Source organism: Aureimonas sp. Leaf324 (assembly GCF_001423245.1).
GTDB lineage: Bacteria > Pseudomonadota > Alphaproteobacteria > Rhizobiales > Rhizobiaceae > Aureimonas.
In genome coordinates, this window is sequence record NZ_LMOH01000012.1 from 562,730 (window position 1) to 678,072 (window position 115,343).

A 115,343-nucleotide genomic window follows, 5' to 3' on the forward strand; every position below is an offset into this window, starting at 1 on the left:
CTCGGCGGGGTCGGCTGGCTGGCCGAACGGATGACGTTGAGGACGCCGGCAGCGAAGCCGAGAAGCAGGAAGACGATCAATCCGAAGGGCGTCGTTCCGAAAAGCTGGTCGATGCCGTAGCCGATCACCGCGCCGACGACGACGCCGGCGATGAACTCGCTGGCGATCTTCAGCCCCTGCGCCATGCCCTGCATGGAACCGGGCTTGCCGTCGGTCTCGGGCAGGAGCGTCTTCTGCGTCGCCTTGAAGTGGTCGAGGCGGGCCTGCAGGCGGGCGCGGTCGGCGGCGCGCTCGGCGTCGGTCTTGTCGCTGTCGTCGTTCATCGCGTGTCGCCCTGCCGGGAGCGGCAAGCCTCCCGGCCGCCGCATCCTTCACTTCGCCGTGTCCGGCAAGATGCCGGTGCCCTCCCCGCATCTAAGGCAGGCGGGCGCTTGGCGACAGGGCGTCAGCGCCAGCCGCCGCCGTAGGTGCGATAGAAGACGTGCAGGCCGATCTTGTCGACCTTCTGCATGGTCTTCGCCCAGCGGGGCCGGACGTAAGTCGCATGATAGTGGGTCGCCGAGCCGACTTCGGGCAGCCACGTCTTGCCGCGCGTTACCTCGTCGGCGATCCGCTTGGCGGTGCCGTAGGCGCGCTTGTTCCAGATGACGTCCTTCACGCCGTCGCAGGCGAACGAGAACTGGCAGCGATTCTTCCAGTCCTGGTTCTGGTAGACGACGCCGCAGATCGTCTTCGGATAGGCGGGATTGCGCACGCGGTTGAGGATCACCTGCGCGACCGCCGCCTGACCCTTCTCGGTCTCGCCGCGCGCCTCGAAATAGATGCCGTTGGCGAGGCAAGTCTGTTCTTTCTCGGTGAAGGAGGACGCCGGCAGGATCGAGGCGGCCCAGGAATGGTCCTTCGGCGAGATCGGCGGAATGAAGTCCTGCCCCTGCGGATGGAGCACGGCGTCGAAGAGGCTGGAATGCCCGGGCTGGGATTCGGGCGCATAGGCCGCCAGCGTCTGCAAGGCGTCGACCTTGCCGGCGGGAATGGCGTCGGACGCGGGCTTGTCGCGGCGCGCGGCGACCGGGACGGGATCCGGCGTCGCGGACACGCCTGCCTCCGCGCCGCTGCGGCGGAAGGCCGCGACGCGCGTCGGCCCGCCGAACGGCATCGGGCCGGCGAGCGCGGTGCGCATCTCGTCGTCGCCCATGGCGAGGCCCGGACGCAGAAGGTTGGTCGCGGCGACGATGGCGCCGGCCGCGAACTTCGGCTGCACGGCGGCGAGCGGCCGGGGGCCGACGCGCCCTCCCCGCTCGGCGGGAATGCGGGCCGAGCCGTCGCGCACGAACACCGAGCCGTCGGCCGGCTGCGCCACGAGATCGGCATCGCCATCGTCGAAGCCGGGATTGCCGGCGAAGGCGGAGAGCGTGAGGAGAGGGCCGGCCAGATCGTCCGGCGCCCCGGCCGCCGACAGGTCGGCGTTCGGCAGCGTGGTCGGCAGGGCGGGGAGAATCAGAAGCGCGGCACCGATCGACAGGATCGTGCGACGAAACGCGGCGCGGCGTGCGGCGGATCTTCGGTCCGCCCTGCGGGCGCCGTGCTTCGCTGTTCTCATGACCGGCTTCCGCATGGGTTCCATCGGAAGACGATCATCGCTCATTAACCTTATCGGAAAGTTAATGAGCCGGACGGGCGGCCGCTGCCGCCCTCGTCCGTCAGAACTTCTTGGCCTTGTGCGCGTAGGGGTTATCGGACTTGCGCATCATCATGCGGATCGGGATGCCGGCGAGGCCGAACTGCTCGCGCAGGCCGTTGACGAGGTAGCGCGTGTAGGCCGTGCCCACCGCTTCGGGTCGCGACGTGTGGAGGATGAAGGTCGGCGGGCGGGTCTTGATCTGCGTCATGTACTTGATGTTGACGCGCCGGCCCGAGACCGCGGGGGGCGGATGGTGCGAGACCATGCGCTCGAGCCACTGGTTGAGCTTGGCGGTGGAGATGCGCCGGTTCCAGGTCTCGTGGGTCTCGGTGATCGCCTTCATCAGGCGGTCGAGCCCCTCGCCGGTCGCACCCGCGACGGTGACGGCCTTGACGCCGCGCACCTGCGGCAGGAGACGCTCGGTCTTCTCGCGCAGGTCCGCCAGCACCGCCTGGCGATCCTCGACGAGGTCCCATTTGTTGAAGGCGAGAACCGGCGCCCGGCCCTCGCGCGCGATGAGATCGACCAGCGTCAGGTCCTGCTTCTCGAAGGGGATCGTCACGTCGAAGACGATCACGACGACCTCGGCGAAGCGGATGGCGCGCAGCGCGTCGGCGACCGACAGCTTCTCCAGCTTCTCCTGCACGCGCGCCCGGCGGCGCATGCCGGCGGTGTCGAACATCTTCACGCGGCGACCGCGCCACTCCCACTCGACCGAGATCGAATCGCGCGTGATGCCGGCCTCGGGGCCCGTCAGCAGCCGGTCCTCGCCGAGGAAGCGGTTGACGAGCGTCGACTTGCCGGCGTTCGGGCGGCCGACGATCGCGATGTTGAGCGGCTTCGTCGCGTCGTAGCGCTCGATCGGCTCGCCGTCCTCGTCGAACTCGATCTCGGCATCCGGATCGGCGTCGGCGGCATCGGGGTCCTCGAAGGCCTCGATCCCCAGCGCCTCGACGATCGCATCGCGCAGGTCACCCATGCCTTCGCCGTGCTCGGCCGAGATGGCGCAGGGCTGGCCGAGGCCGAGCGAGAAGGCGTCGTAGAAGCCCGTGTCCGAGCCGCGCGCCTCGGCCTTGTTGGCGACGAGGATCACCGGCTTGCCCCGGCGGCGCAGGAGATCGCCGAACGTCTCGTCCTGCGGCGTGACGCCGGCCTTGGCATCCACCACGAAGAGGGACAGGTCGGCGTCCTGGATCGCCAGCTCGGTCTGGGCGCGCATGCGCCCTTCCAGCGTGTCGGCGCCCGCCTCCTCGAGACCGGCCGTGTCGATGACGCGGAAGTCGAGGTCGAGCAGGCGCGCCTCCCCCTCGCGCCGGTCGCGCGTGACGCCCGGCCGGTCGTCCACCAGCGCGAGCTTGCGCCCGACCAGCCGGTTGAACAGGGTGGACTTGCCGACGTTCGGCCGACCGATGATGGCGATGGTGACCATGGTGTCCTCGTGGCTCCCGTCAGGCCGGGGGCTGGGCAGGCGCTGCCGGCGCAGGCGCCTCGGCCGGCGCGGCGGGGGCCGCGGGGGCCGGCGCCGCGGGAGCGGTGGGTGCGGCATCCGGGGCCGCTGCGGGGGTTTCGGTGACGGGCGCGGCCGGCGTCGCTGTGGGCGCGGCGGGCGTCGAGGCCGCGATCAGCTCCTGCATCAGGCCGGCGCGGCGGCGGATGCCGTTCGGGGCGCCGAGGTCTTCCTGCAGCTGGTCGAACATCGTGCGGGCGGTTTCGATATCCTGCGCCTTCCAGGCGGCGAGCCCCAACGCCTCGCGCGCGGGGAAGCGCAGCGGTTCCGCATCGCCGGTGAGGCGTTCGACGCGGGCGCGCACATCGGCGAGCGAACCGTGATCGACGAGAAGATAGGCCGCGCGCACGGCGGCCATGTCGCGCAGGCCCTGCGGCGCGCCGGACGTGTTGGCCACCTCGTCGAAGGCGGCGACGGCCGCTGCGGGATCGTCGGCGACGCGCGCTTCGGCGAGCCGCATGCGCGCGAGCGCTGGGTAGGCGCCGACGCCGTTCTGCGAGAGACCGTCGAGGATGGTGTTCCCCTCCTTCGTCTTGCCCTCCGAGTAGAGCGCCGTCGCCTGGAGAAGCCGGTCGCCGTCGGCGGCCGCGACGCCCGCTTGATAGCGCTGCCAGAGAACGTAGCCGGCGACGCCGAGCACGATCAGCACCGAGACGATCACGGCGGCCGTGCCGTAGCGGATCCACAACGCGCGGACACGCTCCTGACGAAGCTCCTCGTTCACCTCGCGAACGAATGTGTCATTGCTCATGGACGCTCAACCTTGGCGCTGGATCGGGTGGCCGGCATGGCCGGGCCGGATAGGCCTGCGCTTTTGAACGATTTTTCCCCGCGAAGGAAGCCATCGGCCGGTCGCATGCGGTTTTCCGCGGCGCGCACTCCCCTCGGGCCGCGCCGGAACGCGGCGTCGACCGTCTGGGATCGGCGGGGCCTGAACGCAAGAAGGGCGCGGGGATCGTGGCCTGCGCCCTTGTTCGATCGATGGAGCGGCCGCAGGCCCGCCGGGGTCAGAACTCTTCCCAGTCGTCGGCGGACGTCGCGGGAGCGGGTGCGACCCCGCTCCTCCCCTGGCTGCGCATCTGGACGACCGGGCGGGCGGATGGCGCGGGCGCGGCGCGAGGCGCCTCGCGGCGAACGGCGCGCTGGGTCTGCGTCGCATGCCCCTGCGAGGAGAAGAGCTTGAACTCACCGATGAGGCGGGCGAGCTCGTCGGTCTCGGTGGCGAGCGTCTGCGCGGCGGCGGTCGCCTGCTCGACCATCGCGGCGTTCTGCTGGGTCACCTTGTCCATCTGGTCGGCCGCGGTCTTCACCTCCTTCAGCGAGATGGCCTGCTCGCGCGTGCGGGTCGCGATCTCGGCCACCGTGCGGCTCACCTCGCCCACCTCCGCGATGATCTCGTCGAGGCTGCGCCCCGAGGCGGTGACAAGTTCGACGCCGGCCTCGACCTGCGTGCCGGACGCCGAGATGAGCCCCTTGATCTCCTTGGCGGCTTCCGCCGAGCGCTGGGCGAGGCCTCGCACCTCCTGCGCGACGACGGCAAAGCCCCGGCCGGCCTCGCCGGCACGCGCGGCTTCGACGCCGGCGTTCAGCGCCAGAAGGTTGGTCTGGAAGGCGATCTCGTCGATCACGCCGATGATGCGGCCGATCTTCTCGGACGATTCCTCGATGGCGCGCATGGCGGTGATCGCTCGGCCGACGATCTCGCCGCCCTTGGCCGCGTTGCGGTTGGCGCTCTCGGCCGAGGTCAGCGCGCGGCCGGCCCCTTGCGCGGTTTCGTCGACGGCGCGCGTCACCTCGGCGAGCGCGGCGACGGTCTCCTCGAGGCTGGCGGCCTGCTGCTCGGTGCGCTGCGACAGGTCGTTCGAGGCGGCGTTGATCTCGCCGAGCCCGGTGCGCAGCGATCCGATTGCATTTACCACCGAACCCATCGTCCCTTCGAGGCGCTCCACCGAGGCGTTGAACTGATCGCGGATCGGCTGGTAGCGCTCGGCCACCGGCTGATCGATGCGCACCGTCAGGTCGCCGTCCGACAGGCGCGAGAAGCCGCCCTGCACGCTGTCGACGAAGGCCTGGAGTTCCGCCTTCGACGCCCGCTCGGCGGCGGCGACGCGCTCGCGCTCGGCGGCCTGCGAGGCGCGGAGCGCGGAGGCCTCCGCTTCCAGGCGGGCCTGCTCCACGGCGGCCTGTCGGAAGGTTTCCACCGTGCCGGCCATCTGGCCGATCTCGTCGCCCCGGTCGAGCGAGGGAACGGCGACGTCGCGCTGGCCCTTGGCCAGTTCGCCCATGACCTTGCGCAAACGGGCGACGGGCGTGGCGATCGTGCGGATCAGCATCCATCCCAGAAGGCATGCCGCGCCCAGAAGCAGGCCGATCGCGACGAGGATCTGGACGATCCCCTGCCGGTAGGCCTTCTGCTGGACATCGGCGAGCGAGGCCGCCTGCGTCCTCATGGTGTCGACCGCCGTATCGATGTGGGTCTCGATCGGATCGATCAGCGTGTCGGCCTTGTCGGACCGTATGAACGGCCCGGCCTGAGCGATCGTCGCCGGGTCCGACGCAAGCTTCAGGGCGACCTGGGCGATCTCCTTCTGCCAGACGTCCATGCTCGCTGCGGCATCGCGGAAATGCTGCTTGATGGCCGGGTCGAGCGATGTCGCGTCGAGTTCGGCCGCGGTCTTCTTGAAGTTCGCATAGTGCTTGGAGACCTTCTGGGCCATCTCGTCGGACGGCACGAGGATGTAGCCGCGCGCCGAGTTCTCCTGGCGGGTCACGAGGAAGCGCAGGAACATCGCGTCGTTGATGCTGTCCGCCACCACGAGGCGCGACCGACGCGCGTCCTCGATCGAGGTCATGGTGCCGTAGACGACGGTGCCCATGATGGCGGACCCGACGACCATGGCGGCAAAGCTTGCCATGATCTTCTTGCCGATCGAGATATTGGACAGCTTCATGGGGCTCGGCTCGATGCGAGGGGACGACACCGCGGAACGGCTCCTCGATGCCGCGATCCGGGTCAGGTTGCCCGGAAGATAAGCACGCCAATCGATAGGAAATCCTGAAGACGTCGAAGGACCGACAGGTCGACGACAGCTTTCGTCGGCGGGTACGATGCCGACCGTGGCGCCGCGTGCACGAGACACGACGACGCCGCCGGTGAGAGCCGGCGGCGTCGCGTGATGGGGTCGTCCCGTCGTGTGCCGCCGGCTATTCGGCGGCCATCGCGGCGATGCCGTTCTCGAAGCGGGTGGAGGCGGCCACGGCGTCGATGTCGAGGATGAGCGCCACGCGGCCGTCGCCGAGGATCGTCGCGGCGGCGATGCCGGCGACGCGGCCGTAGTTGGCCTCGAGGCTCTTGATGACGACCTGGCGCTGGCCCTGGATGCTGTCGACGAGGAGCGCGGAGCGCTGGCCGTTCTCGGCCTCGACGAGGATGGCGACGCCCGCCATCGCATCCGTCGCGTCGCGGCGGTAGCCGAGCTGGCGCGACACGTCGATCAGCGGCAGGAAGCTGTCGCGCACGTTGATGACGCGCTGGTCGCCGCCGAAGGGCTTCACCTCGTTCTGCTTCGGGCGCAGCGTCTCGATGATCGCGGTCATCGGCACGACGAGCGTGTGCTCGCCGCACGAGACGATCATGCCGTCGAGGACCGCCAGCGTCAGCGGCAGGCTCATGGAGAAGAGCGAGCCCTTGCCGGGGCGCGAGGTGATCGACACGCGGCCGCCGAGCGCCTGGATCGAGCGCTTGACGACGTCCATGCCGACGCCGCGGCCGGACAGTTCGGACACTTCCTTCTTGGTCGAGAAGCCCGGCAGGAAGACGAGGTTGTCGAGCTCGTCGTCCGACAGCTGCGAGTCGGCCGGGACGAGGCCCTTGGCGACGGCGATGTCGAAGACGGCCTTGCGGTTGATGCCCGCGCCGTCGTCGGAGATCTCGATCACGATGCGCCCCGAGCGGTGCATCGCGGCGACGCGCACGACACCCTCGGTCGGCTTGCCGGCGGCGATGCGGCCCTCGGGCGTCTCCAGCCCGTGGTCGATCGCGTTGCGGATCATGTGGGTCAGCGGGTCGGACAGGCGCTCGATGACGGTCTTGTCGACCTCGGTGTACTCGCCTTCCGTCACCAGCCGGACGCTCTTGCCGGTGCGCTCGGCCACCTCGCGCACAAGGCGCGGCAGCTTCTGGAACACCGACTTCACGGGCTGCGCGCGGATCGCCATGACGCTGTCCTGCATCTCGCGGGTCAGCTGCTCGAGCTCGTCGAGGCCGATGGCGATGTCGGACGCGCGGGTCAGGCCCGCCTGCATCACGCGCTGCGACAGCATCACCTGATGGATGACGAGCTCGCCGACGAGGTCGATCAGGCGATCGACGCGTTCGAGATCGACGCGGATGGTCGGAACCGGGCCGGCCGGCGTGCCCTTGTCGGCGCCGGCGTCCGAGCCGGCGGCCGGGGCGGCCGTCGCGGCAGCAGGTGCGGCGGCAGGCGGCGCCGACGGAGCAGGCGGCGTCAGCGCGACGACATTGGGGCGAGCCTGCTCAAGCGGTTCCGCCTGGGCAAGCTCATCGACGAAAGGGACGGAGTTGCCTCCGCCGATCGAGCCGAGAAGCGCGGCCATCTGCGCGTCGAGGTCCTCGCCGCTGAGCTGGGGCGCCTCGTCGTCGACGCGCTCGACGGTGACGTCGCAGTCGCCCTCGACGAACTCGTAGATCTCGTGGATCGCGGACTCGCCGGCGGCGGTCGTGATCTCCAGCGTCCAGGACAGGGCGGCGCCTTCCGGCTCCAGTTCGGCAAGGTCGGGCAGTTCGTCGGAGTGGCAGGTGACCGAGCCGGTGCCGAGCGCCATCGTCTCGCGGATCAGGCGGGCGGCGTCGTTGGCGTGCTCGTAGAGCGAGGGCTTGGGCTGGACGCGGACGCGGAAGGTGACGTCCTGGCCGGCGGCCGCGAACATGTCGCTGAAGTCGACGGCGACGGGAACGAAGTCGACGTCCTCTTCGACCGGCATGGCGATCGCCACCGGCTGAGCGGGTGCCGCCGCCGCATGACCGCCGCCGCCGGCGAGCACCGACAGATCGGCCATCAGCGCCTGCGGGCGGGCGGGATCGACCGTCCCGCCGTCGCGGGCGGCGATGACGAGATCGGTCAGGACGTCGGCCGAGCGCAGCAGCACGCGGACCACGCCCTGGTCGGCCTCGAGCCGCTCGGATCGCACGAGGTCGAGCACGGTCTCGAAGGCATGGGCGAACTGCACCAGCGCGTCGAGGTTGAAGGCACCCGCGCCGCCCTTGATCGAGTGCACGGCGCGGAACACGGCGTTGACCGTTTCCGAATCCGTCTGGCCGCCTTCCATGGCGAGGAGGCCCGCCTCCAGTTCCTGGAGCTGCTCGGCGCACTCCTCGAAGAAGGTGGCGCGAATGGCGGCCATCGTGTCCATGGACGGGTCCCTTGACTGCGGCTTCGAACGGGGTGCGGCGGGCGGTCGGATCGTTACGGGGCGACGCGGTTGATGGCGTCGACGAGCTTCTTCGGATCGAACGGCTTGACGATCCAGCCGGTGGCGCCGGCGGCCTTGGCGCGGGCCTTCTTCTGCGCGTCGTTCTCGGTGGTGAGCACCAGAACCGGGATCGCCCGCTTGTCGGCATTGGCGCGCAGCTGCTCGATGAAGGTGAGGCCGTCCATGCGGGGCATGTTGACGTCGGTCACGATCACGTCGGGATCGCAGCCGGCCAGAACCTCCAGGCCGTGGACGCCGTCCTCTGCCTGCACCACGTCGAAGCCGGCGCCGGCGAGCGCCGCCCGCAACATGTCGCGCATCGTCCGCGAGTCATCTACGGTCAAGATCGTCTTCACGACCGGTTCCTTTCTGAAATCGGTGTCATAGGTTTACTGTAGTCTGCAGAAATTTCTTCTTCGTGAACAAGTCCGACGTTGACACGGTGGACCTGGAACTTCGTTTCTGCCGAGAGCTAGAACAGGTCGAGGTCGCCCGACTGCACTTCGGCTTCCGTGAGGCCGCAGAGGCGCGTGGCGAGCGCCGACAGGCGGATCGCCGAGAGCGGCCCCTGAAGCTCGTGTTCCGGACCGCCCGCAAACGCCGGCGCGCTGGTGCGCACGAAGCCTTCGAGCTCGGCGATCGTCTGGCTGAGGAGGTCGTGGCTCTGCGCCACGATCATCGCGTCGGGGCCGAGGCCGACCGGCGCGATCAGTCCTTCGAGGCGCGTGGCGGCGGCCGTGAGCCGGGCCAGTTCGTCCGCGAGGCGGTCCAGAAGGAGGTGGGCGGACATCGCACTTCCGGTCATGCCGTCCAGGTCCTCAGAAGAGTTCGAGATCGCCGCCGGAGGCGGGCGCCACGACGGGCGGAGGCGCCATGATCTTCGGCATGGCCTTGTCGCTCGGCTCCATCAGGATCTGCCGCGCGCGGCCGCTGACCGGCCAGAACTCGATGCGCCGCCCCTGCGTGCCGCCGAGGCTGCCGCCGCTGTATGCGATGCCTTCGAGCTCCAGGAAACGCTTGGCGAAGCTCGCGTTCTTGGCACCGATGTCGGACAGGCCGACCATCGTGCGGGCGCCGCCGAAGAGCTTGGCCTCGAGCGCATGCTTGCGCGCGCCCTTCTTGAGAAGGCCGTTGACGAGGAGCTCCATCAGGTAGAGCCCGTAGCTCTGCATGCTCGTCGAGGACGAGCCCATGCCGTCGCCCGGCAGGAGAAAGTGGTTCATGCCACCGACCCCGGCGCCGGGGTCGCGGATGCAGGCGGCGATGCACGATCCCAGAAGCGTGGTGAACACGACGTTGGGCCGGTCGTCGACCTGGGCCTCCCCCTGGATCAGGTTGATGCGCAGGCGATCCGACGGGGCGGACGCGGGGGAGAGCGACGTCAGGCTCATTGCAGGGGACCGAGCACCGCTTCGAGGGTCTTGCGCAGCACGGGAACCGTGATGGGCTTGGCCAGGATGTTGTTGGCACCGGCGGCGGCGGCCTGCTGCACCAGCGCGCGGTCGCCCTTGCCGGTGAGGATGAAGAACGGCGTCTTCTTCGTCGGCCCGTAGGAGCGCAGCGCCTTGAGGAGCTGGATGCCGTCGAGCTTGGGCATGTTGAAGTCGGAGATGACGATATGGCAGGGCGTCGCCATCATCTGCTTCAGCGCCTGCTCGCCGTCCACTGCGTAGACGACCTGCGTGATGCCGAGCTGCGTCAGCGCCTCGTAGATCAGGAGGCGGCTGGTCCGATGGTCGTCAACGATCATCACTTTGAGATGCTGTACGAAACTCATGGCACGCCGTTCCCTGTTCGAAAATTCCGAGATTGATCATCTCGTAGAAAACTGAAGGATTCATTCAAACCGAAGCCTACCTTGCTTCAGTGGAAGATCGCCTTGGCCATGCCGCCGATCGGCACGCGCTTCTCGGCGGCCCCGATCTCCCAGGCGACGCGCGGCATGCCGTAGACCAGCGAGGTTGCCTCGTCCTGGGCGAGCGTGCGGAAGCCCTTGCGGCGCATGGCCAGAAGCCCGTCCGCGCCGTCGCGGCCCATGCCGGTCAGGATCGCCCCCGTCACCCGGCCCTCGCAGGCCTTCGCGATCGAATGGAACAGGACGTCGACGGACGGCCGGTGCCCCTGCACCGGGTCCTCGTCACCGAGCGCCGTGATCAGCTTCGCGCCGCTGCGCCGGACGCTGAGATGACGCCCGCCGGGCGCGAGATAGACATGGCCCGGCAGGATCGGCTCGCCCGAGCGCGCTTCCACCACATGGGCCGGCGACGCGCGGTCGAGACGGGCGGCGAACGAGGCGGTGAAGGTCGCCGGCAGGTGCTGGACGATCAACACCGGCGGCGTGTCGGCCGGAAACTGCGCGAGCAGCGCGATCAGCACCTCGACGCCGCCTGTCGACGAGCCGATGCCAATGAGGTCGGGCCAGTCGTGATGGGCGGTCTGGGGCGCCGAGATCTGACGGTCGCGGCTGCCCGCGATCTGCGTCTTGGCGCGCTTGGCCTCGTGCACCAGCGCCGGCAGCTGCGCCAGCGTATCGCGCCCGCCCATGCCGCTCGGCTTGGCGACGCATTCGAAGGCGCCGAGCCGCAGCGCCTCGATGGTCGCGGCCTGCCCCGGCTGCGTCAGCGTCGAGACCATGATCACCGGGGTCGGCCGCAGCCGCATGATCTTGTCGAGGAATTCGAGGCCGTTCATCCCCGGCATCTCGATGTCGAGCGTGACGACGTCGGGGTCCAGCGCCTTGATCGCCTGGCGCGCCTGCATCGGATCGGCCGCCTCGCCGACGATCTCGATCTGCGGATCCGCGGCCAGCGAGTGCCGGATCAGGGCGCGCATGGTGGCGGAATCGTCGACGACGAGAACTCGCGTGGTGGACATGGAACGGTGCTCGCGGTCTGGAAGCTTGAGCGGACCGACGAAACGCGTGTCAGGTCCGGCGGTACGTGGTCGTTCCGACGAGGGTGAGCTGGTCGGACGCCGATCCGGTGAGGCGCTCGGAATGGCCGATGTAGAGAACGCCGGAGGGCTCGAGATACTTCATGAAACGACTCCAGATCTTCTGGCGCGTCGGCTCGTCGAAGTAGATCGTCACGTTACGGCAGAAGATCGCCTGGAAGCCGTTCTTCATCGGCCATTCGCCGATGAGGTTGAGTTCCCGGAAGGAGACCAGCGTGCGCATCTCCTCGCTGACCGAATGGCCGTTGCCGCTGCGCTGGAACCAGCGGCGGCGCAGCTCCATCGGCACCGGCTGGACGGCAGCATCGTCGTAGATGCCGGCGCGCCCGAAGGCGACGACGTTGGGATCGATGTCGGAGGCGAGGATGCGGATGTCGTAGTTCGCCGCGTCCGGCATCATCCCGAGGATGGTGAGCGCGATCGAATAGGGCTCGTGGCCGTTGGAGCAGCCGGCCGACCAGATGCGCACCCGCCCGCCGCGCTTCGCCGCGTCGAGCAGCGGCGGCAGGAGGTCGGTCCGCAGGTGTTCGAAATGGTGCATCTCGCGGAAGAAATGCGTGACGTTGGTGGTGAGCGCCGCGAGCATCGTCATGCGCTCGCCGGCCCCTTCCGAGCCCGAGACGTGCTCGCAATACTGGCGGAAGCTCTGCATGCCGAGCGCGCGCAGGCGCTTGGCGAGGCGCGAATAGACCAGCGCCATCTTGCTGTCCGGCAACGCGATGCCGGAGTCCTCGTAGAGGATCTTGGCGATGCGCAGGAAGTCCTTCTGCGTCAGCTCGAACTCGCCGGTCGGCTGGACCGTCTCGGACTGCGCCGTGGCGCCCGGCAGGATTCGCGACATGGATGGCCTCCCGAGCCCTGTTCCGCCCGCCTCAGGCCGCGAGGTTCTCTGCCGACGGCGGCAGGACGCTCTCCGGGCTGATCAGCGAGATCATGCGGCCTTCCAGCGCGATGACGCCGCGCACGAAGCTGCGGGCGATCTCGGATGCAAGGTCCGGCGTCGGCTGCAGGTTCTCGTCCACGACGGTCAGGATGTCCGACACCGCGTCGACGAGGAGGCCGACGAGCTGGTTGCCGACCATGACGACGATGATGACCGAGCGGGCCGTCGGCTCCGTCGGGCCGAAGCCGAGGCGCAGCGACAGGTCGACGATTGGCAGCACCGCGCCGCGCAGGTTGATGACGCCGGTCACGAAGCCCGGCGTGTGCGGCAGAGGCGTCGCCGCCGCAAAGCCGCGGATCTCGCGCACCGACGTGATGTCGACGCAGAATTCCTGGTCGGCGACGCGAAAGGCGATCAGTTCGCGTGCGCGCTCCGCCTCGTGCGACTTGCTCATGTTCGTCTGTTCCCTGGCTCGAAGATGCGTTGCGTCCGCTGGGCGGGCCGGTCGGAAGGCTGTGGCGTCAGGCCTCGATGTCGCCGAAGTCCGGGGCGATGCCGCCGACTTCGTGGAGCCCGATGCCGAGAAGTTCGAGACCGCGGCTGAGAGCGTCCGACGGGTTGACCAGGCTGAATTCCTGGCCGTCGGATTCCCAGCTGCGCGCGGCCGAAAGGAGGATCGCGGCGCACTGCGCACCGATGCGCTCGACCTGCGAGCCGTCGACGATGATCGTGTCGCCACGTAGGCGCAGAAGTTCGGCGTGGAGCGGCCGGGCGGCCCGCAGGTCCAGAACCGGCGCCAGCGTCACTTCGCCATGCGCCGCAGCCGACGGCATCGCGAACGCGTCGGCGTCGATCTCGGAAGCAAGTTCTTGCGGCATCATGGCTCTCTCACGTCCCCTGCACAGGCTGCATGCCGATCGAGGAGCTCAGGGTCGCGGGACCCGAAATCCTCCCGTTCCTCAAAGTTGTATCCTGCAAAGATTGACGAACATTTGAGCCCTGCGGAGTCGCCAAGTGTTTCGTGCGGCCAAGAGAAAGGGGCCGCCGCCTTTCGGCGACGACCCCTCGTCTCATCCTCGGCGTGTCCCGCGCGGCGGGATCATTCCCACTCGATCGTGCCGGGCGGCTTCGAGGTGATGTCGTAGACCACGCGGTTGATGCCGCGCACCTCGTTGATGATGCGCGTCGCGGCGTTGCCGAGGAATTCCATGTCGTAGGGGTAGAAGTCGGCGGTCATGCCGTCGACCGACGTGACGGCGCGCAGCGCGCAGACGAACTCGTAGGTGCGCCCGTCACCCATGACGCCCACCGTCTGGACCGGCAGGAGCACGGCGAAGGCCTGCCAGATCGCATCGTAGAGCCCCGCCTTGCGGATCTCGTCGAGATAGATCGCGTCGGCCCGGCGCAGGATGTCGAGCTTCTCGCGCGTCACGCCGCCGGGGCAGCGGATGGCAAGGCCGGGGCCCGGGAACGGATGGCGGCCGACGAAGCGGTCGGGCAGGCCGAGCTCGCGGCCGAGCTCGCGCACCTCGTCCTTGAAGAGCTCGCGCAGCGGCTCCACGAGCTTCATGTTCATGCGCTCGGGCAGACCGCCCACATTGTGATGCGACTTGATCGTCACCGATGGGCCGCCGGTGAAGGACACGCTCTCGATGACGTCGGGATAGAGCGTCCCCTGGGCGAGGAACTCGGCGCCGCCGATCTTGGCGGCCTCCGCCTCGAAGGTCTCGATGAACAGACGCCCGATCGTCTTGCGCTTGACCTCGGGGTCCATCTCGCCTTCCAGCGCGCCGATGAAGAGGTCCTGCGCCTGCACGTGGACGAGCGGAATGTTGTAGTGGTCGCGGAACATGCCGACGACCTCCTCCGCCTCGCCCATGCGCAGGAGGCCGTGGTCGACGAAGATGCAGGTCAGCTGATCGCCGATCGCCTCGTGGATCAGGAGAGCCGCGACCGAGGAATCGACGCCGCCCGACAGGCCGCAGATGACCTTGGCGCTGCCGACCTTGGCGCGGATCTCCTCGACCGCTTGGCTGCGGAAGGCCGCCATGGTCCAGTCGCCGGGCAGGCCCGCGATGCGGTGGACGAAGTTCGAGATCAGCTTGGCGCCGTCCGGCGTATGAACCACTTCCGGGTGGAACTGGACGCCGTAGAAGCGGCGGGCCTCGTCGGCGATGGCGGCGAACGGCGCGCCCGGCGAGGTCGCGACGATCTCGAAGCCCTTGGGCAGCGCGGTCACGCGGTCGCCGTGGCTCATCCAGACCTGATGGCGCGTGCCCTCGGCCCAGATCCCGTCGAAGAGCGGCGAGCCCTTCTGCACCTCGAGGAAGGCGCGGCCGAACTCGCGGTGCAGCCCGCCTTCGATCCTGCCGCCGAGTTGCGCGCACATCGTCTGCTGGCCGTAGCAGATGCCGAGCACCGGCACGCCCGCATCGAAGATGACCTGCGGCGCGCGGGGTGAGTTCTCCTCCGTGGTCGAGGCCGGCGAGCCGGACAGGATCACGGCGCGCGGCTTCAGCCGCCGGAAGCCCTCTTCCGCCGATTGGAACGGCACGATCTCGGAATAGACGCCGGCTTCGCGCACGCGACGCGCGATGAGCTGCGTCACCTGGGAGCCGAAATCGACGATGAGGATGTTGTCGGGGTGCTGGGTCATGGCGGACTTCTAGTCAGGCAGCGTCGGAAATCAAGGGGCTCGAGTCTGCAGCGCGTCCGCCAGCCGGTCGAGCGTCTCGGCCAGACGCTCGTCGATCATCGGCAGGAGGGCGGTCCAGTCGTCGAAGCGGTGGAGTTCGGCCGCGCCGTCGGAAATGCCGCGCAGGCCGACGAGCGGGATCGCATGCCTTTGGCAGGCGCGCAGGATCGGGAAGGTCTCCATGTCGACCATGTCGGCGTCGATCCCGCGATAGGCCGCGCCGCTGACGACGTCGGCGCCGGTGGAGAGACGCGCGGTCGGTACGCCGGGAATGGGCGTCTCCAGCGGCATCTCCGCCGGCATGTCGAGGTGCGGCGTCGCGCCCTTGGGAAAGCCGAGCGCGCTGGCGTCGATGTCGCGCCACGAAACGTGGGACGCCTGATAGATCGCGCCCTGCTCGAGCTTGGCCGATCCGGCCGAACCGAGCGAGACGACGAGGTCCGGCAACCCGCCGCCGAGCTTGAGCGTCGCCAGGGCGGAAGCGACGGCGACGGCCGCCTCGATCGGCCCGATGCCGGTCATCAGAGGGCGGATGCGGGCGCGCAGCGCTGGGCCGTATTCGGCGGGTGCGGCCATCACGAAGAGGACGCGCCGGCCGCCGAAGGTTTCGATCGCCGTCTCTCCCGTCACCCGTTCAGCCTCCAGATCGCGGCGTTCAGAAGCGTCGCGTAGGAGACCCAGACCGCGTAGGGCACGAAGCACCAGAAGGCGACGCGGTCGCGCGCGCCGGTGCGCGCGAGAAACGTCAGGATCGCCGCGAGCATGCCGAGGATGACCACGAGCGCCGGCAGGATCGCATGGGCGCTGAAGAAGAGCGGCGACCAGAGGAAGTTCAGCGCCATCTGGACGACCCAGGCGACCAGCGCCCGCCGGTTGCCGGCCTGATAGGCGCGCCAGCCCGCGACCGCGATCAGGACATAAAGCACCGTCCATACCGGCCCGAAGACCCAGTTGGGCGGATTGAACCAGGGCTTGGCGAGATGGCGATACCAGTCGTCCGGCATGTTGCTGGCACCGACGAGGAGGCCGCCGCCGAGCGAAATCGCAAGGAAGACGAGAAGGCTCACCCAGCGCATCACGATGCCCGCTCCAGAAGCGCGAAGAAGAAGCCGTCGGTGCCCGAGCGCCGCGGCGTCAGCGTCAGGACCGATCCCGAGCCGATCCGCTCAAGGAGGTAGGCGGGCGGCGCGTCCGGCAGGTGCTCGGACCAGACCGCCGCGCCATCCGCAAGCCGCCAGCCGGGCGTGCGGTCGAGAAACGCCTCGACGCGGTCCGCATTCTCCGGCCGCAGGACGGAACAGGTGATGTAGGCGAGCCGGGCGCCGGGCTTGGCAAAGCGCGCGGCGGCGTCCAGCACCTTGTCCTGCTCGGCGGTTCGCTTGGCGAGCTGCGCCTCGCTGAGCCGCCATTTCGCATCCGGCCGGCGGCGCCACGTGCCGGCGCCCGTGCAGGGTGCATCGACCACCACGAGGTCCATCGTGCCCTCCAGCGACGAGAGATCGTCGCGCGGGGCGTGGACCGTCACCGCATCGGCGCCGGCCCGCGCGAGGCGATCCCAGATCGGTGCGAGGCGCTGGCGGTCGGCATCGAAGGCGTGGATCTCGGCCTGATTGTCCGACGCGGCAGCGAGCGCCAGCGTCTTGCCGCCGGCCCCGGCGCAATAGTCGAGAACACGCTCACCCGGGCGGACGCCGCACAGGAGCGCCGCGATCTGCGAGCCCTCGTCCTGGATCTCGAAGGCGCCCTGCTGGAAGCCCCGCTCGACCTGCACGTTGGGATGCCGCCCCTCCCCCTCGATCGGGGGAATGCGCAGGCCGACCGGCGAGAGCGGCGTCGGCTCCGGCGCGAAGGGCGCGAGTTCGGCCTCGACCTCGGCGCGCGAGGCCTTCAGCGTGTTGACGCGCATGTCGAGCGGCGGCCGGTCGGACAGCGCCCGCGCCTCGGCGACCCAGTCAGGCCCCAGCGCGGCCTCGAGTGGCCCCGCCAGCCAGTCCGGCACGTCGGCCGCGGCCGCTGCCTCGGCGCCCTCAAGCCCCTTCTCGCGGCAGCGCTCCAGCATCTCGTCGTCGGGCAGCGGCGGCGCGAAGCGGTCGCCGTCGAGCGTTGCACGAAGCTCCGCGACGCCCGTGCCCGACGAATCGAGAAAGGCGCCGAAGACGAGCGACGCCGTCGCATCCGTCCCCATGCGATGCGCCAGCGAGCGGCGACGGCGCAGGACGTCGTAGACGAGATTGCCGATCGCCGAACGGTCGCCCGAGCCCGCGAAGCGATGGGACAGGCCCCAGTCCTTCAGCGCGTCGGCCACCGGGCGACGGCGCGCGGCCATGTCGTCCAACACCTCGACCGCCGCCGCGATCCGCCCGCCAAGCCGCATGACACCTCGTCTCCGTTTGCTTCCGGCTTGGTAGTGCGCCCGCCCGCCGATCACAAGCCGGCGCCCGAACGCGAAAAAGGCCAGGATCGCTCCCGGCCCTTCTCAACCTCGATGGGATCTCGACCTTACTCGGCGGCTTCCGCCGAGTGGCTGGTGGTCAGGCTCGCCTGCGCGTCGTCACGCTGCTGCGCGGCGAGCGCCCGGCGGATGCCGGCGCCGTAGTCGGCGTGCACCTTGTCGAAGTGGCCGAGCTGGCGGTCCACGATGAACTGCGGCACGCCCTGCATCGCGCCCGCGATCGTCTTGAACAGGCGCTCCTTGTGGCCGTCGTCGAACATCTCGAACAGCGCGCGCGGCTGGCTGTAGTGATCCGCCTCGCCGCGATACTCGTAGCGGCCGACCTGGCCGGAGTAGCGGTGCGGCGGCTCCTCGACGCTCGGGTCCTCCACCGGGCCGCCGAATGAGTTGGGCTCGTAGTAGGCGTCCGGGTTGGTGCGCAGGCCGAAGGGCATCGAACCGTCGCGGTTGTAGTGGTTCACCGGCGAGCGCGGCTTGTTGACCTCGAGCGACTCGTAGTGGACGCCGATGCGGTAGCGGTGCGCGTCCGGATACGAGAACAGGCGGCCCTGCAGCATCTTGTCCGGCGAGAAGCCGATGCCCGGCACCACGTTGGACGGGTTGAAGGCCGACTGTTCGATGTCGGTAAAGTAGTTGTCCGGGTTGCGGTTCAGCTCGAACTCGCCGACCTTGATCAGCGGGTACATGCCGTGCGGCCAGACCTTGGTGAGGTCGAACGCGCTCCAGCCGGTCTTCTTCTCGAAGTCCTCGGCTTCCATCTCCGGCATGATCTGCACGAAGAAGTCCCACTTCGGGAACTGACCGGCTTCGATCATGCCGTAGAGGGCTTCCTGGTAGCTCTCGCGCGACTTGGCGATGACCTTCTCGGCTTCTTCGTTGGTGAAGGTCTTGTGACCCTGCTTCGTCTTGAAGTGGAACTTCACCCAGAAGCGCTCGCCCCCATCGTTCCAGAACGAGAACGTGTGCGAGCCGTAGCCGTTCATGCGGGAGGGGTCGACCGGGATGCCGCGGTCCGACATCAGGATCGTGATCTGGTGCAGCGACTCCGGGCAGAGCGACCAGAAGTCCCACATGGCGGTCGCCGAGCGCAGGTTGGTGCGCGGGTGGCGCTTCTGCGTGTGGATGAAGTCCGGGAACTTGTAGGGGTCGGCGACGAAGAACACTGGCGTGTTGTTGCCGACGACGTCCCAGTTGCCCTCCTCGGTGTAGAACTTCAGCGAGAAGCCGCGCACGTCGCGCTCGGCATCCGCCGCGCCCTGCTCGCCGGCCACCGTCGAGAAGCGCGCCAGCATCTCGGTCTTGCCGCCGACCTTGGCGAACACCTTGGCCCGGCTGTAGCGCGTGATGTCCTCGGTCACGGTCAACGTGCCGAAGGCACCCCAGCCCTTGGCGTGGACGACGCGCTCGGGAACCCGCTCGCGGTTCTGGTGCGCCAGCTTCTCGATCAGCTGGTAGTCCTCGAGCAGCACCGGTCCATTGCGGCCGACGGTCTTGGAGTTCTGGTTCGAGGAGAGCGGAGCGCCCGCCGTCGTCGTGAGCCGCGGTCTGTCGGTCATGGAAACCTCCGTGATCTGAAGTTGGAGCCATTCCAATCCGATTCCCGCGATAGTTTCCAATCGTATTTACCGGGCCTTCCGATCAGTTTATCCGATCGCGATGTTCACGTTCCGCCAGTTCCGCTATTTCGAGGCCCTCGCCGAGACGCTGCATTTCGGGCGGGCGGCCAAGCGTCTCAACATCTCGCAGCCGGCGCTGTCGGCGCAGATCGCGCAGATGGAGGCCGACTTCGGGGCGACCCTCTTCGAGCGGCGGCCGAGCGGGGTCTCGCTGACGCCGGAGGGCGATACGGTTGCGCGACGGGTGCGGCGGATCCTCGCCGAGGTTCGAGATCTCGAGGCGCTCGCACGGGCCGGCGACGAGCTTCTCGTCGGGCAGCTGCGCCTCGGCATCATCGCCTCGCTCGCGCCCTATCTCCTGCCGGGGCTGCTCGCCGAATTGACGCGATCGTTTCCGCGCCTTGCGGTCGGCGTTCGCGAGAACGTCACCGCGCAACTCGCCGACGAGTTGTCGCGTGGCGAACTCGACTGCGTGGTGCAGGCGCTGCCCGTCGAGCGCAAGGGCGTCGAGACGATCCGTCTTGGCGAGGAGCCGTTCCTCCTGGCGGTGCCGGAGACCGCCGCCGCACGCATCCGCGTTCCCGTGTCGCCCGAGGCGCTCGGCGGCGAGCGGCTGATCCTACTGGAAGAGGGGCACTGCCTGCGCGACCAGGCGCTCGACGTCTGCCGTATCGCCGAGGCACGCGACTTGGCGAGCCTCGGCGCGACCAGCCTCAACACCTTGATGCGCATGGTGGCGGGCGGGCTCGGCGTGACGCTCGCGCCCGCCTCCGCCGTGGAGGCGGAGGGTCGCGCCGGCGGCATCGCCTTTCTGCCGTTTCGCGAGCCCGCGCCTTCGCGGACCCTCGTTCTCGCCTATCGCTCGTCGTCAGGCCGCCGCTCGGACTTCGAGCGGCTGGCCGAGATCATCCGCGCCTGCCTCTTCGAGGCTCAGGCGCCGAAGCCCGGATAGTTCGGGCTCTCGCGGGTGATCGTGACGTCGTGGGCATGGCTCTCGCGAAGCCCTGCGTTGGAGATGCGCACGAAGGTCGCCTTGTCGCGGAACTCCTCGAGCGTCGCCGCGCCCGTGTAGCCCATGGCGGCGCGAAGGCCCCCGGTCAGCTGGTGGAGGACCGCGCCGACGGCGCCTTTGTAGGCGACCTGCCCCTCGATGCCCTCCGGCACGAGCTTCAGGGTGTCGCGCACCTCGGCCTGGAAGTATCGGTCGGCCGAGCCGCGCGCCATCGCCCCGACCGAGCCCATGCCGCGATAGGCTTTGAACGAGCGGCCCTGGTGGAGATACACCTCGCCGGGGCTCTCCTCGGTGCCGGCCAGAAGCGAGCCGACCATGACCGCCGACGCGCCGGCCGCCAGGGCCTTCGCGAGGTCGCCGGAATACTTGATGCCGCCGTCGGCGATCACCGGCACGCCGGCCTTCTCGGCCACGGCGACGGAATCCATCACGGCCGACAGCTGCGGCACGCCGACGCCCGCGACGATGCGCGTCGTGCAGATCGAGCCCGGCCCGATGCCGACCTTGATGCCGTCGGCGCCCGCTTCGATCAGCGCCTGCGCGCCGCCCGGCGTCGCCACGTTGCCGGCGACGACCTGGCATCCGTTCGACAGCTTCTTGACGCGCGTCACGGCGTCGAGCACCCGCTGCGAATGGCCGTGCGCGGTGTCCACCACGATGAGGTCGATGCCCGCCTCGATCAGGCGCTCGGCGCGCTCGAACCCGTCGTCGCCGACGCTGATCGCGGCGGCCGCCAGAAGACGTCCCTGCGCGTCCTTGGCGGCGTTGGGGTTCAGCTGCGACTTCTCGATGTCCTTGACGGTGATGAGGCCGATGCAGTGGCCCTCGCCGTCCACGACGAGCAGCTTCTCGATGCGGTGCTTGTGGAGAAGGCGCTTGGCCTCGCCCTGGTCGACGTTGTCGCGCACCGTGACGAGGTTCTCGCGCGTCATGAGCTCGAAGATCTTCTGCCGGTCGTCGGAGGCGAAGCGCACGTCGCGGTTGGTGAGGATGCCGACGAGGCGCCCCTTGGTCTGCCCACCGCGCCCGGCGTTCTCGACCACGGGGATGCCGGAGATGCGATGCGCCTGCATCAGGGCCCGCGCGTCGCCGAGCGTCGCGTCGGGGCCGATCGTGACCGGGTTCACGACCATGCCGGATTCGAACTTTTTGACCTGCCGCACCTCTTCGGCCTGCTCGGCCGGGGTGAGGTTGCGGTGGATCACGCCGATGCCGCCCGCCTGCGCCATCGCGATGGCAAGGCGCGACTCGGTAACCGTGTCCATGGCCGCCGAAAGGATCGGGATGTTGAGGTGGAGGCTGCGCGTGATGCGCGTCTTCACGTCCACCTGCCCCGGCATGACCTCGGAATGGCCGGGCTGCAGCAGCACGTCGTCGAAGGTCAGAGCGAGCGTGCCGGTCGCGGTCTCGATGATGCGGGCCATGGCCAGTCCTTAAAATGAATGCCGGCGCCCCTTGGGACGCCGGCGTATTGAGGATTGGCACGGGCTCGTAGCACGAGGTCCCGTCAAAGAAAAGCCGGTGCCCCGGCGGCTCAGCCGCCCGCCAGAAGCTGGTAAGTCTCCGGCACGAAGCGATAGGCGTCGCCATCCTTCTCGACATAGCCGAGGCCCGGAAACGGCAGGTGGTAGCCGAGGAACGGCACCCTCTGGTCGGCCAGCATCGCGGCGTATTGCCGGCGGGTCTGCGCCGCGGCCGTCTTGTTCTGGTCGAAGCGGACCTGCCAGTCCGGCTTCTGGAACGAGACGACGAACTGGCTGAACGTGTCCGCCATCAGGAACAGGCGCTGGCCGGCCGACGACAGCTCGAACGCCATCATGCCCGGCGTGTGCCCGAAGGCGGCGCGCGCGGTGAGGCCCGGCACGACCTGATCGCCGTCGCCGAGCAGCGTCGTCTTCTCCTTCAGCGGCACGACCATCGCCTCGACGGCCTTGGCATTGTCGGCGCGCTGGCCGTTCTTCGCCTCGTCCGAGGTCCAGAACTCCATTTCGGTGCGGCCGATCGCATAGCGCGCGTTGGCGAACACCGGGGCCCCATTCTCCATCAGGCCGCCGATGTGGTCGCCGTGAAGGTGTGTCAGCACGACGAGCGTGACGTCGCCGGGCGCCAGGCCCGCCTGTCCCATGCGCTGGGTGAGGAGGCCCATGCCGTTGGCCCGTCCGTTGGCGCCCATGCCCGTATCGACCAGCACCAGCTCGTCGCCGAGGCGGATCATCACCGGCTGGAAGAAGTTGACGAAGCGCTGCGGCGGCAGGAGGTTTTCCTGCATCAGCGCGCCGACCGCCTCCTGGCTCTGGTCCTCGCCGAAGGTCGGGAACGGCCCCTCGCCCGGCCGGATGCCGTCGAGGATCACGGTGACCTCGGCGTCGCCGATCTTGAAGCGCCGCCAGCCGGGCGCCAGCGGATGGGTGTCGCTCGTGGTTTCCATGGTCGATCCTTGCGCAGCGGCAGGACGGCTGCCCAGCGTTCCGGCGACGCCACCGGCGGCAAGGAGCAGCGCGTTGCGGCGATTGACTTCGAAGACGTCGGGCATCGGATGAACCTCACGTTCGATCTTGGGGTGCGGGACAAACGTGAACATGGGCGACGGGCCCGCATTCACAAGGCTCGGATAGCGCCGAGCGGCGAACCGCCGCCCCCGACGGCTGGCGCCATCTTTAAGTTCGACTTATATCCCGCGCGATCCGTCCCACCTCCGACGTCCGGGGCTTCTCGTGAAGCGCATCGTTCCCCTTGTCCTCGCCGTCGCGCTGTTCATGGAGAACATCGATTCGACGGTGATCGCGACCTCGCTCGCGACGATCGCCCGCGACATCGGCACGAGCCCAATCGCGCTCAAGCTCGCGCTGACCAGCTACTACGTGGCGCTCGCGGTGTTCATCCCGATCTCGGGACGCATGGCCGACCGGTTCGGCGCCAAGCCTGTGTTCCAGACGGCGATCGGCGTCTTCCTTGCCGGCTCGCTCGCCTGCGGCTTCGCCACCTCGCTGGAAGGCTTCGTGGTCGCGCGCTTCGTGCAAGGGATGGGCGGGGCGATGATGACGCCGGTCGGGCGCCTCCTCCTCGTGCGGGCGGTGCCGCGCTCCGATCTCGTCAGCGCGATGGCGTGGTTCACGATGCCGGCCCTCGTCGGCCCGCTGATCGGCCCGCCGCTCGGCGGCTTCATCTCGACCTATGCCGACTGGCGCTGGATCTTCTTCATCAACATCCCGGTCGGCTTCGTCGGCATGGCGCTCGCGCAGCGCTTCCTGCCGCGGGTCGAGCCGATGCGCGACGTCACCTTCGACTGGATCGGCTTCGCGCTGTCGGGCCTTGCCTGCGCCGGCGTCGTCTTCGGCCTGTCGGTGGTGTCGCTCCCCGCCCTGCCCCCGGCGGTCGGGCTGGCGACGACCGTGATCGGCGCCGTCTTTGCCGTTCTCTACATCAGGCATTCGCGCCGGACCGAGCACCCGGTGGTGCGGCTCGATCTCCTGCGGATCGCGACGCTGCGCGCCTCGGTGATCGGCGGCTCGCTGTTCCGCATCGGGGCCGGCGCGACGCCCTTCCTGTTTCCGCTGATGCTGCAGCTCGGTTTCGGCTACTCGGCCTTCCAGTCCGGCCTCGTCAGCGCCGTGTCGATCGGCGGCGCGATGACCACCAAGGCTCTGATCAAGCCGATCCTCAAGCGCTTCGGCTTCCGCCCGACCCTCGTTCTCTCGGCGCTGGTCGGCGGCGCGCTGATCGGCGCCATCGCCTTCTACCGGCCCGTCGTTCCGATCGCCGTCCTCATCGTGCTGATGCTGATCGGCGGCTTCTTCCGCTCGATGTTCTTCACCGGCACCAACACGATCGCCTTCGCCGACGTGCCGCAGAACCGATCCGGGGATGCAACGTCGATGCTCGCCGCCTTCCAGCAGGTCGCGATCGCGGGGGGCGTGGCGACCGCCGGCGGCATCCTCGAGGCCGGCATCGTCCTCAACGGCACGGGTCATGCGACGCTCGCCGACTTCTCGGTCGCGTTCCTCGCGGTCGGGCTGGTGACGATGCTCGCCGCGATCCCGTTCATGCGCCTGTCGCGCGAGGCCGGGGCGGAGCTGGCCGGCCGGCGGGTGCCAGCCGAATAGCGTATCAGCCGAGCGGCCCGGCCTCGCCGTCGCCCTCGATCGCCTCGGCGTCCCCATCGGCCTCGGCGCGCCGACCCTTGAAGCCCTTGGCGAGGAGGTAGAGCTCCACCGATCCCTCGCGCGAAGCCGGCGGCTTGACGTGGTGAACCGTGCGGAAGTTCTTCTTCAGCATGGCGAGAAGCTCGCCTTCGGTGCCCCCCTGGAAGGTCTTCGTCAGGAAATGGCCGCCGGGCTTCAGGGTGCGAACGGCAAAATCCGCCGCGACCTCGCACAGGTGCATCGTGCGCAGGTGGTCGGTGCGTCGATGGCCGGTGGTGGGCGCCGCCATGTCGGACAAGACGATGTCGGGGTCGCCGCCGAGCGCCTCGAGCAGACGATCTGGCGCCGTCTCGTCGAGAAAGTCGAGTTCCAGGATCGTCGCGCCCTGGATCGGATCGACCGGCAGGTAGTCGATGCCGACGACATGCGCCTCCTCCGGCGTGTTGGCGGTGCGCTCCACGGCGATCTGGCACCAGCCGCCAGGGGCGGCCCCGAGGTCCACGATCCGCATGCCCTTCTGCAGAAGCTTGTAGCGGTCGTCGATCTCGGAGAGTTTGTAGGCCGCGCGCGAGCGGTAGCCGTCGATCTTCGACCGGCGGACATAGGGGTCGTTCAGCTGGCGCTGCAGCCACTCGCGCGAGGAGGCCTTGAGGCCGCGCTTCTTCTTGACCCGGACCGCCAGGCCCCGGTCGTCACCCCGTCCCGAACTCGCCATCAGACCGTCTGCCTTGCATTCGTGGGCGCCGGGCGCCGCCAGACGCCGTCCGCCACCATCATTTCCGTCAGAAGCCCCTCGCGCAGGCCGCGGTCGGCGACGCGCAAGGTGCGGGCCGGCCAGACCCGGCGGATCGCCTCGAGGATCGCACAGCCCGCCAGAACGAGGTCGGCGCGTTCCGAGCCGATGCAGGGATTGGCGACGCGCTCCTCGAAGCTCCAGCCGGCGATCCTGCCGACCAGCCGGTCGATATCGGCGGAGGCGAGCCAGAGCCCGTCGACCTGCCGGCGGTCGTAGCGCTCCAGTTCGAGCTGGACGCCGGCCAGCGTCGTGACCGTTCCGGACGTGCCGAGGAGATGGAACCCCTCGCCGCCCACGAGATCGTCGAGCTTCCCCGCGCCGGGAAAGCCGGCGATCATCTCCTCCACCTCGCGGATCATCCGCTCGAAGACCTCGGGCGGCACGTCGCGCCCGCCATGGCGCTCGGCCAGCGTCACGACGCCGACGGGCAGCGAGGTCCAGGCGACGATGTGGTTCGACAGGCGCCGGCTCGCGCCGCGCCGGAGGTCGAGGAGCGCGATCTCGGTCGAGCCGCCGCCGATATCGAAGAGAACGGCGCCCTTGGCCGAGCGGTCGACCAGCGAGCCGCAGCCGGACACGGCGAGCCGCGCCTCGGTCTCGCGCGTGACGATCTCCAGCGCGAGACCGGTGTCGCGCTGGACGCGCTCGATGAACTCGGCGCCGTTGGCCGCCGACCGGCAGGCCTCGGTCGCGATCAGCCGGGCGCCGGAAATCTCGCGCGCCGACAGCTTCTGGCTGCAGATTTCGAGCGCGGCGACGGCGCGGTCCATCGCACCGGCCGCGAGGCTTCCCGTCCGCCCCAGCCCTTCGCCGAGCCGCACGATGCGCGAGAACGCGTCGATCACGCGGAACTGGCCGGGGCGCGTCGGCGTCGCGATCAGGAGGCGGCAGTTGTTGGTGCCGAGATCGAGCGCCGCATAGGTCGGAATGCGCGCGGCATCGCCTTCCGCGCGATCGATGCGGCGCGCCGGGGCCGGCTTGGCCATGCCCGTCGACATCGCCGCCGCGTGCGTCGCCGCAACCGCGGCCGCGGCGACGCCGCCACGCCCACGGCCGCGCCGTCGACGTCGCCCTTTCGCCGCGGGCGGCGCCTCGTCCGCGCCGCTGCGCGCCCGCAGAGCCCGCTCGGCCTCGGTGAGCTTGGCGCTGAGGCTCGGCGGAAGATCGTGCAGGGCGAGCGTCGCACGGTCCGCGGCGAGCGGGGGCGGCCCCTTCCGTCGACGCCGGCGCTGGCGCTTGGACAGCTTCTGGCCGTCCTTCGGCGCGCCATCCCTCGCAGCGCCCGGTTCGGTGCGCTGGGATGCGGGTGCCAGTGTTTCGGCCGGCCCCTGATGGCTTTCGCCCGAAGGCCTGCCGAGAACGTTCGAAAGATGGCTGCCTAGATGCCTGACGGGTGTTCGGCCTTGATGCTGGTCATGGATCACATGTTGTCTCCGGAGCCGGCCACGAAGGCGCTCCAAGGCCCGGCGAGGGCCAATGTCGTTGCCCGGAGTGTAGCCGACCGGCCACAATGCACAAGGCGCAACCGGGTTCATCCCACGAAACCCGCGCACCCACCATGCTTTCGCCTCAAAGGAAGCGAGCGTCTACTGGGCGTCGCAAGACGGTTGACGCCCGATCGCAAATCGCCTATCTGACCGCTCACGGAACGAGGGTCACCGAGACCACCGCTTCCGCCGCGCAAGCGGCACGTGCTGGGGAATAGTTTAAGGGTAGAACAGCGGACTCTGACTCCGCTAGTCTTGGTTCGAATCCAGGTTCCCCAGCCAGCTTATCTCAAGTCATTGTAATCGCTTTTCTTTTTGGTGGCTGAGAATCCTCTCGGCCTCTTCGCCACGCGATGTGCCCAAACCTGTAGCCCACAGGTGATGCCCATCGGCGTCTCCTGGGCTCGCGGCTCAAGGGATCCGGTCGGTGGCGACTCGGCATGACACAAGCAATCTCGAACGGCGCGGCCACACCTTCTACTGGCGCGCTCGCGTGCCGACGCGCTTCGGCAAGGTGCCGCGGCAAGCCCGCCTCTCCTTCTCACTTCGGTTGTCCGACCATCACAAAGCGGCCTACATGGCGCGGCGGCTCAACACGCTGCTCGCCGACCTGACCGTGAGACCGACCGCCGCGATGACAACGAAGGACCAGCTCGACCAGCTCTTCCGCGCCGAGATCGAGCGCATGACGGCACATCTCGACGACATCGCCTTCGCGGTTCGGCGAAGCGGTGGCGTCGACGACGTCCGCGAGATGGAAGCCGACATCGAGGTCGGCTGGGCGTACCGCCTGATTCAGCTCTTCGGAACGACGCGCGCCCTCAGCTTCGAGGCGGACTGTCCAGGCAGGTCCATGCTTCTGCGCCACGGTATCCCCGAGCCGCATGTCGCGACGATCGCTGAGACGTTCCGCGCCGAACAGGCGGAAGGCCGCAGCCCCGTTTTCGACCGTGCGGTCCGTGAGCAGATGGCTGACGTCGGCCTCACCGACACGCTGGCCAATCGCGAACGGGCGAAGATGGAACTGTATCGCGCGAAAGCCGATGCGCTTCTCAACGTCGCCGAACGCTGGCCGATGATTGACCGCAAGCAGAATGCCCTCGTCGCGACGACGCTGCCCGAGGAGGAGCGCGCCAGCCTCGTCTTTACCGCAGACAGCGCGGACGAAGCAGGATCTGACGATACGACGGCAGAGACATACGTCCGGGATCAGCATGAACCGGAACTCAGCGTCGCGGAGGATGAGGAGAAAAGCGCCCTTCCCGTTGAGCCGACATCAGACGACGAAGTGGCAGAGGCGGTTCCGCCGACAGTGCCTCCAATTGAGACACGCACTGCTGAACGTCCCGAACCCGAAGCTGCTCCCGCTGGCCGGGTCCTGCATCTCGAGGCGTTCGAAGCGTCGTATGAGGCACTCGCCCGCAACAATCGTGACAACTGGACCCCTGCCACCGCCAGTGACGTGCGAATGCTCGTGCGGATGTTCCGTGACATCCTGGAGGAGAACGGCGTCTCGCATTCCGGTGAGATCGGCCAGCAGCACGTGGCGGCTCTGCGCCAGCATCTGAACCTCATTCCGACGCGCTACGGACAGAGCTCACGGCTGCGCATCATGAAGCCCGCAGCGCTTCGCGCCTTTGCGGCCCATGAGATCGCGCGTGCCGAACGGCGCGGTGAAGCACCACCCAAGGTCGGCCTTTCGGCGGCAACCATCCGCAAGCACCTGGGCAATCTCGACACGTTCCTCAATCATGTCAGGGCAAGCGGCTACGCCGTGGCGGATTGGTCGCTGAAAAGCCTTCGGCCCCGCAAGCCGAAGGCGGGCGCGATCCGGTTGGCGCAGGAAAAGCCTTCGCCCGACCAAGTGCGGCCGATCTTCGACCTTCCGATCTTCATGGGATGTCGAGACGCTACAAACCGCCATGTTCCGGGAGATGCGGTATTCCACGGCGGCGTCTACTACCTACCGATGCTGTTCGCCTATCTCGGCGCCCGTCGCAATGAGTTTGCAGGCCTGGAAACGAGCGACGTGCTCGACACGCAGCACGGTCCCGCCATTCACATCCGCGCCAACGTTCACCGCAGCATCAAGAATGCCCAGTCGGATCGCCTCCTGCCTGTGCCGCCAGAGCTGATGCGCCTCGGCTTCCTCGATTACGTCGAGACGATCCGGAAGATGGGCTATCGCCAGCTCTTTCCCGAGCTGTTCTCGCCGCTGCTGAAGACGAACGATCCCGGCGACCGCTTCTACAAGGACTTCATTCCGATCGTGAAAGCCTCGCCGCATTTCTCCTCCGATCTGTGGAAACGCTCGATCCATGCCCTCCGGCACGGATTTTCGGACACGATGAAGCAAGCGGGCGTCGACACTGCGATCATCAGCGACATCGCGGGGCGTCTCGGCGAGTCTGAAACGGCGCTGCGCTACACGAACGTCGCCGGACTTCCGTTGATCAAGGAGCAGCTCGAAAAGTACCCGGTCATCACCGGGCACCTCGAGGCGCGCCCGATGCGCCTCCTGCCATGGGTCGAGAACAAGGAACTGCCGCCCTGGGCGGGCAAGAAGCCGGGAGATCGGTTTCGGAAATAATTTCCGGCCAAGCGGACTGGAAGCGGCCTGTCCGCTTCCGACGCGATGTAGCAGACAGTTGCGATTCCGCTATCGACCCAAATTGGCCCTTGATCCGTTCATTGGCCGCTCCCCAAAGCAGACGTTAGGCTTGGCTCCGACGCGACGGTAACGCACTTTCATCACTGCCCTTCGGCATCCTTCGGCATACTTCGGCATCCTTCGGCATCCTTCGGCAGCTTCTGCGCACCGGACATCGGTTAAAGCAAAGCCTAGTTGCAAATCTAGACACTAGTTTTAGTTGCAAGCCCGTCGGGCGAATGTTTCGATTGCGTCCAAAGGTAAGGCTCTGCACGGGCTTGAAACGGCGGGCACGTAGGTCGGGCTACGACCGCAGCGTAAGCGCGCATCAGGAAAAGGAGCCTAGAGCGACCGTGACCTTCGAGAAGCTCCGAGCAGAGTTGAGCTGCCTTCTAACCCCCGGCCGCATAGGTGAGTTCGACCACATCGAGCTGATCGAAGTGATCGGAACGCCACGTGGAGGGGCGACAATTAACGTCCTGTCCGTCGCCGTGCTGTCGGAAGGTCGCTCCGCGGTCGGAGATGCAGAACAGGCGGAGCGCCTCACTGAGCGGATTGGACGGATTGACGGCTTCAAGGATTGGTCGTTTGGCGTCATGCGCACGTTCCGGCCGGTCGCTGCCCTCGATCAGGCCTTGGCAACGCTCGCTGTCTCGGGAGAGTGGACCCTAAGCGGGCGCACGCTCGGGACGGGCACCTTGCGCCCGGAGCCCGCTATGTTCGCACCGCCAGACGGAACGGTGCCGGTTCCGCTCAATAGCGTTCTGAAGAACAACTTCTGGGCAGGATCGCATGTGTTCCGGCTCACGGACCAGGAAAAGACCCCCTTTGCCCCCTTCTTCGCCGACCGGCGACGGCTGCAGAGACTCTCTGATGCCGTTTCAGTTGGCGTGCCAATCACCTTTGCTGGCCTCGCAGATCTTCTAGGCGATGTACTGATTCAGCTTCCCGTCACGATCCTGGTGCCAAGCGTTACAGCGCCCCGCGGCGCGGTGCATTCCGACGTTGCGGTGGCATGGCGCAGCGGTGCCGCACGGCGTCCTTTAGCGACAGCCGCCCGCACCCGATGGGACGAGCTTCTAACTGGGGCGGCGGTCAGCGAACGTTTCACGGACAGCGTCCGACTGCCCGTCGATAATCACCGTCAACCTCTGGAAACGGAGATCTGGGACGAAGGAGGCATTTTGGTTGGAGCGACGGCCTCGACGTCGACCCTCAAGCAAATCGCGCTTGGGATGCACGTGAGTCAGCACGAACCGCGTATTTTTAATGTGCCCAACGTAAGAGGTCAGCCCGTTGCCGAGCGCGTGGAGCTCACGGAAACAACGACCAGCTTCGTTGGCACGTCGGCCGGTCAGGACGCAAATTTCTGGCTCGGTCGCCGACAGGACCTTGAGGAGAGGCGCCGGCTCGAGGCGACCCGCGACTTCGTTCAGTACCGCCCCCAGATTAACTCGACTGACGAACAGGATCGGGCTCTGGCCGACCTCCGCTTCCTCATCAACAGGCACGGCCACACCGGGGTAGATCTCTGGGACCCATACCTTTCTGCCGAAGACCTCCTCCGTACGCTGTTCTTCTGCTGCCACAGCAACGCACCCCTGCGTGCTTTGACGGACGGTCGCGATCCCCCTCGCGATGCCACGCAAGAATGCTCAACCCCGGAAGAACCGGCTGCACTGAATCCCCCCTTTCCGGATCGGCAGAGAGTCGTCTTCGAGCGCGATGCCGGAAATCGGGAAGGGCTACGCCTTGAGTACAGGACCCGCCGAGGGCCGAAGGGCTGGCACTTCCACGATCGCTTCCTGATCTTCCCGAACCTGCGCGATGGCCCACGGGCTTGGTCGCTCGGAACCTCGGTCAACAGTCTTGGGAAAGCCCATCACATCCTGCAGCGGGTGTCGAACCCCGCCATGGTAGCCGGGGCGTTCGAGGACCTTTGGGCGGCCTTGGACGAGCCGCAACACGTCGTGTGGAGGTCTTGGTGACAGGCGCGTCAACGATCCGGCGTCTCATTGATGTGTGGGACGGAGAAGTCGTCGCTCCAACCGTCATCGAAGGCGTGATCTCGGAGTTGGAGGCGGAGAACGCCGACCTGATGGTTGAACGCCTAGCGGCGGCGGCCCAAGCGGACCTCGGTGACGTTCCGCGCGCACTTACCACCTCGCCACGCTTCGCGGCTGATGAAACGCTCCATCTGGCGAGACGTCTCGGCTGGACCGTGAAGACGCTCGCCGATTGGGACCCGCATCATGAACGGTCGGGCTTGCGGATTGAGGCGGCGTTGGCATCTGCGGCGGCCTGGAACTGGCATGGGGGTTTCTGGGAGGCGGCGCGGCCTCGCCTTCAAGGATGCCGCCTCACGATCGCGGCGCTTGAGATCGTGCTACGCAGACGAGCGCCGCAGACACAGGTTCCTGAAAACGCGCCGCTCTGGGAGCGCGAACATCTGCAGGCCATGCAGGAGGCTGAACGGACGCAGGACTGGACGGAACTGAGAGAGCGTGCCCAAGCCTTCAAACAGCTTCCCCTTCCTGATCTGGGTGCGGGACAAGCAACATTGGCGCTCTCGTTTCTCGATTGGCCACGCTTGGTTCGCCTGGCCGACAAAAGCGAGGGCTGGTTGCATGGCCATCTTCTCATGGCGCCATTGCCACTCGCAGACGCCCTTCGCCTCGCGGCCGCCAGCCGGAATGGCTATGCCCGGTTCGCAGCGCTGGAACGCATCGCCTACCGGGAGGTGCGCCCGCTCCTGCCTCAGGAGGAAGTGGCACTCCGGAACCTGCTGATCGTTCTGGCTAAGGACGCGAACGAGTGGCCACGCTGGCTCACTGTGTGCAATCGCTACCCCATACGCCATCCCCATATGCAGGCCGCTTTCGGTCTGGCTCTGGCTCGCAGCGATGAACCCGCGCTCCAGGCCTATATCGACAGCATCTCATTGAGCACGTCGGATACCGATATCCGGGAGAACGTCACGCACTGCCTGTCTGTATTTCGGGCGCGGGCCGGTGCCGGCCGGCGACGTGCGCTCTGGCGGGCAGCTTTCGAAAGATGGGAGGCCTGGGATTTCGCGAGGAACCAGGAGCAGAACCTCACCTCTCTTTCTCGGAGCGCATTGGACTACGGCGTGGTCGGCTGGCTCGTCGAGAGCCAGCCGCAAAAGTCGCTAGCCGATCTTGAACAGACCTTCGTGGACGATCTGCGTACTTTGGACATGCAATGGCACGCCTCGCTGAGTTCGGCCGTCTCGGGCTTCGTCCGATTGGTCTCTCGGTATCAGGTTCTATCCCACGCGATACGTCGATCAGCAGGCGACGCCGACTGGCTGCCGGGTCCTGCTGTTGAGCTTCCGGCGGCAGCAACTGACGAGTTCCTCCAAAAAAAATATCGCTGGAGCGACCGCCAGATTTCAACCTGATAAGCTGCTGAACTGCCGATCCGCTTTTCGCACCGCATTCCCGAAAGCGGACGGTCTGAAAACCACCCTGCCCAGAAATTATTTCCAGTTCCACAGTGGGCCGAAAGCAGCCTGTCCGCTTCTGCATCCCCGTTGCCGATAGCTGCCGTTTTGCTGACGACAATCTTGACCGCTCGGGCACCCTCCTGCTGTCCCATGGAATTGGTTCAAAAAAAGAGCGATCAGATCGTTTGATACGGTTCAGGATATCGCTGGCCGCGCTATTGAAAACGACCCTGTACGATCGGATGCGGCACAATCCAACACAATCCGGCAACTCGGGATCAGTCAACCAAGGCTGGCGACTTGATAAGCTGTCGGCAAGAATCTGTGGTTGCATACCTTCAATCTGTGAACGTGCTATGGCAGCTCGGCGGAGGGCGGACTGCGACCCAATAAACCCACGGCTGATCGATTGAGGTGCGTATGGGGCTGTACGAGCGGTGGTGCGAATCCACCAAAGAAGAGGACAAGCGCAGGCGCTACTGGACCTATGTCGAGAAGGACGTCGGCCGGGATGACATCCGGGATGACCTCGCCGAGACCATTCGCTTTCACTACGACCGGCTCGAACGTATCGCTGAGGATGTTGCTCGGCTTGGCTATAAGGTAGCGGCCAAGATCCTCAGCGAGGCGATGCCACAGACGCCCAAGGGGCGTTCCGGCGATCTCGGCGAGATACTCGCAACCGAGTTGGTGGAGGAAGAGATTGGCCTGCGAGTTCCCGTGCGCCGCCTCCGCTACAAGGACGGCCGCAACATGGCCATGCGCGGGGACGACTTTATTGGAGCGGGCTACGATGGAGCTAGTAAAAAGCTTAGGCTGCTGAAAGGCGAAGCCAAAAGCAACATGGTGCTTGGCAAGACCACGGTCACGAGCGCTCGAAAGGTGCTCAATCGCGACAACGGCCGCTGCACGCCAGACTCCCTATTGTTCGTAGCCAATCGCCTGCTGGAAAGCGCCGACCCCGGCGACAACGAATTGGGCCGCAGTCTCCGCGATGAAGTCGGGGTAAAATCCCTTCGTGCGGATCGCATCGACCATATGCTCTTCACCGTGTCAGGCAACGGCCCCCACGCCTCACTGAAAGACGATCTCGACGCCACTGGCACCAACCGCGACCATTACGTTGTGAACCTCCACGTCAAAGATCACCAGGACTTCATCGCGGCCATGTACCAGGAGGCGGAAAACCTTGGAGACGACTGACGAATTGACCGCCTTTTTGGCCACGGCGACAGTCGACGGCATCCTTGGGAGGCTACTTTATCGAGGTGCGGCGTGGTCGTTGATGCGCGAGGAGGGCGTGCTGCCGCCGAACGCGCCGCCCCTCGGTGCAACGATCGAAACCGATCTCGCAGAACACGGCTTCGCTGTTCTTCGAGGTGCCATGGCGTTGCGCGCTCAGGCCGGAACTTCGGATCTGACGAACAAGGCTTTCGAGCGCGCCGCAAACGCCTTCGAAGCGCTGGTACGCAACGGAAACTCGGAAGCTCCTGATCGTGGCTTCCGCCGCACCATCGCTGCCGCAGCCTATCACCTGGCCGGCTTTTCGGCCGTTGCGTATTCGCTCTTCAGCGAGGCCGATGATGACCTTAACGCCTCGCCGGGAGAAAAGGCGATCCGGCACTTGATCCTGCGCGATCTAGGCGAATTGCGCGGCTTCGTTCGGGATTGGTTGAACGACGAGGCTCATGGCGACGAACAGATTGCGGCGGCGCTGACAGACGAGGAGCCCGACGTCGACGAAGTGCTATCGACCATTCTCAACACCACGATCTGCCGAGCACTGGCGCATTTTGACTTTGCGCTGGAGACGGGCGAGCCCGATCCGATCGAGATCGCGCGGAGCCTGCTTGGCACCGCAGTCAGACTGGCGGATAACGCCGAGAATGTGCCGCTGTGGTGGATATCCAATCTCTGTCGTCACCTGATCGACGATCTGTGGCAGCACTCACTGCACCAAAACCTGCCCGACGAACCGCCTGAGGGGACGGAAGAAAATTACCCCAATTTGCGCCGGCTGTTCATATCATCGCTCTACGCCCGAAAGACTTCTGAGGTGGAACTATGGCCATCTCAGCGCGAAGCGGCTCAACGTTCCACAAACGTCACTGACGACTTGGTCGTTGCCTTACCGACGAGCGCCGGCAAGACGCGGGTAGCGGAAATCGCCGCGCTGATGACTTTGTCGTTGGCGCGCAGGGTGTTGATCGTCACGCCATTGCGTGCCTTATCGGCGCAGACCGAGCGGTCATTCCGAAAGACCTTCGCGCCTCTCGGCTTTAGTGTATCGTCACTTTACGGTGCCAGTGGTCTCTCTGCTGGTGATGAAGACGCCTTGCGGACACGCGAGATCATCATTGCTACGCCAGAAAAGCTCGATTTCGCGCTGAGAAGCGATCCTAATCTGATCGACAATGTCGGACTGATCGTCCTCGACGAGGGGCACATGATCGGTCCGAGTGAACGTGAAATCCGTTACGAGACGCTCGTGCAACGTCTGCTTCGGCGCGCGGATGCCGCGAACCGCCGGATCGTATGTCTGTCCGCTATCTTGCCAAGCGGTGACGAGCTGGACGATCTCACCGCCTGGATTCGTTCCGACGAACCGGGTGAGCCAGTGCGTTCTGACTGGCGTCCTACGCGACAGCGGTTCGGTGCGCTCACTTGGAGGGGAAAGGACGCACTGCTCCGACTAGACCTCGACGAGGATGGCCCGTTCCTCGATAAGTTTGTCGCGGAGAAACCGGCACTCGGAAGAGAGAAGAGACCCTATCCGCGCAAGAACTCACACCTTGCCCTGTTTGCAGCGTGGGAATTTGCGAGCCAAGGCAAACGGACATTGATCTTCTCCACGCAGGCGAACTGGGTCGAGAGCTACGGCAAACAGGTCGTGGATCTTTGCAAGCGTGGCTATCTGGGTTCTCTGCTGGAAAACGGAGCGTCGATCGCACGCGCCTTGGAGGTTGGCAATGAGTGGCTTGGGGAAGACCATCCCGCCGTCGCTTGCTTGAAGCAGGGCGTAGCCATCCACCATGGCCGGCTACCGAGCCCGTTTCTGCGTGAGCTGGAGACTCTTCTATCCGAGGGCGTACTTAAGGTTATCGTCGCCTCGCCAACGCTTTCGCAAGGCCTTAATTTGAATGCCGCCGTGCTGCTGGTGCCCGCTTTGTACAGGGCCGCTGAAAAGATCAAAGGCGAGGAGTTCGCAAATGTTGCCGGCCGCGCTGGGCGCGCGTTCGTGGACGTCGAAGGCCTCATTGTCCACGTCATGTTCGACAACATCGACTGGCGAAAGAAGGAATGGAGAAAGCTGGTCGCGTCCGCCAAAGCCCGCACGTTGAAGAGCGGCCTTATCCAGATTGTTGCCCAGATCCTCGAACGCCTGTCGCGCGAGGGTGTCCTCGATCGCGATGATGCGTGGGAGTATCTCGCCAACTCCCGCGAAGCGTGGAGATCTCCCGAAGAAGAAGCCGCAGTTGCCCAGCGCCTAGCCGCAGCCGTGGACTACGGTGACGAGGATGACAGTGACGAAGAAGACAGCGGCGATGAGGAAGAAACCATCGATGAGGAGCCGCTTTCGCAAATTGTTGAACGCCTTGACGCGACTGTTTTCGGCTTGATTGAAGCGCTTGACGCCGATCGCGCCGATCTTCCGAACCTCCTCGACGAAGCGCTTAAAGGATCGCTGTGGGCTCGCCAGATTGCCCGTGAGGATGACGATATCGCCCCGTTGCACAAGAAGGTGTTTGAGGCACGCGCCGACCTCATCTGGAAAACTACAACGGCGCAGGCGCGACGCGGACATTTCGCCATGGGTGTCGGCCTTGAAGCTGGCCTTGCAATTGATGCCATGGCCGATGGACTGAACGAGCTGATCGATCGAGCAGACCAAGCTGCATTAAGCGGCGAGGTCGACGAACTCGTCGATGCGCTCGGTGGCCTTGGCGAAAGGCTGCTCTTTATGCGGCCTTTCATTCCCGACAAGGCAAATGCACTTCCGGCGAACTGGAAGATCATCCTACACAGTTGGGTATCCGGCGAGGAAGTCGTAAAAATCGGGCCGCAGAACATGCGAGCGGTTGAAGAGGCTTTTACCTATCGCCTAGTTTGGGCGCTCGAAGCCGTTAGAACCCGACGCATGTCCCTTGGCTGGTCACCGGAGACAGTGGCTGGCGGTGCCGCCTCTACGGTCGAAACGGGCGTTCCTCAATTTATGATGGCAATGCTGATTCGCGCAGGCCTCCCCTCGAGGCGCGCAGCCAGGGCGGCGATCAACGGAGCCAAGCCTATCTTTGTTACGCCCGCCGAAATGCGGGTTTGGCTCGAATCCGATGAGATCACGGCGTACACGGATGCTGGCGACTGGCCGACGCCCGATACGGCCGCGCTGTGGGCGCGCTTTCGGACCGAAGCACTCAGCGGCAGCATTCAGAAGTGGTCGATCGAGCACTACCAGCGCCTACTCGACATTGAGGTTGCCCCGCCTGCCGGCCTTTATCGGATTGTCACCGACGAGGGTGATGGTCGGACTTGGCTGGAAACGCCCGACTATCAACGGGTCGCTCCGTTCAAGAAGCCGGCTGTTGATCCCAAGCCTAGCATATTTTCGGGCCGGCTGCCGGGCAATACTAGGCTCGTTGACTCCTTGCGGGTCGGTCGCGGAAAACTGCGTTGGCCCCGTGCCGATGCGTGATGCGGATATAGCATCGTCCTATTTGCTCACGGGATGGAAGTTCATCAAGAAGGTCAAAGATCCCAGATCACAATCGATCCCGGTTCGAGCATCCCCGGTATACTAGAGGGATAAACAGGAGCGTGGCCATGCTGTGCGAGTGCCTGAGGCTCCGCCACACGCCCGAGTCAAAAGGATCGCTGGCGATTACCCGGCCGGTATCCAGAGCAAGGTCGGCTTTTGGACATCGGCCAATGAAGCTCTGACGTCTGGAAGGGGCGCGAAGCCGACGTTTGATCACCTTGCTTGAAGTTGCCCTATACCCATACCTACAAAGCGCCGACCCGCCCATTTCGGAAAGTCCCAATCAGCGACGAACATCCCTAACGCGACAGGTCCTTGCCGGCGATCCTGTACCGCAAACCGGTATGACAGGCGGAAAGTCGTACTGAGCCCGGCCTCGCGAGCGGCAGAAGGCTTCCTGGAAATGATTTCCGACGTTCTGCCAGTGCCGTGCTGAGGGCGATCTCGAGTTCTGGATGGTCGTTGCAACGGCAAACGGCGTTTGAGGAAGTCATGGGGGCCTCTACCCCTTTCGACGCCTGAACGCCGGAGGTTGCCATTCGTTTTGGAAGGCGTCGGCCTGCCCTTGGATGACCCGAGCGAGGGAGACGACCAGCCAGGCTGCAAGGCCGTTCCGGTCGGCAGACGAACATCTTAGAGTCCGTCCGGAAAGTCATTCTGCTGAGGCGATCCGTCGGATAAGGACGTTTGCTGCGGCGGCGTGAAGGAAAGCGGTCGACGAGGCGATCGTTGCCTCTGCGTCCTTCCAGAGCCGCCGATTACGTCCGAGCCAAGCGAAGGTTCTCTCGACAACCCAGCGCCTTGGCTGGACGGCGAAGCCGATTTGGCCAGGCCTTGGTCGCACAATCTCGACCGGCACCGGGCTGGTCTGGCGAACCCTTTCACCTTGATAGCCTCGATCAGCGAAGATGCGCTCGACGAAGGGAAAGCGGTTACGTGATGCGCGGGCAAGTGGACCGGCGCCGTCACGATCTTGGACCGAGGCTGCGCCGACGACGAGCGCAAGCAATTGGCCGTCGGTATCGACCAAGGCATGGCGTTTTGCGACCGACGATGCGCTTGGCGCCATCGTAGCCGCGCGGCCCGCCACTCTCTCGCAGGTCCGGGCGGTCTGACTGTCCATGACCGCCGCGCTGGGTGAGGCATGGCGGCCGCATCGCTCCCTATCGGCCAGAACCAGCCGATGGCCGAGGCCCTCGAACAGGCGCTCGTCACGGAACCGGCGGAACCAGTCCCAGACCGTGCTGCGCGGCGGGAAATGGTCCGGCAACATGCGCCACGGGCAGCCGGAACGCAGGATGAACAGAACCGCGTTGACGATCTCGCGCATCGGCCAAGCCCGAGGTCTGCCGGTCACGGCCGTCTTCGGCAGAACGGGTTCGATCGGCGCCCACTCGGCGTCGGTCAGGTCGCTCGAATAGCGAAGATGGTCTCTGTTATGCTGCGCGCGGGTGGCTGGCGTCCACATGCCTGGTTCCGAGGAAGGCTTCGAACACCTCCACGGAATCAGCCCGATGCCAGCCACTCAACCGTTTCCGGACGGGCTCTTAGAGACCGCCGTCCGCTGCGTCTGTCGCCCGAAGGTGCGGCTTCGACTGGAAGGTCCAGCCGTCCTCGTAGCGGTCGATGAGATCGCTGACGCGGCGATCGGCGCCGCTAGCATCAAAGCCGAGCTCGACTAGCCGCCGGACGATCTCGCGATGGATGTGGCCGAGCCCGGTCTCGTTGCCGTTCTCGATCATCAGCGTGATGAACCAGTGCAGGGCGACCCGGGCGGCGTCGTCACGCGACGGGATCTTCCGGCGCTTTTGTTCGGCGCGATAGACGCGCTGGTACTCAGCTTGGCGCTGAAGCCGGGCCAACCGCTCCGGCTTGGGAGTCGCGTCGACGGGCTTCGCACGTCTTGGTGCTTTCGGTCGGGTTGGCGTCAGCGTGGTGGAACTCATGTCGGTCATGGGTAGCCCATCGGGAAGAGGAAGGCGAAGGGTTTGCGGTTCCGCCGTGCGCTGACGGCGGAACCGGATGGCGAAGGACGATCAGCGCGCCGTGCCGTGGGTACCAGGTGCGGCGTTCGGGCGCCCGGTCGGCATCGACGGGTCGGCCGAGAGGAGGCCCGGGATGATCGTGCGGCGGTTCGGCTGGAACTGCCGGAACTTCGGCGCCGCCGCGGCCTCGCTCGACGGTCCGGGCTTCGCCGCCGCCGAGTCGGTCACCGTCAAGCTCGCCTCGGCGCCGTCAACCGGGCGTTCGGCGACTTCGGACGCTGCCTCTACTGCCGTCGTCTCGTCCGGCTGCCTGCCTTCCGACTTTTCGAGGACGACTTGGGCGCCGTCGTCCGCCGAGCCGTTGTCGGCGACCGCGTGGAGTTCGCCGTCGGTTTCGTCCGCGACCTCCGCCGCCTCGCCGTCGTTGCCCGATGCGCTGCACTCGACGCCGTCGAGCGCGAAGGCGAGGACCTCGGCGATCTCGCCGCCGATCCAGTCCTTCACGTCTGTGGCGTCCGGCCAGGCCTCGGCTGAGGCCAGTCGGTTGAGCAGGCGCAACACCGCCGCCCAGCCCGTGTCTTCCAACGGCAGGTGCCGCACCGCCTGTCCGCCGCCGAGCGAGGCGGGGTCGATGTCGCAGAGCATCTCCGTCAGCTCGCGGTGCGTCTGCCGGGCGACGGGCACGAGCTCCTTGGCGAGCTTGCCTTTCTCCAGCCGCTTGCGTCCGGCCGCTTTCAGCGATGAGCCGAGCACCTGCCGGATTGCCTTCAACCCGTCCGTGACGCTCTTCCCCTGCCGCGCGAGCTTGGCGGCCCCAAAGGCGCGCAAGCCCTTGGCCCCGCCCTTCCTTTCGGATCCGGCTTCGCCCACGACCGCGGTGTCGCTCTTCACGAGGACCTTCACCTCGGCGACCTTCATCGGCTGGCCCGCGGCGAAGGAGGCTAGGACGTGGTCGACGTGCCCGGCGCTCGCCGGGATCAGGTGGATGAGGACGGTCGGCGTCACCTGGTGCTGGATGAACTCCGCGCGCCGCTCGCCGAAGAGCGTGTGGACCTTCGCCCAGTTGTCCGCGAACTTCCAGCTCGTCCGGCAGCGCTGGACGACGGCCGCCTTCCAGTGGTCGAGGTCGGGGATCGCCTCTTGCATGACCGCGAAGGCCGCCCCCAGGTCGAAGACGTTCTTGGTGGTCTTGCGCCCGATCGCCTCGACGATGGCTGCGCTCTCTTCCACGATTGCGCGCACCTCCGGCGCGAGGGCGTCGATGTCGAAGGCGACCTTCTTCGGCTTCGCTTTCGCCTTCTCCTTGGGCTCCTTCGGCGCCTTGGCTGCTGCCTTGCCGCGGGTGACCTTCTTTACCCTCTTCGGGCGGCGCGTCTTCTTCTCTCGTGCGCGCGTGTGGCCCGCGTCGCCCGCGTCGCCTACGGCGCTCGCCTGGGCGGCTGCGGCCGCGGCCGCGTTCGTCTCGTTGTCTTCGCCGAACGTGTTCGGCATGTCGTTCTCGGTGGTCATGGCCACTCCTTAAAGTCGTCGCATTCGGAATGAAGGCAACTAAGCCAGTTTACCACAGTATCAATAGCTCGCCTAATCGATATAAAACGCTCTATACTTTGATTCTTTACAGATTATTTTGGGTTGTTTATTAATTTCAGGATTGCTAGGCGATCTATTTACGACTCTTTGCGTTATTAGTAGACTTATGCTAACGAACTCAAGATGCTGATTTTATTTTCCGCCTCCGCAAAGTGCTCTGGAGGCCGCCGCATAGATTTCGGACACGGTTGACACCTGCCCCTCGATCGGCAGGTCGACGCCGAACGCCTTCGCGGAAGTCATCAATTGCCGCCATTTCACGGTCAGAAGTTGTCGGAATGTAAAATTCCGGGCGGCTCTTTTCGCACTCCGGAATTTATTTCCGACGGTGTTCCGGACATGCTTGGTAAGCTTGATGACGTCAACGAACGGGGATCGACGCCAACGGCGTTTGCGCGCGAATCACTTGTTCAGATCATTAAAACGGGGGCCACACCCTTTGCAACGTGAAGCCACGGCTCTGCAACGTTGGCACAGAGCTTCGCAACGATAAGGCGCAACTCATGTCGCGTCACCTCGCATCGTTTCAAAGCGCAGGCACTCGATACAACGAGAACAGGCCCAGCGACCTTTCAGCGCCGATGGCGACGGCGGGAATGAATCGAAAGTCCAGCGCTTGGCAACGCGGGCTTCGAACTGCGCAACGATTGCCAAGGGGTCCGGAACGGCAATCCGCAACATGAACTGAGTTGGATAACGTCGCCAGGGAGGGGCGATACGTTGCGGGCACGTCCTGATGAAGGGAGAACACTCGCGACCTTCGATCAACGTCGCGCTGGTGAAGATGGCTGCGGGAGGCTGGACGGTTCGCGCCCAGCCTCCCCTTACCCTCCGCTTGCCGCTCCGTTCGGCGCGGCTCGTCAATCTTCAGTGGCGGGTCGTCCGAGGCGGTAGAAGCGGCTCAGCGTCCGGGCATAGCCGTGATGCGGCGCGAAGAGATGAAGCTGCGACGTGGCCGTCCGGGCGCCCGACCGCAGTTTGGGATGGCCCTCGACCACCCCCGTCAGGCAGGGCTGCATCCGCATGCCGAGCGCCCAGTTCTCTAGGAGCGGCGCGTCGGCAAGGTCGCGCATCGTCGGATGCGGTCCTCGGTCGATACGGGCGATGTCACGCTGGAGTTCGGTCAGGAGGTGCAGCTCCTCCTCCATATGGAGGGCGGTGCCGTTTGGCATAATGATAATGCTCATGCGAGATCGATGTCCGTTGATGGCGTCGCCGCGACGGTGGCGCCAGGATCGGTGGAAGAGTCGATGATCGATGGGTTGAACGCCGTTTCCGGACCGTTGGCGTCGGACGCGGTGGGGCAGTCCGTCGCGCCCGCAGCTTCGGTGTTGGCGCGGACGGCTTTGCCCACCCCTTCCGCATTGAAGACGGCAACAATCTCGGCGGCGTTCAGGCTCCCTGCTTCGGCTAACGCGTCGGCAAGGCGCAGCAGGCTGGCTCGGTCTCCCTCGATTGTACGCTTGGCCAAGGCAAAGGCCGCTTCGAGCCGGGCATGGACCGCGGCCTTCAACGCATCCTCGCGCAGGAGCAGAAGCTCGGCATTCTCGACCGAGCGGTAGAGTAGCGGCAGGTTCAAGCCAAAGCCGAACTCGAGTTCCATGGAGGAGGCCAGGCGCGTTGATTTCGCAAGATCGCTCGTCGGCGGTCCGCCAGAGCCGATCGAAGCGTCGCCGAAGACGACCGTCTCCGCAGCTCGTCCAGCCAGATGCATCGCGATCATCGCCATCACCCAGTCCGGCGACTGCACGACGTCGAGATCAATCTCTGCTTCGGCGAAGCCGCCGCTCACCGCCTCGATGGTCAAACCAATCTCGGTGCCGAGCTTCAGCGCCCTGCGAACCAGTGCGTGGCCAGCCTCGTGGACGGCCATGCGATAGCGCAGGTTCCGCGACCGCATCGGACGTCCTGCGGCAAGGCTTTCTTCCAAATCCGCATGGACCAGGCTGCGCCCTTCCCGCCGCGCCCGGCCGCGCGCTTCCCGAACCAAGCGCTCGATATCCGCACCGCTGCGCCCGACGGCCTGCCGCGCCAGAGCATCAAGAATCTTCGTTCGATCGGGCATGGAATCGCCTGTTGGACTGCGTGCTGCGCCCGGTGCGGAGGCGACGACAGCCTCCGCGTCCTCGCCGAGATGGTGCGACAGGATTCCTGCCAACGCCTCGCGGTCTGGCAGCGGGATGGTAATCTGTGTTTCCCATCGACCGGAGCGCTTCAGCGCCTCGTCCATCGCTTCCGGTCTGTTGGTCGCACCGACAATGATGACACCTTCCGATCTGGCCGCGCCGTCCATCAGCTCCAGCAACTTGTTGACGAGCGCGTTCCAGTAGTCGGCGAACTCACGGTCCTGCGGCTGGCGTTTGCCGATACCGTCGCACTCATCGATGAAGAGGATCGAGGGGGCGTTACGGCGAGCCGTCTCGAATGCCTCACTCATCTGTTTGATGACGGCGCCAAGATAGCTCGCTTGCAGCCACGTCGAGACCGACGTGACGTAAAGCGGCAGTTCCAGGCTGTCGCAAAGCGCGCGGGCGAACGTGGTCTTGCCTGTGCCGGGCGGCCCCGACAGAAGCAGCCGTGAGCTAAGCTGATCCCAGGGCAAGGCCCCTGCCCGCCACAGCGTCAGATCGGCCTTGAGGTCCAGCGCCCAGCCTCGCGCCGCACCGTAGCCCGCAAGCGTCTCGACATCGAGATGACAATAGCCGTTCGGTGCTTCCGGCAGGACGAGGTGGCATCCGGCCGACGAGGCAGCGGACGATCGCTCCGAGCCGCGACCATCCTTTTCTTTGCGTGTCTTGGCCTGCCGATCCCTGTCGCCGGCGGACAGGCTGCCTGAGCGGCCGTCGCGGGAATCTTGCGACTTGGACCAGCCGTCGCCCGGACGTCCGAGGCCTCCGCCTCCACCTTCGTCCTCGCCGCTCGGATCCTTGTCCTCCTTTCCCGACGCCGCGAGGTGGACCAACGCCATCACCATTCGGTCGATCGACATGCCAGGCCGGATTGCGACCGAAAGGTCGGCAAGGGACAGGTGCATCGGATCGAACGGATGTGCCGAGAAGGCAGCCTCAACCGTTGCAAGACCGTGCCTGCCAACCCGGGCCGCCGTCCCGGCGATGATCTCTTGGTCGAGGCACCCGGCTTGCAACACACGGTCGGACACCATCGACAGCAAGGGCGGCAGCGCCGCCGTCTCTGCAAGCACCAGGAGTGGATGCCCGCAGCGGGCCACGTTGGCGATCCGAGCGCGCAGGACTCGCTCATCTTCGCCTTCGGGATCGTCGCCGTCCGCTTCCCGCAGCATCGTCACGATGCGCCAGCCGATGTCCGCCTCGTTGGAGAAACGCACGTGGCCATCCGGCCGCATGTAGCTGACGTCAACCGTCTGGGCGCGTCCGGGCAGGATCGCTGCGCCCTCGAGAAGGCGCAGCGCGGACGACGCAAAGCCCTGCGCCTCGGCTTGAAGGATCACGACCGGGTCAGGACGACCCAGCAGCGCGCCGAGACCACCGACGTCCAGGCCGCCCTGCTTCAGTGCCCGCTCGACGAGAAGAAGTGTCGCGACGCTTTCGGCGACGGCAGGCTCGTCGCTGACGGCGAAGGCCGGGATCGACGACGGCGCCGACCCCTTCTGCGACGCTTCCTTGCGCGACCCGCGCGCGTGCTTCACCCCCGTCATCAGGCAGTTCCCTGGCCGGAGGAACGCTGGATGGCCGTCTCGATGAGACCTTTCCTCGCCAGCCAGTCGATGACGAGGCGGCAGGTCGGGTCCCCGGCGTCGGCGTGGCGCTCGAGCGTCTCGACGAGGATCGCGGGGTAGCGGTGCAGGGTGCGGCCGTCGTTGGCGACGCGCGCCCGCTCGAGATAGCCCTCGTGCTGGCGCGCCGTCCACAAGCAGAGCCCGACCAGCACGGCCGTGTCCTCAGTCCCGGTTGGCGTGAAGGCGTGCTCCCCGTGCACGGCGTCCGAGCCGGGCAGAGCCACGTCCGTCTGAGTGAACGGGATGAGCGACGAGCACGGAATGGCGCCAAACGCGGTGCTGGAGCGAAGGGTGATGACGTTCGTCCCACGATCCGGACGCGGCGTGCCGGAGGACGAGACGTTCTGTGCGGTGGGCATGGATGGGTTCGGCATGGACATGGCTTTCCCGTGCGCCGCGCCAGCGCATCCGGCGGCTGCGGCGAAGTTGAAGGAAGAATGGATGGAGGCTGCGGACCCGGATCGATCCGGATGCGGCGTGTCGGCTGGATCAGTGGTGGAGGCGTGCCCGGGCGAAGCCGAAGCGGATGTCGCGCGGCAGCGGCGGCCTGTCGGCGCGGAAATGATTTCCGCTTCGGCTGCTGGCGGAGATGTTGGCGGATGCAAAGCCTGCGAAGGCTGAGCCGTCGCCGACCTCGTCGTCATATGGCGTCGTGGTTGGATCGACGATGCAATTCGGCGGCAGGATCGTGTCAGTGCCGACCAGCCGCCGCGTCTCAGCCTCGAGCAGCGCGCGAATCCGCGTCCCAAAGCGGCCCCGCAGTTCCGTCATCGCGTCCGCCGCGCTGTCGATTTCCAGGAGGTCGTCAATCTCGCTGAGCGACCAGATGCCGTTCGCGTGGTCGCTCTTTCCGCTCGCACCGTCAACGATCGCGATCCCGACGCTGTCGACGGTCAGACGCTTGTGTTCCTTATAGAGCCAGTCTGGCAGGATCAGCGAGGTCGCCAGCATCTTGGTCTTCAGCTCGGTCAGGCGATGCGTGTCGAGATAGGAGGCGACCGAGCGCTTCACGTCGAGAACGATGGCGCTTGCGTAGCGCTGGTTCACGAGAACGAGGTCCGGCGTGTAGCTGAGTCGCGTCCTCGCATCGGCGTCGAAGCTGAGCCCCTTCAACGTGCCGGAGCGGTTGTGGGCAACCGCCTCCAATGCCGCCGGGGTGACGGGCAGCTTGAGCGCCTGCGACAGGACGACGAGGTCGGGGTTCCGCTGCCCGATGGCGGCGATCGCCTGTTCAAGCAACCTCCCCTCGTGGAACGATACCGCGCGGATCCGCGAGGCGAGGCCGAGGAAGTCGCCGAGGATCGCGTCCGGTGCCGAGCTGCTGGCTGCCACGGCGCCGACCGCTTTCTCGATCAGCGCGTCGAGGTCGGTCTTGAGGTCAGCGTAACGGACGCGGCAGGAATAGCGGGCGCGCTCGGCAACAGCCGAGGCGTCCCCCTTCGATGAACGAAGCATGGAATGTCCTTGAGGATCGGCGAGACAATCGGCACGGACCGCGATGGCAGACGCCGTCGGCCTTAGGACGCGAACAACGGCGTCCGGCAAACGGCGAGCAGCGGGTAACAGCGGGAGAAAGCGAATGCCCTGCGTAACCCGTCGGCGGTTGGTGATCGTCTCGGATGGAAACGGAAGCGAATAGCGCTCAGCGCGTCAGGCGCAGGTCGCTGCCAAACAATGCGGCCGCGCGCGATTCCGCCGCTCGGCGGACGCCGTTTCCCAATCTTTCCTCGAAAGGACGAAGCAGTTATGGCTCGTCATAGCCCAAGACCTCTTATCCAGGTTGCGGGTCAGGCCCTCGTTCGGTGTTGGCGCACCAGCGGGGGCCGTCTCATATCGGCTTGAGGCATTCCCAAGCCCACGAGAATAACTGAGCCCTTCAACCACTGATCGCAAGACGCCGGTCAAGGTTCGGCGCCAGGATGGTTAATGCTGAGCTCTCCGACAGCACTACCGGAAAGGCGGAAGCGGCCGCGACAATAGGTTTGCCTACGCTTACCCTCAGTCCTCGGTGAAGAAGTCCTCGTCGAGACGCTGGATATCGATCCGGGTTTGAAGTCGGGTGCCGACGCCGTGCTCGATCATGAGGCCCGTCAAGCGTTCTCCGTCGATCAGCACGACGCGCTGGAGTAGGTTACGGACGTACTCCGTGGCGCCCTTCGTAAAGCTGGACGTCGTGACGAAGACGCCCTTCGAGGCGCCAAGACCGACGAGCGAGCCGACGAAGCTTTGCAGCTCAGGGCGCTGGATGGAGTTTCCCTCCGCGTAGCGTTTGGCCTGAACGTATATCCGATCGAGACCGAGGCGGTCCTCGCTAATGACGCCGTCGACGCCGCCGTCTCCAGAACGCCCGAGCTGCTCGGCGGCGTTCTTGTGCCCACCGCCATAGCCCATCGCCACCAGCAGATCGACGATCAGGCGCTCGAAGAATGCTGGCGAGTTTTCACGGATGCGATCCAGTAGCTCCGCCCTAAGCGCCGCATGCAAGGCGCGGTGAGCTGCCTCGATCTGCTCTTCAGGCGTGGCCTGCGGAGTTGCGACCGCCGGGCCAGGCGCCACGGTGGCGATGGCCCCTTCGGCCTCCTGCCCCCCTTCCTTCTGGTACCATGCCCGAAAGGCCGGATAGGACTCCAGAAAGCGCGTATCGAGCCTTTCGGGCGGACGGGCTAAGAGCGCTCGCCCGGCATCGGTCGCGACGAAGCGCCCACGAGCCGGGAAGACAACGAGACCTGCTTTCGACAGGTAGAACTTCGACCAGTGAATACGGTTATGCAGCACGCGTTGGCGGCCGCTCGGCAGGAGCTCGTCGCGCTCCTGGTCGGACAGTCCGAACTCGTCGGCGATCTTTTCAGAAACATCCGGCACCCGCGTCTCGCCGCCTGCCGCATGGCGCAAAACGGGGAGCATCAGGGATTGGTAGTCGGGAATCGCCATCTGTCAGTCACTCTCGCCCGGCGGTCTGAACCATGTCCATGAGGCGACGGAACTCCGCGTCCGGCATGTCGCTCTTCCAGCGGTTCACGAAGCGACAGACTACTTGCACATTGTCCGCCTCATAGTGTCCGTCGCTATCGATCCGATCGAGGGAGACCAGCATCTGGTCGTCGTCATGTGCGCCATGATACTGGAGCGGCAGGCGGGAAAGAGCGCAGCGGCCACCCTGCTTTTTGATGAGGTCGGCGAGTAGGGTTCGAAGAGCCTGATCCGAGACTCTCAGTTCCTTGTTCCTCACGACGCGTACGACGGTCTGTACATTCGACTGAGCGGCAGTGCGCCGCGTCATCGCCATCATCACGGCGATAGCGTGCTCCAGAGCCGTCTGCGGATCGAGCGCGGTTGCAAGGCTTTCATGCTCTGGCAAGTGGTTGGCCGAGGGCGACGGCTCGTTGGCTAAGGCCGCGCGTTTTCGAAGTGCATTGCTCAGTTCGGCGTCTGACAGATGCTCGGCCAAATGCAGGCCATGGATGACCTCGGGATGCAGATAACTGCGGAACAATGCGGTTTGCGCAGACACGGCGTCATCGTCACGTTCCGGCGCGTCTTGAGGATCGCGCCACGCAGCGAGGACCGAAAACCAGATCGGCGTTTTGTTCGAGCGAGTGAGCGGAGTTAGGTCATTCGCTTCGGCCAGTCGCCTGCCCAGCCTGCCATAGGCGGCATTGACCGAGCGAAATTCGGAGTAGCCTGCGGCAGGAGCAAGCTCGCCCATGCTCATTTCGCCGCCGAGCGCATGCGCCCTCAAAAGTGCGGGCTCAGTCTCCGTCGCGCCATCGTTTAGAGATGTGGCATACTCCTCGGCGGACGCAGTGCGGCGCAGCGTGAGCCCTGGCACAGCGATGGGAGCTGCCTTCTCGAGCGACAGGCGAAAGTGAAGGTGCGCCACCTCAGTAAAGAGGACGACGTCTCCGATAGCGGCGCCCGTTTTATCAAAAACTGATCTTGCGAATGTTCGGTTCTGAAAGAACGTTCCTGCCCTGCCGTTTTTGGTGGGTATATAGGTTTCGATGACCGCGCCATCATGCTCAATCCGAACAAAACGCGTGGGAGGTTCGTGTCGGGTGGTCCCTCCAATGACTTCGACGGGAAGCCGATCTCGAAATGGAGTAATGTAAATGTGGTCATTCGTGAAATTTGCCGAGGTCAGCGGCTTGCTTCGATAAACATTCATGGCCTCGCCGTCCGCCCGCGTTTCGGTTTCAGCTCCGCCGCCCGCTCGGCGCGGATACGCTCGAGAAGGACGCTGGCCGGCTCATCGTTCTCGTCCTGCGGCACAAGTTCGCCGCGAAAGGCTTTTGCATGGATCGCCTCGTCCAGCTTGCCGACGAGCGCCAGCGCGCGCTTGGCCTCGGCGGCGAGACGGTCAATGTGGGCGAAGGCGGTTTTGATGCGGCTGACGATTTCAGTTCTTATCGCCGCATTCGCGTACGGCACAGAAAGCGACAGCAAACTTTTCTGTCCTATGTTCCGCATGGAAAGCTGATTACCGGACGAGATATTCATCAGCGCTTCGCGGCCCATGGGTGACCGAAGATACCAGAGAAGCCATGTGCCCACCGGTTCGTTAAAATCGAGCCGTAAGATCTTGTCACTTAGGTATAGATTCTCCGGCACTTCGGCGACTATCACAACGGCGCCAACGAGTTCGAGCGTGTTCGCTCTCGAGAACAAGAAGTCACCCGATTTAATTCGAGTATCTTCGTCCGGCTCAAAATCCTGCGGAAGAGTTTTAGACTGCTCAGCGCGGAATGCGCCCCACGTCACAGCACTTACCTTTACAACACCCTTTTCGTGGGGGTGCGGTGGCCTTTCATCGCACTGAAGATTTTTTCCCGCTTTGATACGAACGACGAGGTCACCCAAGTTTTTCTGCCCCAACTTCCCGCTGAACGCCTTATCGAGCACTGCCTGCTTGTAGCGGGAGACGAGGGTTTCGATGCGGGCTAGTTCGGTGCGGGCTCGGGCGGATTTCGCGGACAGCGCATTCAGCTTGGCAACGATGCGCTTTTGCTCGGCGAGTGGCGGAAGATCGATGTGAAACGCTTTTACTTGAGGAAAATAGATAGTCGTATGAGTTGATCCTTCGCCAAACCTCCGAATTTCATCTCCCTCCGCTAGAAGGGCGTTCATCAAGTAATCCGGACAGAGCCCTGCCGAGCATGTCCAATTCACGAAGTCTTGGCTTGTCGCCATCCGCCGCCCCATCTTGACAACGTAGCCAACAGAAGCCGTTCGCGACAAGCAGATGGTGTCTTTCGGCAGCAGGACAGCCGCCGAGTTTTCAAGGCCGAGGTTGGTTATATATTGGTTCGTTACTTTTATAACACCACCGTGGTGCGCTCCCGCATCACGGATACCGATCCACGGAACGTCGCCGTCCCAATACTCAGGATGCTGTCGGCTCGGCGTGTGGCCCGTACCGAGTTCTGCGATATCGGATAGTAGTACCCGTACCCATCCGGGGGGAAGCGAATGACCTGGATCATTGACTGATATCGCAAACCGTCCTCTTATGACCTTATCGGTCGCTGCACGCCCTGCCATCAGACTGCCGCCTTCGTGGCGATCGCCATTTCGCCGCAAAGCTCCTCGCTCAGCGCCTCGATCTCCAGCATCGCCGCCTGCAAATGGCCGAGGATCGCGGCCGCAATATCCTCCGGCTCGATCAGCCCCTCTTCCGCTTCTTCTGCTGCCTCGCGCAACCATGAGAGGTCAAGATTGTCGCCACGCGCTGCCACATCCTCGCGCGAGAACCTTCGCCAACGGCCTTCCTCACCTTCGTCAGGGCCACGCGTCGCGCCGTTCGGGTCTTGTCCGTAGGCCGCCACGAACCCTTGGAAATGCGCCGCCGTCAATTGGGTCGTCTTGCCAAATTTCGGCATCTGGGCGCGCAGGTCGTAGATCCAGGTGGCTTTCGTGTTGCCGGTCTCGGTCTTTCCGCGCCGGAGGAAGAGAACGTTGGTCTTCACCCCTTGCGCGTAGAAGATGCCTGTCGGCAGGCGCAGGATCGTGTGGAGGTCGCACCAGTCCATTATCATCCTGCGCAGAGCCTTGCCTCGCCCGTCCTCGAAGAGGACGTTGTCGGGCACGACGATCGCGGCCCGCCCGCCAGGCTTCAGCACGCGGATGCAGTGCTCGACGAAGGGAAGCTGGTAGGAGGAGACGGTGGCCGTGACGGAGAGATCGTCGCGCGTCGGCGCGCCGCCAGCCGGGCCGAAGGGCGGATTGGTGAGGATGAGGTCGGCGCGGCCGAGCGTCTTGCCCTTGTCCGACAGGGTGTCGCCGAGATCGACATGGTCGCTGTCGATATCATGGAGATAGAGGTTCATTAGGAGAAGGCGCAGCGTGCCTGGCACGTTCTCCATTCCATTGAAGGCACGGTGCTTCTGAAAGTTCTGTTCCTTTTCGCTCAACGCCAAATAGTCGTCGGTGTGGGCTTTGATGTAGCGGTCGGCGGCGATGAGAAAGCCCCCCGTACCGGCGGCCGGGTCTTGGATAACCTCGCTGGGCTGGGGCTGCATCAGGCGCACGAGCACGTCGATGAGGACGCGGGGCGTGAAGTACTGGCCGGCGCCGCGCTTGGTCTCCTCGGCGTTCTTCTGGAGAAGCCCCTCGTAGAGATCGCCGAACTGGTCGCGCTCCTCGGAGAACCAGTCGAGTTCGTCGATGGCGGTGACGAGCGTCGTCAGGTTCTGCGGTTCGCGGATGAAGGTCGAGGCGTTGTCGAAGATCTCCTGCACCATCTTCGGCAGGAGCCGCGCGTCCGCATAGCGCTTGCGCTCCTCCATCGAGGCACCCTCCCCAGGCGGCGCGACCAGTGCATCGCCCTTGCCGAGGCGGGTGCTAACCGAGCCGAGCGTGACGAGCGTCCGGCGGTAGAGTTCGAGCTTGGACAGCCCGTTCGCCTGGACGAGATCGGCCCAGCGCATGCCGACCGGCAGGCTTCCCTCCTCCCGGTTCCGCTCCGCCATCATCTTGAGGAACAGGAGGTAGGTCAGCTCCGTCACATATTGCTGGTAGGTGACGCCGTCCTTGCGAAGGACGGTGCAGAGGCGCCAGAGTTTCTGGACGATGGCGTTGGCATTCATAGGAGATGCGCCTGCTTTGGAACCGCGTTCGTTGCCGCTTGTAAGGCCCGATGGGCGAGGGTCAACTCACGCCGCCGTCTGCCAGATCGCCTCGTTGAAGGCGTGCAGGACATCCTCGAGGGTGCCGTCGAAATCCTGCGAGATGCGCCGGAAACCGCCCTTGTCGGCAAACGAGCCCTGGTCGAAGAGGCTGGGATCGGCGACGGGCTTGTCCTTCAGCGCCCGGCCGATGCGGCGCAGCCAGTCCTTCTGCTTGGGCGTCCAGGCGCGGGAGCGCTCGATCTGCTCGATCGCCCGTTCCACGCGCACAGCATAGGGAACCAGTGGATCGCCGAGCGCGGCTTGGCGCACGAAGCCGATGATATGGGCGGCGATGTCGGCGTTGCGGGCTCGGCCATAGGCCGCGCGCAGCATGGCCTCGGAATAGTTCTTCTCGTCCAGAAGCGCGGCGAGCGCCGTCAGCTCCTTGCGGGTGAGCTCGCGCGGCCGCTGGGTGACGGCGATGAGCGCCGGAATCTCGTTCATGTTCTCGCGCACGAAGCGCTCGAAGCCGGTGATGTAGTCCTCCGGGGTCGTGTTGCGGCCGAAAATCTCCTCGATGCGCAGAAGTTCGTCCTCATGCGTCGAGATGACGACGCCATCGTTGGCACGTGCCACCCCGACGGGACGGCGCTCCAGAAGCTCGACGGCGCGCGGGTGGGCTGCCAGCCAGTCGGCGAGCTCGGCGCCGGGGCGGGTGGCAAGTCGCCCGATCGCCGCCTCGGCGGGCTCGCCGGCATGTCGCTCGAAACTCGCGCGGGTTTCCTCATCCATGCGGCTGGCGAGCGAACGCATCCGCACGATGACCTGGCCCGCGACCCAGTTCACATCCTCCTCGTCCTCTGCCTTGCCGAGATCGACGGCGAGCTGGCCGAGCGAGATGTCGGGCTTCACCACGACGGGCCGCATGTCCGTCATCTCTTGCAATTCGGCATAGAGATCGACGGCATCGAAGATGCGAAAATTCTCCTTGCCGATCTCGGGGCAGAGCCGCGTCGCACGCCCGATCATCTGATCGTAGAGGATGCGGCTCTTCACCCGTCGCACGAAGACGAGATTGCAGATCGCCGGCACGTCGACGCCGGTGGTGAGAAGATCGACCGTGACGACGTATTTTGGATAGGGGTCGTTTTTGAACCGGCGGATCATCTCGTCCGGCTTGTCGACCGTGCCGGTGATCTTGGCGACCATGGCGTGCGGCACGGCGTCCGCCCCGTGCTCGTCGCGCAGCGCCTCCAACAGAAGGCGCACGAGATCGTCGGCATGGGTATCGCGCGCCGCAAAGATCAGCGTCTTGCCGGGCCTGTCCGGCGGGATCTCGGCGGCGATCGCCTGCGCCACCACGCGGTTGAAGGCTTCCGAATAGACCCGGCGGTTGAAGTCGGCGAGATCGTAGTTCAGCGAAACGTCGTCCGGCAGCTCAAACAGGTCGATCTGCCCGGTGCGGCGATCGACGATCTCGACCTCCTCGCCCCCTTCGTAATGGATGCCAGCCTCCGACAGCGCGGTGGTGATGCGTCGTGGCGGCAGATGATCGTTGAGATAGCCTTCGACCACGGCCTGCCGATAACCGTAGTGGAAGACGGGGTGGCCGAAGATCTCGCGCGTGTGGAGGGCCGGCGTCGCCGTCAGCGCGATCTTCACCGCGTCGAAATAGTCGAGCACCTGGCGATAGGCCGACTGATAGTCGTCGATGCTACGGAAGCCGATGTCGCTCTCGCGCAGCTCCGCGTCGAGCGTGTAGCCGCGATGGGCCTCGTCCACGATGATGCAGTCGAAGGTTCCGGGCGTCGGTCGCTTCGCGACATCCGGCTCATTCAGGATGCGGGCGATCAGCGACTGCACGGTCGTGACCTGGACCTGGTCCTCCCCGTCCGGTACCTTCTTGTCGAAGCCGGCGACCTTGTAGATCTGGGCGAAGTTCAGCATGCCCTCGATCTCGGTTGTCTCCAGCGCGTCCGAAGCCTGCTTGCCGAGCGCCTTGCGGTCGACCAGGAAGAGGATGCGGCGGAAGCGCTTGTGCTTCAGCAGGCGATACATCAACGCGATCGAGGCACGGGTCTTCCCCGTGCCGGTCGCCATCGAGATCAGGATCTCGCGCTGCCCGGCCTCCAAGGCCGTCTCGACCGCCGCGATCGCATCCTCCTGATAGGGGCGGATCCGGCCTGATCCAAACGACTCCTCCGCCAGGCCTTGTGCCGCCGCGTCCACGTCCGTCTTGAGCTTCGCCAGGAGATCGCCAGGAGAAAACCATTCCGGCTGCGCCAGTGCGTGATTGATGGGCCGGCGGATATCGCGATACCAGATGCCGGACTTCACCAGCCACTGGCGCACGAAGGGCCGGCCATTGGTGGCGAAGACGAAGGGTACGCGGAAAGGCGCGTCGAGGCCGTGCTGCCAGGGCGCGTCCGGCGCGAATTCCTCCGACGTAAGCTTGATGGTAGCCGCGTAGCGCTCGGCCTGCGCAAGGACCGAGGGCACGTCGGCGGCCTCGCGCTTGGCCTCCACGACACCGACGCAGACGGTGCCGCAGAAGAGCGCATAGTCGACAGGGCCCGTCTCCGTCGGCCACTCGGCGATGGCTCTGTGGCGCCCCTCCTCCGGGCGCGCGCCCACGGCATGACGCAGTGAGATGCTGTCGGCGTCCCAGCCCATGCCGCGCAACTGAGCATCGACCAGAAGGCGCGTCTGCTGCTCGTCGAGCTCCAGTCGCGCCGCCGCATCGCGGCCGGCCTGCCGGACATCCAGAAGTTGCTGATCGGGCTTGGCAGTCGCTGCGGCCTGGAGTTGCGCGAGCGTCCTTGCAAGCTCCGCCTGGTTCGCCTCCAGGTCGATCGCCGTCTTCTCCCAGACCGCGCTCTCCTCGCTTGCCTGCCGAGCGAGCTCCTCCGCTGCCGCCCGCGCCTTGGCCAGCTCCTCTGCCGAAGCTTTCGTGGCCGCAAGGCGCGCCTCAGCTTCCCGAACCTGAGCGCGGAGGGCTTCCAATTCTCCTTGCGTCCCGGCGTCCACCTCGCCTGGAGGCCGGGGCGGCACGAAAGGACCGGGCTGGAAGCGTGGGTCGCGCCCATAGGTGCGGCGATACCAAACGCCGAGGGATCGGCAGAACTTCAGCGCGGCCAGCGCCTCGGACGGCGTGCCGCCAAGATCGTGCGCCGCCTCGTTGCCCCTCTTCCGGATCGCGTGGAAGACGTCGGCGACCTCACGCGGCAGGAGCTGCGCTCCCGACAGACGCCGCAACATCTCATGCGTCGTTTCGCGGCTGTCCCGGTCGTAGACCCCGGACAGGGCCGCGATCTCCTTCACCATGCGTTCCCCGAACTGCCGGCACTTCATCAAGGACGTGTTGGCATCCATGGCGAAGAAGCGTTCAGCCAGAACGCCAAGCCGATGCAGTTCAACGCTAAGGGGCTGGAGATGGTCGAAGTTCTGCGATGCCACTCTTCCAGTCCCAAAAAATCCCTGGGCATACCCTAACTGGGGCAACTCAGACTGGCAAAGAATTACAAGCGGGCGTCAGCGAGCTGCATATGCGGCGTTTGAGCCTGCTCGCCGCGGATTCCATCAGATGCGGAAACTCAGCCGCCTGCGACTTTAGGGGGCAGCGCTCAACCTCGCTATCGAGTCCGCCTAACCGCACCTAAAGCGGAAAACCTCCAAAATTTGGTGAGATCGAGCCCATACGCTTGAACTCGGCTTGAGTGGCTCGCTGTAGCCTTCTACTGATGAGGGTACAGAAATTCTCCTTTGAGTTATGATTTTGGAATTGATCCTCGCTGTCGGCAATTCGGTCCGCGAGCATGTGCTCGGTGTCGCGGCCCTTCTAAAAAATCCCGCTTCTCCCGGCCTAGTCACTTTGGCTCTGATCTCGGTTTTGGTCGCAGCCATCCTCCAATTTGGGCTAACGGTCAAAAGGCGACGATCCGCACTTAACCGAGCCCAGGAAATTATTTCTTCGGCCACAGACGCGAAAACGTTCAGCAGCTCCATCTCGCGGTTCGATGCTCAGATTCGGGCGCTAGCGGGATCCTCAGAGCAACGCCACGTCAGAGCCGCATGGAGTAAGTATAGAGAGACCCTTGTTCTCCACGAAGAGGAACACGAAACCATTTTACGCAATGCCGTCCGTCCCGCGACGTTCTTCAACCTCGAAGACTTGGGGTTTGGAGCGGGCTTCTGGCGCATTGTACCTGGACTCTTTGTATCTGTTGGCCTCTTCCTTACTTTTCTTGGCCTCATATCCGCACTCACTTCGCTTGACTTAACAACACCCGATCAGGTGCAGACGTCGTTACGCGAACTTCTAACGATTGCCTCGGCGAAGTTCATCATGTCGCTCACAGGCTTGCTCTGTTCGATCGTTTTCACGATTGCGCTGCGCATTGGATTGGGCCGGGTTGACCAAGCCATCCACCAGCTTTGTGGAAAAATTGAACAATGCCTCACTTACATAAGCTTGGAGGCTCTGGCTGCTGAACAGCTCGCTGCAACACGTGAGCAGCGTGAACATTTCCGTCACATAGGCTTGGAACTTGTGGCGGAGCTGGGACGCCCTCTGCGCGAGGACTTGCCTTTAGCGATCTCGACTTCGATCGCCTCTGCCATGTCACCTATCCTGCAACAGGTTGGGCAAGCGGGTGCAGACGGCATGGGTTCAATGGTTAAGGACCTATCTTCCCGTTTTTCCGACGATGTCGGGCGCGCACTTTCGGATGCAAGCGCCAAGTTGGCTGAAGCTGGCGAACGGATCGGCCATCTGTCCGAACGCATGGACCAGAGTTCCGGGCGAATGGGAAGCGAGATGGACTCAGCCGTCACTCGACTTTCACAGGCGATCGAAGACTTGCGCAATTCTATGGGATCGACTGCGGAAACAGCGAGCGGCGCTCTGACCAAAGGGGCAGACCATCTCCTTTCGGTCATGAATCAAACGCTGGAGGGCATACGAGATAACACGGGAGAAGGCGCTCGGGCGATCAGCGCGGCTGCATTTGAGATGCGGGGCGCCGCTGAAATCTTCAGAACAGAGATCGAACAAGCGTCCCGCAGCGGTTCGGAAGCGGTCAATGCCAGGCTTCAGAATGCTGGCGACGACGCCAGTAACGCGATCGGCACGGCCGGCCGAGGTATGATTGAAGTTTTCGGACAAACGAGCGGAGAACTGGCTAGAGTAGCCTCCGATCTTTCGGAAAAAGCGGCTCGAGATCTTTTCGAGCCTCTTGATCGCATCTCGGAGAAGTTCAGCGTCATCTTGGACGGACTAGCAGACGGCACAACCAACCTCCGTCGCCTTTCGGACGGCATGCGAGCCGGTGCCGAGGCCAGCGAAACCGCGGCCGGCAATTTTCGCTCCGCTTCGAACGACTTCGTTCAGGCGGCAACACCGATGCGGGCGATCCACGAGCGAATCGAAGCCGCCATCCGGCAACTGTCCACCAGCACACAGACCGTCGCCGAAACGCTATCGCGGTCCGCTGAAACAACGGCGCGGAGTGCCGCTGATACGCTTGCCTCAGCAAGTCAGGTTCTCGGCGGAGAAGCTCGCGCGATCGAGTCCGCACTAAGCGGGGTTGCCACCGTCCTCGAACGGATGAAAGGCCAAGGCGACCGTCTTGACGAGATGGACGAGAAGCTCGGGCGCGCGTTCGAGATCTACAATGAACGCGTCGCTGCTGCCGTTGAAGGCATGTTCGACCATGTGCGACGAATGCAGGCCGAGCTGTCGCCGGCTCTCGACACACTACAATCCGTCGTCGAGCAAGCTGAACAGTTTGCGCCGGAAAGCCGGAGGCGCTGATGAGAGGCGGCACTTACAAGCGCCACCATGAAGAAGAGGAAGAGTCAGTCTTCGTGGCGATGACTGACATGACCGTAAGCTTCCTCTTCGTCGTCATGATCCTCCTAGCATTCTTCGCTTCTCAGATTCAGGATGAAGACACTGTGCCGCGTGCGCAGTACCAGACACTAGAAAACGAAAGGAGCCGGCTGCAAAGTGAGCTGAACGCAGCCCTCCGCCTCCAGCAGCAGGCGGAAGATCGCCTTCGCGAACTTGAGCGGGATCTACAGCGGCAAGCGGAGGCACTCAACATCGCCATTGCAGCTAAGAATGCAGCAGACGAGCGGGTTGCGACGTTAGAGGCCGAACTAGCAAGGTTGGATCAGAAGGATCCGCTCGAGATTTATCTAGCGGAGGTGGCGGATCAACGCCGAAATATTCTGGAAAGCCTACAGAAGCAGTTAAAGATCGATTTCCCAGACCTGCAAGTCGTGGTTAGCGAGGAACTGGATGCTCTCAGATTTAAGGGAGACGGCCTCTTCGAACGCGGAAAAAGCAGCCTTCGACCAGACAAGCGGCTAATCATCGAAAACATCGCCGCTCGCCTCGATGAAACGCTGACTTGCTTCACTCTTGGCAGCACAGCTCGTTGGAGCGAAACCTGCAACGAGATTGGTGCGGTCATCGAAGCTGTTCAGATCGAAGGGCACACCGATGCCGACGGTCCCGACAACGCGAATATTGCGCTCTCGACTGCCCGCGCCAACGAGACCTTTTTCGCCATGACGGCGCGTGTGCCGTCGCTGGTCGATCACTTCAACACACGCAACCAACCTGTCTTGTCTGTCGCGGGCTATGGGAAAATGCGCCCTATCGCGCCCAATGATACCTTGGAAGGTAAAGCGACCAATCGCCGAATTGATCTTCGGATAATTATGTACACTCCGCGGTCAGCCGATGAAATCAGCGCGATTGCCGATAAGCTCCGCAGTGGAATCACGCATGGAGCTCCGCTTTGATGCTCAAGGAGCTTCTGTCGCGCCCCACATCGTTCGAGGCACCTGCGCTTCCTGCTTTGAACAGGCTTATCGCGACGAAAGAACGTGTTTTGAGCCGCTGGCCGGACGTTACTCCCGAACCCGCCGAGAAGGATCGAGAACGGCTCGTAGCAGAAATGCGTAATCGAGTGGTCCGTGATCAATGGGATGGCGCTCACCTCTCGTTCGTCACAGCAGCCGCCAGAGCAACCTTCGACGCGGAACGCCAAGGGCGTTCAGATCTTGCCGAGCTTCGCGCTTTCTACGTTGACGAGATACGAGCTTCCACGAGCCGGACGTTTCTCAGCGCTATGTCATCAGTTTACGTCGGCAGTTTCGTGCCGGGTGCGCAGCATACGATAACGCTTGCAGGGGCGCTCCAGGACGTGTTGGTCCGCATCGGCTCCCCATGGCGTCAGCTCTTCGAACATGTCCCGGCCATTCTATCGCCAAGTGGCGCATCGAAGGCAATTGCTGAGTTGATGACGACAATGACTGATCCTTTCAATGAACTAAAAAGGATCGGAATGCGCAGCCCCCACGCAACCGGGCTCATGGATCACGCGCATGTCGCTTACGTCGAAACCCTGGAGCGCGAGCTTTCGCAACGCGCGGGACTCGATCGGTTGTTTCAGTGGTTGAGACCTGACGGGCAGAGCGCGCGCGTGTCAGGCGGCGCGGAAGCCATCAACGCAGTGCTCGGTCACTGGCTTACCAAGAACCCAGCTGCCGCTGACGTCACCCACATCACGCAGTCGCTCATCGGGTTCTATGGCGATCCTAGGATCCAGCGGGGCGGCGCGTGGGCCGGCGTGTCCCCCGATCGTCTTGCCGTCATTCTGCGCTGGCTGACGGGCGAGAACATCAGGTTCTTTCTGGATGTGGTGTCTGCCGTAGAAGACAGTCATATGTGGGAGCCCCGGAGGCGCTTCTGGCTGAAGCTGTATGAACAGGGGCGAATCAGTGCTGCTTGGGTCGCATTCAGCAAACCTGCCGCTCAGTACGCTCGGCAGCACTCTTCAATGCACGGCAGCACAGGGATGCTAAATTTTGGCCATCAAATTGCTCGTGGCGGGCGCATGAATACTTCTCTTCTCATTCTTAAAATCGGTCAAAAGATAGTCGTCGAGGGGTCGCATAATTATAAAGTTCATATTTTCGACGAACACAGCGTGACAAGCCCGCAACTGTATCAGCGTGGATACGACTGCGAAAAGATCCGACTTCTCCCAAAGGCCAACGCGAAATCCCATAATGGAGATTGGCAAGGTTGGGTTCTTGAAAGAGTCTAAGGGCGCAAAGCGTGCTATTCGATATATCCTATGATGTCTCGTTCATTAAAGTGGCCTTGCGGGACGAAAAACCCGGATTGCTTGCTCGCCTCTTTCAAAGACGGCAGTCGGCTGATCTTGCAAATCTCCCGTTGAATGATCGAACTCTTCTGCTGGCCCTTGCCGATCTGAGAGCTCTGGCTGATGAGCATGGCGGCGAACTCGATATCGGGTCGAGTCACATCCAAATGTCTCATTCGCTGGCCGCCAGACTTCCTGGCAAGACGGCAGCAACGCTCGGCCTTCCCGACATCGTCGATCTCACGCTCCGCACCGACGTGGAAGGGGTTTTGGGCACGCCATCATTTAGACTGCGCCATGAGTGGACCAAGAATGGGCAACGCCAGCTCCCCCAACGAACCGGAGCTATATTGGAAACGTCCGACGGTCTGCGACGACTTCCGCTCTGGCTCATGGAAGCCATCGAGGTAGCAGAGGACTTTCGCCCCGGGTCTGACGATAAGGCACATTGGGCAGCGCTTGCGCGGTTTCGACAAGCCTTGGATCCTGGCGTAACCGTTTCGAACGATAGCGGTGCTGCAAAAGCATCGATGACAGATTTCCTTGCTGGCCTGCAAGTCCGGGTGGCTGATCGCTTTTCGGTTGCAGCATCAGCGGACGGAAACGACTTCGAAGTTGTGCCGTTTCACAGCAGGGTTTTGGAAAGAGAGACGTCATTCGCTGAAGATGGAAGCGTTTCGGAGGATCATGGCGAACTCAATGGGGAGGAGCTGGCTCTGTTTCAGAACCGTGTGCGGGATCGTGGCGCCTTATCCGCCTACCGGCTTGGCAGCGGCAATTATATCGTCGTCGATCCAGCAGCCACGACAGCTCTCGAAGTCATGACGCAGATGCAGCGCGCCCCTGTGACTGAGCGCGCAGCCTTCATTCGAAATCCCCGCGCTCGAATTACTGAAGCGGTCGAAGGTCACCTTCGAAGAAGCGGCGCCTTCGATGGGTTGAGCGAAGAGGCTATTGAAGAGACCGTAGAACGAGCGGCCGGCCCGATGTTCGTCGAAACGCGGGAGTTCTCTCAACGCGTCATCGGTAAGAGGGTTTTTGAGAAGACCGATCTCGGTCCTGAGATCAGCGATCCGACAACATGGATGCCGGAAGAGTTCGCTCGTCGTCTCAACGATGCTCTTTCTTCCATGAGCGAGCTTGAGCTGAAGGATTTGCGTGATCGCGTTGAGCAATCTATCCAATCCGCTAGCCCTGACGTCGAAATCGAGGACTTCAGCATTCCAGCTCGACCGGAGGCCTTAAGCACGATCGATCGTCACTTGGCAGATCGGGCTAGAGGCCTTGAAGAGGAAGCAGCGAACTTCGAACACGAACAGGTACAATCCGGATCCATTGTCCTCGATACGGTGGTGAATTTCAAAGACCTGCTTTGGGAAAGCCTACTGAAGCCTCGTACGTCGAGGATCGATGACAATGTACCTCCCTCGATTCGAACGCCCTTGAAGCTGCATCAGATCGAAAGCTTAAATTGGCAGATAGCCGCTTGGAAGGCGGGCTTACCCGGCGTGTTGAACGCGGACGAACAAGGCCTCGGTAAAACGCTCCAGACGATTGCGTTTCTCGTCTGGCTTAAAACCCATCTTGCAGACTCACAAGGTATGAAGAATGGACCCGTTCTCGTCGTCGCCCCAACATCCCTCCTTGAGAATTGGGAGCAAGAAGTTGCGCGCCATGTGCAGGAACCAGGTTTAGGTCATCTTATCCGGCTTTACGGTACGGCTACCGGCACGCGCAAAATCTCGGGGGCCCGTGGACGAGACATAGAGACGGGCGAAGCTAAGCTCGACCTTGATTTTCTGCATGAAGCGATCGCAGAGGATCGAGCTCATCGTTTCTGGATCCTTACCACTTACACGACGCTGACAAACTATCAGCACTCTCTTGCAGCCGTGCCGTTCTCGACCGTCGTTTTCGACGAGATTCAAGCTGTGAAGAATCCTGACAGCCTGCGTGCACACGCGGCTCGGTCGATCAACGCGGACTTTCGTATCGGGCTGACCGGCACCCCAATCGAAAACAGCGCTGTCGATCTGTGGGCCATCATGGATCAACTCGCACCTGGATCACTTGAAAGTCTCAAGGCGTTTCGCCAGCGATACGCGGTCCCCGACGAAACCAACATGGAGGACTTGCATCGCCGGGTCTTCAAAAAGGACGGTGCACGGCCTCCTCTCGCTCTAAGGCGATTGAAGGAGGAGGTCGCCAAAGATCTTCCTGAGAAAAGCCGCCGTTTACATCCGCGCTTAATGCCGACGAAGCAAGCCATCGTCTACGAAGATGCGCGATTAAAACTTGCCAATGGCGGCCCTGGTGCCGCTTTGAAAATGTTGCATCACATCCGGACGGTCTCCGTCCATCCGTCCCTCGACGAACCTTCGAGCGACGAAGGTTTCATAGCAGCGTCAGGACGCGTTCAGGCAGCATTCGATGTCCTGCGAAAGATCGCCGCGCAAGGTGAGCGGGCATTGGTCTTCATCGAACATCGGCAGATGCAGTACCGATTCATCGAGTTGGCTCGAGCCGATCTGAAACTTTCCCACATCGACCTGATCAATGGCGACACTCCCATTCCGAAGCGCCAAGCCATCGTTAACCGCTTCCAAAGACACATAGAAGATGACCGGGGATTCGATCTTCTCGTTCTTGGCCCTAAAGCAGCCGGAACGGGCCTCACCTTAACGGCGGCTACCCATGTGATCCACCTTTCGCGCTGGTGGAATCCTGCTGTTGAAGAGCAATGCAACGATCGAGTGCACCGCCTAGGCCAAACGCGACCCGTGACCATTCACATGCCGATGGCCATTCACCCTGGCTATCTCGAAAACTCCTTCGATTGTCTTTTACATAGCCTGATGCAGCGCAAGCGAAAGCTGGCCGCTTCGGCGCTTTGGCCAATGGGAGACACGCAGGGCGACACCGCGGAACTTCAGAAGATGCTCTCGGCAGAAAAGAGCGATGCTGATGCAGATCCCCTCATGCGATCGGTTGAAGCGATGTTCCGCCGAGACGGTCAGTCCCCTCCTGTCTTCTCCGGCGATGGATCGGTGCCGCTTCGTTGATGCCTCTCGCGATCGCTTGCGCGCGTGGCCGCTCTAAGCTCGGCAAATGCTTAAGCTGCCTAGAGCGTTTTCCGGCCGGGTAGAGTCTTGGCGTCATTTGTGGTTCCATCTGCCCTCTGGAAGGGAGGCGTGGATGGCGCGAGCGTTATCGATTGATCTTCGGCATCGAGTTCTGCGGGCGATGCGCGAGGACGCCTCAACGCATGCGGCGGCCGAGCGGTTTGGGATCGCGATCGCAACAGCGGTGCGCTGGCGCTCGCAGGATCGGGCGGGCCGCAGCGCTCCCCTGCCGATGGGTGGGGATCGTCGCTCAGGTCGCATCGAAGCGGAGGCTGGGTTCCTGCAAAGTCTGATCGATGGCAAGGACGACATCACGCTGCACGAGATGCAGCGCCGTCTGGCCGAGGAGCGCGGGCTCAAGGTCGGGATCGGCACGCTCTGGCGCTTCTTTGACCGCCACGGGACGACGTGGAAAAAAAGACCGCGCACGCCAGCGAGCAGGAGTGCCCGGACCTTTTGAAGCGGCGGCAGGCCTGGTTCGATGATCAGCTCGATCTCGATCCCGCCAAGCTCGTCTTCATTGATAAGACCAGCCTGTCGACGAAGATGGCACGGCGCTACGGCCGGGCGCCGCGAGGCGAGCGATGCCGGTCCGGCGTGCCGCACGGCCACTGGAAGACGACGACCTTTACGGCCGCCCTGCGCCTGACGGGCATGACGGCGCCTATGGTGCTCGACGGCCCGATGAACGGCATCGCGTTCCGAGCCTACGTCAGCCAAGTCCTGGTGCCGACCCACTCGCCCGGCGACATCGTTGTGATGGACAACCTTCAAGCTCACAAGGCCGAAGGCGTGCGGGCGGCCATCGAAGCGGCCGGAGCATCCTTGCGCTTCCTGCCGCCCTACAGCCCCGACTTCAACCCGATCGAGATGGCCTTCTCCAAGCTCAAGGCCCTCATGCGGGCTAAGGCCAAGCGAACCATTGAGGCGCTCTGGAAAGCCGTCGGCACACTCATCCCGCTCTTCCTGCCCGCTGAATGCGCCAACTACTTCAAAGCCGCTGGATATGACGCAGACTGATCGGAAAACGCTCTAGATGACGATCAGCGATCGCACGTTTCCCCGACGGAAATCATTTCCAAATGAACTTTTATGAGCGGGCGTATCGGACCGAGTACGGCAACGGCTGGCCATTGACGTCGGCCCAAAACCTGGGCACAAAACTGATGCCCATTGTGGCGGCGAAAGCCGAAACCAAAAGTGTTTACAGCGACTTGGCTTTTATCTGGCTGAGAATCCAGGTTCCCCAGCCAGCTCTCTTCTCTTCTAAAATATCGCATCGACCGCGGACAGGCGGATCCGTCTGCGTTCGCGCGCGAGCGCGCCCGGCTGGGGGCCGACGCATCCCGGTGGTGGCGTCCGTTCGATGTCCGGTGCGGCAGGACGGGTGCGCCCTGCCGCCCGAGGTGACCGACCCTCAGACGCGAAGGTCCGCTGCGCCAGTGTCGATGTGGGGTGCCCAGAAGGCGACCGATTCGGCGATCTGCTCGATCACCTGCCGGTCGTTCGGCTCGCGCTCCTTGAACGAGAGTTCGAGGCAGATCTCGTTGTCCGCCGCTCCCCCTTGCGCGAGGGCGGCAAGCAGCGGTTCGGGCTGGATGCGCCCGCGCGCATTGAACTCCGCCGTGAACGGGCGGTGGCCGCCCTTGTCCATCAGGCTCTGCTTGATGTGGATGATCGGCGAGACCTTCGGCACCGCGCGCGCCCAGGCATAGGGGTCGAAGTCGTCGGGGTTGTCGCTCGTCACGTCGCCGTGGTCGATGTCGGCCATCATCCACATCGGCACCGCCATGCGGGCAGCCGTCAGCCGGTCCTGCAGCGTCATGCACTCGGCGATCGTCTCCCCGAACTCGCGTCCGATACTCATCGGCTCCCAGAAGACGTAAGCGAGGCCCGCCGCCTTCGCGTGTTCGGCGACCTCGGCCCAGCAGTCCACGGCGATCGCGATCAGCTCCTCGCGGCGCGCCGCATCGTCGAAGTCGCGATAGGTGAAGATCGCGAACTGCGTGCCGACCGAGGTCCCGCCGAGATCGCCCGTGATGTCGGCGAAGGTCTTGAACCAGTCGACATAGTAGCGCCGCACGTCGCGGTCGGGATGGCCGAAATGGTTGAGCCGGCCGTAGGGACCCGTCATGCCGCTCGTCACCCGCACGCCAGTGCGCTCGAGGGCCCGATCCATCTGGCGCGTCAGGCGACGGACCACCGGCGCCGGCCACGACGGATTGATGAACTCGTGCGTCAGCTGGAGGTCGCGGATCTTCAGGTTCCGGGCGACCGTGTCGACCAGGTCGTCGGGATCGGCGAAGCGGTTCACCAGCGGGTTGGTGTTCAGCGAGAGCTTCAGGGGCATGAAACGTTCCTTCAGGCGGCGCGGCGCAGCGCGGCGCTCTCGAACCATTCGGTGAATTCGGCGCGCTCGGCCGGCGTCATGTGCAGACCCTCCTTGGTGCGGCGCCAGAGGATGTCCTGCGGCCGCTCGGCCCATTCATGGGCGACGAGGTAGCGCACCTCGGCCTCGAAGAGGCGGCGCCCGAAGCGGCGACCGAGCCCCTCGACCGAGGTTGCCGAACCGATGATCGCCTGCATCCGCGTGCCGTAGAGACGGCCGAAGCGGTGGATCATCTCGCGGCCCATCCAGGGATAGCGCGCGCGCATCGTCTCGCAGAACTGGATGAAGTCGGCGTCCGGAATGTCGCCGCCCGGCAGCGTGGCGTCGCCGGTCCAGGCCCTGCCCATCGCGGGGAAGAACTTTCCGATCTTTTCGATCGCGTGCTCGGCCAGCTCGCGGAAGGTGGTGATCTTGCCACCGTAGATGTTGAGCATCGGGGCGCCACCGTCCTCGTCGAGGTCGAACGAGTAGTCGCGCGTGACGGCCGACGGGTTGCCCTTGCCGTCGTCGAAGAGCGGGCGCACGCCGGAGAAGGTCTCGAGGACGTCCTCGCGCCGCAGCTTCTCCTTGAAGTAGCGGTTCACCGCGGCCAGGAGATAGGCGATCTCGCTCTCGTCGGCCTTCACGTCCTCGGCGCGCCCCTCGTAGGCGATGTCGGTGGTGCCGATCAGCGCCTTGTCGCCCTCGTAGGGGTTGATGAAGATCACGCGCTTGTCGGTATTCTGCACGAGATAGGCATGCTCGCCGCGCCAGAACTTCGGCACGATGATGTGGCTGCCCTTCACAAGGCGCACGTTGCGCCGCGAGTTGCGGCCCGCGACGCGACCGACCATGTCGTTGACCCACGGACCGGCGGCGTTGACGATGCAGCGGGCCTGCAGGCGGCGCGTCTCGCCGGTCGTCTCGTCGCGGACTTCGACCGCCCAGACGTCGCCCTCGCGCCGGGCGCTGGTGCAGGCGGTGCGCGTCAGCACCTCGGCGCCCCGCTCAGCGGCGTCCACGGCGTTGAGGGTCACGAGCCGGGCGTCGTCCACCCAGCAGTCGGAATACTCGAAACCCTTGGGGTACTTGTCGAGGATCGGCGCCCCTTCCGGGTCGCGCAGCATGTCGAGCGTGCGCGTGCCCGGCAGCTTCTTGCGGCCGCCGAGGTGATCGTAGAGGAAGAGGCCGAGGCGCACGAGCCAAGCCGGCCGGTCCTCCGGCGAATGGGGCAGGACGAAGCGCATCGGCCAGATGATGTGGCTGGCGGAGCGAAGCAGCACCTCGCGCTCGATCAGCGCTTCGCGGACCAGACGGAACTCGTAGTATTCGAGATAGCGAAGGCCGCCATGGACGAGCTTGCCGGAGCGCGAGGACGTGCCCTCGGCCAGATCGTCCTTCTCGCACAGGACGACGGAGAGGCCCCGCCCGGCCGCATCGCGCGCGATGCCGACCCCGTTGATGCCGCCACCGACCACCAGCACGTCGACCGTCTTCGTCTCGCTCATCGCGTCAGTTCCCTGTCTCTTGGCCGGCGGCGATCGCCAGTTCGGCGGGCTCGGCACCCGCGTCGAGGCGAACGTCGCGCGAGCGCAGCGCCGCCATGTGGTTCCAGACGGGCGCGAGGCCCTGCCGCGCCGTGCGGTAGCCCTCGAAGACGCCGGCGTAGCGCTCGGCGAGCCGGGCGTCGGGCGCTTCGGCCGGCCCGAGGAGTGGGGTCACCCAGGTCTCGATGCAGGCGTCCATCGTCGGAAAGGCCTTAATCGCGACGGCGGCCATCATCGCCGCGCCCGCCGCCCCGGCCTCGTCGCGCGAGGAGGTGCGCACGCTGGCACCCGTCGTCGCGGCCAGCACCGAGCGCAGTGCGCGTGAGCGCGCGGCCCCGCCGGTGAGGCGAAGCTCGCGCGGCATGTCGCCCATCGCGGCGTAGCAGTCGCGCGCGGCCATCGCGATGCCCTCCACCACGGCCCGCACGAGGTCGGGATAGCGGTGGCCGCTCGACAGGCCGACGAAGCCGGCCCGTGCGTCCGGGTCGATGAAGGGGCCGCGCTCGCCGGCCGAGATATAGGGGTGGTAGAGGATCGCGCCCGGCTCGGAGCGGGCGAGCCAGCCCTCGATCCGGCCGACGAGGTCGGCCTTGGAGGGTCGATCGCCGAACTCGGCGACGAGATCGGCGGCGGTTCCGAGCACCCAGTCGATGTTGAGGGTCGCGGCCATGTTGGTCTGGACCTGCGTGACCACGCCGGGGATCGGCAGCGCGATGACGTAGCCCGTCCCTTCCGCGTTCAGGAACACGTCGTCCGAGCGGACCGCGCGCATATGGACGCCGGTGGAGCCAACCGTCGAGCAGGCGACGCCGGGCTCGCGGGCGTAGACGCCGGCCCCGAGCGCTGTCATCACCATGTCGACATAGCCGAGCGAGACCGGCGTGCCTTCGAGAAGACCCGTCGCCTCGGCTGCCTCGCGCGTCAGCGGATGCGTCGTGATGGTGCCGTCGAGGATCGGCGGGAGAAGATGGCGGCGGCCGGAGAGGCCGAGCGCCTCGATCACCGTGTCGTCGTAGGCGCGATTGCGGAAGTCGCCGAACGTGAAGCTCGCCTCGGACGGATCGGTCGCGCGCACGCCGGTGAGGCAGAGGTGCAGCCAGTCCTTGCAGTGGAGCGCGACCTCGGCCTGCCCGATCAGGTTGAGGTGGAGGGATGCCATGTGCGCCAGTTGCGCGCCCTGCTGGCAGGTGTTGAGGCCGGTGCCCGTGCGCTCGAACCGCGTGCGCTCGAGCGGTCCCTCCCAGAGACGCCGCACGGTCGGGGCCGACCGGGCGTCGAGCCAGAGCCAGGCGTCGCCGACGGGCCGGTTGCCGGCGCCGACGAGCCACGTCCCGTCGCCTTGGCCCGTGACCGAGACGGCCGCGGTGCGGCGCGCAAGGCCGTCGACGACCTGCCCGAGCTCGCGCAGCGCCTTCGCGCAGTCCGCCCAGGTCCGCTCCATCGACTGGACGGCGGACCCGTCCGGCTCCTCGCGATAGGTGTTGACCACCGCCGCTGTGCCGAGCTGCCGGCCGGCGAGATCGAAGGCCACGGCCTTGATCACCGACGTGCCGGCATCGATCCCGATCAGGACGTCCGCGCCCTCAGCCATCGAGACCGCTCCTCCCGTTCGCTCCCGCCATCGCTTGCCTCCTCATCCGGCGATCCTTTCCCCCTGGTCGCGCATCAGTGTCCGCGCGGTGCGCTCGTCGGTGATCAGCCCCGTCAGGACGCCGCTGCGCAGGACCGCGCGGATCGCCGCGACCTTGCCCGGCCCGCCCGCGATCGCGACCGCCCGGCGGCCGCGAATGTCGTCGAGCGCCGGCGAGACGGTGCGCCCGCTGAGCGGCGTCTCGACCGGCGCCCCGTCCTCATCGAGGAAGTGGCCGAGCATCTCGCCGACGCCGCCGCCGCGCCGAACCTCGTCGATCTCGTCGGGGAGGATCATCCCGGAGCCCACGAGCTGCGCGTCGAGCTGCGCCGTGCCGATGCCCATCAGCATCAGGTCGGCGCGGCAGGCGAGCCGGAAGATCTCGTCGACGCCGCGCTGCGACAGGAGGACGTCGAGGTCGGCGGGGGAATTGGCGACGAAGGGGATCGGCATGACATAGGCGAGCGCGCCGGTGCGCTCGGCCAGCCGATGGATGACGTCGTGCGGGTTGGCCGCGAAGTTGCGCGTAAGGCCACCCATCAGGGAGACAAAGCGCATGGCGCCCGACCCCGTCGGCGTCATCGCCGTCACGGCGGCGGCGAGCGTGCGGCCGAATCCGATGCCGAGCACGCCGCCCTCGGCCGCTTCGATCTCGCGCTCCAGAAAGCTCGCCCCGGCACCGCCGAGCGCGCGCAGCGGCATGCCGTCCTCCTCGTGGAGATCCGGCACCACCTCGCAGTGGGCGAGGCCGAAGGCGTCGCGAATCGCATCCTCCAGCGCCACGCACTCGGCGACGCCGCCGACGACGGATACCTTCACCGCGCCGTTCTGATACGCCCAGGCGATCAGCCGATGCGCCTTGGTGGACGACACGCCGAGCTTCTGCGCCACCTCGCCCTGCGTCATTCCGGCTGCGTAATGAAGCCAGGCCGCACGGATCGCAAGGCTTTCGTCGGAGTCGCGCTTGGTCGACGTGCGCACCGGCCCTCCCAGGCTCCCATCTGCACTGCAAAATTTTGCAATGTGAGAAAACTATTGCATTCGTCCGCCGAGTGTCAATAATTTCCCCCATGCCAAGGGCCACCGAAGGGTCGGCCCGGCTTCCGGAGGTGGAGACCCGGAGGCGACACGGCGACGGGAGGGTTCACGCATGCGACTGGGGACAAGGTGCCCGCATCGGCTGCCGATCAACGATCGGCCCTTGCCCATGCGCGTCCCCGTTTCGCATGTGTCGCACCCCACCGCGCCGCTCGAGACAAGGAGCGTTCGATGACCCTGCAGGCTGAACGGGCGCCGCGTCGCCCGACCCGATCGCGCGGCGTCGTGATCGGCACGGTGGTGGCGCTCGCGGTGGTCGCGGCGATGGCCTACGACACGCGCATCGTCACCATCGGCGGGGAGCACGACGTCCAGGCCGAGGTGTTCTCGCCCGCGACCTTCGGCGCCAAGGCCTTTCCCGAGATCCGCTCGAGCGTCGAGACGCGCGCCGTCGATGCCGCGCAGCTTGCCACCGAGCTTGGCGCCGACAAGGCGGCGGCGACGACGAAATACGGCATCTCCGGCGGCACCGGTCCGGTCTTCCCGGTGAAGTTCACCGGCACCGTTGGCGAGGGCAAGTCCGGCCTCTACAAGATCGCGGTCGCCGGCGTGCCGCCGGAGACCACCGTGCGCGTCCAGACCGGACCGGCGATCAACGGCACCGACCTTCGCGACGCGACGGGCACGATCGGCTTCGGCCAGTTCAAGAACCAGATCGAGTACCAGAACGCCGGCGCGGCCATCAACGACCAGATGAAGAAGGACGTGCTGGCGGGGATCGACAATGCGGCCCTCACCGGCAAGACGGTGACCGTCACCGGCGTCTTCCGCCTCGTCAACCCGAAGAACTGGCTGGTGACGCCGGTCGCCGTGAGCGTCCAATGAGCCTCGCCGGGTCCCTCGACGACGTGGTGCTCTCGGCGCGCAACGTCGCCAAGTCCTACGGCAACGTCCACGCGCTGAAGGGCGTCAATTTCGACGTTCACAAGGGCAAGGTGACGACGCTGTTCGGCGAGAACGGCGCCGGCAAGTCGACGCTGATGAAGATCCTGTCGGGCGTCGTGAAGCCGACGTCGGGCGAGATCGTGCTGGAAGGCGAGCCCGTCACCTTCTCGTCGTCGACCGACGCGCGCGATCGCGGCGGCATCTCGATCATCCATCAGGAACTGTCGCTCGCGCCCAACCTTTCGGTGCGCGACAACATCTTCATGGGTCGCGAGATCGTGGGCCCGGCTGGGGGCGTCGACTTCGCCGAGGAGGAGCGCATCACGCGCCTCCTGATGGAGGAACTCGAGGAGGACATCGATCCCCTCACCCCGGTCGAGGACCTGCGCCTCGGGCAGCAGCAGATCGTCGAGATCGCGCGCGCCCTGTCGGTGAAATCGCGCATCCTCATCATGGACGAGCCGACCTCGGCGCTCAGCGCGACCGAGGTCGAGGTCCTGTTCAAGGTGATCGGCGACCTGAAGAGCCGCGGCGTCTCGATCGTCTACATCTCGCACCATCTCGAAGAGGCGCTGGAGATCACCGACCACGCGGTGGTGCTGCGCGACGGCACGATGACGGCCTATGCGCCGCGCTCCGACATCGATCTCGAATGGATCGTCCGCAACATGGTGGGCGACAACTACGATCTCGGCTCGCCCCCGTCCGGCTATGCGTTCGGCAAGGTCGCGCTCAGCATCGAAAACCTCAGCGTCCCCGACGCCGCCCGGCCCGATCGCTCGGTGGTCGACAATGTCTCGCTGGCCGTGCGGGCCGGCGAGATCGTCTGCATCTACGGCCTGATGGGCGCGGGGCGCACCGAGATGATGGAGACCGTCGCCGGCCGCCTGCGGCCGAGCGGCGGGCGCGTCCTTTTGGAAGGCGACGACCTGTCCGGCCTGTCGATCGCGCAGCGCATCGCACGCGGCCTCGTGCTCGTGCCGGAAGACCGCCAGCGCGACGGGCTCGTCCAGACCATGAGCGTCGGCGAGAACCTGTCGCTCGCCTCGATCGGCTCCTTCACGCGCGGCCTCTTCACCTCGAAGCGGCGTGAGCGCGAGATCGTTTCGGAGGCGATCCGGGGCGTCCACATCAAGACCGACGGCGGCGGCGCCCCGATCGGCTCGCTGTCCGGCGGCAACCAGCAGAAGGTCGTGATCGGCAAGATGCTGGCGACCGATCCGACCGTCGTTCTCCTCGACGAGCCGAGCCGCGGCATCGACATCGGCGCCAAGTCCGAGGTCTTCAAGCTTCTCGCCGAAGGCGCGCGCAAGGGCCTCGCCGTCGTCTACTCGACGTCCGAGGTCGGCGAATGCCTCGCCGTCGCCCACCGCATCATCGTCATGCACCGCGGTCGGATCTCGGCCGAGTTCGGCGCCGATGCCACCAAGGAAGAGATCATGGCCGCCTCCGGCGAAGCCGTGACGCACTGAACCGGAGCCCCGTCATGAGCACCACCTCCACACTCAAGGCGTCCGGCAGCGGGTTCGATCTCGGCCGCGTGCTTCTGGAAGGGCGCGCCTTCTTCGCGCTGATCGCCATCATCGCGATCTTCTCGTCGCTCTCGCCCTACTACTTCTCGACCGCCAACTTCCTGACGATGGCCTCGCATGTCGCCATCTTCGGCCTTCTGGCGATCGGCATGCTCCTCGTCATCCTCACTGGCGGCATCGATCTGTCGGTCGGCTCGACGCTGGGCCTGTGCGGCGTCATCGCGGGTGCGCTGATGCAGGGCGTGACGCTCGAGCCGCTCGGGGTCATCCTCTACCCGCCGGTCTGGGTGGTCGTGATCCTCACCTGCGTCGTCGGCGCGCTGGTCGGGCTGACGAATGGCATCCTGATCGCCTTCTTCAAGGTGCCGGCCTTCGTGGCGACGCTCGGCCTTCTCTATGTGGCGCGCGGCATCGCGCTCCTGATGACCAACGGCCTCACCTACAACAATCTCGGCGGCCGCCCGGAACTCGGCAACACCGGCTTCGACTGGCTCGGCTTCAACCGCGTCCTGAACGTGCCGATCGGCGTCCTGATCCTCGCCGCCGTCGCGATCCTCGCCAGCGTCCTCCTCAACCGCACGGCCTTCGGCCGCTGGGTCTATTCGACCGGCGGCAACCAGCGCGCGGCCGAGCTTTCCGGCGTGCCGGTGAAGCGGGTGACGATCCTCGTCTATGTCCTGTCGGGCATCTGCGCCGCGATCGCCGGCCTCGTCCTGTCCTCGCAGCTGACCTCCGCCGGCCCGACCGCCGGCACGACCTACGAGCTGACGGCGATCGCGGCCGTCGTGATCGGCGGCGCGGCGCTGACCGGCGGGCGCGGCAACATCCGCGGCACCATGCTCGGCGCCTTCGTGATCGGCTTCCTCGCCGACGGCCTCGTGATCATCGGCGTGTCCGCCTACTGGCAGACCGTCTTCACGGGCGCGGTCATCGTGCTCGCCGTCCTCCTCAACTCGATCCAGTACGGCCGCCGCGGCCCCAAGCCCGGCAAGAAGGCCGCCACCTCTTCGCCATCGAAGGCATGATGCCTCCACGACGGCAAGCCTCGCCGGGAACCGGCATCTACAAGGGAGTGAGACCAACCATGCGCATGACCCGGACGCTTCTGGCGGCAACCGCCGCCGCCGTGATGACGATCTTCTCCGCGCCCGCCTTCGCCGACGGCGCGATCTCGATCATCGTCAACGATCCGTCGAACCCCTACTGGTTCACCGAAGGCGAGGTCGCCAAGGCCGAGGCCGAGAAGCTCGGCTACACGGCCACCGTCGCCGCCCACAAGGGCGACACCAACGCCGAGTCGCGCCTGATCGACACGGCCATCACCAGCCAGGTCAAGGCGATCATCCTCGATCCCGCCAATGCCGACGGCTCGGTCGGCGCGGTGAAGAAGGCGGTCGATGCCGGCATCCCGGTGATCCTCGTCAACGCCGAGATCAACCAGGAGGGTCTCGCCAAGGCGCAGCTCGTCTCGAACAACGCGCAGGGCGCGGCGCTCGGCGCCCAAGCCTGGGTCGAGGCGGTCGGCGACAAGGGCAAGTATGTCGAGCTCTTCGGCGCCCCGTCGGACAACAACGCCCAGACCCGCTCGAACGGCTTCGAGACGGTGCTGACGCAGTATCCCGACCTCGTGAAGGCCGGCCAGGAAGTCGCCAACTGGGACCGCACCCAGGGCTACAACAAGATGCAGTCGCTCCTGCAGGCGAACCCGGACATCATCGGCGTGATCTCCGGCAACGACGAGATGGCGCTCGGCGCCGTCGCGGCGCTCAAAGAGGCCGGCAAGCTCGCGAACATCAAGGTCGGCGGCTTCGACGGCTCGCCGGACGCGGTGGCTGCCGTCAAGGCGGGCGAGCTCCAGTACACCGTGCTGCAGCCGGTGGCCGTGTTCTCGGCCGAAGCCGTGAAGCAGGCCGACGCCTTCATCAAGAACGGCAAGACCGGCGTCGACCAGGAGAAGCAGCTCTTCGACTGCATCCTGATCACCAAGGACAACGCCGACAAGATGACGGCGCCGTTCACGATGACGCCGTAACAGGCGGATCGCCCCGAGGGGTGCCGCTCGCCCGGCACCCTCCCCTTCGATCGAGGCAGCCGCCATGCGGCTGCCTCTTTTGTTTTGCGCGCCTCCCGATCGACGGTCGACGCCGGATGCCAGCCGAGTACAGTCGACCCCGCGAATCTCTGGGAGGAGACGAAACATGCGCCATGGCGGCCAACTTCTCGTGGAATGCCTTCTGGCGCTCGGAGCCACCAAGAGCTTCGGCGTGCCGGGCGAGAGCTACCTCGCCGTGCTCGACGCGCTGCACGACACCAAGGGCCGGCTCGACTTCGTCCTGTGTCGCAACGAGGGCGGTGCGGCTTTCATGGCCTCGGCCTTCGGCAAGCTGACGGGAACGCCCGGCATCGCCTTCGTCACTCGCGGTCCCGGCGCGACCAACGCTTCGATCGGCGTGCACACGGCCCGCCAGGACTCCTCGCCGATGCTCCTCTTCGTCGGCCAGGTCGGCACCGACATGCGCGGACGCGAAGCGTTCCAGGAGGTCGACTACCGCGCCGTGTTCGGCACGCTCGCCAAGTGGGCGGTCGAGATCGACGACGTGGCGCGCCTGCCGGAGATCGTCGGCCGGGCGTGGTCGACCGCCGTGTCCGGGCGCCCCGGGCCGGTCGTCATCGCCCTTCCGGAAGACATGCTGACGACGCGGACCGACGCGGCGCCGCTGAAGGGCCCGCCCCGCCTCTTCGAACCCGCGCCGTCGCCGGAGGCCGTGGATGCCGCCCGCGCGCTTCTGGCCGGGGCCGAGCGTCCGCTGATCCTCCTCGGCGGCACGAACTGGAGCGACGCCGGGCGCGCCGCCTTCCAGGCCTTTGCCGAAGGATCGGATATCCCGGCCGTCGCGGCCTTCCGCTACCAGGACCGCTTCGACAACCATTCGCCGGTCTATGCCGGCGAGGCCGGCGTCGGCATGCCGCCGCATGTGCGCAGGCTGATGGCCTCGGCCGACGTGATCCTCGCCGTCAACGTGCGCTTCGGCGAGATGACGACCGACGGCTACACGCTGCTCGATGTGCCCGAGCCGCGCCAGGCGCTGATCCATGTCCATCCGTCGGATGCCGAGATCGGCAAGATCTACGTGCCGGCGCTCGGCATCCATGCCGGCCCCAACGCCTTCGCAGCCGCCATGGCACCGGTCGCCGGCAACTGGAGCGGCTGGCGGGCGGAGGCGCGGGCCGGCTACGAGAAGAGCTTCGAGGCGCCGGCCCAGCCGGGGCCGGTCGACATGGTGGCGGTGACGGCGTGGCTACGCCAGCACCTGCCGGAAGACGCGATCCTCACCAACGGGGCGGGCAACTTCACGGTCTGGCCCAACAAGTTCGTCCGCTACGGGCCGAAGGCGCGGCTCCTGGCGCCCCAGTCCGGCGCGATGGGCTATGGCCTGCCGGCCGCGATCGCCGCCAAGGTCGCCCACCCCCGGCGCACCGTGGTCTGCTTTGCAGGCGACGGCGACTTCCAGATGACAGCCTCCGAACTCGGTACGGCCATGCAGGCGGGGGCGCAGCCGATCGTGCTGATCCTCAACAACGGCCTCTACGGCACGATCCGCGCCCATCAGGAGCGACAGTATCCCGAGCGGGTCTCGGGCACCACGCTGGAAAACCCCGACTTCCCCGCGCTTGCGCGCGCCTACGGCTTCCACGGCGAACGGGTGGAGGCGACGGCCGACTTCGCGGCGGCGTTCGGGCGCGCGCTGGCATCGCCCACCGGCGCCGTGCTGGACCTTGCGATCTCGCCGGAGGCCCTGACGCCGCGACAGACCCTCACCGAAATGCGCGCCGCCGCGCTGGCGGCACGCGGCGGGGACGCCTGACGACGCCTCACGCGACGAGGCAGCGCAGGGTCTCGCGGTTGCGCCTGACCGCGCTCGCGGGATCGCGCGCCGCCTCCTCGGACTCCTCTTCCAGCACCAGCCAGCCGTTGAAGCGGGGCGCCTTCGCCACCTCCGCGATCACGGCCGGCACGTCGCAGATGCCGTGCCCGAGCATCGCCCAGGCACCCGTGGCATCCACGTCCTTCAGATGGAGGTAACGGATGCGCGCGGCGTGGGTTCGCAACGTGTCGAGAATGTCCATGCCGCCGCGCAGGATGTGGCCGGTGTCGGGCACCCAGCCGACGGACGCCGGGTCGAGGCGCTGAAACAGCGTATCGTAGTCGGCCCGGTCGAAGAGCAGCGTGTCGTGGTGCGAACTCGGATGGACCGCCACCTCGACGCCCGCAACGCGGCCGATCTCGGCGGCCCGGTTGTAGACGTCGGCGGCGATGCGGAACTTCTCGTCCCGCGGCCCCGCCGACATGACGGTCGCCGATCCCATCGACAGGACGGCGCGGGGAAAGCGCGCGGCGAAATCGGCCCAGCGTCGCGCGGTCTCGAGGTCGTTCTCGACCTCGTCGATCTCGGTGAAACCGCTCGACGAACTGAAGGTGAAGGCGACGAGTTCGAGGCCGCGCGCCTCCAGCGCCCGCGCGAAGGCCTCGGGCTGGCTGCCATAGGTGCCGATCATCGTGTCGGTGATCTCGATCCCGCCGTAGCCGCCCGCTGCGATCGCATCGAGGAGGTCGTCGGGTCCGCCGGTGAAACCCTCGCCGAGCATTTCCCACGTGTAGGTCTGACACCCGATCTCGAGCTTCGTCATATCGTGTCCCCCATTTGCCGCCCGTTCCTCCCGAGCGGCTGTGGGTCGCAGTTCTGCCGGGCAACGGCCGAGGGTTCAAGCCGCGGCCGGCCATCGCGCCGCCGTCCACCGTTTCGCTGGCCATGCCGACGAAGCGGCTTTGAACCCGGCAGCACGGCCCTATCCTTCCAGTCTCGCCACCGAAGCAAGAGGATGCGGCCCATGGACATCATTAGAAACGGATCGTCGCCCTCGGGCCGGGGACCGGCGGAGTGGTTCAGCGGGACGGTGCGCGTCGATCCCCTGTTCTCCCCCAACGAGGCGCGCCGCGCGGCCGCCGCCACCGTCACCTTCGAGCCCGGCGCCCGCACGGCTTGGCACACCCACCCGCTCGGCCAGACGCTGATCGTCACCGCGGGCCTCGGCCTCGTCCAGCGCGAGGGCGGGCCGATCGAGGAGATCCAGCCGGGCGACGTCGTCTGGTTCGAGCCGGGCGAGAAGCATTGGCATGGCGCCTCGCCGACCAATGCCATGACCCACATCGCCATTCAGGAACAGAAGGACGGCAAGGTCGTCGACTGGATGGAGCACGTCACCGACGCGCAGTACCAGCCGGGCTGACGCGCGCTCAAGGCCAGCGCGCGAGGGCTTCGTGCCCCTGCGGCGTCAACGCGTAGACGCCGTGACCGGTGCGCTCGAACCAGCCGTAGACGTTCCGTCGCAGCATCGCCGCGGCGGTCGGCACCGCGGTGGCGAGATCGCGCGGGCGCTGCGGTCCCGTCGCCAACGCGCGGGCCAGCACGAGCGCCTGCTGCCGATAAGCCGTCATGACGGGCGCGCGCGAGCCCCCGCCGGCGACCGGGTCGCCCTGCCGCCGGTTGTGCTCGCTGACGAGGCGCGAGCGCCGCTTCGGGTCGCGACGCGGCATCGGCGCGTCCGGGCTGAGGAGAACGTGCACCACGTCGTCGCTGCCGACGCCGAGCAGCCCGAAGCCGAGCCGGCGGCAGAGGTTTCGAAACCGCGCGTCCGCCTCCCGCCCCTTGCCGCGCAGCGACAGGCGCGCCGCAAGCCAGACCTCGTCGCAGGCCGCGGCCCGGTCGACGGCCTGCAGCACGAGTTCGAGATTGAACGTCTGCTTCAGCTCGCAGACCACGACGATCGGCGGTTCGCCCTCCCGCAGCCCCAGGAGATCGCACCCGCCGACCTCCCCCTTCACCGAGAAACCGCGCGTTTCGAGGAACGCCTTCACCGGCGCATAGAGCGCGGTCTCGGGGCGAGCGCCGGTCGCGCTGGTCGATGGTTCGGGAGCCATGGTCATCGCGTCAGGAACACCGGCAGCCTTTCGCCGGTCTTTCGCGCCAGCGTATGCAAGACGTTTGCGAGCCCGTTCGCCCATGTCAAAAGGACGGACCAGATGAAGCGAAGGGCGGGGATCGAATGGCGTCGGAACGAAACAAAGGTGTCGGTCGGTTCGATCTCACGGGCCGCGTCGTACTGGTGACGGGCGCGAGCCGCGGGATCGGCGCCGCGCTGGCGACGGCTCTCGCCGAGGCGGGCGCCTCGCTGGTCGTCGGCGCACGCAAGGTCGAGGATCTCGAGGCAACGGCGGATGCCATATTGCAAGCCGGATCGCCCGTCCTCGCCGTTCCGCTCGACGTCACGCACGTCGCGTCCATCGAGGCGGCGGTCGATGCGGCCACGCAGCGTTTCCGCCGGCTCGACGGGCTCGTCAACAACGCGGGCGTCGAAGACGTCCGCCCGAGCTTCGACGTGGACGAGGCGCTGTGGGACCGCATCCTCGACACCAACCTGAAAGGTGCGTTCTTCGCGGCGCAGGCGGCGGGACGCGCGATGCAGGCGAACGGCTCGGGCAGCATCGTCAACATTGCCTCCTTGACCTCCATGGTCGGCGTGCCGACCGCGGTTCCCTACGGCTCGTCGAAATCCGGGCTTCTCGGCATGACGCGGGCGCTCGCCGCGGAATGGGCGCCAGTCGGCATCCGCGTCAATGCGATCGCGCCCGGCTACTTCCGCACAGCCATGACCGACGTCTTCTACGAGAACGACGACTGGAGCGAGCGCATGCTCGGGCGGATCCCGATGAACCGGTTCGGCGATCTCGACGATCTCGCCGGCGCCGCGCTGTTCCTGGCGAGCGACGCGTCGCACTACATGACCGGGCAGTGCATCGCGATCGACGGCGGCTTCCTCGCCTCCATCTGAAACCGCTGGGGGAACAGGCGCCTGCCACAAGTTTGGGCTTGCGCCGAGCTTGCGGCTGGATCAAGCACACGTCATGCGTTGTGACGAATCCGCCCAGACTTCCGAAGCTGCCCCCGTACGCGCGGGACGGCGCGCATGAGCGTTGCCCGCCCGGCTTCCGCCGTCGCCACGCCCGCCGTGTCGGTGCGCGACGTCTCCATGCTCTTCTCCGGACAAGCGGCGGTGGCGGATGCCTCGTTCGACCTTGCCGGTGGCCGGTTCCTGACGATCCTCGGCCCCTCGGGCTCGGGGAAGACGACGCTCCTGCGCATGATCGCCGGCTTCCAGAAGCCGACGCGCGGCGAGATCGCGATCAACGGCCGTCCGGTGTCCGACGAGCCCGCGCACAAGCGCAAGATCGGCATGGTGTTCCAGAAGCTCGCGCTGTTTCCGCACATGACGGCCGCCGAGAACGTCGCTTTCCCGCTCAAAATGCGGCGCTTCGATGCGCGCGAGATCCCGGCCCGCGTCGAGCGCTATCTCGATCTCGTGCATCTCGGCGCCTACGGGGACCGACGCATCCATGAGCTGTCGGGCGGCCAGCAGCAGCGCGTGGCGATCGCCCGCGCGCTGGTCTTCGAACCGGAGCTTCTTCTTCTCGACGAGCCGCTCGCCGCGCTCGACCGCAAGCTGCGCGAGGAAATGCAGCTGGAGTTCCGCCGCATCCAGCGCGAACTCGGCATCACCACGATCAACGTGACGCACGACCAGCGCGAGGCGCTCGTGGTGTCGGACGAGATCATCGTGATGGACGCGGGCCGCATCCAGCAGATGGCCGAGCCGATCGCCGCCTATCGCGCGCCCGCCAACGCCTTCGTCGCAAGCTTCATCGGCGTCACCAACCGGCTGGAGGGCAAGGTCGCGGGCTCGCAGGGCGAGGTGGTGACGCTCGAGACGCCGCTCGGCGCCATCAGCGGCCGCTGGTCCGCGCCCGCCGGCCGTGCGCCGCGCACGGGCGAGCCCGCGGTCGGCATGCTGCGCGCCGAGCAGATCCGCGTCGAGGGCGCCGGTTCGACCGGCACGGCGCTCGACACCCATCTCACCGCCGAGATCGCCGACGTGATCTTCGAGGGCGAGCGCGTCGTCTACGAGGCGCGCCTCGCCGGCGTACTGGGCGTGACCTTGCGCGCCTTCGACCACGATCCGGTTGGCCACGCCGTCCAGCCCGTCGGCGCCCACGTCCGGCTCGGCTGGAATACGCGCGACCTCATCGTCTTTCCGCAGACCTGAACGCCGCCCCCTTCGCGAAAGGAGCCTTCGCCATGACCGACAAGCCCTTCCTCCATGACCTCAACCGCCGCCGCTTCCTGCAGGGCGCCGCCGCCGTGGGCTCGATCGGCGCGGCCTCGGCGCTCGGCCTTCGCACGGCCGTCGCGCAGGAGCCGGAGAAGCCGGCCGAGATCATCGTGCGCGCCTGGGGCGGATCCTGGGTCGAGGCGCTGAAGGCGGGCGTCTCCGACCCGTTCACCAAGGCGACGGGCATCGCGGTCCGGCACGACCTCACCGAGGACAACGAGATCCAGCCGAAGGTCTGGGCGGCGGTGGCGCAGAAGCGCGTGCCGCCGATCCACATCAACTGGGACACGACCACCAACGCGACCAAGTCGGCGCTGCGCGGCGTGACCGAAGACCTCTCGGACCTGCCGAACCTCAAGGGCGTCACCGAGCTCGCCAAGCCCGTCGGCCTCGACGGCTATCCGATCGTCGACACCTACGGCTACGTCTACGTCCTCGCCTATCGCCCGGCCGCCTTCCCGGACGGGCCGCCGACCTCGTGGAAGGCCATGCTCGACCCGAAGTTCAAGGGCCGCATCGCCCTCTACAACGACGGCATCGGCTTCCACTTCCCGGCGCAGGTCGCCGGCGGCGGCAAGCTCGAGGACATTCCGGCCAACATGCAGCCGGCCTGGGACTTCATCGCCAAGGTGAAGGAGCAGCAGCCGCTGCTCGGCGAGGACCCGGACTTCACGACCTGGTTCCAGAACGGCGAGATCGACCTCGCCTGCACCATCTCGACCAACGCGCGCGAGGCCAAGAAGAACGGCATCGACGTCGCCTGGGTGGTGCCCGAGGAAGGCGCCAAGTTCGACACGGACGGGCTGTGGATCCCGAAGGGCCTGCCCGAGAACGAGCTCTACTGGGCCAAGAAGTACATCGACATGGCCATCGGCAAGGACAGCCAGCAGGTCTGGCTCGACGGTCTCGGCCTGCCGGGCGTCGTGCCGGGCCTGACGCCGCCGGCCGATCTCGCGGGCGACCCGTCCTATCCGACGAAGCCGGAAGACTTCCAGAACCTCATCCGCATCTCGTCCAGGGTGCAGGTGGAGAACGAGGCCGAATGGTTCGGCAAGTTCAAGGCCATCATGCAGGGCTGACGCCATCGGGCCTCGGGGGCGGATCCCATCCGCCCCCGAGGCCACCCTTCCGCAACTTCGCAGCGCCAGATCCCGACCCCATGCCGCTTCGCCCCGCCCGCTCCGCCTATCCCCTCCGTTGGCGCGTCTTCGACGCGGCCGAGGCGGCGGCGCGCGCCGTCTGGCCCGCACGGGCGGGCAAGGCGCTGCCCTGGTTGATGCTGGCGCCCGCGATCGTTCTCGTCGGGCTCCTCGCGATCAGCCTCTTCGACATTCTCGACGCCAGCCTTCGCACGCTCGACACGGCGACCTTCCTGCCGTCCGAGGAACGCACGCTCGCCAATTACGCCCGCGCCTTTTCCGAGCCGGTCTTCCTCAGCGTCGCGCTGCGCAGTCTCGGCGGCGCATTGATCGTGACGCTCGCGACCCTCGTTCTCGCCTTTCCCTATGCCTATGCGATGGTGCGCACGCGCTCGGCCGCGAGGCGCAAGGCGCTGCTGATCGCGCTGTTCCTGCCCTTCTTCATCGGGCAGGTGGTGCGCGCCTACGGCTGGCTGATCCTCCTCGGCAACCAGGGGCTCGCCAACGAGATCTTCGCGCTGTTCGGGCTCGGCCCCTATCGCCTCCTCTTCAACTACTGGGCGGTGCTCTTCGGCCTCGTCCAGTACATGCTGCCCTTCGCAGTCCTGATGCTGGCGCCCGCCCTCTCGGCGATCCCCGAAGAGGTCGAGGCCGCCGCCGGCTCGCTCGGGGCCAACTGGGGGCGGACCCTTCTCCACGTCGTGTTTCCGATGGCGACCCCCGGCTTCGTCGGCGCGGGGCTCGTGGTGCTGACCCTGACGCTGACCGACTTCGCGATCCCCGCGATCCTTGGCGGCGGGGGGCAGGACTTCATCGCCAATGCGATCTACGACCAGTTCTTCCGCACCTCCGACCAGGGCATGGGCGCCGCGCTGACGCTGCTTCTGGTCGTCGTCGGCTCGACGCTCGTCGGCGCCGTCTTCGCGCTCTTCGGGGCGGGCACGCTGGCGCTGCGGGGGCGCGCGCCATGACCGAGGCCCGCTCCAAGCGCTGGGTGATCGGCGCCCTCGTCGCCCTGTCGCTCGCGATCCTTTCGGCCCCGACGCTTGTGGTGCTGGGCGCCTCGTTCACCGCCGGCAACATCATCGCCTTCCCGCCCGACGGGCTGTCGCTGAAATGGTACGCCAAGGTCGCGGGCGCGGCGGACTTGCGCCAGGCGTTCTGGCGATCGCTTCAGGTGGCGTTGATCTGCACCGCGATCTCAATTCCCGTCGGCACGTTGGTGGGCCTCGCGCTCGCCAATTACCGCGTACGCTTCGCCAATCTTCTCCAGGTCTATCTTCTCCTGCCCTTCACGATCCCGCTGATCGGCTCGGGCATCGGACTGATGCTCCTGTTCGGCGAGGCGGGCGTCCTCGGCTCGCTCTGGCCGGTCGGCGTCGCGGCCTGCGTCATCAATCTGCCCTTCATGATCTGGGCGGTGAGCGCGAGCGCCGGCGCGCTCGATCCCGATCTGGAGCTCGCCGCCTCGATGTGCGGCGCGCCGCCGCTCCAGACGTTCCTCCTCGTCACCGTTCCGGCGGTCGCGCCCGGCATCATCACCGGCTCGCTGCTCATGTTCATCCTGGCCCTCAACGAGTTCCTGGTGAGCCTTCTTCTCGTCGACGCGCGCACGGTGACGCTGCCCGTCCAAATCTACAATTCGATCCGCTCCATCATCACGCCCGATCTCGCCGCCATCTCGGTGGTCTTCATCGCCTGCGCGGCGCTCGCGATCCTCGCGCTCGACCGCCTCGTCGGCCTCGACATCTTCCTGAAATCGAAGTGACGCCTCCCATGTCCTCGACCCCCTGCTCCTTCCACGACCTCGCCACCCTCGACGACGCCGCGCGCGCCCGGCTCCTGCGGCGCTCCGAGACCGACCTCTCGTCCTTCGTCGAGACGGTCCGCCCGATCATCGAGGCGGTGAAATCGGAAGGCGACGCCGCGCTCTTGCGCTTTGCCCGCGATCTCGACGGCGCGACCGTCGCGCCCGGCGCGCTGCAGGCGAGCGAGGCCGAGTTCGACGCGGCCTTCAAGGCCGTGGAGCCGGAGGTGATCGACGCCATCCGCTTCGGCATCGACAACATCCGCCGCTTCCACGAGGAGCAGAAGCCTGAACCCATGTGGTTCAAGGAAATGCGTCCGGGCGCGTTTGCCGGCGACCGCTGGACGCCGATCCAGTCCGCCGCGCTCTACGTGCCGCGCGGCAAGGGCGCGTTTCCCTCTGTCACGATGATGACCAGCGTGCCGGCCGTGGTGGCGGGCGTCTCGGACCTCTGCATCCTCACCCCGCCGACGGCGGACGGCTCGGTGGATGCCGCGACCCTCGTCGCCGCGCGGCTGGCGGGCGTCGAGACGGTCTACAAGGTCGGCGGCGCGCAGGCCGTCGCGGCGGCCGCCTTCGGCACCGAGACGATCCAACCCAAGATCAAGATCGTCGGCCCCGGATCGCCCTTCGTGGTGGCGGCGAAAAGCCTTCTGTCGGGCGTCCTCGACACCGGCCTCCCGGCCGGCCCGTCCGAGGCGATGATCTTCGCGGACGAGACGGTGGACGGCGCGCTCGCGGCCCTCGATCTTCTGATCGAGGCCGAGCACGGGCCGGATTCGTCGGCCTATCTCGTCACCCACGACCGCCGCGTCGCCGAAGAGGCGATGGCCGCCCTGCCCGGCCATTGGGCGCGCATGACCGAGCAGCGAGCGACCTTCTCGCGCACCGTCCTGACCGGCCCTTACGGCGGGATCGTGCTGACGCCCTCGCTGGAAGACAGCTACCGCTTCGTCAACGACTATGCGCCCGAGCATCTCGAGCTTCTGTCGACGGAGCCGTTCCGCCATCTCGGTCGGATCACGGAAGCCGCGGAGATCCTGATGGGGCTGCATACGCCGGTGACGCTCGGCAACTTCGTTCTCGGCCCCAACGCGGTGCTGCCGACCAGCCGCTGGGCGCGCACCTACGGGCCGCTGTCGGTGACCGACTTCCTGAAGCGCTCGTCGATCGGCTACGTCACCTCCACCGGCTATCCCGAACTCGCGCTGCACGCCCGCCGCCTCGCGCGCTACGAGGGCTTCTCCTCGCACGAGAACGCCGTGTCGGAGATGCGCGACGCCATCCTGTCGAAGCCGCGATGACCGCGCGCTTCGTCAATGTCGAGGACGCCCGCCGCATCGCCCGGCGGCGTCTTCCGAAGATCTTCTTCGACTATATCGACGGCGGCTCCTCCGCCGAGGCGACGCTTTCGTCGAGCACGGCCGACTTCGCAGATTTGCGGCTGGAGCAGCGGGTTCTGGCAGGCCTTCGTCCACGCGACCTGTCGAGCGAGTTCCTCGGGCAGCGGAACCGCCTGCCCTTCATGCTCGGCCCCGTCGGCTTTCTCGGCCTGTTTGCCGGGCACGGCGAGATCCTGGCGGCGAAAGCCGCCCATGCGGCCGGCATCCCCACGTGCCTGTCCAATTTCTCGATCGCCTCGCTCGACGACCTTCGCCGTGCCGGCTGCGCCGGGCCGCTGCAGTTCCAGCTCTATGTCCTGAAGGACCGCGGGCTGGCCGAGGAGTTCGTCGCGGCCGCCGAGCGGGCCGGTGTCGAGGCCCTGCATCTCACCGTCGATACGGCCGTGACCGGCATTCGCGAGCGCGACGCGCGCAACGGCTTCCGGGCCGCCACGCGGATCACGCCGTGCATGGGCTTCGGCATGGCGCTCCGCCCGGCCTGGGTGTTCGATATGCTGCGGACCGGCAAGCCCGGCGTCGGCGCGGTGCGCGGCCGCGCGGAGTTCGGCGCCAACATCCTGGCGCAGGCCGCCAGCCTTTCCCGCCTCATCGACCCCGCCCTATCGTGGGACGACGTCGACTGGCTGCGCGGACGCTGGCGCGGGCGCCTGTCGATCAAGGGCATCCTTCATCCCGACGACGCGCGGCGGGCGAAAGCGGCGGGTGCCGATGCCATCGTGGTGTCGAACCACGGCGGGCGCCAGCTCGACGGGGCCCGCTCGACGATCAGCGCCCTTCCCGGCATCGTGGACGCGGCCGATGGCCTCGAGGTTCTTCTCGACGGCGGCGTCCGGCGCGGGACCGACATCGTCAAGGCGATCGCACTCGGTGCTTCAAGCGTCCTTCTCGGCCGTGCCTATGTCTGGGGCGTGGCGGCGGGCGGCGAGGCAGGCGCGGCCCGCGTCATCCAGCTCCTCTCCGACGAGATCGACGTCACCCTTGGTCTGATGGGCCTGTCGTCGATCGACGAGTTGAAGGCGCTCGGACGCGGCGCCCTGGTGCCGACACCCGAGGTCGCCGCGTCAGGGAGCGTGGTCCAGCCGGTCGGCCTCTGAACCGGCGCGCGGGCGCATCGCGTCGGACGGCTCCATGACGACCCGCCGGCCGCGGCCGGGCACCGCGAGGCACATGCCGTCCGCGACGACCACCTCGCCCCGCGACAGGACGGTCTCCGGCCATCCCGTCACGCTGGTGCCCGCGAACGGATTGTAGCCTGTGTTGTCGTGGAGATCGTCGGCCCCGAACGTGACGCGCCGCTCCGGGTCCCAGATCGCGATGTCGGCATCGGCGCCGACCACGATCCGCCCCTTGGCGGCGAGGCCGAAGATCGCGGCGGGCGCGGTCGCCGTCAGCTCCACGAACCTCTCCGGTCCGAGCCGCCCGCGGCTGACCATCGCGTCGAACATCAGCGGCAGGCGCACCTCGAGGCCCGGAAGCCCGTTGGCGATGCGGTTGAAGGGGGCATCCGCGCCGTTGGCGAACTTGCCGGTCTCGTCGAGGCGATAGGGCGCGTGGTCGGAGGAGACGACCCGAAGCGTCCCGTCGCGCAAGCCCTCCCAGAGCGCGTCCTGGTCGTCGGTGCGGCGCTGCGGCGGGCTGCACATCAGGCCGGCGACGTCGCGTCCCGGCGCATCGAGCTGGTCGCCCGTCATGAAGAGGTAATGCGGACAGGTCTCGGCGACGACCGGAACGCCGCGCGCCTGCGCCGCGCGCACGATCTCGACACCCTCGCGCGTCGAGACGTGGAACAGCATGATCGGCTGGCCGGTGAATTCGGAGAAGACGCACATGCGCGACAGCGCCTCGACCTCGGCCGCGCGCGGATGCGACAGCGGGTGGAAGCGCGGCTCCGTGCGCCCACTCCCGATCAGGCGGCGCGACATCCAGCGGATCAACCCGTCGTTCTCGGCGTGGAAACAGACTAGCGCCCCGCCGCCGCGCACCGTCCACAGGACGTCGAGAATGTCCTCGTCGCCCAGACGCACCTTGTCGTAGGTCGTGAAGATCTTGATCGACCGGTGCCCTTCGTCGATGAGTTCGGGCAGGTCGCGAGCGAGGTTGTCGCCCGAAACGTCCGACACGATCATGTGGAAGGCGTGGTCGATCATCGCGCCGCGCGCCGCCAGCGCGGCATAGTCGTCGACGACCTGGCGCAGCCGCTTGCCGGGGTGCTGGGCGGCGAAGGACACGATCGAGGTGGTGCCGCCGTGAAGCGCCGAGCGGGTCGCCGTCTCGAACGTGTCGGCGTTCATCAGGCCGGCGCCGGAAATCTGCTCGACATGGCAGTGGGTGTCGACCCCGCCCGGCATGACGAGGCGAGCGCGCGCGTCGATTCGGCGCGTCGCTGGACCGAGATTTTTCCCGACCGCGACGACGCGCCCGCCGGCGATGCCGACGTCCTCGTCGCGCGAGCCCTCGGCCGTCACCACGCGCCCGCCTTCGATCAGAACGTCCAGCACTCCGCCCTCCTGTCACGATCGGCCACCTTGCCAAGGGATACCCAATGTATACACTCGACCGCAACAGGAAATCGGACGATGACGACGAACGTGGGTTCATGGCATATGCACGTGCACAGGCGGGAGGCGAAGGAACGGTCATGAGCCTCAAACCCGCCACGGCGCAGACGCTCGGCCAGTCGGTGCACGACCGTCTGAAGGCGATGATCCTCGCCGGCGAACTGCCGGCCGGCACGCCGCTGCAGGAGAAGCTCTTCGCCGAGCGCCTCGGCGTCTCGCGCACGCCGGTGCGCGAGGCGGTGGCCAAGCTGACCAGCGAAGGGCTCGTCACGCGCAACGGCGGCGGGGTGCCGACCGTCAGCCGCATCTCCGTCACCGAGATCATGGAGATTCTCCACGTCCGCCGGCTGCTGGAGGGCGAGACGGCGCGGCAGGCGGCCAGCGTCAACGCCTCGCCCGAGCCCTTCCTGGCGCTGCGCCGACGGCTCACGCAGTATCTGGAGGGCGAGCGCCCGAGCGTTGCCGAATACGCCCAGTTCGACGAGGACTTCCACACGCTGGTCGCGCGCACGGCGGGCTCGACGCTCCTCACGGATCTCGTAAAAGGGCTGAAGCTGAAGACGCGCATCTTCGACAACGGCTCGATCCCCGAGCGATTCGTGCCGGGCTGCCACGAGCATATCGAGATCGTCGACGCGATCCTCGCCCGCGATCCGCCCCGCGCCGAGGCCGCCATGCTTCGTCACATCGACAACGCGCGCAACGCCATCCTCGGACATCTCTCACGGCTGTTCTGAAACTCGAGGCTATGCTGCAAGGCAGCATGGAATCCTCTTGCCATTTTTTGTGTATACCGCTTGGATGGCGGCAGCATACGAGAGGGGACGAGATGACCGCAGAGACCGCCACGCGCCCGGAGGGGCCGATCCTCGGCATCACGTTCCTCTACTACCGCGACCTCGAGCACGCCGTGCGTTTCTACGAGACCGTGCTCGGCTTCACCCTCGCGATCGACCAGGGCTGGTCGAAGATCTACCGCATCACCGGCGCCTCGCATGTGGGCCTCGTCGACGAGGCGCGCGGCATGCACCGCGCGAGCGATCCCAAGCCCGTCCAGCTCTGCATCCGCGTGCCCGACGTCGACGCCTGGCACCGCTTCGTGCAGGCGCACGGCGTCGCCAACCTCACCGAGCCGCGCGACAGCGCCGCGCTGAAGATCCGCGCCTTCGTCTTCGACGATCCCGAGGGCTACCAGATCGAGGTCCAGTCCGCCCTGGACTGACCCCGCAACCGACGTCACGGCGAAGGCCGGCAACCGCATTCCTGGAGGAGGACAAGATGACACTGCACCGTTCGATCCGATGCCTGCTGGCGACGGCGGCTCTCGCCGCCACCCTGCCGCTCGGCCCCCTCGCCTTCGCCACGGCCGCCGAGGCCAAGGAGGTGACGATCGGCCTGACGTCGGACCCGACGATCCTCGATCCGCAGGCTGGCGAGGAGCTGTCGAGCAACATCATGTTCTACCACCTCTACGACCCGCTCGTCCGGCGCGACAAGGACCTGAAGTTCGGACCGGGCCTCGCCGAAAGCTGGTCGCAGAAGGACGACAAGACCTGGGTCTTCAAGCTGCGCGACGGGGTGAAGTTCCATAACGGCGAGACGCTGAAGGCGTCCGACGTCGTGTTCACGATCGACCGGCTCAAGGCGTCGGTCATGTCGAACCTCTCGGCCAACATCGCGAGCGCCAAGGCGGTGGACGATCGCACCGTCGAGATCGCGACGCCCGGCCCCTATGCCGCCCTGCCGAACGACCTCGCCGCGATCCTGATCCTCAACGAGGCCTACACGAAGAAGGTCGGCGACGCCGAACTCGGCCTGAAGCCGATGGGCACCGGCCCCTATCGCCTGAAGGAGTGGGCCAAGGAAGACCGGCTGACGCTGGAAGCCTTCCCCGACTACTACGGTGGCAAGGCGAAGATCGACACCGTGGTGTTCCGTCCGATCACCAACCCGGCGACGCGCACGGCCGCGCTTCTGACGGGCGAACTCGACGTGGTGCAGGATCTCGCCGTGCGCGACATCGACCGCGTCAAGGCGGAAAGCGGCGTGACGGTCGAAACGCGGCCGAGCCTCCTCAACATCCTTCTCGCCCTCGACGTGCGCGAGGCCTCGCCCACCATCTCGGGCAAGAACCCGATGACCGACCGGCGCGTGCGCGAGGCGATGGCCCGCGCGATCGACGTCGCCGCGATCGACCGCGTCATCATGAACGGTCTGGCGACCCCGTCCGCGCAGTTCGTGCCGGAATCCCATCTCGGTTATGTCGAGGGCGCCGACTTCCATGAGATGTACCCGTTCGACCTCGAGCGCGCGAAGGCGCTGATGGCCGAGGCCGGCGTGCCGGACGGCTTCGCGGTGACGCTCGACGCCACCAACAACCGCTACGTCAACGACGCGCAGGTGGCCCAGGCGCTGACCTCGATGCTCGGCAAGATCGGCATCCAGCTGAATCTGAACCTGATGCCGAAATCGAACTTCTGGGGCTACATCCGCGTGCCCTCGCCCAAATCCAGCATGATCATGTCGGGCTGGGACGTGCCCTCGGGCGACGCCGGCTCGATGTACAACTCGCTCTACTACAGCCGCGACAAGAAGCCGGGCTACGGCGAGGTGAACCGGACGAGCTACTCGAACCCCGAGGTCGACGCCCTCCTCGACAAGGCGGACTCGACGGCCAACGTCGAGGAGCGCGACTCGCACCTGCAGGAGGCCACCAAGCTTCTTCTGGCCGATATCCCGATGATCCCGATCCATTACGAGCAGGACATCTACGCCTCGCGCGACACCGTCACCTTCGAGCCGCGCGTCGACAAGTTCATCTGGGCCTACGAGATGGACGTCGCCGAGTAAGGATTTCCGACGGGCGGGGGCGCCGTCGCGCCTCCGCTTTTTCGGACGAAGGGCATTCCCTCCATGTTCGCATTCACGGTCAGACGGCTGATCCAGACGCTCGTCGTGCTCTGGGCGGTGTCGGTCATCGTCTTCCTGATGACGACCTTCACCGGCGACCCCGTCTTCATGGTCGTCCCGATTGACGCGACGCAGGCCGAGATCGAGCAGGCGCGCCGCATCCTCGGCCTCGACCAGACGCTTCTCGTCCAGTACGGCATCTTCCTGAAGGGCCTCCTTCAGGGCGACCTCGGCCTGTCCTACGTGTTCCGCCAGCCGGCCTTCTCGCTGATCCTGGAGCGCCTGCCGGCGACGATGGAGATCGTGCTGGTCGCCATGGGTATCGCCACCGTCGTGGCGATCCCGCTCGGCGTCTATGCAGGCGCCAATCCCGGCAAGCCCTTGTCGCGGCTGATCATGTCGGGGTCGCTGCTGGGCGTCTCGCTGCCCGGCTTCTGGGTCGGCATGATGCTGATCTGGGTGCTGGCAGTGGAGTATCGGATCTTCCCCTCGTCGGGGCGCGGCGCGGTCGGCACGATCTTCGGCATCGAGACCTCGCTCGCCACGTGGTCGGGATGGCAGCACATCGTGCTGCCCGCCGTGACCCTCTCGGTCGGCACGCTCGCCATCCTCCTGCGCATCACCCGCGCCGGGATGATGGAGGTGACGCGGCAGGACTACATGAAGTTCGCGCGGGCCAAAGGCGCCTCGCGGGCCCAGGTGCTCTACGGCCATGGCCTGCGCAACGCGCTGATCCCGGTGGTCACGATCTTCGGCCTGCAGCTCGGCGATCTCATCGCATTCGCCACGATCACCGAGACCATCTTCGCCTGGCCCGGCATGGGCAAGCTCCTCATCGACAGCATCTACCGCGCCGACCGCCCCGTGATCGTGGTCTACCTGATGCTGGTCGCGCTGATCTTCGTGGTGATCAACTTCGTGATCGACCTTCTCTACACGGTCATCGACCCCCGGATCACGGTGCGCTGAGATGGCGACGGGTCTCCTTTCCTCGCAGCTCGCCCACAACTGGCGGCGCAACACCTCCGCTATTCTCGGGTCGGCGATCATCATCGCCTGCGCCATCATCGTCGTGTTCGGCCCTTCGCTCGTGGCCCAGAACCCCTACGACGTGATGCAGCTCGACCTGATGGACAGCTACCTGCCGCCCGCCTGGATGGACGGCGGCAATCCGAAATACTGGCTCGGCACCGACGGACAGGGCCGCGACGTGCTAGCCGCCGTCGTCTACGGCACGCGCATCTCGGCGCTGATCGGGCTCGCCGCGACGCTGATGTCCTGTGTGATCGGGACCTTCCTCGGGCTGATGGCGGGCTATTTCGGCGGCTGGATCGATGCCGTCATCATGCGCGTCGCCGACATCCAGCTGTCCTTTCCCTCGATGCTGATCGCGCTGTTCCTGATGTCGGCCTTCGGCACGGGCATCGACAAGATCCTGATCTCGCTGACCGCCGTCGGCTGGGTCGTCTATGCGCGCACGGTGCGCGGCTCGACGCTCGGCGAGCGCAACCGCGAATACGTGCAGGCGGCGCGGGTCGCCGGCCTTCGCACCGGGCCGATCATCCGCCGCCACATCCTGCCCAACGTCCTGACACCGCTGATCGTGGTCGCGACCGTGCAGGTCGGCACCTTCATCCTGATCGAGGCCTCGCTCAGCTTCCTCGGCGTCGGCGTACCGGTCACCCAACCCTCGCTCGGCCTCCTCATCAAGAACGGCTTCGATGTCCTCTTCTCCGGCCTCTGGTGGACCTCGCTGTTCCCCGGCCTGATGATCATGGCGATGGTGTTCGGCATCAATCTCGTCGGCGACTTCCTGCGCGACGAACTCAATCCCCGGCTGAAATAGGGGTGGCCATGCAGTCCCAGCCCCTCCTCGCGGTGCGCGATCTGCGCACCCACTTCCACACGTTCGCCGGCACCGTGAAGGCGGTGAACGGGGTCAGCTTCGACCTTGCGGCCGGCGAGATCATGGGCCTCGTCGGCGAGTCGGGCGGCGGCAAATCCGTCGTCGGCTTCTCCCTTCTCGGCCTCATCGACCCGCCGGGCCGGATCGAGGGCGGCGAGATCCTGTTCCGCGGCGAAGACCTCGCGAAGGCGTCGGAGAAGCGCCTGCGGGAAATCCGCGGGCGCGAGATCGCGATGATCTTCCAGGACCCGATGACCTCGCTGAACCCGGTGCAGACGATCGGCCGGCAGATGGACGAAATGCTGCGCCTCCACACCGATCTCGACAAGGCGGCGCGGCGGGCCCGCTGCATCGAGATGCTGGAGGCCAACGGCATCTCGCGCGCGGCCGAGCGGCTGGACAGCTACCCCCACCAGTTCTCCGGCGGCATGCGCCAGCGCGTGGTGATCGCGATCGCACTGCTCGCCAAGCCGCGCCTCATCATCGCCGACGAGCCGACCACCGCCCTCGACGTGACCATCCAGGCGCAGATCCTGCGCCTCATGCGCCGCGAGATCCGCGACCAGGGTGCCTCGCTGATCCTCGTCACCCACGATCTCGCGGTTGTCGCCGAAATGGTCGACAAGGTCACGGTGCTCTATTGCGGCCGGGTGGTCGAGACCGGCCCGGTCCGCCAGATCCTCGAAGCGCCCGCCCACCCCTATACCCGCGGGCTGATCGATTCGATCCCCGATCCCGATCATCGCCAGCCGCGGCTGCGCCAGATCCCCGGCACCGTGCCCGACGTGCGCCACCTGCCGGACGGCTGCGCCTTTCGTGCCCGCTGCCCGCGCGCGCAGCCGCTGTGCGCAAGCGTCGAGCCTGAGCTCACACCCCAGCCCGGCGGAGGCCTTGCGGCCTGTCACTTTCCCCTGTCGGCCGGAGGCATGGCATGACGGCGATGCTCGAAGTCTCCGGCCTGCGCCAGGAGTTCAGCCTCAACCCCGGCCTTCTCGAGCGCATCAGCCTGAAGGGCGGCCGGGTCCGGCTGGAGGATCGCGTCGTGAAGGCGGTCAACGGCGTCAGCTTCCAGATCGCCAAGGGCGAGGTGCTGGCGCTTGTCGGGGAATCGGGCTGCGGCAAGTCGACCCTCGCCAAGTCCGTGGCGCGCATCTATGAGCCGACCGCGGGCACGATCCGGCTGGACGGCGCCGACATCGCGACCCTGCCTCAGGACGCACTCCTGCCGCATCGCTCCAAGATGCAGATGATCTTCCAGGATCCCTTCGCCTCGCTCAACCCGCGGCAGAAGGTGCGCGACATCGTGGCCGAGCCCTTGCGCGCGCAAGGCTCGCTGCCGCCGCGCGAGGTGACCGAGCGCGTCGCGACGCTCCTGTCCAAGGTCGGGCTCAACGCCGAGCACGCGGGGCGCTACCCGCACCAGTTTTCCGGCGGCCAGCGCCAGCGCATCGGCATCGCGCGGGCGCTCTCGGTCCATCCCGGCCTCATCATCGCCGACGAGCCGGTGTCGGCTCTCGACGTCTCGGTGCAGGCACAGATCCTCAACCTGATGATGGACCTGCGCGACGAGTTCGCGCTCGCCTATCTCTTCATCAGCCACGACCTGTCGGTGGTGCACCACATCGCCGATCGGATCGGCGTCATGTATCTCGGCTTTCTGGTCGAGATCGGTCCGAGAGACGCGCTCTTCCGCAGCCCGCGCCACCCCTATACGCGCGCCCTCCTCTCGGCGGCGCCGAGCATCGACCCGGCGCGCGCGAAGACGGAGATCGCGCTGAAGGGCGAGGTGCCGAGCGCCCTGTCGCTGCCCGAGGGCTGCTGCTTCCGCACCCGGTGCCCGCTCGCCTTCGACCGCTGCAAAACCGAGCGCCCCGCCATGCGCGAGGTCGGCGGCGGCCAGTCCGTCGCCTGCCACCTGACCGACGAGCCGCAAAGGGACCACGCATGACGCCGCCCGTCACCATCCTCCAGCGGCGGGCCGATCTCGTCGATCCGCACGACTGCACCGACGCCGCGGACGACCTGTCGATCCTCTCGGCGATCTGCGAGACGCTCGTCCGTCGCGGCGACGACGGCTTCGTGCCGGGCCTCGCCGAGCGCTGGTCGGTCGAGCCGGATGCCCGGCGCTGGCGCTTCCGGCTCCGCGACGGGGCCATGTTCCACGATGGCGGTCGCTGCGATGCGCAGGCCGTCGCGCAGTCGCTTCACCGCATGGCGCGCGAGGACAAGGGCTACACGCTCGGCGCCCCGGCCGTCTGGCGTCAGTATCTCGGGAATGCCGAGATCGCGGGCGACGGGCTCGACCTCTCGATCGATCTCGCCGAGCCGATGGCCGACCTTCTCGACGTCCTCGTCCAGGGCTTCATCGCCTCGCCGGACTGCCTCCCGACGATGGACGGGGGCGACATCGCGGCCGTCGCCGGAACCGGCCCCTACCGGGTCGAGGCGGTGTCCGGAGGGTCGGTGCGGCTGCAGCCGGCCGCGGATGCGGGCCTGCCGCCGCTCGTGTTTCAGGCGATGCCGGATGCGGAAGCCCGCGCCGCCGCGCTTCGCGACGGCGAGGCCGACGTCGCGACCAATCTCCCCTATGCCGCCGACCTCGGAACCGCGACGACGCGGATCGAGACGCTCAATCCCGTCGCGATCATCTTCCTGATGAACGCCGCACGCGGGGCCCTCAGCGACCCCCGCCTTCGTCGCGCCCTGTCTCTCGCGCTCGACCGCGACGCGCTGGTGCGCGACGTGATGGACGGCGGCGCGACGCCGCTCCACGGTTTCGTCAGCCCTGTCCACTTCGGGGCCGGACACGACGCGGCACCTGCGCGCGATCTGGCGGCCGCATGGGCGCTGCTCGCGCAAGCCGGCCACGGCGAGGGGCTGACGCTCACGGTCTCCTGCCCGACGCGCCTGCCGGACGAGGCGGTCCGGCTGACGGCGGCGCTCGGGGCGCAACTGGCCGCGATCGGCGTCACACTCGACGTCACCTATCACGAGGATCGCGAAGCCTACGCGCATCAGGTGCGGCGCAAGGAGATCGGGGATCTCGCCGTGTTCGATTCCAGCCCGCTCTCGACCTACCGCGTCCTCGTCGAGAAGCTCGACGCGCGCGTCGAGGGGTCCTGGTGGGAGGGCTACCACAACGCGGAGGTCGAAAGCCTGATCGATCGGGGTCGCCGCTCGACGGACGACGCGGAGCGCGCGGCGATCTATCGACAGGCCTATCGCGTCCTTCAGGACGATCCCGCCTGGCTGACGCTCTACAACCCGGTCCGCGTCTCCGGCCTCCGGGGCCGTCATCCCGGCTTCACCTTGCCGAAGGACGCCGTCCTCGACGTCATGCGCCTGCCACAGGTGACCCATGGCTGATCTCGTCGTCTCCGGCGCCTATGTCATCACCATGGACGGCACACGCCGCGTCATTCCCGATGGCGCCGTGGCCATCGCGGCCGGTCGCATCGTCGCGGTCGGGTCTCGCGCCGAGGTCGAGGCCGCCCATCCCGACGCCGCGACGCTCGACGCCTCCGGCAAGGTGATGATGCCGGGCCTCATCGACGTCCACGCCCATGCCGGCCACGGCCTGATCAAGACCATGGGCATGGAGGACGGCGACCGGTGGGAGCGGATCTGCGGCGAGGTCTACACGCAGGCCTCGCCGCCGGAGTTCTGGTACGCCGAGGCGCGGCTGGCCGCGTTGGAGCGGCTGCGCTTCGGCGTCACCTGCGGCGTCTCGCTGCTCGGCGGCGGCGACACGATCATGCGGACGGACGATCCCGCCTACGGCGCAGCCCATTGCGAGGGCGTCAGGGAGATCGGCACGCGCTCGGTGGTGGCCGTCGGCCCGACCCGCGCGCCGCATCCCCGAACCTACGCCACCCGCGATGCAGACGACCGCGCCTTGCCATACCCCGTCTCTTTCGAGCGGCAGATGGACACCTGCCGGACCCTGATCCGGGACTGGCACGGACGCGGAACCCTGAACCTCGCTCTCCTCTACCCCGTCCTGCGCGACGAGCACGAAACCAAGATGGCAGCCGCCGACTATGCGGAGGCCGTGCGCCAGGCGACGATCGTGCGTGCGGCCTCGCGCGAGCACGGTGTCCTCTTCACGCAGGATGGGCACTGGCGCGGCTCGATCCGCCGCGCGGCCGCGCTCGGCCTTCTTGGCCCCGATGCGCTTCTCTCGCACTGCATCGACATCGACGCGGACGAGATCGCCCTCTGCGCCGAGACGGGAACGCGGATCGCCCACAATCCGAGCGCCATCGCCTCGATCCTCGGCCGCTGCCCGGCGATTGAGCTGATGGAGGCCGGGGCGGTCGTCGCGATCGGCTCGGACGCGACGGCGCCCGACCGCTCCGCCGACATGTTCCGCCACGTCCAGCAGGCCATGCACTACCATCGCCGGCACTTCCGCGACCCGAGCGTTCTGCCGCCCGGCAAGGCGCTGGAAATGGTAACGATCGACGCCGCCAAGGCGCTCGGGATGGACGACACGATCGGCTCGCTCGAGGTCGGCAAGGCGGCTGATCTCATCCTGGTCGACATGCAACGCCCGCACCTCTACCCCGTCAACATGGAGCCCTTCCGCGTCGCCTATTTCGCCAACGGCAACGACGTCGACACCGTGCTGGTCGGCGGCGAGGTCCTGCTGCAGGGCGGCCGGCCGGTGCGAACCGACATGGCCGGCGTCCTCGCCGATGCGCAACGCGAGGCCGAGCGCATGATCGCGAGGATCGGTGCCGAAGACATGTTGGGCCTGCCGGACGGCTTCTGGGGCCGGGCGCGCTATCCCAAGCCTGAAGCGGAGGGCGAGCGCCCATGACCATCTTCGTCGTCAACCCGAACTCCAGCGACGTGGTGACGGCGGGCATCGACCGGGCGATGGAGCCGTTGCGCGCCTCCAGCCCCGCGCCGATCGCCGCGATCCAGCTCGACGAGGGGCCGAAAGGCATCGAGACCCAGGCCCATGTCGACGGCGTCGTCGCCCCTCTTCTGAAGCGCGCCGCCGCGCTGGAGGACGAGGCCTCCGCCTTCGTCGTCGCCTGCTTCTCCGACCCCGGCCTCGCGGCGATGCGCGAGCAGAGCCGTCGTCCGGTGCTCGGCATTGCCGAAAGCGCGATCCTCACCGCCATGTCGGTCGGCCAGCGGTTCGGTGTCCTGTCGATCCTGTCGCGCTCGGTGCCCCGGCACATGCGCATGTTCGGCGCGATGGGCGTCATGGACCGGCTCGCCGCCGACCTGCCCCTCGAACTCGGCGTCGCGGACCTCGCCGACGAGGCGCGGACTTTCGGGCGCCTCCAGGAGGTCGGGCGAACTTTGCGCGATGCGCATGGCGCCGACGTCCTGATCCTCGGCTGTGCCGGCATGACCCGCTTCCGGGCCGCGCTGGAAGACGCGCTCGGGCGCCCCGTCATCGAACCCTGCGAGGCCGCAGCCGCCATGGCCATCGGCCGCGTGGCGCTGGCCCGCGCCCAACAGAACCAAGGAGACGACCGGTGATACGATTGAACGAGAGCGCGAAGGGCGTCTACGTCATCGCCGTGACGCCGTTCCAGAGTGACGGGGCGCTCGACCTTGAGAGCACCGATCGGATGGTGGACTTCTACCTCGACTGCGGCGCGACGGGGCTGACCGTCCTCGGCATGATGGGCGAGGCGCAGAAGCTGACGATCGAGGAGTCCCAGACGATCGTCCGGCGCATCCTCGCCCGCGTCGCCGGCCGCGTGCCGGTGGTGGTCGGCGTCTCGGCGGCGGGCTTCGCGCAGATGGCGGCGCTGACGACCATGGTGATGGACGACGGGGCGGCCGGCGTGATGATCGCCCCGCCGGGCGCCCTGCGCACAGACGACCAGATCGTGACCTATTACCATCAGGCCGCCGAGTTCATCGGCGACGTGCCGTTCGTGCTGCAGGATTTCCCGCTCGTCACCAACGTGCAGATGTCCGTGCCGGTGATCCGCCGGATCGTGCGCGATCTCCCGACCTGCGTCTGCCTCAAACACGAGGACTGGCCGGGGCTCGACAAGATCACGGCGCTGCGGGCCGAGGGCTCGCTCGACCGGCGCATCTCGATCCTGTGCGGCAACGGCGGCATGTTCCTGCCCGAGGAGATGGGCCGCGGGGCGGACGGCGCGATGACGGGCTTCGCCTATCCTGAAATGATGGTCGACGTCGTCCGCCACATGAACGCCGGCGAGGTTGAGCGCGCCCACGACCTCTTCGACGCCTACCTTCCGCTCGCCCGCTTCGAGCAGCAGCCGGGCGTCGGGCTGGCGGTGCGCAAATACGTCATGGCCCGCCGCGGCATCATCGCGAGCGCCGCGCTGCGCCGTCCCGGCGGCAACCTTACGCCGCAGACGGTGGCCGACATCGAGCGGCTCATCACGCGGCAGGACAAGCGACTGAAGGAACTGAACTGATGGATCTGGGAATCAAAGGCCGCCGCGCGCTGGTCATGGGCGCGAGCCGGGGCCTTGGCCGCGCGATCGCCGAAGGGCTGCTGGCCGAGGGCGTCGCTGTCACCGCGGTTGCCCGCGATGCGGCGGCGATCGAGACCTGGGGCAGCGGCCGGACGGGCCTGACGGCCGTCTCGGCGGACCTTTCGGACATCGCGGCGATCGATGCCCTGGCCGACCGCCTCCTGGCGGACGGCGGCGTCGATATCCTCGTCAACAATTCCGGCGGCCCGCCGCCCGGTCCGGCGGCGACGATGGCGCGCGCGGACTGGCTCCGCCAGTTCGAGACCATGGCCGCGAACCTCTTCCACCTTTCCGGACGACTGCTGCCGCCGATGCGCGAGCGCGGGTGGGGCCGCATCGTCACGGTGGCGTCGTCGGGCGTCGAACAGCCGATCCCGAACCTTGCCCTGTCCAACGGCATCCGCGCCGCCGTCCTCGGCTGGTCGAAGACGCTGGCGGCCGAAGTGGCGGGCGACGGTGTGACCGTGAACGTCGTGCTTCCCGGCCGGATCGAGACGACGCGGCTCGCCGAACTCGACGCGGCCAACGCGGCGCGCTCCGGATCGAGCGTCGAGGCCGTCCAGAAGGCCTCGATCGCCGCCATCCCCGCCGGGCGCTACGGGCGACCCGAGGAGTTCGCCGCGGCGGTGGTGTTCCTCGCCTCGACGCAGGCGTCCTATGTCACGGGCACCAAGCTGCGCGTCGACGGCGGGGCGACCCGCGCCGTCTGACGCGGTGCTCAGACCTTGGGCAGGGCACGGGCACGGTAGCGCCCGTCGCCCTTCGCCCCGGTCAGTTCGCCGTCCCGCACCATGACCTTACCGCCGAGCACGACCGTGGTCGGCCAGCCCTGGATCTCGATCCCCTCGTAGGGGCTGTAGTCGGCCCCGTCGTGGAGATCGGCATGGCGGATGGTGCGACGCTCGGCAGGGTCCCAGATCGCGATGTCGGCGTCCATGCCGACCGCGATGCGGCCCTTGGTGGATAGGCCGTAGACCTTTGCATGGTTCGTGGCCGTCAGCGCGACGAAGCGCGAAAGGTCGATCCGCCCCTTCATCACCCCTTCCGAGAAGAGGATCGGCAGGCGCGTCTCGACGCCCGGAATGCCGTTCGGGATGTGCCGGAAGCTCGTCTTGCCCTTCGGGTTCAGCTTGCCGGCCGGGTCGTCGTAGCGGAACGGGCAGTGGTCGGAAGAAAAGAGATCGAAGACGCCCGTCTCGATGCCCCGCCAGCAGTCCTCCTGGCTCGCCGCGTCGCGCGGCGGCGGCGAGCAGACGAACTTCGCGCCTTCCCAGTCCATACCCTCAAGATCGTCGGCGGTGAGCATGAGATATTGCGGGCAGGTCTCGCCGATCACCTTGCGCCCACGCGCGCGCGCCGCGCGGATCTCGTCGATCGCCGGACCGTTCGAGACGTGGACGATGACCACCGGCACGTCCACCACCTCGGCGAGCGACAGGGCACGATGCGTCGCCTCGCGCTCGACCACGATCGGCCGCGTCGTGGCGTGCGCGCGCGGCGCGACGTCGCCCTCGGCCTCGTGCCGCCCGATGAGGTAGCGGATCGCGTCCTCGTTCTCGCAGTGGACCATGACGAGGGCCCCGGTGCGCCGGGCGACGTCCATCGTCTCCAGAATCTGCGCATCGTTCAACCGCAGGCCCTCGTAGGTCATGAAGACCTTGAACGAGGTGTAGCCGTCGGCGACCAGCGCCGGCAGTTCCTGACCGAGCACCGACGCGGTTGGGTCCGAGATGATCATGTGGAAGGCGTGGTCGGTGTAGCAGTTGCCCTCCGCGAGGGCATGGTAGGCCGTCAGCGCCTCGCGCAGCGACTGGCCCTTCTCCTGCAGGCAGAAGGGCAGAACCGTGGTGTTGCCGCCGAACAGCGCCGAGCGCGTGCCGCTCTCGAAGTCGTCGGCCATGACGATCCCCTCGCCCGACGGCTGCGAGAGATGAACATGGCTGTCGATGCCGCCCGGCAGCACGAAGCGGCCGGTCGCATCGATCTCCTGCGCGCCCGCCGGAAGCGTCTCGCCGATCTGGACGATCCGCCCGTCGCGAATGCCGACATCGGCGAGGAACGTATCCGAGGCGGTGGCGACCGTGCCACCGCGGATCACGAGGTCGAAGGCAACACTCACAGCGCGGGCTCCAGCGCCGCGATGAGGCGATCGACCTCGGCAAGCGTGTTGTAGTGGACCATCGAGACGCGGACGGTGCCGTCGGTCTTCGTCAGCCCGTGCTCCTCGACGATGCGCTTGGCGTAGAAGTCGCCGTAGCGGATGCCGATCCTGGCCTTGTCCACCGCCTCCACCACCTCGCGCGAGCTTCGCTCGCCCACGGTGAAGGAGACGGTGGAAACGCGGTCCGCGATCGCCGACGAGGTTCGCCCGATCACGCGGACGGAGTTGCGGCTCTGGAGGAAGTCCATCAGGCGTGCCGTCAGCGCCCGTTCCTGCTCGGCGATCGCGGCAAAGCCCGCCTCGATCGCGGCCCGCCCCTCGCCGGCCCCGGCGCGCCGGCCGAGGTCCTCGACATAGTCGACGGCGCCGATCGAGCCCCAGGCGCATTCGTAGTTGATGTTGCCGGGCTCCAGCTTGTGGGGCACGCGGCTCTTGTCGAAGAAGTAGTGGTAGATGTTGTCGAGCGCGAGCAGCTTCTCGCGCTTGCCGAACATCACCGCATGGTGCGGCCCGAACACCTTGTAGACGCTGAAGATGTAGTAGTCGGCGTCGAGCGCCTTCACGTCGATCGCGCGGTGCGGCGCGTAGGCGACGGCATCGACGCAGAGCTCGGCGCCGCCGGCATGGGCGATGTCGGCGATCTCGCGGATCGGGTTGATCGTGCCGAGGATGTTCGACGCGTGGGTGACGCAGACGAGCTTGGTGCGCTCGTTCATCAGCGCCTTCAGGTCCGCAAGGTCGAGCTCGTAGGTCTCCGGATCGCAGCGCCACCAGCGGATCTTGATGCCGCGTGCCTCATGTTTCAGCCAGGGGCCGATATTGGCCTCGTGGTCGGTGTTGGTGAGGATGATCTCGTCGCCGGGCTGGAGGCGTCCCGTCATCGCCTCCGACAGGAACCGGATCAGGATCGTGGTCGAGGCCCCTTCGACGATCTCGCCCGGATCGCAGTTCATGAACCGGGCGAAGGCTTCGCGCGACTGCGAGACGCGGGCCGTCGAGATGCGGCTCGGCTCGTAGCTCGCGCCGGTCTGGACGTTGGTGGTCAAAAGGTAGTCGGACACGCGCTCGGCGACGGTGCGCAGCACCTGGCTGCCGCCGGCGTTGTCCATGAAGGTCCACTCGCCCTGGAGCGCCGGGAACTGGGCGCGGACGAAATCGAGATCGAGGGTCATGCTGCCTGGCCTTGCTGGCGCGTCCACCCCGCGCCTGTCTGGTGGAATCAGTGGTTGAGCACCGCGTCGAGGAAGGCGCGGGCGCGTTCGTTGCGGGTCGAGGAGAAGAACACGTCGGGCGTCGAGACCTCCCGGATCTCGCCGTCCTCCATGAAGACGATGCGGTCGGCGACCTGCCGGGCGAAGCCCATCTCGTGGGTCACGAGGACGAGCGTGACGCCGGAATGGGCCAGCCCCTTGATGACGTCGAGCACCTCGCCGACCATTTCGGGGTCGAGCGCCGAGGTCGGCTCGTCGAAGAGGAGGATGCGCGGCTCCATGGCGAGCGCGCGCGCGATACCGACGCGCTGCTGCTGGCCGCCGGAGAGCTGCGTTGGGAACTTCTCGGCCTGCGCGCCGATGCCGACGCGGGTCAACAGCGTCCTCGCCTTGGCGCGGCTTTCGTCCCAGCTCAGCTTCTTCACCCGCACCGGGCCGAGCGCCACGTTGTCGAGCACCGAGAGGTTCGGGAAGAGGTTGAAGGCCTGGAACACCATGCCGGTCTGCTGGCGGACCTTTAGGAGGTTCCGCCCCCGCTCGACGCGCACGCCACCGACGAACACGTCGCCCGCGTCGTACTCCTCGAGATGGTTGATGCAGCGGATGAGCGTCGACTTGCCCGAGCCCGACGGCCCCAGAAGCACCACGACCTCGCCGGCGGCGACATCGAGATCGACGCCCTTCAGGGCGGTGAAATGGCCGTAGCGCTTCTGGACGCCGCGCATGCGGATGATCGGCTCGGCGGTCGGGGTCGGGGCCATGTCAGCGGGCCTCCCGGCTGGAGTAGCGGGTCTCGAAGCGGGCGACGAGGCGCACCAGCGGCAGGAGCAGGATGAGGTAGAGAAGCGCCGCGCCGATCAGCGGCGTCGGGTTGGCGGCCAGCGCCTGCGCCTGCGTCGCCTGCTTCAGGAGGTCCGGCAGCGCGACCACCGAGGCGAGCGCCGTGTCCTTCATCACATTGATGGAATTGTTGGTCAGCGGCGGGATCACGATCCGCACGGCCTGCGGCAGGATCACGTCGCGCATCACGTCGAAGGCGTTCAGCCCGATCGACTGCGCTGCCTCGAACTGGCCGCGCGGGATCGCCTCGATGCCGGCGCGGTAGATCTCGGCCGTGTAGGCCGCCGAGACCGTCGTCAGCGCGAGGCACGCGGAGGCGAAGGGCGACAGGCGGATGCCGATGAAGGGAAAGGCGTAGTAGACGATCACCAGCCAGACGAGGACGGGCAGCGCCCGGAACACGTCGATATAGGCGATGGACAGCCAGCGGAGCGGTCGCGGGGCATAGAGGCGCACCAGCGCCAGCGCGAGGCCCCCGACGAGCCCGAGGACGATCGAGAGGCCGCCGAGCAGGATCGTGCGCCAGAGCCCCTGGAGGAGCTGTGGCATCGAGCGCCAGAGGACGTCGACGTTGAAGAAGGTTGTGACGATGTCCATGCGGAACCCTGCAAGGGGGTGGGTCAGATGCGGCGCCGGTCGCGCCGCATCCGCAAATCGGTCGGACAGGCCGCCTTAGAGCTTGGGAGCCTCGAGGACCTTCGCCGTCGACGTCGACGCGTCGGGCTTGGAGCCGAACCACTTCTCGTGGATCTTGGCGAGGAAGCCATCGTTCTTCATCTCGGTGATCGCCTTGGTGGCCTCGGCGACGAGGGGCGAGTCCTTGGCGAACATCACCGAATACTGCTCGCCGGTCGGGATGCGCTCGACCACGGCGTATTGCGGCTTGTCCTTGATGTAGTAGGCGACGGCGGGAATGTCGGAGATGTAGCCGTCGATGCGGCCGGCCGCCAGATCGAGCATGGCGGGCGCAAGGCCCTCGAAGCGGCGGATCTCGGAGAGGCCGAGGTCCTTTTCGTGCTGCGTGGCGTAGATGTCGCCGGTGGAACCAGTGTCGACGCCGACGACCTTGCCCTTGAGGCCCGACAGGCCGGTGATCCCGGAGTCCTTCAGGACCGAGAGCGACTGGTCGCTGTCGTAGTAGGGCTGGGCGAAGGAGACCGATTCCAGACGCTTCTTGGTGATGGTGATCGAGGAGATCGCCGCGTCGATGCGGCCGGACTGGACGGCGGAGAACAGGCCGTTGAAGGGAATGTTCTCGAAGGTCACGTCGTCGTAGCCCATCCGCTTGGCCGCCTCGCGGACCAGATCGACCTCGAAGCCGACGGTCTCGGACTTCTCGTCCTGGAACTCCCAGGGCACGTTGCCGATGTTGGCGCCGACGGTCAGCGACTTGGCGCTGGCAGGCCCGGCGAAGGCCAGGAGGGCGGCGGCCAGGGCGGCCAGTTTGAAGCGGGTCATGTCGGCTCCTTCGGGACTGGATCAGGGTTGGGGCATCAGCGCAGGGGCGCAGCGCCGGGCCTTGCGCAAAATTTGTTCAGCGCCCCGCATTGCACTCCACTGGTCAATGGTATGGACTGCATGGAGTTTTGAAAAGAGGAAAAAACGGCATGGATGCGAAATTGCATACAGGTTCGGCAGTCGAGGCCCAGCGCGACGCCGACATGGTGCGCGACTACCTGGAAGCATCCATGATCCCGGACCCGGACCGGGCAGCCACCTACATGGCGCCGGGCTGCGTCATCACCTTCACCGGCGGACGCGTCTTCGATCATCCGAGCGGGCCGATCGCCGTCAACGCCGGGCGCTACCGATGGGTCAAGAAGCGGATGGAACGCTTCGACGTGGCGCCCGGACCGGACGCGACCGTCGTCTATTCGATCGGCAAGCTCTACGGCGAATGGCCGGACGGGACACCGTTCGACGACAACCGCTATGTCGATCGCTTCGAGGTCGTCGACGGGCGGATCACGCGCATGGACGTCTGGAACGACAGCGCCGAGTGGATCCTCGATCCGACGCTGCGTCGCTGAACGTTTCAGCCGTCGGCGGACTGCTTGCGACGTCGGCGCGGCGCGGTCGGCTCGAGCTGAGCATAGGGGGCGAGAATGTCCATGAGGTCGCCGCGCGCCTCCGGCGCCTTCAGGAGCGCGCGCTGTGCCACCTGGTCGAGATGGTGCGCCATCAGCTCGCCCGCTCTCGCCTCGTTGCCGCTTTCCAGCGCCTTCAGCACGTCGCGATGCTCGGACACCGCGCATTCCGAGGAATGCGGGCGGCCGAAGGTCGCGAGCGACAGGCAGGAGCGGTAGGCGGTCTCGCGCACGTAGCGCGACAGGGTCGGTCGTCCCGTCATCTCGGCCAGACGGACGTGGAACTCCGTGGCCAGGCGCAGCGATGCCGCCTCCGAGCCGCCCTTGACCTCCTCCTCGGCGTCGACATGTGCGGAAAGCTCGGCGATCTGGCGCGGCGTCAGCCGCCCGGCGAGGCGCCGCACGACCAGCCGTTCCAGCTCGATGCGGATGTCGAACTCGTCGCGAGCGTCTTCGAAGGAGGGCGTCGCCACGACCGCGATGCGGTTGCGCCGCAGCTCCACCAGCCCTTCGGAGGCGAGCTGTCCGAGCGCGTGGCGCGCCAGCGTCCGGCTGACCCCGAAGCGCTCGCCGAGCTGGTCTTCCGGCAGCTTGTCGCCCGGCGCCAGAGCGCGCTCCAGGATGGCCCGCCGGATGGCGCGGCAGATCACCGACGCGCGGTCACCCGCCAACCCTTCGTCGATCGCAGGGGTCTCACCCGTCACGCGCTGTCCTCATCCTTCGTATTCCGGCCCGAACTAGCACCGCTTTCCCCGCCGGGAAAGGCGAGGATCATAACAACAGCGGGTGATCGAACGGCTACCTCGCATGCAGCATGATGCCTCTTCTGCATACAGGGACGCAAGCGTCCTATCGGGCGAGCAGGCGAAGAAGTTGCGCCGCCAGCTGGGCCTGACTGTAGGGCTTGCCGAGGCGCGGAAGATCGAGGCGCTCGTCCGCCGGCATCTCGGCATTGCCGGTGGCGAGGAGGATCGGCAGGCCGGGATGGCGGTCGAGCGCGGCCCTGGCAAGCTCCGCCCCGTTCATGCGGGGCATCGCGAAATCCGTGATCATCAGGTCGAACGGGCCGTAGCGGGACAGGATGTCGAGCGCTTCGGCGCCGGAAGCCGCCTCCGACACGTCGTGGCCGAGGTCGCGCAGCATGTCCACGGTGCTCATGGAGATCAGCATGTCGTCGTCCACGACGAGGATGCGCGCCGGCGCGGCCTCGCTCGAACCGACGATGATCGGCTCCGGCGCGGCGACCACGATGGGGGCGGCCCCGTCACCTGCGCAAGGAAGCCAGAGTTCGGCGCGCGTGCCCTTTCCCGGCTCGCTGGAAAGCCGCAGCGCTCCGCGAAGCTGGATCGCCAGCCCGTGGATCATCGACAGCCCCAGCCCCGTACCCTTGCCGACACCCTTGGTCGAGAAGAACGGCTCGGTCGCCTTCTTCAGCGTTTCCGCGTCCATTCCCTCGCCCGTGTCGGCGAGGGTCACGCGAATGTAGTCTCCGGGCACCAGATCGCCGTCGCCCGCGGCCCGATCGACCGCAAGCGTCAGCTGCCCGCCGTTCGGCATCGCGTCGCGCGCGTTGACGGCCAGATTCAGGATCGCAAGCTCCAGCTGGTTGGCATCGACCAGCGCGACCGGCGCCTTGTCGGGCAAGGCAAGCTGCAGTTCGATGGCGCTGCCGATCGACTGCTCGAGAAGGTCCACCATGCCCCGGACGAGGTCCGACAGGTCTCGGGGCTCGACCGACAGATCCTGGCGCCGAGCGAAGGCGAGGAGTCGCTGCGTCAGCGCCGCGCCGCGCTGCGCGCCCATCACCGCGCCGTCGATGAGCCGGGCGGTGCGCGGATCGTCGGGCAGGTGCTTGCGCAGGAGTTCGAGATTGCCGAGGACCGCCATCAGCAGGTTGTTGAAATCGTGGGCGACGCCGCCGGTCAGCTGGCCGATCGCTTCCATCTTCTGGCTCTGGCGCAGCGCGTTCTGCGCCTCGACCAGTTCCGCCTCCTGGCGAAGCCGATCGGTCACGTCTGTAACGAACTGGTAGCAGCCGATTAGCGCGCCCTCGGCGTCATGGAGCGGACGGAACTTCACCTCGTAGTACGGCCGCACACGGCTGGGATCACCGAATTTCTCGATGAAGGTGATGGTCTCTCCGGCGAGCCCGCGGCTCCATCCCGCGCGCACCTCGGCCTGCTGCTCCGGGCGGTCGGCGAGGAGCGCCAGCATGTTGTCGCCCGCCTTCGGCTTCATGCCGAACACGCGCTCGAACTCGTCGGCATTGGCCGCGTTCAGCGCGAGGATGTTGTAGTCGAGGTCGACCGCCATCACCATCACGTCGGTGTTCTCGACGATCGCGCCCAGAAGGTTGCGCTCGGCCGTTCGCTCGGCAACCCGTTCCTCAAGCGTCGCGTTCAGCTGGCGCAGCCCTTCTTCGGCAAGCCGTCGATCGTGGATGTCGACCGACGCCCCGAACCAGCGGGTGATCGTGCCGGTGTGCCGGTCGCGATAGGAATGGGCGCGGTCCAGGAACCAGCGGTATTCGCCCGATTTCGAGCGGATGCGATGCTCGGAGAGGTGCGGCTCGTCGCGATCGCGCGCCGTCTGGAACGCCTCCACGACCAGCGGCGCGTCCTCCGGGTGGATGAAGGCGCCGGCGATCTCGCCCGGTGACATCGAGCGAAAACCCGCGCCGGTGTACTCGGAGAACTGGCGGCTGAGGAATTCCATCTGGCCGTTTGCATCTGCGATCCAGATGATCTGCGGAACCGTGTCGACCATCAGGCGGAACTCGGCCTCGCTGTCCTTCAAAGTCGTCTCGGCCGTGTCCCGCTGCCGCTCCGCCAGAACACGGTCGGTTGTATCCGTCACGACGCAGAGGACGCCGGCCGACGCGTCGCCCTCGTCCGCGACCGGGGAACAGCTGAGATCGACGAAGATTTGCTGCGTCTCGCCATCGCGCGGAAACGTCAGTTCCCGCGCCTGCTCCTCGAACGTCCCACCGGCCAGAACAGCGGTCATCGTCTCCACGTCGAGGCCGAACGCATCGAACCGGCCATCACGGGCGCTCTCGCCGAAGAGACCGGGATGACGATCGCCGGCCAGCACCGAAAACGCATCGTTGTAGAGTGCCCGCCCCTCCGGCCCCCAGAAGAGCACCATAGGAACGGGCGAGCGCAGCACGATCGACAGCGAGGCGCGCAGGAGCGAGGTCCACGCGGCATCGTCGGCCAGCTCCGTCCCGCGCCAGTCGTGCGAGGCGATCAAGGTTCCGCATGCGCCGCCACCCCTGGCGAGCTGTTGCAGAAAGACCTTTTCGACGGCAGCAGGCAAAAACAGATCCTCGTCCCGGCACGGAATCACCCGAGCCTCCAGGTTCCTGTCTAGGATCTCCCGCAGGGTCCGTCATGATCAAGCTGCATCAGTTGCCCGCGCAAGCGGCCGGAATTCGTCGCTTTTCCATCGGAAACTGCGCCCGGATGCCCCTCCCGAACATATCTCGGCGCGGCGGCCGATGTCGGACGCAGCGCCCAGCCCGTTCGATCCCGCGGCCCAGATCGCGCCGACTGCATCAGTCGGCCTGATGCGGTCGGCTCTAGCGCGGGGATGGCTCGAGTCTACCTGAGAGCCACGGTCGGCGCACGGTGCGACGGCCGTCAGCGACCGGATCGACGCCCGACCGTGGGCCAATCGTCCGGCAAGCGTCCGGCGGAAAGCGGACGCCCACGGAGATCGAGACCCATGACATCCATTCCCTCGCCCGAACGCAAGGAAGCGGTGAACGCCGGAGCCATGGCGGCGAGGGACGGCGTCCATCGAAGCGAGAACCCGCACCCGGTCGACAGCGAGACCTGGAGCAACTGGATGGACGGCTTCGATCACCAGACCGCGTGGCTCCAGAACGGGCGCGGCGTCTACGATCCGTTCGCGGCAAACGTTTCGTCGCCGCTCGAAGGCTCCCTGCCCGCCGATTGATGGCGCCGGCGCGCCACCCAAGCCCTTGCCCGAGCGGCCCCGTCGCACAACCTTTTCCCGTCGACGCAACGTCGAACGCGACCCGGCTGCCTGCCCCCGAGATGGAACGCTTCATGAGTCCCCCCTCCAGCGGACAACGTATCGAACGCCAGCAGCTGCAGCAGATCATCGCCGGCCTGACCGAGGGCGTCATCCTGATCGATCCCGATCAGACGATCGCCTGGGCGAACACGGCGGCCCTCTCGATGCACGGGGCGCGCGAGTTGGCCGATCTCGGGCGGACCGTGGACGAGTATCGCGAGCGCTTCCAGCTGCGCTACCGCAACCATCATCGTCTCGACGACGGCACTTATCCGGCGGATCGCGTGGTGGCGGGCGAGCTCTTCACCGACGTCATGGTCGAGGTCGCGCGCCACGGCGAGACGGAACCCGAATGGGTCCACCGCGTGCGCAGCCTTGTCCTCAACGACGCCAACGGCGACCCGGACTGCCTCGTCCTGATCGTCACCGACGCCACGGACGAGATGCAGGCGATCGAGCGCTTCGAGCGCGCCTTCAACGCCAATCCCGCCCCCGCCCTGATCTGCCGCGTCAGCGACCTTCGGTTCATCCGCGTGAACCAGGGCTTCCTCGACATGACGGGCTACACGCGCGAGGCCATCGTCGGGCGCTCGGTCTACGATCTCGACGTGATGGCCGGCGCGGAGCGGCGCGAGCTCGGCAAGGCGCGCCTGTCGGAATGGGCGACGGTGCCGCAGATGGAGGCGTCGCTGCCGCTGCCGGAAGGCGAGACCAAGCTCGTCATCGTCGCCGGACAGCCGATCGAGATCGGGGACGAGCGCTGCATGCTCTTCACCTTCGCCGACCTCGAGCCGCGCCGGAAGGCCGAGACGGCACTGCGCAACAGCGAGGAGAAGTTCGCCAAGACGTTCCGCCTCGCGCCCGTGCCGATGAAGGTCTGCACCATCGACGGCTTCCGCATCATCGACGTCAACGAGGCCTTCCTCAAGGAGACCGGCTGGGCGATCGAGGAGGTCGTCGGGCGCAGCGCCGCCGAGATCGAGTTGTGGGACACGGCGACGACGCGACGGCGCATGGAGAGCGAGCTCGTCGAGACCGGCGGCTTCCGCGGCTACGAGGCCAAGCTCAAGAAGAAGGACGGCTCGACCGCCGACTGCCTCGTCTCGGCCGAGACGATCCGCATCGGCGGCGAGACCTGCGTCCTCGACGTGTTCCAGGACATCACCGCCCGCAAGACGTCCGAACTCGAGCTGGTCCGGGCCATCGAGGAGGCGCTCGCCGACACGTCCTGGCTCAGCCGGAGCGTGATGGAAAAGCTTGCCGACATGCGCTCGCCGCAGCCCGACGGCGCTCGACGCCCGAGCGGCGCCGACCTCACCGAAAAGGAACGGCAGGTGCTCGGGCTGATCTCCCAGGGGCTCGACGACGGCGAGATCGCCAAGCTCCTCTTCCTGTCGCGCAACACAGTGCGGAACCATGTCCAGCGCATCTATGCCAAGACCGGCGTCCACCGCCGGGGCGAGGCGATCGTCTGGGCGCGCGAGCGCGGGATCGTCGGATCCCAGCCGCCGGCCAAGAGACCGCGAAAGACCTGATCGCCAAAGATCGTTTTGCGCGCAATAAAGTTATGTCTGCATCAGTCGAACTGGTGCAGCTGCGACTTATTTGGGTGGCTAATCTCCTAGCTTCGACGGGGATTGAACGCGGCAGCGGCCGAAGACCGGCCTGCCGTCGATACCATGGCCCCACACTGCCCGCGGGCAGGTCAGAGACAGGATGGCATTCATGTTCAGAAAGCTCGCCGCCGAAGCTTTCGGCACCTTCTGGCTGGTCTTCGGAGGGTGCGGAAGCGCCGTTCTCGCCGCAAGCTTCCCGGAGCTCGGCATCGGTTTCACCGGCGTCGCGCTGGCCTTCGGCCTGACGGTTCTCACCATGGCCTACACCGTCGGCGGCATCTCCGGCGGCCATTTCAACCCGGCGGTCTCGCTCGGCCTCGCCATCTCGGGCCGCTTCTCGTGGAACCAGCTCGGCCCCTACTGGCTGGCGCAGGTGATCGGCGGCATTCTCGGCGCCGCGGTCCTCTACGCGATCGCCACCGGCAAGGCCGACTTCACGGCCGGCGCCTTCGCGTCCAACGGCTACGGCGCGAACTCGCCGGGCGGCTACGGCCTCGGGTCGGCCTTCCTGATCGAGTTCGTCCTCACCGCCGGCTTCCTCGTCATCATCCTCGGATCGACGGCCACCGCCGCGTCCGGCAGCTTCGCGCCGATCGCGATCGGCCTCGGCCTGACGCTCATCCACCTCATCTCGATCCCGGTCACCAACACGTCGGTCAACCCGGCGCGTTCGCTGGCCGTCGCGTTCTTCGCCGAGACCGGCGCGCTCGGGCAGGTCTGGCTGTTCTGGGTCGCGCCGCTGGCCGGCGCCGTAGCGGGTGCCCTGATCTGGCGACACATCCTGTCGCCGGGCGAATCGACGCGCGGCATCGGCGCCGACGACCAGCGCGCGCCCTGAGGCGGGCTGCATAACCGGGAAAGCGCGGATGCAGGCGGTCACCAAGGTCGCCTGCATCAGCCGCCCTGATGCCCGGGACACTTGGGTGCGAGGGTCCGTCCCTCCATGTTGAAACCACGGGCGGCTTCGCTGGGCGACGCCGCCCCCAGCCCGAAGCAGAGGAGAACGGGATGGGAGAGAAGATCGATCAGGCGGCCAAGAAGGCAGCGCTCGGATCCGTCAAGGAGGCGCTCGGCAAGGTGATCGGCAACGAGCGTGTCGAGGCCGAGGGCGCCGCCGAGAAGGCGGCCGGAAAGGCGGAAGGGCGCAAGAAGGACACCTCGTCCGTCGACGGAAAGTCCGGCCACTCGTGATCCCCCCTCGACCGATGCCCGCGTCGCGCCGTTTGGGGCGACTGGCGTGCTCCTTCCATGGGGTGGACCCATCATGCTGAAGCTCTTTCGCAAGGATGGTGACATCGTCACCCTCTGCGCCGTTCCGGACACCGCCGACCTGCCGGACTTTCTGTCGGGCGACGGGTGGGCGGACGCGGGCCGGACCGCGGACATCGCGGAGCAGTTGCCAGAGCCCGACCGGGCGACTCATCGCGCGGTGCTCTCCGAAACCGGCTTCTACCTTTTTTCGCCCGCGCAGACTGTCGACCTGGAGGACGACAGCCACGTCGACCTCGAACCGCTCGTCAAGGAGCGGGCCTATTTCCTGTGGGAAGCGGCCGGCTGTCCGCTCGGACGCGAGCACGAGTTCTGGGCCGCCGCCTCGCGCGAGATCGAAGCCGACGTCCGGGCGCGCCTCGATCGCCGACACGCCGGGCGGCACATCGCGCGATGACCCCTCACGCGGCGTCTCAGACGCCGACGGCCGCGCGGATGCGCTCGCGCGTCAGCGGCAGGTCGTGGATCCGGGTGCCGATCGCGCGGGCGATCCCGTTGGCGAGTGCCGCCCCGCCCGGCCCCTGGCTGCATTCACCGGCCCCGAGGAACGGATCGCCGGGACGCGGGATCACCTCGACGTCGATCGAGGCCGGCAGCGCATCGAAACGCAGGATCGGATAGGTCGACCAGTCCACCGAGGTGACGCGGGTCCGGTCGAAGGTGACCGCCTCGTAGAGCGTCCAGCTCGCCGACTGGACGATGCCGCCCTGCACCTGGTTGGCGATGCCGTCGGGATTGACGATCTCGCCCGCGTCCACCGCCGTCGAGGCGCGCACCATGCGCACGCGCCCGGTGTCGGGCTCGACCATCACCTCCATCGCCACGGCGCAATAGGCCGCAAGGTTCTTGTATCGGGCGAAGGCGAAGCCGTAGCCGTGATGGGCGGGCGCGGTCTGGCCGGCCTTCCAGCCGAACATGGCCGCCGTGCGCTCGATCACCGCGCGGGCCCGCTCGTCCTGCATGTGGCGCAGGCGATACTCGACGGGATCGGCGCCCGCCTTCAACGCGAGTTCGTCCATCGCGTTCTCGATGGAGAAGACGTTCATGTAGGCGCCGAGGCCCCGTAGCGCCGAGACCCGCAGCGGCATCTCCTCGATGAAGTGCCAGACGACGTCGCGGTTGGGAAAGGCGTAGAGCGGGTTGGAGTTGCGGTCGCCGTTGCCCTCCGGCGTGATGCGGACGGTCGGGATCGTCGGCGCGAACGGGCGGTCGAGATGCTGCGCAGGCAGGAGGGCCCCAGCCCCGCCCGGCCGCGCGTTGTGGGTGTTGCTCCAGACCTCGTAGGTCCAGTCCTGGATCGTGCCAGAGGCATCCGTGCCGGCGCGAACCCGCGTCACCATGCCCGGCGAGAACGGCTCCCAGGCATGCTCCTGCTCGCGCATCCACTGGAGGCGCACCGGGCGGCCCGGCAGCGCCTGCGCCAGAAGCGCGGCATCGGCCGCCGCGTCGTCCGCGCCGTTATGGCCGTAGCAACCCGACCCTTCGACATGGATGCAGCGCACCGCCTCGACGCCGACGCCCAGCATCTCGGAGATCGCCTCCTGGTCGGGATAGACGCCCTGGGTGTGCGTCCAGACCGTCGTCACGCCGTCCCGGAGGACGGCCAGCGCGCAGGACGGGCCGATCGAGGCGTGCAACTGATAGGGCCGTGTGAAGCGGGCCTCGAACGGCGTGAGACCCGGCGTGCCCGTCCGCCCCTCCTCGGCGACCTGTCCGTCGGTGAACGGGCGGGACAGGATATGGTCGGCGAGCTGCGACGCGTCCGGCAGGTCCTCGCGCTCTTCCCAGCGGGCGAGCGTCGAGAGCGTCCACATCGCCTTGATCGCCTGCCATTCGCGATCCGCAAGGACGCCGAGGAACGAGCCGTTGCGCACGACCTTGAGCACGCCCGGCATCGCCTCGACCGGCGCGGTGTCGACGGAGACGAGACGCGCGCGCGGGCTCGGCGGGCGCACGACACGCCCGTGCACCATGCCGTCGGGCCGCATGTCCTGCACATAGGCGGGCGCGCCGGTGACCTTGCCGGGAATGTCGATCCGCGCGCGCGGCCGGCCCATCTCGCGAAACTCGGCCGCGGGCTTCAGCACCGCATCCGGACCGGCGCGTCCCTTGATGAGGTCGCCGGACACCAGCTCACCGTAGGAGACGCGGCGCCCGTCCGAAGCGACGACGGCTCCGGCCTCCGCCTGCACAGCGTCGGGCGCCACGCCCCAACGCCGCGCCGCCTCGCCCTTCAGGATCTCGCGCACCTGCGCGCCGACATGCCGGATCGCCCGGCCGCTGTCCTGCACGGAGTGACTGCCGGCAGTGAAACCCTCGTTCGGGCTCTCGCTCGTGTCAGGTCCGACCAGGGACAGGCTCTCGAACGGCATCTCGAGCTCTTCCGCCGCGATCTGGAGGAGCGCGGTGCGAATGCCCTGCCCGAGTTCGGCCTTGCCGGTGAAGACGGTGGCGCGCCCGTCGGCGTCGATCCGCAGCCAGGATTCAAGGTTCGGATTGGTCTTGAGGCTGCCCGGCAGGTCCGGCGCGGCTTCCTCGACGGCCTGGAAGTTCTGCGTCTCGCTGCCCGGCGAGGTCGCCCCTTGCGCGAGGGCCCCGCGCATCGAGAAGGCCAGCACCAGCGAGCCGGTGCCCAGAAGCACGCTGCGGCGGGTCAGCGCGTGGGGATCGTGGCGGGTCATCAGCCGGCCCTCGCACCGGTGGTTCCGACGCCTGCGGTGCGCATGCTTTCCGCCGCCCGCCGGATCGCGGCGAGGATGCGCATATGCGTGCCGCAGCGGCAGAGGTTCGGCTCCATGTGGGCGCGGATCGCCTCGTCGGAGGCCTCCGGGTTGCGCTCCAGAAGCGCCTGCGCGCGCATCATCATGCCGGGAATGCAGTAGCCGCACTGCGCGGCCTGCTCGGCGATGAAGGCCGCCTGCATGGGTCCCGGCGCCCCGATCGTGCCGAGCCCCTCGACCGTCGTGACCGACTTGCCCTCCATCACGACGAGCGGGGTGACGCAGGACAGGACCGCCTCGCCGCCGACCATCACCGTACAGGCGCCGCACTGGCCGAGGCCGCAGCCGTATTTCGCGCCGTGCAGCCCGAGTTCGTCGCGCAGGACGTAGAGCAGCGGCGTGTCGGGATCGGCCTCGACCTCGTGCTGCGTGCCGTTCACGGTGAGGCTTACCATGTGGGCTCCCGCTTGGAAGGATTGGCCGGGGCGGCGGAACCGGTGTCGAGCGAGCGCTGGCCGTTCTCGGCCCCGCGCGCCCGCGCCTCGGCGATGAGGTCGGCCGGGTCGTCCCACGGCGGCTTGTCGC

Annotated in this window: 95 protein-coding genes and 1 tRNA gene (2 of these 96 running past the window's edge); 44 read left to right on the forward strand and 52 right to left on the reverse strand. The window is 66.6% G+C overall.

Annotated elements, in window-relative coordinates; translation table 11 throughout:
* From ASF65_RS10255 to ASF65_RS10345, 19 genes are all read right to left on the reverse strand, one after another.
* Positions 1-323, reverse strand: partial view of an AtpZ/AtpI family protein gene (locus ASF65_RS10255; protein WP_055888554.1) — the 5' portion only. It extends 19 nt beyond the left edge of the window; only the first 323 of its 342 coding nucleotides appear in the window; it begins with the start codon at positions 321-323; the stop codon falls past the left edge of the window.
* Positions 324-445: 122 nt separating this feature from the next.
* The gene (locus ASF65_RS10260) at positions 446-1,600 is read right to left on the reverse strand and encodes a cell wall hydrolase (protein WP_156369245.1); all 1,155 of its coding nucleotides are present in this window, start codon (positions 1,598-1,600) and stop codon (positions 446-448) included.
* 100 nt (positions 1,601-1,700) lie between these two features.
* Entirely contained in the window at positions 1,701-3,110 is a 1,410-nt protein-coding gene (der, locus tag ASF65_RS10265) for a ribosome biogenesis GTPase Der (protein ID WP_055888559.1), read from the reverse strand.
* A 19-nt stretch (positions 3,111-3,129) separates the two neighbouring features.
* Positions 3,130-3,939, reverse strand: coding sequence for a tetratricopeptide repeat protein (locus tag ASF65_RS10270; protein ID WP_082505391.1), 810 nt, complete (start codon positions 3,937-3,939; stop codon positions 3,130-3,132).
* A 256-nt stretch (positions 3,940-4,195) separates the two neighbouring features.
* Complete coding sequence (locus tag ASF65_RS10275; protein WP_082505392.1) at positions 4,196-6,139, reverse strand: methyl-accepting chemotaxis protein; 1,944 nt, start codon at positions 6,137-6,139, stop codon at positions 4,196-4,198.
* Positions 6,140-6,392: 253 nt separating this feature from the next.
* Entirely contained in the window at positions 6,393-8,621 is a 2,229-nt protein-coding gene (locus ASF65_RS10280) for a chemotaxis protein CheA (protein ID WP_055888563.1), read from the reverse strand.
* 53 nt (positions 8,622-8,674) lie between these two features.
* Positions 8,675-9,037 (reverse strand): response regulator, encoded by a 363-nt coding sequence (locus ASF65_RS10285; protein WP_280137626.1) that lies wholly within the window; start codon positions 9,035-9,037, stop codon positions 8,675-8,677.
* 116 nt (positions 9,038-9,153) lie between these two features.
* Positions 9,154-9,471 carry a hypothetical protein gene (locus ASF65_RS10290; RefSeq protein ID WP_055888565.1) on the reverse strand — a complete coding sequence of 106 codons (318 nt, stop codon included), beginning with the start codon at positions 9,469-9,471 and terminating at the stop codon, positions 9,154-9,156.
* Between the two features lie 28 nt (positions 9,472-9,499).
* The gene (locus ASF65_RS10295) at positions 9,500-10,072 is read right to left on the reverse strand and encodes a chemotaxis protein CheD (RefSeq protein WP_055888567.1); all 573 of its coding nucleotides are present in this window, start codon (positions 10,070-10,072) and stop codon (positions 9,500-9,502) included.
* Complete coding sequence (locus ASF65_RS10300) at positions 10,069-10,458, reverse strand: response regulator (protein ID WP_055888569.1); 390 nt, start codon at positions 10,456-10,458, stop codon at positions 10,069-10,071. Before ASF65_RS10300 ends, ASF65_RS10295 begins: the two co-directional genes overlap by 4 nt.
* Before the next feature lie 86 nt (positions 10,459-10,544).
* Complete coding sequence (locus ASF65_RS10305; protein WP_055888571.1) at positions 10,545-11,555, reverse strand: chemotaxis response regulator protein-glutamate methylesterase; 1,011 nt, start codon at positions 11,553-11,555, stop codon at positions 10,545-10,547.
* A gap of 49 nt (positions 11,556-11,604) precedes the next feature.
* Positions 11,605-12,474 (reverse strand): protein-glutamate O-methyltransferase, encoded by an 870-nt coding sequence (locus ASF65_RS10310; protein WP_055888572.1) that lies wholly within the window; start codon positions 12,472-12,474, stop codon positions 11,605-11,607.
* 31 nt (positions 12,475-12,505) lie between these two features.
* On the reverse strand, positions 12,506-12,970 hold the full coding sequence (locus ASF65_RS10315; protein WP_055888575.1) for a chemotaxis protein CheW: 465 nt from the start codon (positions 12,968-12,970) through the stop codon (positions 12,506-12,508).
* A 67-nt stretch (positions 12,971-13,037) separates the two neighbouring features.
* Entirely contained in the window at positions 13,038-13,394 is a 357-nt protein-coding gene (locus ASF65_RS10320) for an STAS domain-containing protein (RefSeq protein WP_200940017.1), read from the reverse strand.
* A 221-nt stretch (positions 13,395-13,615) separates the two neighbouring features.
* Positions 13,616-15,172, reverse strand: coding sequence for a glutamine-hydrolyzing GMP synthase (gene guaA / locus ASF65_RS10325; RefSeq protein ID WP_055888577.1), 1,557 nt, complete (start codon positions 15,170-15,172; stop codon positions 13,616-13,618).
* Positions 15,173-15,202: 30 nt separating this feature from the next.
* Positions 15,203-15,841, reverse strand: a complete 639-nt coding sequence (locus ASF65_RS21365; RefSeq protein WP_280137627.1) for a 5'-methylthioadenosine/S-adenosylhomocysteine nucleosidase — start codon at positions 15,839-15,841, stop codon at positions 15,203-15,205.
* Positions 15,838-16,287, reverse strand: a complete 450-nt coding sequence (locus ASF65_RS21370; RefSeq protein WP_055888579.1) for a TspO/MBR family protein — start codon at positions 16,285-16,287, stop codon at positions 15,838-15,840. Before ASF65_RS21370 ends, ASF65_RS21365 begins: the two co-directional genes overlap by 4 nt.
* A complete protein-coding gene (locus ASF65_RS10340; protein WP_055888581.1) occupies positions 16,287-17,585 on the reverse strand; it encodes an RsmB/NOP family class I SAM-dependent RNA methyltransferase in 1,299 nt (432 codons plus the stop codon). The genes ASF65_RS21370 and ASF65_RS10340 overlap by 1 nt, the downstream gene beginning before the upstream one ends.
* A gap of 125 nt (positions 17,586-17,710) precedes the next feature.
* Entirely contained in the window at positions 17,711-19,219 is a 1,509-nt protein-coding gene (locus tag ASF65_RS10345; RefSeq protein ID WP_055889109.1) for a catalase, read from the reverse strand.
* A 100-nt stretch (positions 19,220-19,319) separates the two neighbouring features.
* On the opposite strand from ASF65_RS10345, the gene ASF65_RS10350 reads away from it, so the two are divergent.
* Entirely contained in the window at positions 19,320-20,231 is a 912-nt protein-coding gene (locus tag ASF65_RS10350; RefSeq protein ID WP_055888583.1) for a LysR substrate-binding domain-containing protein, read from the forward strand.
* On the opposite strand, the gene guaB is transcribed toward ASF65_RS10350, so the two are convergent.
* Both guaB and ASF65_RS10360 read right to left on the reverse strand, forming a co-directional pair.
* The gene (guaB, locus tag ASF65_RS10355; RefSeq protein ID WP_055888585.1) at positions 20,210-21,715 is read right to left on the reverse strand and encodes an IMP dehydrogenase; all 1,506 of its coding nucleotides are present in this window, start codon (positions 21,713-21,715) and stop codon (positions 20,210-20,212) included. The genes ASF65_RS10350 and guaB overlap by 22 nt on opposite strands.
* 110 nt (positions 21,716-21,825) lie before the next feature.
* Positions 21,826-22,824, reverse strand: a complete 999-nt coding sequence (locus tag ASF65_RS10360) for an MBL fold metallo-hydrolase (RefSeq protein ID WP_055889112.1) — start codon at positions 22,822-22,824, stop codon at positions 21,826-21,828.
* A 181-nt stretch (positions 22,825-23,005) separates the two neighbouring features.
* Between ASF65_RS10360 and ASF65_RS10365 the strand changes: the two genes are divergently transcribed.
* The gene (locus ASF65_RS10365) at positions 23,006-24,394 is read left to right on the forward strand and encodes an MFS transporter (RefSeq protein WP_055888587.1); all 1,389 of its coding nucleotides are present in this window, start codon (positions 23,006-23,008) and stop codon (positions 24,392-24,394) included.
* A 4-nt stretch (positions 24,395-24,398) separates the two neighbouring features.
* On the opposite strand, the gene ASF65_RS10370 is transcribed toward ASF65_RS10365, so the two are convergent.
* Positions 24,399-25,148 carry an RlmE family RNA methyltransferase gene (locus ASF65_RS10370; RefSeq protein WP_055888589.1) on the reverse strand — a complete coding sequence of 250 codons (750 nt, stop codon included), beginning with the start codon at positions 25,146-25,148 and terminating at the stop codon, positions 24,399-24,401.
* Entirely contained in the window at positions 25,148-26,653 is a 1,506-nt protein-coding gene (locus ASF65_RS10375) for a Ppx/GppA phosphatase family protein (RefSeq protein WP_244486611.1), read from the reverse strand. Before ASF65_RS10375 ends, ASF65_RS10370 begins: the two co-directional genes overlap by 1 nt.
* A gap of 271 nt (positions 26,654-26,924) precedes the next feature.
* On the opposite strand from ASF65_RS10375, the gene ASF65_RS10380 reads away from it, so the two are divergent.
* From ASF65_RS10380 to ASF65_RS10405, 6 genes are all read left to right on the forward strand, one after another.
* Positions 26,925-26,998, forward strand: a tRNA-Gln gene (locus tag ASF65_RS10380).
* A gap of 145 nt (positions 26,999-27,143) precedes the next feature.
* Entirely contained in the window at positions 27,144-29,306 is a 2,163-nt protein-coding gene (locus tag ASF65_RS10385) for a DUF6538 domain-containing protein (RefSeq protein ID WP_055888592.1), read from the forward strand.
* A gap of 413 nt (positions 29,307-29,719) precedes the next feature.
* Positions 29,720-31,354, forward strand: a complete 1,635-nt coding sequence (locus tag ASF65_RS10390; protein WP_055888593.1) for a VPA1262 family N-terminal domain-containing protein — start codon at positions 29,720-29,722, stop codon at positions 31,352-31,354.
* The gene (locus tag ASF65_RS10395; RefSeq protein ID WP_156369246.1) at positions 31,348-32,787 is read left to right on the forward strand and encodes a hypothetical protein; all 1,440 of its coding nucleotides are present in this window, start codon (positions 31,348-31,350) and stop codon (positions 32,785-32,787) included. Before ASF65_RS10390 ends, ASF65_RS10395 begins: the two co-directional genes overlap by 7 nt.
* A gap of 465 nt (positions 32,788-33,252) precedes the next feature.
* A complete protein-coding gene (locus ASF65_RS10400) occupies positions 33,253-34,035 on the forward strand; it encodes a DUF1837 domain-containing protein (protein ID WP_055888598.1) in 783 nt (260 codons plus the stop codon).
* Complete coding sequence (locus tag ASF65_RS10405) at positions 34,022-37,525, forward strand: DEAD/DEAH box helicase (RefSeq protein ID WP_055888600.1); 3,504 nt, start codon at positions 34,022-34,024, stop codon at positions 37,523-37,525. Before ASF65_RS10400 ends, ASF65_RS10405 begins: the two co-directional genes overlap by 14 nt.
* A gap of 715 nt (positions 37,526-38,240) precedes the next feature.
* Here the strand turns inward: ASF65_RS10405 and ASF65_RS10410 are convergent.
* The 12 genes from ASF65_RS10410 to hsdR all read right to left on the reverse strand — a co-directional run bounded on the left by ASF65_RS10410 (position 38,241) and on the right by hsdR (position 55,479).
* Positions 38,241-39,056: an IS5 family transposase gene (locus tag ASF65_RS10410; protein ID WP_244486612.1), complete on the reverse strand. Its 816-nt coding sequence runs from the start codon at positions 39,054-39,056 to the stop codon at positions 38,241-38,243.
* 79 nt (positions 39,057-39,135) lie between these two features.
* Positions 39,136-39,450 carry a hypothetical protein gene (locus ASF65_RS10415; RefSeq protein ID WP_055888601.1) on the reverse strand — a complete coding sequence of 105 codons (315 nt, stop codon included), beginning with the start codon at positions 39,448-39,450 and terminating at the stop codon, positions 39,136-39,138.
* 174 nt (positions 39,451-39,624) lie between these two features.
* Positions 39,625-41,082: a hypothetical protein gene (locus ASF65_RS10420; RefSeq protein ID WP_055888604.1), complete on the reverse strand. Its 1,458-nt coding sequence runs from the start codon at positions 41,080-41,082 to the stop codon at positions 39,625-39,627.
* Between the two features lie 941 nt (positions 41,083-42,023).
* Positions 42,024-42,350: a DUF6634 family protein gene (locus ASF65_RS10425; protein ID WP_156369247.1), complete on the reverse strand. Its 327-nt coding sequence runs from the start codon at positions 42,348-42,350 to the stop codon at positions 42,024-42,026.
* Positions 42,347-44,839 (reverse strand): AAA family ATPase, encoded by a 2,493-nt coding sequence (locus ASF65_RS10430; protein ID WP_055888608.1) that lies wholly within the window; start codon positions 44,837-44,839, stop codon positions 42,347-42,349. Before ASF65_RS10430 ends, ASF65_RS10425 begins: the two co-directional genes overlap by 4 nt.
* Positions 44,839-45,279 carry a hypothetical protein gene (locus ASF65_RS10435; protein ID WP_055888610.1) on the reverse strand — a complete coding sequence of 147 codons (441 nt, stop codon included), beginning with the start codon at positions 45,277-45,279 and terminating at the stop codon, positions 44,839-44,841. Before ASF65_RS10435 ends, ASF65_RS10430 begins: the two co-directional genes overlap by 1 nt.
* A gap of 130 nt (positions 45,280-45,409) precedes the next feature.
* A complete protein-coding gene (locus ASF65_RS10440; protein ID WP_055888612.1) occupies positions 45,410-46,375 on the reverse strand; it encodes a hypothetical protein in 966 nt (321 codons plus the stop codon).
* Positions 46,376-46,918: 543 nt separating this feature from the next.
* The gene (locus tag ASF65_RS10445; protein ID WP_055888614.1) at positions 46,919-47,851 is read right to left on the reverse strand and encodes a restriction endonuclease; all 933 of its coding nucleotides are present in this window, start codon (positions 47,849-47,851) and stop codon (positions 46,919-46,921) included.
* 7 nt (positions 47,852-47,858) lie between these two features.
* Complete coding sequence (locus ASF65_RS21810) at positions 47,859-49,085, reverse strand: hypothetical protein (RefSeq protein WP_200940018.1); 1,227 nt, start codon at positions 49,083-49,085, stop codon at positions 47,859-47,861.
* The gene (locus ASF65_RS20840; protein ID WP_082505394.1) at positions 49,082-50,458 is read right to left on the reverse strand and encodes a restriction endonuclease subunit S; all 1,377 of its coding nucleotides are present in this window, start codon (positions 50,456-50,458) and stop codon (positions 49,082-49,084) included. The genes ASF65_RS21810 and ASF65_RS20840 overlap by 4 nt, the downstream gene beginning before the upstream one ends.
* Positions 50,458-52,002 carry an N-6 DNA methylase gene (locus ASF65_RS10460; protein WP_055888618.1) on the reverse strand — a complete coding sequence of 515 codons (1,545 nt, stop codon included), beginning with the start codon at positions 52,000-52,002 and terminating at the stop codon, positions 50,458-50,460. Before ASF65_RS10460 ends, ASF65_RS20840 begins: the two co-directional genes overlap by 1 nt.
* A 66-nt stretch (positions 52,003-52,068) precedes the next feature.
* Positions 52,069-55,479: a type I restriction-modification system endonuclease gene (hsdR, locus tag ASF65_RS10465; protein WP_055888620.1), complete on the reverse strand. Its 3,411-nt coding sequence runs from the start codon at positions 55,477-55,479 to the stop codon at positions 52,069-52,071.
* Positions 55,480-55,792: 313 nt separating this feature from the next.
* Between hsdR and ASF65_RS10470 the strand changes: the two genes are divergently transcribed.
* The 5 genes from ASF65_RS10470 (at position 55,793) to ASF65_RS20850 (ending at position 64,345) form a co-directional block, all read left to right on the forward strand.
* Positions 55,793-57,835: a MotA/TolQ/ExbB proton channel family protein gene (locus tag ASF65_RS10470; RefSeq protein WP_244486613.1), complete on the forward strand. Its 2,043-nt coding sequence runs from the start codon at positions 55,793-55,795 to the stop codon at positions 57,833-57,835.
* On the forward strand, positions 57,835-58,833 hold the full coding sequence (locus ASF65_RS21680) for an OmpA family protein (RefSeq protein WP_055888621.1): 999 nt from the start codon (positions 57,835-57,837) through the stop codon (positions 58,831-58,833). The genes ASF65_RS10470 and ASF65_RS21680 overlap by 1 nt, the downstream gene beginning before the upstream one ends.
* The gene (locus ASF65_RS10480) at positions 58,833-60,143 is read left to right on the forward strand and encodes an EH signature domain-containing protein (protein WP_156369248.1); all 1,311 of its coding nucleotides are present in this window, start codon (positions 58,833-58,835) and stop codon (positions 60,141-60,143) included. The genes ASF65_RS21680 and ASF65_RS10480 overlap by 1 nt, the downstream gene beginning before the upstream one ends.
* A gap of 11 nt (positions 60,144-60,154) precedes the next feature.
* Complete coding sequence (locus ASF65_RS20845) at positions 60,155-63,265, forward strand: DEAD/DEAH box helicase (protein WP_082505395.1); 3,111 nt, start codon at positions 60,155-60,157, stop codon at positions 63,263-63,265.
* A gap of 133 nt (positions 63,266-63,398) precedes the next feature.
* Positions 63,399-64,345 (forward strand): IS630 family transposase gene (locus ASF65_RS20850; RefSeq protein ID WP_156369267.1). Its coding sequence is split into 2 segments (ribosomal slippage): positions 63,399-63,738 and positions 63,738-64,345, totalling 948 coding nucleotides; the frame shifts between segments, so codons are not numbered across the junction.
* A gap of 397 nt (positions 64,346-64,742) precedes the next feature.
* Here ASF65_RS20850 and ASF65_RS10505 read toward each other — a convergent pair.
* From ASF65_RS10505 to ASF65_RS10520, 4 genes are read right to left on the reverse strand one after another with little or no spacing between them, the layout of a single operon-like run.
* Positions 64,743-65,675: a TIM barrel protein gene (locus tag ASF65_RS10505; RefSeq protein WP_055889125.1), complete on the reverse strand. Its 933-nt coding sequence runs from the start codon at positions 65,673-65,675 to the stop codon at positions 64,743-64,745.
* Between the two features lie 11 nt (positions 65,676-65,686).
* Positions 65,687-67,201, reverse strand: a complete 1,515-nt coding sequence (locus tag ASF65_RS10510) for a glycerol-3-phosphate dehydrogenase (RefSeq protein WP_055888632.1) — start codon at positions 67,199-67,201, stop codon at positions 65,687-65,689.
* 4 nt (positions 67,202-67,205) lie between these two features.
* Positions 67,206-68,831: an FGGY-family carbohydrate kinase gene (locus ASF65_RS10515; RefSeq protein WP_055888633.1), complete on the reverse strand. Its 1,626-nt coding sequence runs from the start codon at positions 68,829-68,831 to the stop codon at positions 67,206-67,208.
* A gap of 42 nt (positions 68,832-68,873) precedes the next feature.
* Positions 68,874-69,776, reverse strand: a complete 903-nt coding sequence (locus tag ASF65_RS10520; RefSeq protein ID WP_082505461.1) for a sugar-binding transcriptional regulator — start codon at positions 69,774-69,776, stop codon at positions 68,874-68,876.
* A gap of 363 nt (positions 69,777-70,139) precedes the next feature.
* Here ASF65_RS10520 and ASF65_RS10525 point away from each other — a divergent pair, with 363 nt between their 5' ends.
* The 5 genes from ASF65_RS10525 (at position 70,140) to ASF65_RS10545 (ending at position 76,251) form a co-directional block, all read left to right on the forward strand.
* A complete protein-coding gene (locus ASF65_RS10525) occupies positions 70,140-70,793 on the forward strand; it encodes a DUF2291 domain-containing protein (RefSeq protein WP_055888637.1) in 654 nt (217 codons plus the stop codon).
* Positions 70,790-72,325: a sugar ABC transporter ATP-binding protein gene (locus ASF65_RS10530; RefSeq protein WP_055888639.1), complete on the forward strand. Its 1,536-nt coding sequence runs from the start codon at positions 70,790-70,792 to the stop codon at positions 72,323-72,325. Before ASF65_RS10525 ends, ASF65_RS10530 begins: the two co-directional genes overlap by 4 nt.
* A 14-nt stretch (positions 72,326-72,339) precedes the next feature.
* Positions 72,340-73,410 (forward strand): ABC transporter permease, encoded by a 1,071-nt coding sequence (locus tag ASF65_RS10535; protein WP_055888642.1) that lies wholly within the window; start codon positions 72,340-72,342, stop codon positions 73,408-73,410.
* 59 nt (positions 73,411-73,469) lie between these two features.
* A complete protein-coding gene (locus tag ASF65_RS10540; protein WP_055888644.1) occupies positions 73,470-74,417 on the forward strand; it encodes a D-ribose ABC transporter substrate-binding protein in 948 nt (315 codons plus the stop codon).
* Between the two features lie 166 nt (positions 74,418-74,583).
* Positions 74,584-76,251, forward strand: a complete 1,668-nt coding sequence (locus ASF65_RS10545) for a thiamine pyrophosphate-binding protein (protein WP_055888646.1) — start codon at positions 74,584-74,586, stop codon at positions 76,249-76,251.
* A 7-nt stretch (positions 76,252-76,258) separates the two neighbouring features.
* Here the strand turns inward: ASF65_RS10545 and ASF65_RS10550 are convergent, their stop codons facing one another.
* Positions 76,259-77,074 carry a sugar phosphate isomerase/epimerase gene (locus tag ASF65_RS10550; protein ID WP_055888648.1) on the reverse strand — a complete coding sequence of 272 codons (816 nt, stop codon included), beginning with the start codon at positions 77,072-77,074 and terminating at the stop codon, positions 76,259-76,261.
* 201 nt (positions 77,075-77,275) lie between these two features.
* Here ASF65_RS10550 and ASF65_RS10555 point away from each other — a divergent pair, with 201 nt between their 5' ends.
* On the forward strand, positions 77,276-77,674 hold the full coding sequence (locus ASF65_RS10555) for a cupin domain-containing protein (RefSeq protein ID WP_055888650.1): 399 nt from the start codon (positions 77,276-77,278) through the stop codon (positions 77,672-77,674).
* Between the two features lie 7 nt (positions 77,675-77,681).
* On the opposite strand, the gene ASF65_RS10560 is transcribed toward ASF65_RS10555, so the two are convergent.
* Positions 77,682-78,365 (reverse strand): DUF2161 family putative PD-(D/E)XK-type phosphodiesterase, encoded by a 684-nt coding sequence (locus tag ASF65_RS10560; protein WP_055889128.1) that lies wholly within the window; start codon positions 78,363-78,365, stop codon positions 77,682-77,684.
* A gap of 125 nt (positions 78,366-78,490) precedes the next feature.
* Between ASF65_RS10560 and ASF65_RS10565 the strand changes: the two genes are divergently transcribed.
* The 7 genes from ASF65_RS10565 (at position 78,491) to ASF65_RS10595 (ending at position 86,054) form a co-directional block, all read left to right on the forward strand.
* Positions 78,491-79,276: a glucose 1-dehydrogenase gene (locus ASF65_RS10565; RefSeq protein WP_055888652.1), complete on the forward strand. Its 786-nt coding sequence runs from the start codon at positions 78,491-78,493 to the stop codon at positions 79,274-79,276.
* A gap of 135 nt (positions 79,277-79,411) precedes the next feature.
* Positions 79,412-80,545, forward strand: coding sequence for an ABC transporter ATP-binding protein (locus tag ASF65_RS10570; protein ID WP_055888654.1), 1,134 nt, complete (start codon positions 79,412-79,414; stop codon positions 80,543-80,545).
* A gap of 32 nt (positions 80,546-80,577) precedes the next feature.
* On the forward strand, positions 80,578-81,690 hold the full coding sequence (locus ASF65_RS10575; RefSeq protein WP_055888656.1) for a PotD/PotF family extracellular solute-binding protein: 1,113 nt from the start codon (positions 80,578-80,580) through the stop codon (positions 81,688-81,690).
* A gap of 80 nt (positions 81,691-81,770) precedes the next feature.
* Complete coding sequence (locus ASF65_RS10580; protein WP_055888658.1) at positions 81,771-82,721, forward strand: ABC transporter permease; 951 nt, start codon at positions 81,771-81,773, stop codon at positions 82,719-82,721.
* Entirely contained in the window at positions 82,718-83,518 is an 801-nt protein-coding gene (locus tag ASF65_RS10585) for an ABC transporter permease (protein WP_055888659.1), read from the forward strand. Before ASF65_RS10580 ends, ASF65_RS10585 begins: the two co-directional genes overlap by 4 nt.
* Positions 83,519-83,526: 8 nt before the next feature.
* Positions 83,527-84,861: a histidinol dehydrogenase gene (hisD, locus tag ASF65_RS10590; RefSeq protein WP_055888660.1), complete on the forward strand. Its 1,335-nt coding sequence runs from the start codon at positions 83,527-83,529 to the stop codon at positions 84,859-84,861.
* Positions 84,858-86,054 (forward strand): alpha-hydroxy acid oxidase, encoded by a 1,197-nt coding sequence (locus ASF65_RS10595; RefSeq protein WP_055888661.1) that lies wholly within the window; start codon positions 84,858-84,860, stop codon positions 86,052-86,054. The genes hisD and ASF65_RS10595 overlap by 4 nt, the downstream gene beginning before the upstream one ends.
* On the opposite strand, the gene hydA (ASF65_RS10600) is transcribed toward ASF65_RS10595, so the two are convergent.
* Positions 86,022-87,458 (reverse strand): dihydropyrimidinase, encoded by a 1,437-nt coding sequence (gene hydA / locus ASF65_RS10600; RefSeq protein WP_055888662.1) that lies wholly within the window; start codon positions 87,456-87,458, stop codon positions 86,022-86,024. The genes ASF65_RS10595 and hydA (ASF65_RS10600) overlap by 33 nt on opposite strands.
* Before the next feature lie 140 nt (positions 87,459-87,598).
* Between hydA (ASF65_RS10600) and ASF65_RS10605 the strand changes: the two genes are divergently transcribed.
* The 12 genes from ASF65_RS10605 to ASF65_RS10660 all read left to right on the forward strand — a co-directional run bounded on the left by ASF65_RS10605 (position 87,599) and on the right by ASF65_RS10660 (position 99,523).
* A complete protein-coding gene (locus ASF65_RS10605) occupies positions 87,599-88,255 on the forward strand; it encodes a GntR family transcriptional regulator (protein ID WP_055888663.1) in 657 nt (218 codons plus the stop codon).
* 92 nt (positions 88,256-88,347) lie between these two features.
* Entirely contained in the window at positions 88,348-88,740 is a 393-nt protein-coding gene (locus ASF65_RS10610) for a VOC family protein (RefSeq protein WP_055888665.1), read from the forward strand.
* Between the two features lie 56 nt (positions 88,741-88,796).
* Positions 88,797-90,368: an ABC transporter substrate-binding protein gene (locus ASF65_RS10615; RefSeq protein WP_055888667.1), complete on the forward strand. Its 1,572-nt coding sequence runs from the start codon at positions 88,797-88,799 to the stop codon at positions 90,366-90,368.
* Positions 90,369-90,431: 63 nt separating this feature from the next.
* Positions 90,432-91,397: an ABC transporter permease gene (locus ASF65_RS10620; RefSeq protein WP_055888669.1), complete on the forward strand. Its 966-nt coding sequence runs from the start codon at positions 90,432-90,434 to the stop codon at positions 91,395-91,397.
* A gap of 1 nt (position 91,398) precedes the next feature.
* Entirely contained in the window at positions 91,399-92,274 is an 876-nt protein-coding gene (locus tag ASF65_RS10625; RefSeq protein ID WP_055888671.1) for an ABC transporter permease, read from the forward strand.
* A gap of 8 nt (positions 92,275-92,282) precedes the next feature.
* Entirely contained in the window at positions 92,283-93,269 is a 987-nt protein-coding gene (locus ASF65_RS10630) for an ABC transporter ATP-binding protein (protein WP_055888673.1), read from the forward strand.
* Entirely contained in the window at positions 93,266-94,282 is a 1,017-nt protein-coding gene (locus tag ASF65_RS10635) for a dipeptide ABC transporter ATP-binding protein (RefSeq protein ID WP_055888676.1), read from the forward strand. Before ASF65_RS10630 ends, ASF65_RS10635 begins: the two co-directional genes overlap by 4 nt.
* Positions 94,279-95,700, forward strand: coding sequence for an ABC transporter substrate-binding protein (locus ASF65_RS10640; protein WP_055888677.1), 1,422 nt, complete (start codon positions 94,279-94,281; stop codon positions 95,698-95,700). The genes ASF65_RS10635 and ASF65_RS10640 overlap by 4 nt, the downstream gene beginning before the upstream one ends.
* Positions 95,693-97,156, forward strand: a complete 1,464-nt coding sequence (locus ASF65_RS10645; RefSeq protein WP_055888679.1) for an amidohydrolase family protein — start codon at positions 95,693-95,695, stop codon at positions 97,154-97,156. Before ASF65_RS10640 ends, ASF65_RS10645 begins: the two co-directional genes overlap by 8 nt.
* Positions 97,153-97,833, forward strand: a complete 681-nt coding sequence (locus ASF65_RS10650; RefSeq protein ID WP_055888681.1) for an aspartate/glutamate racemase family protein — start codon at positions 97,153-97,155, stop codon at positions 97,831-97,833. The genes ASF65_RS10645 and ASF65_RS10650 overlap by 4 nt, the downstream gene beginning before the upstream one ends.
* Positions 97,830-98,753 (forward strand): dihydrodipicolinate synthase family protein, encoded by a 924-nt coding sequence (locus ASF65_RS10655; protein ID WP_055888683.1) that lies wholly within the window; start codon positions 97,830-97,832, stop codon positions 98,751-98,753. Before ASF65_RS10650 ends, ASF65_RS10655 begins: the two co-directional genes overlap by 4 nt.
* The gene (locus ASF65_RS10660) at positions 98,753-99,523 is read left to right on the forward strand and encodes an SDR family oxidoreductase (RefSeq protein ID WP_055888685.1); all 771 of its coding nucleotides are present in this window, start codon (positions 98,753-98,755) and stop codon (positions 99,521-99,523) included. Before ASF65_RS10655 ends, ASF65_RS10660 begins: the two co-directional genes overlap by 1 nt.
* An 8-nt stretch (positions 99,524-99,531) precedes the next feature.
* On the opposite strand, the gene hydA (ASF65_RS10665) is transcribed toward ASF65_RS10660, so the two are convergent.
* The 5 genes from hydA (ASF65_RS10665) to ASF65_RS10685 all read right to left on the reverse strand — a co-directional run bounded on the left by hydA (ASF65_RS10665) (position 99,532) and on the right by ASF65_RS10685 (position 104,483).
* The gene (hydA, locus tag ASF65_RS10665; RefSeq protein ID WP_055888687.1) at positions 99,532-100,932 is read right to left on the reverse strand and encodes a dihydropyrimidinase; all 1,401 of its coding nucleotides are present in this window, start codon (positions 100,930-100,932) and stop codon (positions 99,532-99,534) included.
* Positions 100,929-102,146: a cysteine desulfurase-like protein gene (locus tag ASF65_RS10670; RefSeq protein ID WP_055888689.1), complete on the reverse strand. Its 1,218-nt coding sequence runs from the start codon at positions 102,144-102,146 to the stop codon at positions 100,929-100,931. Before ASF65_RS10670 ends, hydA (ASF65_RS10665) begins: the two co-directional genes overlap by 4 nt.
* Positions 102,147-102,193: 47 nt before the next feature.
* A complete protein-coding gene (locus tag ASF65_RS10675) occupies positions 102,194-102,946 on the reverse strand; it encodes an amino acid ABC transporter ATP-binding protein (protein WP_055888691.1) in 753 nt (250 codons plus the stop codon).
* Between the two features lies 1 nt (position 102,947).
* The gene (locus ASF65_RS10680) at positions 102,948-103,622 is read right to left on the reverse strand and encodes an amino acid ABC transporter permease (protein WP_055888693.1); all 675 of its coding nucleotides are present in this window, start codon (positions 103,620-103,622) and stop codon (positions 102,948-102,950) included.
* 75 nt (positions 103,623-103,697) lie between these two features.
* Entirely contained in the window at positions 103,698-104,483 is a 786-nt protein-coding gene (locus ASF65_RS10685; protein WP_055888695.1) for a transporter substrate-binding domain-containing protein, read from the reverse strand.
* Positions 104,484-104,632: 149 nt separating this feature from the next.
* On the opposite strand from ASF65_RS10685, the gene ASF65_RS10690 reads away from it, so the two are divergent.
* A complete protein-coding gene (locus tag ASF65_RS10690) occupies positions 104,633-105,055 on the forward strand; it encodes a nuclear transport factor 2 family protein (protein ID WP_055888697.1) in 423 nt (140 codons plus the stop codon).
* Positions 105,056-105,060: 5 nt separating this feature from the next.
* Here the strand turns inward: ASF65_RS10690 and ASF65_RS10695 are convergent, their stop codons facing one another.
* Both ASF65_RS10695 and ASF65_RS10700 read right to left on the reverse strand, forming a co-directional pair.
* A complete protein-coding gene (locus ASF65_RS10695; protein ID WP_082505396.1) occupies positions 105,061-105,816 on the reverse strand; it encodes a GntR family transcriptional regulator in 756 nt (251 codons plus the stop codon).
* 145 nt (positions 105,817-105,961) lie between these two features.
* A complete protein-coding gene (locus tag ASF65_RS10700; RefSeq protein WP_244486614.1) occupies positions 105,962-108,364 on the reverse strand; it encodes a PAS domain-containing protein in 2,403 nt (800 codons plus the stop codon).
* A gap of 474 nt (positions 108,365-108,838) precedes the next feature.
* Here ASF65_RS10700 and ASF65_RS10705 point away from each other — a divergent pair, with 474 nt between their 5' ends.
* The 5 genes from ASF65_RS10705 (at position 108,839) to ASF65_RS10725 (ending at position 112,435) form a co-directional block, all read left to right on the forward strand.
* Positions 108,839-109,072: a hypothetical protein gene (locus ASF65_RS10705; RefSeq protein WP_055888701.1), complete on the forward strand. Its 234-nt coding sequence runs from the start codon at positions 108,839-108,841 to the stop codon at positions 109,070-109,072.
* Between the two features lie 113 nt (positions 109,073-109,185).
* Positions 109,186-110,688: a PAS domain S-box protein gene (locus tag ASF65_RS10710; RefSeq protein WP_055889133.1), complete on the forward strand. Its 1,503-nt coding sequence runs from the start codon at positions 109,186-109,188 to the stop codon at positions 110,686-110,688.
* Between the two features lie 190 nt (positions 110,689-110,878).
* Positions 110,879-111,607 (forward strand): aquaporin Z, encoded by a 729-nt coding sequence (gene aqpZ, locus ASF65_RS10715; protein ID WP_055888702.1) that lies wholly within the window; start codon positions 110,879-110,881, stop codon positions 111,605-111,607.
* Between the two features lie 170 nt (positions 111,608-111,777).
* Positions 111,778-111,960, forward strand: a complete 183-nt coding sequence (locus ASF65_RS10720) for a hypothetical protein (protein ID WP_055888704.1) — start codon at positions 111,778-111,780, stop codon at positions 111,958-111,960.
* Between the two features lie 73 nt (positions 111,961-112,033).
* Positions 112,034-112,435 (forward strand): DUF2934 domain-containing protein, encoded by a 402-nt coding sequence (locus tag ASF65_RS10725; RefSeq protein WP_055888705.1) that lies wholly within the window; start codon positions 112,034-112,036, stop codon positions 112,433-112,435.
* A gap of 16 nt (positions 112,436-112,451) precedes the next feature.
* On the opposite strand, the gene ASF65_RS10730 is transcribed toward ASF65_RS10725, so the two are convergent.
* The 3 genes in view from ASF65_RS10730 to ASF65_RS10740 are tightly spaced (each overlapping or abutting the next) and all read right to left on the reverse strand, a layout consistent with a single transcriptional unit that may run on beyond the window.
* Complete coding sequence (locus ASF65_RS10730; protein WP_055888707.1) at positions 112,452-114,719, reverse strand: molybdopterin cofactor-binding domain-containing protein; 2,268 nt, start codon at positions 114,717-114,719, stop codon at positions 112,452-112,454.
* Entirely contained in the window at positions 114,719-115,213 is a 495-nt protein-coding gene (locus ASF65_RS10735; protein WP_055888709.1) for a (2Fe-2S)-binding protein, read from the reverse strand. Before ASF65_RS10735 ends, ASF65_RS10730 begins: the two co-directional genes overlap by 1 nt.
* Positions 115,207-115,343 carry the final stretch of a cytochrome c gene (locus ASF65_RS10740; RefSeq protein WP_055888711.1) on the reverse strand. It continues 1,270 nt past the right edge of the window, so the window shows 137 of its 1,407 coding nt (coding positions 1,271-1,407); its start codon lies beyond the right edge, outside the window; the stop codon is at positions 115,207-115,209. The genes ASF65_RS10735 and ASF65_RS10740 overlap by 7 nt, the downstream gene beginning before the upstream one ends.

Coding starts and splice junctions, on each gene's coding strand:
- aqpZ (WP_055888702.1), top strand. CDS start 110,879: ATGTTCAGAAAGCTCGCCGCCGAAGCTTTCGGCACCTTCTGGCTGGTC.
- ASF65_RS10300 (WP_055888569.1), bottom strand. CDS start 10,458: ATGAGTTTCGTACAGCATCTCAAAGTGATGATCGTTGACGACCATCGG.
- ASF65_RS10610 (WP_055888665.1), top strand. CDS start 88,348: ATGACCGCAGAGACCGCCACGCGCCCGGAGGGGCCGATCCTCGGCATC.
- ASF65_RS10480 (WP_156369248.1), top strand. CDS start 58,833: ATGCTCAAGGAGCTTCTGTCGCGCCCCACATCGTTCGAGGCACCTGCG.
- ASF65_RS10670 (WP_055888689.1), bottom strand. CDS start 102,146: ATGACCCTCGATCTCGATTTCGTCCGCGCCCAGTTCCCGGCGCTCCAG.
- ASF65_RS10530 (WP_055888639.1), top strand. CDS start 70,790: ATGAGCCTCGCCGGGTCCCTCGACGACGTGGTGCTCTCGGCGCGCAAC.
- ASF65_RS10710 (WP_055889133.1), top strand. CDS start 109,186: ATGAGTCCCCCCTCCAGCGGACAACGTATCGAACGCCAGCAGCTGCAG.
- ASF65_RS10620 (WP_055888669.1), top strand. CDS start 90,432: ATGTTCGCATTCACGGTCAGACGGCTGATCCAGACGCTCGTCGTGCTC.
- ASF65_RS10315 (WP_055888575.1), bottom strand. CDS start 12,970: ATGAGCAAGTCGCACGAGGCGGAGCGCGCACGCGAACTGATCGCCTTT.
- ASF65_RS10595 (WP_055888661.1), top strand. CDS start 84,858: ATGACCGCGCGCTTCGTCAATGTCGAGGACGCCCGCCGCATCGCCCGG.
- ASF65_RS10350 (WP_055888583.1), top strand. CDS start 19,320: ATGTTCACGTTCCGCCAGTTCCGCTATTTCGAGGCCCTCGCCGAGACG.
- ASF65_RS10525 (WP_055888637.1), top strand. CDS start 70,140: ATGACCCTGCAGGCTGAACGGGCGCCGCGTCGCCCGACCCGATCGCGC.
- ASF65_RS10580 (WP_055888658.1), top strand. CDS start 81,771: ATGCCGCTTCGCCCCGCCCGCTCCGCCTATCCCCTCCGTTGGCGCGTC.
- ASF65_RS21680 (WP_055888621.1), top strand. CDS start 57,835: ATGAGAGGCGGCACTTACAAGCGCCACCATGAAGAAGAGGAAGAGTCA.
- ASF65_RS10705 (WP_055888701.1), top strand. CDS start 108,839: ATGACATCCATTCCCTCGCCCGAACGCAAGGAAGCGGTGAACGCCGGA.
- ASF65_RS10625 (WP_055888671.1), top strand. CDS start 91,399: ATGGCGACGGGTCTCCTTTCCTCGCAGCTCGCCCACAACTGGCGGCGC.
- ASF65_RS10440 (WP_055888612.1), bottom strand. CDS start 46,375: ATGCTTCGTTCATCGAAGGGGGACGCCTCGGCTGTTGCCGAGCGCGCC.
- ASF65_RS10310 (WP_055888572.1), bottom strand. CDS start 12,474: ATGTCGCGAATCCTGCCGGGCGCCACGGCGCAGTCCGAGACGGTCCAG.
- ASF65_RS10520 (WP_082505461.1), bottom strand. CDS start 69,776: ATGACGCAGGGCGAGGTGGCGCAGAAGCTCGGCGTGTCGTCCACCAAG.
- ASF65_RS10720 (WP_055888704.1), top strand. CDS start 111,778: ATGGGAGAGAAGATCGATCAGGCGGCCAAGAAGGCAGCGCTCGGATCC.
- ASF65_RS10270 (WP_082505391.1), bottom strand. CDS start 3,939: ATGAGCAATGACACATTCGTTCGCGAGGTGAACGAGGAGCTTCGTCAG.
- der (WP_055888559.1), bottom strand. CDS start 3,110: ATGGTCACCATCGCCATCATCGGTCGGCCGAACGTCGGCAAGTCCACC.
- ASF65_RS10605 (WP_055888663.1), top strand. CDS start 87,599: ATGAGCCTCAAACCCGCCACGGCGCAGACGCTCGGCCAGTCGGTGCAC.
- ASF65_RS10370 (WP_055888589.1), bottom strand. CDS start 25,148: ATGGCGAGTTCGGGACGGGGTGACGACCGGGGCCTGGCGGTCCGGGTC.
- ASF65_RS10735 (WP_055888709.1), bottom strand. CDS start 115,213: ATGGTAAGCCTCACCGTGAACGGCACGCAGCACGAGGTCGAGGCCGAT.
- ASF65_RS10640 (WP_055888677.1), top strand. CDS start 94,279: ATGACGCCGCCCGTCACCATCCTCCAGCGGCGGGCCGATCTCGTCGAT.
- ASF65_RS10545 (WP_055888646.1), top strand. CDS start 74,584: ATGCGCCATGGCGGCCAACTTCTCGTGGAATGCCTTCTGGCGCTCGGA.
- ASF65_RS10295 (WP_055888567.1), bottom strand. CDS start 10,072: ATGAGCCTGACGTCGCTCTCCCCCGCGTCCGCCCCGTCGGATCGCCTG.
- ASF65_RS10690 (WP_055888697.1), top strand. CDS start 104,633: ATGGATGCGAAATTGCATACAGGTTCGGCAGTCGAGGCCCAGCGCGAC.
- ASF65_RS10420 (WP_055888604.1), bottom strand. CDS start 41,082: ATGACCACCGAGAACGACATGCCGAACACGTTCGGCGAAGACAACGAG.
- ASF65_RS10460 (WP_055888618.1), bottom strand. CDS start 52,002: ATGAATGCCAACGCCATCGTCCAGAAACTCTGGCGCCTCTGCACCGTC.
- hisD (WP_055888660.1), top strand. CDS start 83,527: ATGTCCTCGACCCCCTGCTCCTTCCACGACCTCGCCACCCTCGACGAC.
- ASF65_RS21810 (WP_200940018.1), bottom strand. CDS start 49,085: ATGAATGTTTATCGAAGCAAGCCGCTGACCTCGGCAAATTTCACGAAT.
- ASF65_RS10430 (WP_055888608.1), bottom strand. CDS start 44,839: ATGACGGGGGTGAAGCACGCGCGCGGGTCGCGCAAGGAAGCGTCGCAG.
- ASF65_RS10470 (WP_244486613.1), top strand. CDS start 55,793: ATGATTTTGGAATTGATCCTCGCTGTCGGCAATTCGGTCCGCGAGCAT.
- ASF65_RS10510 (WP_055888632.1), bottom strand. CDS start 67,201: ATGAGCGAGACGAAGACGGTCGACGTGCTGGTGGTCGGTGGCGGCATC.
- ASF65_RS10645 (WP_055888679.1), top strand. CDS start 95,693: ATGGCTGATCTCGTCGTCTCCGGCGCCTATGTCATCACCATGGACGGC.
- ASF65_RS10260 (WP_156369245.1), bottom strand. CDS start 1,600: ATGAGAACAGCGAAGCACGGCGCCCGCAGGGCGGACCGAAGATCCGCC.
- ASF65_RS10320 (WP_200940017.1), bottom strand. CDS start 13,394: ATGCCGCAAGAACTTGCTTCCGAGATCGACGCCGACGCGTTCGCGATG.
- ASF65_RS10505 (WP_055889125.1), bottom strand. CDS start 65,675: ATGCCCCTGAAGCTCTCGCTGAACACCAACCCGCTGGTGAACCGCTTC.
- ASF65_RS20840 (WP_082505394.1), bottom strand. CDS start 50,458: ATGGCAGGGCGTGCAGCGACCGATAAGGTCATAAGAGGACGGTTTGCG.
- ASF65_RS10680 (WP_055888693.1), bottom strand. CDS start 103,622: ATGGACATCGTCACAACCTTCTTCAACGTCGACGTCCTCTGGCGCTCG.
- ASF65_RS10275 (WP_082505392.1), bottom strand. CDS start 6,139: ATGAAGCTGTCCAATATCTCGATCGGCAAGAAGATCATGGCAAGCTTT.
- ASF65_RS10290 (WP_055888565.1), bottom strand. CDS start 9,471: ATGTCCGCCCACCTCCTTCTGGACCGCCTCGCGGACGAACTGGCCCGG.
- ASF65_RS10725 (WP_055888705.1), top strand. CDS start 112,034: ATGCTGAAGCTCTTTCGCAAGGATGGTGACATCGTCACCCTCTGCGCC.
- ASF65_RS10400 (WP_055888598.1), top strand. CDS start 33,253: ATGGGGCTGTACGAGCGGTGGTGCGAATCCACCAAAGAAGAGGACAAG.
- ASF65_RS10685 (WP_055888695.1), bottom strand. CDS start 104,483: ATGACCCGCTTCAAACTGGCCGCCCTGGCCGCCGCCCTCCTGGCCTTC.
- guaA (WP_055888577.1), bottom strand. CDS start 15,172: ATGACCCAGCACCCCGACAACATCCTCATCGTCGATTTCGGCTCCCAG.
- ASF65_RS10360 (WP_055889112.1), bottom strand. CDS start 22,824: ATGCCCGACGTCTTCGAAGTCAATCGCCGCAACGCGCTGCTCCTTGCC.
- ASF65_RS10425 (WP_156369247.1), bottom strand. CDS start 42,350: ATGAGCATTATCATTATGCCAAACGGCACCGCCCTCCATATGGAGGAG.
- ASF65_RS10345 (WP_055889109.1), bottom strand. CDS start 19,219: ATGACCGACAGACCGCGGCTCACGACGACGGCGGGCGCTCCGCTCTCC.
- ASF65_RS10675 (WP_055888691.1), bottom strand. CDS start 102,946: ATGGCCCCGACCCCGACCGCCGAGCCGATCATCCGCATGCGCGGCGTC.
- ASF65_RS10555 (WP_055888650.1), top strand. CDS start 77,276: ATGGACATCATTAGAAACGGATCGTCGCCCTCGGGCCGGGGACCGGCG.
- ASF65_RS10560 (WP_055889128.1), bottom strand. CDS start 78,365: ATGGCTCCCGAACCATCGACCAGCGCGACCGGCGCTCGCCCCGAGACC.
- ASF65_RS10630 (WP_055888673.1), top strand. CDS start 92,283: ATGCAGTCCCAGCCCCTCCTCGCGGTGCGCGATCTGCGCACCCACTTC.
- ASF65_RS10340 (WP_055888581.1), bottom strand. CDS start 17,585: ATGCGGCTTGGCGGGCGGATCGCGGCGGCGGTCGAGGTGTTGGACGAC.
- ASF65_RS10550 (WP_055888648.1), bottom strand. CDS start 77,074: ATGACGAAGCTCGAGATCGGGTGTCAGACCTACACGTGGGAAATGCTC.
- ASF65_RS10585 (WP_055888659.1), top strand. CDS start 82,718: ATGACCGAGGCCCGCTCCAAGCGCTGGGTGATCGGCGCCCTCGTCGCC.
- ASF65_RS10575 (WP_055888656.1), top strand. CDS start 80,578: ATGACCGACAAGCCCTTCCTCCATGACCTCAACCGCCGCCGCTTCCTG.
- ASF65_RS21370 (WP_055888579.1), bottom strand. CDS start 16,287: ATGCGCTGGGTGAGCCTTCTCGTCTTCCTTGCGATTTCGCTCGGCGGC.
- ASF65_RS10565 (WP_055888652.1), top strand. CDS start 78,491: ATGGCGTCGGAACGAAACAAAGGTGTCGGTCGGTTCGATCTCACGGGC.
- ASF65_RS10730 (WP_055888707.1), bottom strand. CDS start 114,719: ATGACCCGCCACGATCCCCACGCGCTGACCCGCCGCAGCGTGCTTCTG.
- guaB (WP_055888585.1), bottom strand. CDS start 21,715: ATGGCCCGCATCATCGAGACCGCGACCGGCACGCTCGCTCTGACCTTC.
- ASF65_RS10305 (WP_055888571.1), bottom strand. CDS start 11,555: ATGTCCACCACGCGAGTTCTCGTCGTCGACGATTCCGCCACCATGCGC.
- ASF65_RS10540 (WP_055888644.1), top strand. CDS start 73,470: ATGCGCATGACCCGGACGCTTCTGGCGGCAACCGCCGCCGCCGTGATG.
- ASF65_RS10570 (WP_055888654.1), top strand. CDS start 79,412: ATGAGCGTTGCCCGCCCGGCTTCCGCCGTCGCCACGCCCGCCGTGTCG.
- ASF65_RS10445 (WP_055888614.1), bottom strand. CDS start 47,851: ATGGCGATTCCCGACTACCAATCCCTGATGCTCCCCGTTTTGCGCCAT.
- ASF65_RS10660 (WP_055888685.1), top strand. CDS start 98,753: ATGGATCTGGGAATCAAAGGCCGCCGCGCGCTGGTCATGGGCGCGAGC.
- ASF65_RS10650 (WP_055888681.1), top strand. CDS start 97,153: ATGACCATCTTCGTCGTCAACCCGAACTCCAGCGACGTGGTGACGGCG.
- ASF65_RS10615 (WP_055888667.1), top strand. CDS start 88,797: ATGACACTGCACCGTTCGATCCGATGCCTGCTGGCGACGGCGGCTCTC.
- ASF65_RS10410 (WP_244486612.1), bottom strand. CDS start 39,056: ATGTGGACGCCAGCCACCCGCGCGCAGCATAACAGAGACCATCTTCGC.
- ASF65_RS10535 (WP_055888642.1), top strand. CDS start 72,340: ATGAGCACCACCTCCACACTCAAGGCGTCCGGCAGCGGGTTCGATCTC.
- ASF65_RS10435 (WP_055888610.1), bottom strand. CDS start 45,279: ATGCCCACCGCACAGAACGTCTCGTCCTCCGGCACGCCGCGTCCGGAT.
- ASF65_RS10635 (WP_055888676.1), top strand. CDS start 93,266: ATGACGGCGATGCTCGAAGTCTCCGGCCTGCGCCAGGAGTTCAGCCTC.
- ASF65_RS10515 (WP_055888633.1), bottom strand. CDS start 68,831: ATGGCTGAGGGCGCGGACGTCCTGATCGGGATCGATGCCGGCACGTCG.
- ASF65_RS10280 (WP_055888563.1), bottom strand. CDS start 8,621: ATGGACACGATGGCCGCCATTCGCGCCACCTTCTTCGAGGAGTGCGCC.